Annotated in this window: 100 protein-coding genes, 3 tRNA genes and 2 pseudogenes (1 of these 105 running past the window's edge); 63 read left to right on the top strand and 42 right to left on the bottom strand. The window is 58.0% G+C overall.

Annotated elements, in window-relative coordinates; all coding sequences use genetic code 11:
• Positions 1 to 7: 7 nt before the first annotated feature.
• Positions 8 to 367 carry a carboxypeptidase-like regulatory domain-containing protein gene (locus tag AB6729_RS09380; protein ID WP_371081351.1) on the bottom strand — a complete coding sequence of 120 codons (360 nt, stop codon included), beginning with the start codon at positions 365 to 367 and terminating at the stop codon, positions 8 to 10.
• Positions 368 to 457: 90 nt separating this feature from the next.
• Complete coding sequence (locus AB6729_RS09375) at positions 458 to 670, bottom strand: hypothetical protein (RefSeq protein ID WP_371081350.1); 213 nt, start codon at positions 668 to 670, stop codon at positions 458 to 460.
• 232 nt (positions 671 to 902) lie between these two features.
• On the opposite strand from AB6729_RS09375, the gene AB6729_RS09370 reads away from it, so the two are divergent.
• Positions 903 to 1,760, top strand: coding sequence for a rhomboid family intramembrane serine protease (locus AB6729_RS09370; RefSeq protein WP_371081349.1), 858 nt, complete (start codon positions 903 to 905; stop codon positions 1,758 to 1,760).
• A 9-nt stretch (positions 1,761 to 1,769) separates the two neighbouring features.
• Here the strand turns inward: AB6729_RS09370 and AB6729_RS09365 are convergent, their stop codons facing one another.
• Positions 1,770 to 3,335, bottom strand: a complete 1,566-nt coding sequence (locus tag AB6729_RS09365; RefSeq protein ID WP_371081348.1) for a sulfatase-like hydrolase/transferase — start codon at positions 3,333 to 3,335, stop codon at positions 1,770 to 1,772.
• A 169-nt stretch (positions 3,336 to 3,504) separates the two neighbouring features.
• On the opposite strand from AB6729_RS09365, the gene AB6729_RS09360 reads away from it, so the two are divergent.
• Positions 3,505 to 3,897 (top strand): LysM peptidoglycan-binding domain-containing protein, encoded by a 393-nt coding sequence (locus AB6729_RS09360; protein ID WP_371081347.1) that lies wholly within the window; start codon positions 3,505 to 3,507, stop codon positions 3,895 to 3,897.
• Positions 3,898 to 4,230: 333 nt separating this feature from the next.
• Here the strand turns inward: AB6729_RS09360 and AB6729_RS09355 are convergent, their stop codons facing one another.
• Both AB6729_RS09355 and AB6729_RS09350 read right to left on the bottom strand, forming a co-directional pair.
• Positions 4,231 to 4,638, bottom strand: coding sequence for a hypothetical protein (locus AB6729_RS09355; RefSeq protein ID WP_371081346.1), 408 nt, complete (start codon positions 4,636 to 4,638; stop codon positions 4,231 to 4,233).
• A 136-nt stretch (positions 4,639 to 4,774) separates the two neighbouring features.
• Positions 4,775 to 5,932, bottom strand: coding sequence for a Fic family protein (locus tag AB6729_RS09350; protein WP_371081345.1), 1,158 nt, complete (start codon positions 5,930 to 5,932; stop codon positions 4,775 to 4,777).
• Positions 5,933 to 6,063: 131 nt separating this feature from the next.
• On the opposite strand from AB6729_RS09350, the gene gyrA reads away from it, so the two are divergent.
• Positions 6,064 to 9,342 (top strand): DNA gyrase subunit A, encoded by a 3,279-nt coding sequence (gyrA, locus tag AB6729_RS09345; protein ID WP_371081344.1) that lies wholly within the window; start codon positions 6,064 to 6,066, stop codon positions 9,340 to 9,342.
• A gap of 408 nt (positions 9,343 to 9,750) precedes the next feature.
• Positions 9,751 to 9,897 (top strand): annotated as a pseudogene (locus tag AB6729_RS09340) (DNA gyrase C-terminal beta-propeller domain-containing protein); the annotation flags it as partial.
• Between the two features lie 125 nt (positions 9,898 to 10,022).
• On the opposite strand, the gene AB6729_RS09335 reads toward AB6729_RS09340, so the two are convergent.
• The 4 genes from AB6729_RS09335 to poxB form a co-directional block, all read right to left on the bottom strand.
• Positions 10,023 to 10,685, bottom strand: a complete 663-nt coding sequence (locus tag AB6729_RS09335) for a hypothetical protein (protein ID WP_371081343.1) — start codon at positions 10,683 to 10,685, stop codon at positions 10,023 to 10,025.
• Positions 10,686 to 10,966: 281 nt separating this feature from the next.
• Positions 10,967 to 11,632, bottom strand: coding sequence for a hypothetical protein (locus AB6729_RS09330; protein WP_371081342.1), 666 nt, complete (start codon positions 11,630 to 11,632; stop codon positions 10,967 to 10,969).
• A gap of 77 nt (positions 11,633 to 11,709) precedes the next feature.
• Positions 11,710 to 11,970 (bottom strand): hypothetical protein, encoded by a 261-nt coding sequence (locus AB6729_RS09325; RefSeq protein ID WP_371081341.1) that lies wholly within the window; start codon positions 11,968 to 11,970, stop codon positions 11,710 to 11,712.
• Between the two features lie 419 nt (positions 11,971 to 12,389).
• A complete protein-coding gene (gene poxB / locus AB6729_RS09320) occupies positions 12,390 to 14,129 on the bottom strand; it encodes a ubiquinone-dependent pyruvate dehydrogenase (RefSeq protein ID WP_371081340.1) in 1,740 nt (579 codons plus the stop codon).
• A 609-nt stretch (positions 14,130 to 14,738) separates the two neighbouring features.
• On the opposite strand from poxB, the gene AB6729_RS09315 reads away from it, so the two are divergent.
• The 3 genes from AB6729_RS09315 (at position 14,739) to AB6729_RS09305 (ending at position 17,489) form a co-directional block, all read left to right on the top strand.
• The gene (locus AB6729_RS09315) at positions 14,739 to 16,154 is read left to right on the top strand and encodes an outer membrane beta-barrel protein (protein ID WP_371081339.1); all 1,416 of its coding nucleotides are present in this window, start codon (positions 14,739 to 14,741) and stop codon (positions 16,152 to 16,154) included.
• Between the two features lie 147 nt (positions 16,155 to 16,301).
• Positions 16,302 to 16,457, top strand: a complete 156-nt coding sequence (locus AB6729_RS09310) for a DUF3309 domain-containing protein (protein WP_371081338.1) — start codon at positions 16,302 to 16,304, stop codon at positions 16,455 to 16,457.
• Between the two features lie 60 nt (positions 16,458 to 16,517).
• Positions 16,518 to 17,489 (top strand): CHAD domain-containing protein, encoded by a 972-nt coding sequence (locus AB6729_RS09305; RefSeq protein WP_371081337.1) that lies wholly within the window; start codon positions 16,518 to 16,520, stop codon positions 17,487 to 17,489.
• 40 nt (positions 17,490 to 17,529) lie between these two features.
• Here AB6729_RS09305 and AB6729_RS09300 read toward each other — a convergent pair whose 3' ends face one another.
• Positions 17,530 to 18,333, bottom strand: coding sequence for a hypothetical protein (locus tag AB6729_RS09300; RefSeq protein ID WP_371081336.1), 804 nt, complete (start codon positions 18,331 to 18,333; stop codon positions 17,530 to 17,532).
• Between the two features lie 129 nt (positions 18,334 to 18,462).
• On the opposite strand from AB6729_RS09300, the gene AB6729_RS09295 reads away from it, so the two are divergent.
• Together AB6729_RS09295 and AB6729_RS09290 are read left to right on the top strand one after the other, a co-directional pair.
• Positions 18,463 to 19,704 (top strand): Gfo/Idh/MocA family protein, encoded by a 1,242-nt coding sequence (locus AB6729_RS09295; protein ID WP_371081335.1) that lies wholly within the window; start codon positions 18,463 to 18,465, stop codon positions 19,702 to 19,704.
• 42 nt (positions 19,705 to 19,746) lie between these two features.
• Positions 19,747 to 20,598: a sugar phosphate isomerase/epimerase family protein gene (locus AB6729_RS09290; RefSeq protein ID WP_371081334.1), complete on the top strand. Its 852-nt coding sequence runs from the start codon at positions 19,747 to 19,749 to the stop codon at positions 20,596 to 20,598.
• 142 nt (positions 20,599 to 20,740) lie between these two features.
• On the opposite strand, the gene AB6729_RS09285 is transcribed toward AB6729_RS09290, so the two are convergent.
• Complete coding sequence (locus AB6729_RS09285) at positions 20,741 to 22,072, bottom strand: Gfo/Idh/MocA family protein (protein ID WP_371081333.1); 1,332 nt, start codon at positions 22,070 to 22,072, stop codon at positions 20,741 to 20,743.
• A gap of 73 nt (positions 22,073 to 22,145) precedes the next feature.
• Here AB6729_RS09285 and AB6729_RS09280 point away from each other — a divergent pair, with 73 nt between their 5' ends.
• Together AB6729_RS09280 and AB6729_RS09275 are read left to right on the top strand one after the other, a co-directional pair.
• Positions 22,146 to 22,697 (top strand): regulatory protein RecX, encoded by a 552-nt coding sequence (locus tag AB6729_RS09280; protein ID WP_371081332.1) that lies wholly within the window; start codon positions 22,146 to 22,148, stop codon positions 22,695 to 22,697.
• 19 nt (positions 22,698 to 22,716) lie between these two features.
• Entirely contained in the window at positions 22,717 to 23,592 is an 876-nt protein-coding gene (locus tag AB6729_RS09275; RefSeq protein WP_371081331.1) for a hypothetical protein, read from the top strand.
• Here AB6729_RS09275 and AB6729_RS09270 read toward each other — a convergent pair.
• From AB6729_RS09270 to AB6729_RS09250, 5 genes are all read right to left on the bottom strand, one after another.
• Positions 23,547 to 24,716, bottom strand: a complete 1,170-nt coding sequence (locus tag AB6729_RS09270; RefSeq protein WP_371081330.1) for a GGDEF domain-containing protein — start codon at positions 24,714 to 24,716, stop codon at positions 23,547 to 23,549. The genes AB6729_RS09275 and AB6729_RS09270 overlap by 46 nt on opposite strands.
• A gap of 140 nt (positions 24,717 to 24,856) precedes the next feature.
• A complete protein-coding gene (locus tag AB6729_RS09265) occupies positions 24,857 to 26,047 on the bottom strand; it encodes a GGDEF domain-containing protein (RefSeq protein WP_371081329.1) in 1,191 nt (396 codons plus the stop codon).
• 152 nt (positions 26,048 to 26,199) lie between these two features.
• Positions 26,200 to 27,684 carry an alpha-L-fucosidase gene (locus AB6729_RS09260; protein WP_371081328.1) on the bottom strand — a complete coding sequence of 495 codons (1,485 nt, stop codon included), beginning with the start codon at positions 27,682 to 27,684 and terminating at the stop codon, positions 26,200 to 26,202.
• A 45-nt stretch (positions 27,685 to 27,729) separates the two neighbouring features.
• A complete protein-coding gene (locus tag AB6729_RS09255) occupies positions 27,730 to 28,176 on the bottom strand; it encodes a PIN domain-containing protein (protein WP_371081327.1) in 447 nt (148 codons plus the stop codon).
• Positions 28,166 to 28,411: a type II toxin-antitoxin system Phd/YefM family antitoxin gene (locus tag AB6729_RS09250; RefSeq protein ID WP_371081326.1), complete on the bottom strand. Its 246-nt coding sequence runs from the start codon at positions 28,409 to 28,411 to the stop codon at positions 28,166 to 28,168. The genes AB6729_RS09255 and AB6729_RS09250 overlap by 11 nt, the downstream gene beginning before the upstream one ends.
• A gap of 66 nt (positions 28,412 to 28,477) precedes the next feature.
• On the opposite strand from AB6729_RS09250, the gene alaS reads away from it, so the two are divergent.
• A complete protein-coding gene (alaS, locus tag AB6729_RS09245) occupies positions 28,478 to 31,390 on the top strand; it encodes an alanine--tRNA ligase (protein ID WP_371081325.1) in 2,913 nt (970 codons plus the stop codon).
• Between the two features lie 47 nt (positions 31,391 to 31,437).
• On the top strand, positions 31,438 to 31,770 hold the full coding sequence (locus AB6729_RS09240; protein ID WP_371081324.1) for a YegP family protein: 333 nt from the start codon (positions 31,438 to 31,440) through the stop codon (positions 31,768 to 31,770).
• 312 nt (positions 31,771 to 32,082) lie between these two features.
• Here the strand turns inward: AB6729_RS09240 and AB6729_RS09235 are convergent, their stop codons facing one another.
• Positions 32,083 to 32,367: a hypothetical protein gene (locus AB6729_RS09235; protein WP_371081323.1), complete on the bottom strand. Its 285-nt coding sequence runs from the start codon at positions 32,365 to 32,367 to the stop codon at positions 32,083 to 32,085.
• A 237-nt stretch (positions 32,368 to 32,604) separates the two neighbouring features.
• Here AB6729_RS09235 and AB6729_RS09230 point away from each other — a divergent pair, with 237 nt between their 5' ends.
• From AB6729_RS09230 to AB6729_RS09215, 4 genes are all read left to right on the top strand, one after another.
• Positions 32,605 to 34,863: an N-acetylmuramoyl-L-alanine amidase gene (locus AB6729_RS09230; protein WP_371081322.1), complete on the top strand. Its 2,259-nt coding sequence runs from the start codon at positions 32,605 to 32,607 to the stop codon at positions 34,861 to 34,863.
• A 73-nt stretch (positions 34,864 to 34,936) separates the two neighbouring features.
• Positions 34,937 to 36,073: a DUF6599 family protein gene (locus AB6729_RS09225; RefSeq protein WP_371081321.1), complete on the top strand. Its 1,137-nt coding sequence runs from the start codon at positions 34,937 to 34,939 to the stop codon at positions 36,071 to 36,073.
• Positions 36,074 to 36,391: 318 nt separating this feature from the next.
• Positions 36,392 to 36,467 (top strand) — tRNA-Thr (locus tag AB6729_RS09220).
• Positions 36,468 to 36,721: 254 nt separating this feature from the next.
• On the top strand, positions 36,722 to 37,672 hold the full coding sequence (locus AB6729_RS09215; RefSeq protein ID WP_371081320.1) for a tetratricopeptide repeat protein: 951 nt from the start codon (positions 36,722 to 36,724) through the stop codon (positions 37,670 to 37,672).
• A 150-nt stretch (positions 37,673 to 37,822) separates the two neighbouring features.
• Here the strand turns inward: AB6729_RS09215 and infC are convergent, their stop codons facing one another.
• Entirely contained in the window at positions 37,823 to 38,419 is a 597-nt protein-coding gene (gene infC, locus AB6729_RS09210; RefSeq protein WP_371082610.1) for a translation initiation factor IF-3, read from the bottom strand.
• Between the two features lie 243 nt (positions 38,420 to 38,662).
• Between infC and AB6729_RS09205 the strand changes: the two genes are divergently transcribed.
• The gene (locus AB6729_RS09205) at positions 38,663 to 39,277 is read left to right on the top strand and encodes a response regulator (RefSeq protein WP_371081319.1); all 615 of its coding nucleotides are present in this window, start codon (positions 38,663 to 38,665) and stop codon (positions 39,275 to 39,277) included.
• 72 nt (positions 39,278 to 39,349) lie between these two features.
• On the opposite strand, the gene AB6729_RS09200 is transcribed toward AB6729_RS09205, so the two are convergent.
• Entirely contained in the window at positions 39,350 to 39,613 is a 264-nt protein-coding gene (locus AB6729_RS09200; RefSeq protein WP_371081318.1) for a hypothetical protein, read from the bottom strand.
• A 186-nt stretch (positions 39,614 to 39,799) separates the two neighbouring features.
• Here AB6729_RS09200 and AB6729_RS09195 point away from each other — a divergent pair.
• The 3 genes from AB6729_RS09195 to AB6729_RS09185 all read left to right on the top strand — a co-directional run bounded on the left by AB6729_RS09195 (position 39,800) and on the right by AB6729_RS09185 (position 41,484).
• Positions 39,800 to 39,886 (top strand) — tRNA-Leu (locus AB6729_RS09195).
• A gap of 106 nt (positions 39,887 to 39,992) precedes the next feature.
• On the top strand, positions 39,993 to 40,793 hold the full coding sequence (trpC, locus tag AB6729_RS09190; protein ID WP_371081317.1) for an indole-3-glycerol phosphate synthase TrpC: 801 nt from the start codon (positions 39,993 to 39,995) through the stop codon (positions 40,791 to 40,793).
• A 7-nt stretch (positions 40,794 to 40,800) separates the two neighbouring features.
• Positions 40,801 to 41,484, top strand: a complete 684-nt coding sequence (locus AB6729_RS09185) for a phosphoribosylanthranilate isomerase (protein ID WP_371081316.1) — start codon at positions 40,801 to 40,803, stop codon at positions 41,482 to 41,484.
• A 93-nt stretch (positions 41,485 to 41,577) separates the two neighbouring features.
• Here the strand turns inward: AB6729_RS09185 and AB6729_RS09180 are convergent, their stop codons facing one another.
• A complete protein-coding gene (locus AB6729_RS09180) occupies positions 41,578 to 41,910 on the bottom strand; it encodes a hypothetical protein (RefSeq protein WP_371081315.1) in 333 nt (110 codons plus the stop codon).
• Positions 41,911 to 42,230: 320 nt separating this feature from the next.
• On the opposite strand from AB6729_RS09180, the gene trpB reads away from it, so the two are divergent.
• The 9 genes from trpB (at position 42,231) to AB6729_RS09135 (ending at position 51,725) form a co-directional block, all read left to right on the top strand.
• On the top strand, positions 42,231 to 43,466 hold the full coding sequence (trpB, locus tag AB6729_RS09175; protein ID WP_371081314.1) for a tryptophan synthase subunit beta: 1,236 nt from the start codon (positions 42,231 to 42,233) through the stop codon (positions 43,464 to 43,466).
• Positions 43,467 to 44,228, top strand: coding sequence for a tryptophan synthase subunit alpha (gene trpA, locus AB6729_RS09170; RefSeq protein WP_371081313.1), 762 nt, complete (start codon positions 43,467 to 43,469; stop codon positions 44,226 to 44,228).
• A gap of 52 nt (positions 44,229 to 44,280) precedes the next feature.
• On the top strand, positions 44,281 to 44,547 hold the full coding sequence (gene pheA, locus AB6729_RS09165) for a chorismate mutase (protein WP_334242284.1): 267 nt from the start codon (positions 44,281 to 44,283) through the stop codon (positions 44,545 to 44,547).
• Between the two features lie 72 nt (positions 44,548 to 44,619).
• Complete coding sequence (gene aroF / locus AB6729_RS09160; RefSeq protein WP_371081312.1) at positions 44,620 to 45,639, top strand: 3-deoxy-7-phosphoheptulonate synthase; 1,020 nt, start codon at positions 44,620 to 44,622, stop codon at positions 45,637 to 45,639.
• A gap of 102 nt (positions 45,640 to 45,741) precedes the next feature.
• Entirely contained in the window at positions 45,742 to 46,425 is a 684-nt protein-coding gene (locus tag AB6729_RS09155; protein ID WP_371081311.1) for a dienelactone hydrolase family protein, read from the top strand.
• Complete coding sequence (locus tag AB6729_RS09150; protein ID WP_371081310.1) at positions 46,422 to 47,261, top strand: prephenate dehydrogenase; 840 nt, start codon at positions 46,422 to 46,424, stop codon at positions 47,259 to 47,261. The genes AB6729_RS09155 and AB6729_RS09150 overlap by 4 nt, the downstream gene beginning before the upstream one ends.
• A 118-nt stretch (positions 47,262 to 47,379) precedes the next feature.
• Positions 47,380 to 48,792, top strand: coding sequence for a circularly permuted type 2 ATP-grasp protein (locus tag AB6729_RS09145; protein ID WP_371082609.1), 1,413 nt, complete (start codon positions 47,380 to 47,382; stop codon positions 48,790 to 48,792).
• A 134-nt stretch (positions 48,793 to 48,926) separates the two neighbouring features.
• On the top strand, positions 48,927 to 49,988 hold the full coding sequence (locus AB6729_RS09140) for a hypothetical protein (RefSeq protein ID WP_371081309.1): 1,062 nt from the start codon (positions 48,927 to 48,929) through the stop codon (positions 49,986 to 49,988).
• A 435-nt stretch (positions 49,989 to 50,423) separates the two neighbouring features.
• A complete protein-coding gene (locus AB6729_RS09135) occupies positions 50,424 to 51,725 on the top strand; it encodes a carbohydrate porin (protein WP_371081308.1) in 1,302 nt (433 codons plus the stop codon).
• 113 nt (positions 51,726 to 51,838) lie between these two features.
• Here the strand turns inward: AB6729_RS09135 and AB6729_RS09130 are convergent.
• Positions 51,839 to 51,913, bottom strand: a tRNA-Phe gene (locus AB6729_RS09130).
• Positions 51,914 to 52,146: 233 nt separating this feature from the next.
• On the opposite strand from AB6729_RS09130, the gene AB6729_RS09125 reads away from it, so the two are divergent.
• Together AB6729_RS09125 and AB6729_RS09120 are read left to right on the top strand one after the other, a co-directional pair.
• Positions 52,147 to 53,706: an adenosine deaminase gene (locus tag AB6729_RS09125; protein WP_371081307.1), complete on the top strand. Its 1,560-nt coding sequence runs from the start codon at positions 52,147 to 52,149 to the stop codon at positions 53,704 to 53,706.
• Complete coding sequence (locus AB6729_RS09120; protein WP_371081306.1) at positions 53,703 to 54,017, top strand: hypothetical protein; 315 nt, start codon at positions 53,703 to 53,705, stop codon at positions 54,015 to 54,017. Before AB6729_RS09125 ends, AB6729_RS09120 begins: the two co-directional genes overlap by 4 nt.
• A 12-nt stretch (positions 54,018 to 54,029) precedes the next feature.
• Here AB6729_RS09120 and AB6729_RS09115 read toward each other — a convergent pair whose 3' ends face one another.
• Positions 54,030 to 54,764 carry a polysaccharide deacetylase family protein gene (locus AB6729_RS09115; protein WP_371081305.1) on the bottom strand — a complete coding sequence of 245 codons (735 nt, stop codon included), beginning with the start codon at positions 54,762 to 54,764 and terminating at the stop codon, positions 54,030 to 54,032.
• Between the two features lie 207 nt (positions 54,765 to 54,971).
• Here AB6729_RS09115 and AB6729_RS09110 point away from each other — a divergent pair, with 207 nt between their 5' ends.
• The 5 genes from AB6729_RS09110 to AB6729_RS09090 all read left to right on the top strand — a co-directional run bounded on the left by AB6729_RS09110 (position 54,972) and on the right by AB6729_RS09090 (position 61,431).
• Positions 54,972 to 57,776, top strand: a complete 2,805-nt coding sequence (locus AB6729_RS09110) for a PIG-L family deacetylase (protein WP_371081304.1) — start codon at positions 54,972 to 54,974, stop codon at positions 57,774 to 57,776.
• Between the two features lie 58 nt (positions 57,777 to 57,834).
• On the top strand, positions 57,835 to 58,323 hold the full coding sequence (locus tag AB6729_RS09105; protein ID WP_371081303.1) for a metal-dependent transcriptional regulator: 489 nt from the start codon (positions 57,835 to 57,837) through the stop codon (positions 58,321 to 58,323).
• 27 nt (positions 58,324 to 58,350) lie between these two features.
• Complete coding sequence (locus AB6729_RS09100; protein WP_371081302.1) at positions 58,351 to 59,409, top strand: site-2 protease family protein; 1,059 nt, start codon at positions 58,351 to 58,353, stop codon at positions 59,407 to 59,409.
• A 186-nt stretch (positions 59,410 to 59,595) separates the two neighbouring features.
• Positions 59,596 to 60,627, top strand: coding sequence for a metallophosphoesterase (locus AB6729_RS09095; protein ID WP_371081301.1), 1,032 nt, complete (start codon positions 59,596 to 59,598; stop codon positions 60,625 to 60,627).
• Positions 60,628 to 61,050: 423 nt separating this feature from the next.
• Positions 61,051 to 61,431, top strand: a complete 381-nt coding sequence (locus AB6729_RS09090) for a hypothetical protein (protein ID WP_371081300.1) — start codon at positions 61,051 to 61,053, stop codon at positions 61,429 to 61,431.
• A gap of 527 nt (positions 61,432 to 61,958) precedes the next feature.
• Here the strand turns inward: AB6729_RS09090 and AB6729_RS09085 are convergent.
• From AB6729_RS09085 to AB6729_RS09075, 3 genes are read right to left on the bottom strand one after another with little or no spacing between them, the layout of a single operon-like run.
• Positions 61,959 to 63,251, bottom strand: a complete 1,293-nt coding sequence (locus AB6729_RS09085) for an RNA polymerase sigma factor (protein ID WP_371081299.1) — start codon at positions 63,249 to 63,251, stop codon at positions 61,959 to 61,961.
• 3 nt (positions 63,252 to 63,254) lie between these two features.
• Positions 63,255 to 63,668, bottom strand: a complete 414-nt coding sequence (locus AB6729_RS09080; protein WP_371081298.1) for a YciI family protein — start codon at positions 63,666 to 63,668, stop codon at positions 63,255 to 63,257.
• Entirely contained in the window at positions 63,656 to 64,075 is a 420-nt protein-coding gene (locus AB6729_RS09075) for a YciI family protein (protein WP_371081297.1), read from the bottom strand. The genes AB6729_RS09080 and AB6729_RS09075 overlap by 13 nt, the downstream gene beginning before the upstream one ends.
• A 226-nt stretch (positions 64,076 to 64,301) precedes the next feature.
• Between AB6729_RS09075 and AB6729_RS09070 the strand changes: the two genes are divergently transcribed.
• The 5 genes from AB6729_RS09070 to AB6729_RS09050 all read left to right on the top strand — a co-directional run bounded on the left by AB6729_RS09070 (position 64,302) and on the right by AB6729_RS09050 (position 68,483).
• Positions 64,302 to 65,267, top strand: coding sequence for a DUF1080 domain-containing protein (locus AB6729_RS09070; protein ID WP_371081296.1), 966 nt, complete (start codon positions 64,302 to 64,304; stop codon positions 65,265 to 65,267).
• Positions 65,268 to 65,414: 147 nt separating this feature from the next.
• The gene (locus AB6729_RS09065) at positions 65,415 to 66,485 is read left to right on the top strand and encodes a hypothetical protein (RefSeq protein ID WP_371081295.1); all 1,071 of its coding nucleotides are present in this window, start codon (positions 65,415 to 65,417) and stop codon (positions 66,483 to 66,485) included.
• Positions 66,486 to 66,514: 29 nt separating this feature from the next.
• On the top strand, positions 66,515 to 67,420 hold the full coding sequence (locus AB6729_RS09060; RefSeq protein WP_371081294.1) for a LysR substrate-binding domain-containing protein: 906 nt from the start codon (positions 66,515 to 66,517) through the stop codon (positions 67,418 to 67,420).
• A gap of 69 nt (positions 67,421 to 67,489) precedes the next feature.
• On the top strand, positions 67,490 to 67,972 hold the full coding sequence (locus tag AB6729_RS09055) for a Rid family hydrolase (RefSeq protein WP_371081293.1): 483 nt from the start codon (positions 67,490 to 67,492) through the stop codon (positions 67,970 to 67,972).
• Between the two features lie 7 nt (positions 67,973 to 67,979).
• On the top strand, positions 67,980 to 68,483 hold the full coding sequence (locus AB6729_RS09050; RefSeq protein WP_371081292.1) for a lipocalin-like domain-containing protein: 504 nt from the start codon (positions 67,980 to 67,982) through the stop codon (positions 68,481 to 68,483).
• 96 nt (positions 68,484 to 68,579) lie between these two features.
• Here AB6729_RS09050 and AB6729_RS09045 read toward each other — a convergent pair whose 3' ends face one another.
• The 5 genes from AB6729_RS09045 to AB6729_RS09025 all read right to left on the bottom strand — a co-directional run bounded on the left by AB6729_RS09045 (position 68,580) and on the right by AB6729_RS09025 (position 73,920).
• Positions 68,580 to 69,830 (bottom strand): sorbosone dehydrogenase family protein, encoded by a 1,251-nt coding sequence (locus tag AB6729_RS09045; RefSeq protein WP_371081291.1) that lies wholly within the window; start codon positions 69,828 to 69,830, stop codon positions 68,580 to 68,582.
• A gap of 176 nt (positions 69,831 to 70,006) precedes the next feature.
• Complete coding sequence (locus AB6729_RS09040; RefSeq protein WP_371081290.1) at positions 70,007 to 71,176, bottom strand: VWA domain-containing protein; 1,170 nt, start codon at positions 71,174 to 71,176, stop codon at positions 70,007 to 70,009.
• Between the two features lie 717 nt (positions 71,177 to 71,893).
• Positions 71,894 to 72,664, bottom strand: a complete 771-nt coding sequence (locus tag AB6729_RS09035) for a DUF3050 domain-containing protein (RefSeq protein ID WP_371081289.1) — start codon at positions 72,662 to 72,664, stop codon at positions 71,894 to 71,896.
• 8 nt (positions 72,665 to 72,672) lie between these two features.
• Positions 72,673 to 73,110: a DUF971 domain-containing protein gene (locus tag AB6729_RS09030; protein ID WP_371081288.1), complete on the bottom strand. Its 438-nt coding sequence runs from the start codon at positions 73,108 to 73,110 to the stop codon at positions 72,673 to 72,675.
• Between the two features lie 18 nt (positions 73,111 to 73,128).
• Positions 73,129 to 73,920, bottom strand: a complete 792-nt coding sequence (locus AB6729_RS09025; RefSeq protein ID WP_371081287.1) for a sulfite exporter TauE/SafE family protein — start codon at positions 73,918 to 73,920, stop codon at positions 73,129 to 73,131.
• 159 nt (positions 73,921 to 74,079) lie between these two features.
• On the opposite strand from AB6729_RS09025, the gene AB6729_RS09020 reads away from it, so the two are divergent.
• The gene (locus AB6729_RS09020) at positions 74,080 to 75,243 is read left to right on the top strand and encodes an acyltransferase family protein (RefSeq protein ID WP_371081286.1); all 1,164 of its coding nucleotides are present in this window, start codon (positions 74,080 to 74,082) and stop codon (positions 75,241 to 75,243) included.
• Positions 75,244 to 75,299: 56 nt separating this feature from the next.
• Positions 75,300 to 76,226: an MBL fold metallo-hydrolase gene (locus AB6729_RS09015; RefSeq protein ID WP_371081285.1), complete on the top strand. Its 927-nt coding sequence runs from the start codon at positions 75,300 to 75,302 to the stop codon at positions 76,224 to 76,226.
• Between the two features lie 236 nt (positions 76,227 to 76,462).
• On the opposite strand, the gene AB6729_RS09010 is transcribed toward AB6729_RS09015, so the two are convergent.
• From AB6729_RS09010 to ruvB, 3 genes are read right to left on the bottom strand one after another with little or no spacing between them, the layout of a single operon-like run.
• Positions 76,463 to 76,759 (bottom strand): DUF167 domain-containing protein, encoded by a 297-nt coding sequence (locus AB6729_RS09010; RefSeq protein WP_371081284.1) that lies wholly within the window; start codon positions 76,757 to 76,759, stop codon positions 76,463 to 76,465.
• Between the two features lie 2 nt (positions 76,760 to 76,761).
• The gene (locus AB6729_RS09005; protein WP_371081283.1) at positions 76,762 to 77,499 is read right to left on the bottom strand and encodes a YggS family pyridoxal phosphate-dependent enzyme; all 738 of its coding nucleotides are present in this window, start codon (positions 77,497 to 77,499) and stop codon (positions 76,762 to 76,764) included.
• Between the two features lie 9 nt (positions 77,500 to 77,508).
• Complete coding sequence (gene ruvB, locus AB6729_RS09000; RefSeq protein WP_371081282.1) at positions 77,509 to 78,597, bottom strand: Holliday junction branch migration DNA helicase RuvB; 1,089 nt, start codon at positions 78,595 to 78,597, stop codon at positions 77,509 to 77,511.
• Positions 78,598 to 78,670: 73 nt separating this feature from the next.
• Here ruvB and AB6729_RS08995 point away from each other — a divergent pair, with 73 nt between their 5' ends.
• Complete coding sequence (locus tag AB6729_RS08995) at positions 78,671 to 79,582, top strand: EamA family transporter (RefSeq protein WP_371081281.1); 912 nt, start codon at positions 78,671 to 78,673, stop codon at positions 79,580 to 79,582.
• Here the strand turns inward: AB6729_RS08995 and AB6729_RS08990 are convergent.
• Together AB6729_RS08990 and AB6729_RS08985 are read right to left on the bottom strand one after the other, a co-directional pair.
• A complete protein-coding gene (locus tag AB6729_RS08990; RefSeq protein WP_371081280.1) occupies positions 79,579 to 80,907 on the bottom strand; it encodes a flavin monoamine oxidase family protein in 1,329 nt (442 codons plus the stop codon). The two genes, AB6729_RS08995 and AB6729_RS08990, sit on opposite strands and share 4 nt — an antisense overlap.
• Positions 80,904 to 82,319, bottom strand: coding sequence for a CCA tRNA nucleotidyltransferase (locus tag AB6729_RS08985; RefSeq protein WP_371081279.1), 1,416 nt, complete (start codon positions 82,317 to 82,319; stop codon positions 80,904 to 80,906). The genes AB6729_RS08990 and AB6729_RS08985 overlap by 4 nt, the downstream gene beginning before the upstream one ends.
• Positions 82,320 to 82,404: 85 nt before the next feature.
• On the opposite strand from AB6729_RS08985, the gene AB6729_RS08980 reads away from it, so the two are divergent.
• From AB6729_RS08980 to AB6729_RS08950, 7 genes are all read left to right on the top strand, one after another.
• Positions 82,405 to 83,460, top strand: coding sequence for an AI-2E family transporter (locus AB6729_RS08980; protein ID WP_371081278.1), 1,056 nt, complete (start codon positions 82,405 to 82,407; stop codon positions 83,458 to 83,460).
• Positions 83,461 to 83,544: 84 nt separating this feature from the next.
• Positions 83,545 to 84,789 (top strand): amidohydrolase family protein, encoded by a 1,245-nt coding sequence (locus AB6729_RS08975; RefSeq protein WP_371081277.1) that lies wholly within the window; start codon positions 83,545 to 83,547, stop codon positions 84,787 to 84,789.
• A gap of 71 nt (positions 84,790 to 84,860) precedes the next feature.
• The gene (gene tsaD / locus AB6729_RS08970) at positions 84,861 to 86,036 is read left to right on the top strand and encodes a tRNA (adenosine(37)-N6)-threonylcarbamoyltransferase complex transferase subunit TsaD (RefSeq protein ID WP_371082608.1); all 1,176 of its coding nucleotides are present in this window, start codon (positions 84,861 to 84,863) and stop codon (positions 86,034 to 86,036) included.
• A gap of 80 nt (positions 86,037 to 86,116) precedes the next feature.
• A complete protein-coding gene (gene cysS, locus AB6729_RS08965) occupies positions 86,117 to 87,604 on the top strand; it encodes a cysteine--tRNA ligase (RefSeq protein WP_371081276.1) in 1,488 nt (495 codons plus the stop codon).
• Between the two features lie 126 nt (positions 87,605 to 87,730).
• The gene (locus AB6729_RS08960) at positions 87,731 to 87,988 is read left to right on the top strand and encodes a hypothetical protein (RefSeq protein ID WP_371081275.1); all 258 of its coding nucleotides are present in this window, start codon (positions 87,731 to 87,733) and stop codon (positions 87,986 to 87,988) included.
• A 21-nt stretch (positions 87,989 to 88,009) separates the two neighbouring features.
• Positions 88,010 to 88,342 carry a cell division protein ZapA gene (locus AB6729_RS08955; protein ID WP_371081274.1) on the top strand — a complete coding sequence of 111 codons (333 nt, stop codon included), beginning with the start codon at positions 88,010 to 88,012 and terminating at the stop codon, positions 88,340 to 88,342.
• A 320-nt stretch (positions 88,343 to 88,662) separates the two neighbouring features.
• The gene (locus tag AB6729_RS08950) at positions 88,663 to 89,406 is read left to right on the top strand and encodes a ThuA domain-containing protein (protein WP_371081273.1); all 744 of its coding nucleotides are present in this window, start codon (positions 88,663 to 88,665) and stop codon (positions 89,404 to 89,406) included.
• Between the two features lie 561 nt (positions 89,407 to 89,967).
• Here AB6729_RS08950 and AB6729_RS08945 read toward each other — a convergent pair.
• Positions 89,968 to 90,066 (bottom strand): annotated as a pseudogene (locus AB6729_RS08945) (DUF1684 domain-containing protein); the annotation flags it as partial.
• A gap of 152 nt (positions 90,067 to 90,218) precedes the next feature.
• On the opposite strand from AB6729_RS08945, the gene AB6729_RS08940 reads away from it, so the two are divergent.
• The 4 genes from AB6729_RS08940 (at position 90,219) to AB6729_RS08925 (ending at position 94,468) form a co-directional block, all read left to right on the top strand.
• Entirely contained in the window at positions 90,219 to 90,959 is a 741-nt protein-coding gene (locus AB6729_RS08940) for a prolipoprotein diacylglyceryl transferase (protein ID WP_371081272.1), read from the top strand.
• Positions 90,949 to 92,379, top strand: a complete 1,431-nt coding sequence (locus AB6729_RS08935; RefSeq protein ID WP_371081271.1) for a pseudouridine synthase — start codon at positions 90,949 to 90,951, stop codon at positions 92,377 to 92,379. Before AB6729_RS08940 ends, AB6729_RS08935 begins: the two co-directional genes overlap by 11 nt.
• Positions 92,380 to 92,391: 12 nt before the next feature.
• Entirely contained in the window at positions 92,392 to 93,411 is a 1,020-nt protein-coding gene (locus AB6729_RS08930) for a VWA domain-containing protein (RefSeq protein WP_371081270.1), read from the top strand.
• A gap of 136 nt (positions 93,412 to 93,547) precedes the next feature.
• Positions 93,548 to 94,468 carry a DUF72 domain-containing protein gene (locus AB6729_RS08925; protein WP_371081269.1) on the top strand — a complete coding sequence of 307 codons (921 nt, stop codon included), beginning with the start codon at positions 93,548 to 93,550 and terminating at the stop codon, positions 94,466 to 94,468.
• 31 nt (positions 94,469 to 94,499) lie between these two features.
• Here AB6729_RS08925 and pheT read toward each other — a convergent pair whose 3' ends face one another.
• Genes pheT through AB6729_RS08905 form a run of 4 tightly spaced genes read right to left on the bottom strand, consistent with a single transcriptional unit; the run spans position 94,500 to position 99,744 of the window.
• Positions 94,500 to 96,623 (bottom strand): phenylalanine--tRNA ligase subunit beta, encoded by a 2,124-nt coding sequence (gene pheT, locus AB6729_RS08920; protein ID WP_371081268.1) that lies wholly within the window; start codon positions 96,621 to 96,623, stop codon positions 94,500 to 94,502.
• Between the two features lie 53 nt (positions 96,624 to 96,676).
• The gene (locus AB6729_RS08915) at positions 96,677 to 97,072 is read right to left on the bottom strand and encodes a four helix bundle protein (protein WP_371081267.1); all 396 of its coding nucleotides are present in this window, start codon (positions 97,070 to 97,072) and stop codon (positions 96,677 to 96,679) included.
• Positions 97,069 to 98,178 (bottom strand): phenylalanine--tRNA ligase subunit alpha, encoded by a 1,110-nt coding sequence (pheS, locus tag AB6729_RS08910; RefSeq protein WP_371081266.1) that lies wholly within the window; start codon positions 98,176 to 98,178, stop codon positions 97,069 to 97,071. Before pheS ends, AB6729_RS08915 begins: the two co-directional genes overlap by 4 nt.
• Positions 98,179 to 98,211: 33 nt before the next feature.
• A complete protein-coding gene (locus tag AB6729_RS08905; protein WP_371081265.1) occupies positions 98,212 to 99,744 on the bottom strand; it encodes a UbiA family prenyltransferase in 1,533 nt (510 codons plus the stop codon).
• A gap of 234 nt (positions 99,745 to 99,978) precedes the next feature.
• Between AB6729_RS08905 and AB6729_RS08900 the strand changes: the two genes are divergently transcribed.
• The 4 genes from AB6729_RS08900 (at position 99,979) to AB6729_RS08885 (ending at position 109,174) form a co-directional block, all read left to right on the top strand.
• Complete coding sequence (locus AB6729_RS08900; RefSeq protein WP_371081264.1) at positions 99,979 to 101,742, top strand: efflux RND transporter periplasmic adaptor subunit; 1,764 nt, start codon at positions 99,979 to 99,981, stop codon at positions 101,740 to 101,742.
• A 120-nt stretch (positions 101,743 to 101,862) separates the two neighbouring features.
• The gene (locus AB6729_RS08895) at positions 101,863 to 105,027 is read left to right on the top strand and encodes a multidrug efflux RND transporter permease subunit (protein ID WP_371081263.1); all 3,165 of its coding nucleotides are present in this window, start codon (positions 101,863 to 101,865) and stop codon (positions 105,025 to 105,027) included.
• A gap of 150 nt (positions 105,028 to 105,177) precedes the next feature.
• Positions 105,178 to 105,651, top strand: coding sequence for a nucleotidyltransferase (locus AB6729_RS08890; protein WP_371081262.1), 474 nt, complete (start codon positions 105,178 to 105,180; stop codon positions 105,649 to 105,651).
• Position 105,652: 1 nt separating this feature from the next.
• Positions 105,653 to 109,174: an efflux RND transporter permease subunit gene (locus AB6729_RS08885; RefSeq protein WP_371081261.1), complete on the top strand. Its 3,522-nt coding sequence runs from the start codon at positions 105,653 to 105,655 to the stop codon at positions 109,172 to 109,174.
• 83 nt (positions 109,175 to 109,257) lie between these two features.
• Here AB6729_RS08885 and AB6729_RS08880 read toward each other — a convergent pair whose 3' ends face one another.
• Positions 109,258 to 110,532 carry a glycoside hydrolase family 18 protein gene (locus AB6729_RS08880; RefSeq protein WP_371081260.1) on the bottom strand — a complete coding sequence of 425 codons (1,275 nt, stop codon included), beginning with the start codon at positions 110,530 to 110,532 and terminating at the stop codon, positions 109,258 to 109,260.
• A gap of 237 nt (positions 110,533 to 110,769) precedes the next feature.
• Here AB6729_RS08880 and AB6729_RS08875 point away from each other — a divergent pair, with 237 nt between their 5' ends.
• Complete coding sequence (locus AB6729_RS08875) at positions 110,770 to 112,533, top strand: amidase (protein ID WP_371082607.1); 1,764 nt, start codon at positions 110,770 to 110,772, stop codon at positions 112,531 to 112,533.
• 1 nt (position 112,534) lies between these two features.
• Here the strand turns inward: AB6729_RS08875 and AB6729_RS08870 are convergent, their stop codons facing one another.
• The gene (locus AB6729_RS08870; RefSeq protein ID WP_371081259.1) at positions 112,535 to 113,836 is read right to left on the bottom strand and encodes an MFS transporter; all 1,302 of its coding nucleotides are present in this window, start codon (positions 113,834 to 113,836) and stop codon (positions 112,535 to 112,537) included.
• A gap of 366 nt (positions 113,837 to 114,202) precedes the next feature.
• On the opposite strand from AB6729_RS08870, the gene AB6729_RS08865 reads away from it, so the two are divergent.
• Positions 114,203 to 114,973, top strand: coding sequence for an ATP-binding cassette domain-containing protein (locus tag AB6729_RS08865; RefSeq protein WP_371081258.1), 771 nt, complete (start codon positions 114,203 to 114,205; stop codon positions 114,971 to 114,973).
• A 124-nt stretch (positions 114,974 to 115,097) separates the two neighbouring features.
• A protein-coding gene (locus AB6729_RS08860; RefSeq protein ID WP_371081257.1) for a YihY/virulence factor BrkB family protein crosses the window boundary here: on the top strand, positions 115,098 to 115,343 show its 5' end (the start). Its footprint extends 780 nt past the window's final position; only the first 246 of its 1,026 coding nucleotides appear in the window; its start codon is at positions 115,098 to 115,100; its stop codon lies beyond the right edge, outside the window.

Below are 115,343 nucleotides of genomic sequence, written 5' to 3'. Positions count from 1 at the left end.
GCCGGGATTACGGCAGCTTCAGTGTTATGTCCTGGACCTTCTTGTTATCGAAGGAGCTGAGATTCTTGCTGTCGGATTTCCGCCCGTTCAGGTCTGCCCACAGTTCATAATCCGTCGACGTGGAAAGCTGGGCAAAGCGAAACTGCCCATCTTCTGCCGTAATGTAGCTGCGCTGAGAAAGCGCGCGCGCGTCCTTCAGGTGGACGACCGCACCCTTCACCGCCGCGCCGGACTTGTCGACCACGGTGCCGGTCACATTACGCGTCGCGACCGCTGCCTGGGCATGAGCAGATGCGCCGTGAAACAGCACAGGCGCCAGCAGCAGAACTCCAGCGAAAAGCAGATGCGTGGTACGAAATCGCGTCATGGTTTACCTTATGCGGCAGTCGCAACGGGCTTGTCCGTTACGCTGCCGCCTTCTATGAAAGAAAACACGGAAAGCGGCGAGAAGTCGCGACTACTCCTCGTCCTCGTCTTCGTCATGAGAACGGCCATAATCATCGTCCTCGTCGTCATATCCTTCGGCGTCCACCGGCGCAATCTGCAGGGGTTCCGTGGAGACAATCTCCAGTTCTGTCCCACACTCGTCGCAGGTGATGGTTTCGCCTTCTTCGACCTCGTCCACATCGATGTCGAGCTGGTTATCGCACTCTGGGCAAGTCACTGCCATGATCGTTCCCTCTAACTTTGGTGTTGTGTTGCAGGTCCGGTGCGTGCCGGTGACCCATACTATCGTTTTCCCGCTCAGGTGCAGTTGTGCGTTGTTGCTACAGACGCGTACTGCGCAGCGCGGGGTTGTTTCGTGCAGCATACTTCAGCCGCTAAGACGGTCGTGCCACTTCAGCAGAGTACACGTCTCTCTTTACGCATGCTGAGAACGAACTGTGATGAAATGTAGGAAGATGTCCCCGCGCGACCCAGTCACGCTTACTCTGCCACCCTTCCGCGGCGCCGTTCGCCGTCTCGTCATCGCGTTGCTGGCGGTATACCTGCTGAGCGGCCTGTTTTCAGTGCTGTTGCCCTCAGTGTGGCGCTTTCTGGGGATTTTCTTCCTGCTCACACCGTTGTCGGTCGTCCGTCAGGGCCACATCTGGCAGTTGCTGACCTACCCGTTTTTCAACGGTGGCCCCCTCTCCTTTCTGTTCGCGCTGCTGAACCTGTGGTTCACCGGCTCCATGCTGGAAGACATTCGCGGATCGCGCTGGTTCACGGAACTGTTTTATGTTTCGGCAGTCGGCGGCGGCATCCTCACCACGCTGCTTACCGCGCTGCCGCCTTTGGTTACCGGCGGACGAGTCACTCTGCCCCACCTGGACCCTGCCACCGCGGTGGGCGGCGTAGGCGCACCGTTATTCGGTGTCCTCATCTCCTTCGCCCTCTTCTTCGGCGACACAGAATTTCTCCTCTTCTTCGTCCTCCGCGCCAAAGCGAAATACGTCGTGTGGATCGGCGGCCTGATTTACGTGGCGATGCTGCTCTTTGGGGGCAATGCGTTGTGGGCCTTGCTGGCCATCTGCTGCGGCCTCAGCGGCTACGCCTATACAAAACTGGCACACCGCAGCGGCCTGTCTGGTTCCACCAGTGAACGCTGGTACGGCCTGCGCAACGGTTATTACCGCTGGAAGCGTCGTCGCGCCGCGCGCAAGTTTGAGGTCTACATGCGCAAGCAGGACCGCGTTGTGAAGTTCGACGAAGACGGCCGCTACATCGCGCCGGAAGAAGAAAAACGTAACCCAGCCGATCGTAAGTGGATGAACTAACGCCGGTCGTCAGCGTATAGAAGCACGTGTTTGTTGCAGCTTCTCACGCAGCCTCTGCACCATCTCCGGGTGTTCACCGGCCAGATTGTGCAACTCATAAGGATCGTCTTTCAGGTTGTAGAGTTCCAGCGGCGACGTGGGATACGCAGGCTGGCCCCAGAACTGCCGGGTGGACTTCTCCGTCAAGCCACCCGTCTCCGGCCTGGTATGAACGCCAGGCCGTTGCGAACGATCCACCAGCTTCCACTGTCCCTCCACAATGGCAAGAGCAGTGGCCTCTTCCACAAGCGATTCCCGGCCAGTCATCGTGCGCCCTAACAGCGGCTGCAACATATTCTGACTATCCTGCGCAGACCCCGCAGGAACCGCCTGCTTTGTAAGCGCGGCAAAGCTTGCCAGCAGATCCACCTGACTCATCAGCGCGTCAGATGTTCCCGGCTTCACCGTACCCTGCCAGCGCACCACAAAAGGCACACGCGTTCCGCCCTCCTGTATGGAGTACTTCCCGCCACGCCACGGGCCCGCAGGCTTGTGCTGCCCCAGCTTGCGATCCGCGCCATCGTCATAGCCATCGTTCACAACAGGCCCATTGTCTGATGTGAAGATGACCAGCGTGTTCTCATCCAGATGATTGCGTTTGAGCGCAGCCAGCACCTGTCCCACACTCCAGTCCAACTGGCTGATCACGTCGCAGCGCACACCGCAGGTATTCTTGCCCGCGAACTGTTCCGCAGGAGCACGCGGCACATGAATATCGCTGGGCGTGAAGTACAGCAGGAAAGGCTTGTCATGGTTGCGGTCAATGAATTCAACGGCCTTACCAGTGAAGGTCGCGGCCATCTGTTCATCCACCCATCGCGCGGACTTGCCACCTTCCATCCAGCCAATGCGGCTGATGCCGTCCACAATGGTGCCGTCATGCCCTTCGCTCAACTTCATCTTCAGCAGTTCAGGGTCTTCTTTTCCAGTAGGTTCGTTGCCTGTCTTTGTCTTGTACGAAACATGGATGGGGTCGGCAGGATCAAGATTCACCACGCGATGATTGTGGATATAGACGGTAGGCACGCGGTCTGCCGTAGCCGCAAAGAAGAACGCATCATCAAAGCCAAGCTCGCACGGCCCAGGCTTGATCTCGCCATTCCAGTCAATCGTTCCATCGCCCAGTCCAATGTGCCATTTGCCCACCAGCCCTGTGGCATATCCGGCAGATTTCAACACAGAGGCAATCGTCGCCTGTTGCGGCTCGATGAGCAGCTTTGCATCGCCCGGCAGCACCGCGATGCCGTCCTTTCGCCACGCATAGCTGCCCGTCATCATGGCATAGCGCGAAGGTGTGCAGGTGGCGGCATCCGTATGTGCATTCGTAAATCGCAAACCCTGCCTGGAAAGCGAATCAATATGCGGTGTCGCAACATCTTTCGCGCCATAGCTGGACACATCGCCATAACCAAGATCATCCGCCAGAATCACCACAATGTTGGGTCTGCGCGTCGCTGCAGCCACCAGGCTGGGGGTTGAGATGACAACAGCAGCAGCTGCCAGTCCGCCAAGAAAGCCTCTGCGATTCATACGCATAGTTGTAAGCCACCACTCTTCTCTGATCTTGTGCCGATGAAAGGCACATGCCATGCAGCGGGATGATTCTTTCACAAACAGCCAAAGATGAATGCCATCACAACCCGCGATTTTGTTTCTTCATTCACATGATTTCGCGCATCCAAGCCATGCATAAGGAGATTTCGCAATGGCTGATCTGGCAACACTCCAGCAGAAGTATGAACCTGTCCTGAAGGCAATCGACCGCTTCACCCCGGAAGGCGCGCAACTGCAGGATGTATCGCTCGCCGGCGACAAGCTGCATGTAAAGGCAACGCTGCCTTCACAGGTGACGCTGAACTTCGTATGGGATCAGATCAAAAAGGTCGACGCGCAATACGCCGACCTGCAACACGAACTCATCAACAGCGGCGGACAGGACCAGCCCTACACCACCAAGCCCGGCGACATGCTCAGCAAAATCGCACAGCACTTCTACGGCGACGGCAATCTCTACGGCATCATCGCAAAGGCAAACAACATCGCCGACCCAAACAAGCTAGGCGCAGGCACAACCCTGAACATTCCAGTGCGCAGCTAACTCCGCACAGAAGTGATCTTCTAACCGGGCGCCCCAGGTGCGCGAAGCTCACCTGGGTTATCGCACGGCAGTGCGATCCCGCGAAGCTCCATCGAACGAGGTTCGTCATCCAGAGCGAAGCGGAAGAACCTGCGTTAAGCGGTGCGATCCCGTGAAGCTCTAACGAACGAAGTCCGTCATCCAGAGCGAAGCCGAAGCATGCCCTCGAGCGAAGCGAAGGGGACCTGCATTCGCTGGCACCATGGGAATGCATCAGGAAAACCAAACCTCTTAACCGATCAAACGGAAGGGCCGAGGCAAATGCCTCGGCCCTTCCTCACTTAGTCAAAACTTTTAGTAACCGTAGTAGCTACGATGCGAATTCTGATTCGCCGCACCGGCAATCGCACCCACACCGGCACCTGCCGCACCACCAATCAGCGCACCCTTACCGCCGCCCAGCAGACCGCCAAGCACCACACCGGCAATGCCGCCAATCGCCGCACCCGTACCCGGTCCAACACCATGATGACGGTTGTCATAGTAGTAGCGACCATCGTTACGATAACCACCACCGTAGTAGCCATTGCGATAATCCGTATCGCGATAGCCATTGTTACTGCGGCCATCATTACGATAGCCATTGCCGTAATAGCTGCTGGCATACTGCCCTGGCCGAGGACCCTGCGCCGAAGCCGCCACTGGAGCCACCATACCCGCCAGCAAAACACCCGACATCACCGCACGCCCAAACCGTTTCATGGCCAACCATCCTGCGCCTTCCCAGATCGCCGCGGCGCCCATCGCCGTCGTCGTCAAAAGCACGCATCAGTAGGAACACCACTTGGAGAAAAAGTCGCGGCTTTGGCCGGCTGCACATCGGTTCCTTAGTGGATTTTTATGGCAGGTCTGTGCCTTGGTCGAGAAGTGTAACGTACTCGGAATACCGGTAGGTTTTCTTACGTTCCCTGCCGGTGATCTCGTGAACAATTCCAAGTGATTCGAGTTGTTGCATCGAAGATACGCATGTATTGAATGCAAGCCCTGTTTTCTCGGAGATATGCTTTGCGGATGAGTAAGGCGAATGCTGCAACGCTTGCAGAACTTGCAAGGCAGAGCCTCTCTTGGGTCCCAGCGTTTGAACCTTATCTTCATCTTTCTGGAAAAGATCCAGTATCTGTCTGGCTAATGTAACGGCCCGCTCTGCCGTGATCGTTACTCCCTCGACAAAGAAGAGTACCCATTCTTCCCAGTTTCCTTTGAAACGAACCTCCTGAAGCAGCTCGTAGTAGCGAGCTTTGTTCTGCTTCAGGTAAAGGGACATATAAAGCAAAGGCTTTGTGAGAACTCCTCTTTGGACCAACAGCATCGTCATCAGCAGACGTCCAAGTCTGCCGTTGCCATCCAGAAAAGGATGGATGGTTTCAAACTGCAGATGAAGAAGAGCGCACTGAATCAGAATGGGCATCTCCTCTGCGGCACCATTCATAAACTTTTCAAAGTAGTCCAGTGCTGCGTTCATCTCAGGCACAGGAGGAGGAACGTATAACGCGTTGCCGGGATATGTTCCTCCAATCCAGTTCTGTGAACGCCGGAATTCTCCAGGAGTCCTGTCGCTGCCACGTCCTTCCCGCAGCAGGTGTTCGTGCATCTCTTTAATGAGCCGAAGACTCAAGGGGAAACCGGAACTGAGACGCTCTAACCCATGACGCATAGCAGCCACGTAATTGAGTACTTCCACAATGTCGTCATTTCGAAGTTCCGGCTCGGCTTCAAAAAGAAGAAGCTCAGAAAGCGTGGATTGGGTGCCTTCGATCTGGGATGAGAGGACCGCTTCCTTACGAATGTAGAAATAGATCAAAAGATCGGGGTGGCGGAGTATCGATGACAAACCATCGAGACGGCCCAACATCTGGTCTGCCCGTGAAATCGCACGGCTTAGCCCCGCAGACAATTCGAGGGAAGGATCGGGCGGCAAAGGTTTTGGATCAAATGCCTTAAAGGCAGAAAGTCCGCTGCCTTGTTTTATGTATTGGCCTTGCATGCCACGGTCCAATTTTCAAATCTCCATCTAGATTGAAATTAGCACGAAATCAATTGCAAGCTTTGCAATTGATGGCCGGTTAATTCAAGAACTGGGGAAATCTGAAATTACTTCTAGCCCCGCCATTTATACTGATATAGACAATGGCAGACGATCAGAACCAGCTTCCCCTCGGCTCAAACGGCGGCAACAACCCCGAAGAAAACGCGAAAGTTCCTGACACCGCACCTGCAGGGTCAGGAGGCGACGGCGGCAACACGCCCACCGGCCCCGGCGCAGCGTTCATGATCCCCATCAACATTGAAGAAGAGATGCGGCGGTCGTATCTCGACTACTCCATGTCCGTCATCATCGGGCGCGCTCTCCCCGACGTCCGCGACGGCCTGAAGCCCGTGCATCGCCGCATCTTATACGCAATGCAGGAGATGGGTCTCCAGGCCAACAAAAAGTACACCAAGTGCGCCAAGGTCGTCGGCCACGCTATGGGTAACTACCACCCCCACGGCGACTCCGCCATTTACGACGCCATGGTCCGCCTCGCCCAGCCCTTCTCCATGCGCTACCCGCTGGTCGACGGCCAGGGCAACTTCGGCTCCGTGGACGGCGATCCGCCCGCCGCCATGCGTTACACCGAAGCCCGCATGATGAAGATCGCGGGCGAAATGCTCGCCGACATCGACATGGACACCGTCGATTTCACCCCCAACTACGACGAGTCCACGCTCGAACCCACGGTCCTGCCCGCGCGTTTCCCGAACCTCATCGTGAACGGTTCCAGCGGTATCGCCGTCGGCATGGCGACCAACATCCCGCCGCACAACCTCACAGAGATCATCAACGCCACCATCAGCCTGGTGAACGCCACCGGCCTCAGCCGCGATGAAGAACTCGACCTCGTCATGCAGACGGTGCAGGGCCCGGATTTCCCCACCGGCGGCTTCATCTTCGGCAAGCGCAACATCCGCGAGTCCTACCGCACCGGCCGCGGTCGCTTCCTCATGCGCGCCAAGTGCTCCACGGAAGAGCTCAAGGGCGGTCGCGAGTCGATCATCGTCAGCGAGATCCCCTACCAGGTCAACAAGAACAACCTCATCAAGCGCATCGCGGAACTCGTCACCGACAAGATCATTGACGACATCTCCGACGTCCGCGACGAGTCCGACCGCGACGGCATGCGCATCGTCATCGAACTCAAGCGCGGCGCGCAGCCTGAGATCGTGCTCAACCAGCTTTACAAGAACACCTCCATGCAGGAGAGCTTCAGCATGATCTTCCTGGCTGTGCACAACAGCCAGCCGCGCGAGCTCCCGCTGCCGGACGCCATCCGCGCCTTCATCGATCACCGCATCGACGTCGTCCGCCGCCGCACCGCGTTCCTCCTAGGCAAGGCCCGCGAACGCGAACACACCTTGCTCGGCCTGCAGATCGCGCTTGACCACCTCGACACCGTCATTCGTGTCATCCGCAACAGCAGCAACCGTGCCGACGCCCGCGAAAACCTCTTCGCCTACTTCAGCGGCAAGCGCATCAACCTCCGCGGAACCGAACTCCAGGGCGTCACGCTTGACCCCGCCAAGTACGGCATTGACTCCGCCCTGCTGCCCGCCGCACCCGCAGGCTCCGCGCTCTCCGGCACGCTCATCCTCAGCTACCGCCAGATCGACGCCATCCTCGAACTGCAGCTCTACCGCCTCACCCAGCTCTCCATCGACGAGCTCCTCAACGAACTCGCCAAAGTCCGCGAAAACATCGCCTACTACGAGAGCATCCTGGCGTCGGAGAAGAAGCTGCGCGGCGTCATCGTCGCTGAACTCGAAGAGATTCGCGACAAGTACGGCGACGTCCGCCGCACGCAGATCGTGGACGAAACCGCCGAACTGCAGCTGGAAGACCTCATCGCCGACGAGCAGGTCGCCGTCACCGTCTCGCACTCCGGCTACCTCAAGCGCACGCCCATCTCCACCTACCGCCAGCAGCGCCGCGGCGGTACGGGACGCCTCGGCATGAAGACGCGCGAAGAAGATTTCGTCGCCTCGCTCATCGTCGACTCGACACATGCGTACCTGCTCTTCTTCACCAACACCGGCCGCGTCTTCTGGATGAAGATTTATGAGATTCCAGACGTAGGCGCCGCAGGCAAGGGCAAGCACATGGCCTCCATGCTCGCCCTCCAGCCCGGCGAAAAAATCGTCAACTACCTCGCCGTGCGCAACCTCAAGGAAGAGGGTAAATACGTCTTCTTCGCCACGCGTGACGGTATCGTCAAAAAGACACCGCTCGTTGACTTCAGCAACGTCATGGCTCGCGGCATCATCGCCATCAACATCGACAAGGAAGACGAACTCATCGGCGTCCGCCTTACCTCTGGTGACGACGTCGTGTTCCTCGCCACCCACGAGGGCATGGCCATCCGCTTTGAAGAGAAGTACGACCCCGAAAAGTCGGGCGGCCTCCGTCCCATGGGCCGCAACGCCGGCGGTAACAAGGGCATCACGCTCCGCAAGGGCGACTACGTCATCGGTGTCGCCGTCACACCGTCTGAGGACTCGCGCAACCGCAAGCGCCTCGAACTCGCCGCCAAACTCGATACCGCCAACGGCATCACGCACTCTGCCACACTTCTGCAGGAAATCAAGGACGGCACAGCTCTGAATCCGTCCGCGACCGACGCTTTGAAGGGCACAGGCTTCAGCCCGTCCGCGACCGACGCTTTGAAGGGCACAGGCTTCAGCCCGTCCGCGAACGACGTTTTAAAGGGCACGGGCTTGAGCTCATCCGCGACCGATGCTTTAAAGGGCACGGGCTTCAGCTCATCCGCGAACGATGCTTTGAAGGGGACGGGCTTCAGCCCGTCCGTTGAAGAAGCCCTGAAGAAGGGGGCTTCAGCCCCTGAGGGAGCCAAGGCGAACAAACCATCCTTGCTCGTCCAGGTCCTCCAGGCCATCGCCGATCTGCAAAAGGCAAAGTCCAGCGTCCCCCTCGAACTCGAAGGCGACCCCAACGAGAACGTGGTCGAAGCCGCTGCGCCGCAGGAACACGCAGCCCGTATCGAAGCGCTCGACAAGGAAATCGGCATCACGCCCTGCCTCATCCTCACCGTCAGTGAGAATGGCTTCGGCAAGCGGACAGACGTTGATGCTTACCGCCTCCAGTCACGCGGCGGCAAGGGCGTCATCAACATGCGCACCACGCCAAAAATCGGCAAGGTCAGCAGCATCCAGCTCGTCGACGAAACCACGGAACTCATGGTCATCAGCCAGTTCGGCAAGATCATCCGCATCGACACCAAGAGCATCCGCGCCGCAGGCCGAGCCACCATGGGCGTAAAGCTCCTCGACCTCGACGACGCAGACAAGGTAGCCGCAGCCGTAACCATCCCAGCAGAAGAAAAGAACGAAGAAGAAAAACCGCTCGTGCAGTAAATAGGCAACTCACAGAAGCTTTCTTCGTAGCAACTTCAATAAAGTGGCCGGTGCAAAAGCACCGGCCATTTCTTCCGGAAGGGCACGGCTTCAGCCGTGCCGTAACGCTTTCCTGCATTGCTGGGCTTTAGCCCCTGAGGGATCATCCTGCTTTCGAGCAGCGGCAGACTGGTTGCGGAGGGGCTGAGTCTTGAAAGATCAGGACGTACTGACGGACGAGCAGTTCCAGGTAGAAATGCTTGAACTCATCGGCCGCGAATCGGCGTCGACGGCACGGCACAACACACGCGCCTGAATCTCTCCGGCAAAGGCGACTACACCCGCGACCGCCACCAATGGTTGGACAACAGGACTGTGGAGGACGTGGCGTCAGAAATCAAGCCGACGTCAAAGACCAGGACCGCCTAAGTCACCAACCAGTTCGGCAAGATCATCCGCATCGACACCAAAAGCATCCGCGCCGCAGGCCGAGCCACCATGGGCGTAAAACTCCTCGACCTCGACGACGCAGACAAGGTAGCCGCTGCCGTAAGAACGAAGAAGAAAAACCGTTAGTGCAGTAATCGAATGGCGCTTCTACAACGAAGGAGGCCGGTGCAACTGCACCGGCCTCCTTCGTTGCCATCAACCGTCTACGAGTCGAAGCAATCGCATTGGCTTAGTTGCAAGTTAGTCAGATATCAATTGGCATATTGGCTTGAAGAGTCAGAGGACTCAGAGTCCGCACCGGCTAGAAATTCTAAGGTCGGTTCTACAGTAGGCCAGTTTTGAGAGTTCCCGCGTCCGCAAATAGCGATCTCATTCTCGGCAGAAATATGAACTGCTAGATTCTTTCCTCGGAGCATTTGCGCTAGTTCGCTAGCTTCCTTTAGAACATTACGCCGCTTCGCTGCCGCCACTTCCCGCGTTGTCACAGCCAGCCAAGCATGCTGAACCGCTCGCATACGTTCCGAAAGGTTTTCGTTGGCAAGTTCCGGAAATTCCTCATTCCTAATGAGTTGATGAAATGAAGCATGAATTGCGTGCTTCCCTAGATCCGGGTGAGGTTGCGCATTCGTTGAATGTGTCACCGTCCGCGCAGGGAGTGCATACACAGCGTCTTGTAGAGAGGCTACTTCTGCCGGCACGTCGATAGTGAATGCCTGTATTGGCGCCGGAAGTTCCTCAGGTGTTCCTCGCTTTACGAAGAAAGCTAAGAAAGCACTTCCACAAAGCGCAACCAGAAGCAGTGCAGGGGCAAAAGCATGCAATGCGCCTTGCCAATCCATAGCAAAGACAGCCAAAGCGGCCACCACTGCGACCGACCACCAGACATAGTCATACGATGTCTTCTTCAGAATCATTTACTGCTGGGCCTTTCCTGGTCTCGCCAACATCCCTGTCCAACCCATTCCCGCCGCGATACCTTGCCGGGCTGTCTGGGGATCAGCGAAGATGATCGCGACCGCTGTACCTATTATGACGAATAACAGCAATTCAAGTTGGCTTCTCGTGTTCTCGCTCAAGTTAAAAGTGCGCATTATGTCACGGGGGACATAATATTTTAGTCCGCCTCGGCCCCAACGACAATACAGAAGCAGAACGCCCATGGCGGTCGCCCCAACTCTCATGAGCCAAAAAATCACTAGGCTTTTTGAATCCATCTTTCCGCAGCCTCAATTTGGTTTCTTAGCTTCTCAAGCTGCTCGATCAGTCTGGACACATCCGATTTCGTCATTTGGAAGAAGCTGTTGCTTCGGCTGAAATCAGTTCTGAGACTAGCAACGATCACGGGAACAAAGAGATCGATTTCGCTACCCTTAAATCGAAGTCGCATGTCAAGCGTGGTTTCAAATGATTTGAACGATGGCAAAATGTCGTTCGCCAAGTCATTCAACTCAGAAGAATGTTTTATGGAACCTTTGTCATCGTGAAGCGACTGGAGAAGCCTTGTCACCACCTCGCGGCATTCGGGATTGGCCAGTCCGGAATCTAGAAGTTCGGTGGCAATCGCATCAGGCTCTTCTTCCCTTGACAGGGTAAGCGCTATGAGCAAGGAAGTTGCAGTCGTCAAGACGTTGGCAACTTCTGGTTCGATTCCGACTTTAGAAGATAGATCTTCGATGTCAACCTCGCCAGACTGGTCGACGCTTTCCTTCATCAAGTCTGCCAGGATCGTCACTTGTTTATCTGTCAGCGAGCCCAAAGCTGTGAAGCCACGCTTGAGATAGGGCTTTATCTGAGCTGGAGCATCAGCAAGGAAATCTTTAAGGGGGGCAGTAATGTCGGCGACTATCGGGAACGAACTCACGTCGAACTCCTAGATCTAAACAACTTAGATTCGAGTATAGGCACTTGTCTAGCAAATCTTAATCACAGCGGTTAGCTTTACAGTACCGTCATAGCAAACGGTCCATCCAAATCCACCGTTGGTTTAGCCAAGACGTTCCATGCGTACTGCATGCCCCAGAACAGGATCAGTAATCCCAGCGCGCCGCTGCCGAGCGACGTGAACAACTCATAAAACGGCAAGATCAGCCCAGGTCGCAGCAGGAAGGCAACGCCGTACAGCCAGCCCCGCTGCTCAGACGTGTCGGCAACCTTCTCGCTGGCCGGTTCCTTCTTCGTTGTATCCGCACTCCGCCTCACATGCGTTTTTCGCCCTCATCCCCAAATGCGCGGCCCACGCAGCACACAGGAGCCAACCGTTCCGCGCCGCGCTCCTCAGCTTCCTGCGGCTGGCCGCGCAGCGACATCTGTCAACCCCGCCGCACGCCTGAAATCAACATAACCCTATCCCCATCAATCACATAACTGGCCAAATTTGTTGGCATGATTGCCCTGCTTGGCTCATTACAATAGAAATAGCCATCTCAGATATTCATGGGGTGAAAATCGCTAAGTCCCATGGATAGACGATTTTACCCGTAACCCCAAAGGGTAGAGGATTTTAGCGGAACTGGCTCCGTAACCCCAATGAAATGACGATTTTGAAAAACAAGGGGGAGGGGGACCCCTCTCCGGAAATGAAACATCAATCGGGCTCACAGCCACGCAAGGCGAGGTAGTTAGTCGCCCAGAATCCTGTCCAGCAGATTTGTCTTCGCCAAATCAACGACCTCATCGCCACGTCCATTGAGCACAGCCTTCGACAGGTAGAGTCCGAATCCCATCGCTTGCTGTGCACTGATCGTCGGCGGCATTGAGAGTGTCCGTCGCGCGGTCAGCACGTCCACCAATGCAGGTCCCGGATAAGCAAATGCCTGGTCCAGGGCGGCACGCAACTGCTCTGGTTGTTCCACGCGAACGCCCAGTAGACCGCAGGCAGTCGCAACAGTCGAGAAGTCAGGATTCCGCAGATCGGTGCCGAATGGCACAATGCCTGCGGCCATCATCTCTGTTTCAACGAACGCAAGCGATTGGTTGTTGAAGACGATGATCTTCACCGGCAGTTTGTTCTGCACTGCGGTCAGCAGTTCTCCCATCAGCATCGCCAGCCCGCCATCGCCAGACATCGATATCACTTGTCGCTCGGGAAACGTCGCCTGCGCACCCAGCGCCTGCGGCAACGCGCACGCCATGGTGCCATGCACCCATGAGCCTATAAGTCGCCGTTTGCCATTGAACTTGAGATAGCGCGCAGCCCAGATGCTTGGCGTACCAACATCCACTGTGAACACAGCATCATCGGTCGCCATTTCGTTCAGCACCTTCGCTACGAACTCCGGATGCAGCGGCGACGACCCCGGCTTGCCCACGGCCAGCTCATCCAGGTCCTTGCGCGTGTCCTTGTAGTGTTCCAGGCAGCTCTTCAAATGCGACGAATTCTTTTTCTTCTTGTCCAGCAGTGGCAGCAGCGCCTCGATGGTTTCCTTCACTGTGCCGATGAGACCAACGTCCACAGTCGTGCGCCGACCGATCTGTTCGCCGCGCACGTCTACCTGAATCTTCTTTGCACCCTCTGGATAGAACTGCGTATAGGGAAAATCCGTACCCAGTGCAAGCATCGCGTCGCAACGCTTCATCGCGCGATAGCCCGACGAAAAGCCCAGCAACCCGGTCATGCCAACGTCGTAAGGATTGTCGTATTCCACGAACTCTTTGCCGCGCAGCGCATGCACAATCGGTGCCTGCAACTGCTCTGCCAGCGCCAACAGTTCCTTATGGGCACCTTTGCATCCGGCACCGGCCAGGATCGTAACGCGCCGGGCATGGAGCAGAATCTCGGCAGCCTTCTCCAGACTCTCCTCGCCTGGAACCACACGCGCATCATTCCGGCTGAAGCCCAGCGCGTGTGCTGCAGCCGTGGCCTCTGCCAACGCAATGTTGCCCGGCAGCACCACCACTGCCACGCCACGCTGCGCAATCGCCGTGCGCATGGCAATACCCAGCACCCGCGGCAATTGGTCTGCCTCATTTACCTCGCCAATGTAGTGGCTGCACTCTTTGAACAGGTGCGTTGGCGAAGTCTCCTGAAAATACCCCGTCCCGATTTCGATTGTTGGTATCTGCGCGGCCAGCGCCAGCACCGGAACACGGCTGCGGTGCGCATCGTAAAGCCCATTGATAAAGTGCAGATTGCCGGGGCCGCAGCTTCCCGCGCAAACGGTGATCTCGCCCGTCAGATGCGCTTCAGCGCCCGCGGCAAAGGCTGCGGCTTCCTCGTTCCGCACATGCACCCATTGAATGTCGTTGCGCTTGCGGATGGTATCGGTGACCGCATTCAGCGAGTCCCCCGGTAGACCATACACGCGTTTCACACCCACTTGGACAAGAGTCTCAATCAGAACTTCTGCTACGGTCGCCATGCAGTTTTCACCTGCACGGTTGGATGCAGAGTCCGGGCTCTGTTTGTGTTCCTGGTGATGGCTAAAGACTGCAACTTCGCGTCGTGTCTGAAGAATGCCGCGGCTTGACCGCAGCAAACACTGTCAACCCCTCAGCTATCTGCTGAGCTGAACAACCCCAGCAGAAACAGTCATTTAAGTCCCTGATTTGTTGGCATGTTTCCTTCTCCGGCGAACTACTCTGGAAGAAGGGCATTCCATTCCACCACCTCCACCATCGTCCGGCGTTAAGTCTTTTGGAAAGAGGATTTTGCCCCTAACCCCAATCAAAAGACGATTTTAATGGGCCCGTAGACGTAACTCCAATAGAAAGACGATTTTGCAAGAACAGGGGGAGGGGGGGAGGGGCCATCACCGCACAGCCTCCTGGACACTGATTGCGATCCTGCTCCTTTCACCTCCTGGTTGCCTGCGAGGCATGTTGACGGTAGGAAGGATAGTTAACAATCCAAATCGTTTGACACGTTCTCGGATCGTCTTGCTGACCTACAAAATCCTTTACGAATTCCTGATGCCTTCTTTACAGATTTCCTACAGCCTCTCGCTCTCTACTCAAGAGTGAGGAAAACGATGCGTTTCGTAGCTTATTCATTGTTCACACTTGCTCTCACAGTTCCGGCTCAGCTTTACTCGCAGGTTCAATCCTCCGGACAGCAACCGGACCGCAACTTCTTCCAGCGTCTTGGCGATGCGTACTGGCAGGACTGGCATCCTTCGCCCGCTGCGGCATCTGCTCCCGCGCCCGCGCGCCGTGGTTATCCGGCGCCATTGGACTCACCCCCATTTCCCTCCAGTGATTACTCCGTTGGGGGAACGCCTGTCATCGGCGCGCCGGACACGCAGACCTACAGCCTGATGCAGGCCATCAACCAGAACCGCTCGCGTATCAAGGTCTACGGCTGGCTGAATGGCGGCTTCAACGTCTCCACCTCCAACAAGGGCGACGGCGCAAACGCTCCGGCCGCGTACTATTACAGCCCCAACCGCATCACCGCCGACCAGGCCGTGCTGTACATTGAGCGCCTGCCGGACACAGTGCAGACGGACCATGTCGACTGGGGTTTCCGCGTTGCCCAGCTCTACGGTCAGGACTATCGCTTCACCACCGCCAAGGGCATCCTGTCGCAGCAGCTACTGGCGCGCAACCACCAGAACGGCTACGACCCCGTCATGGTCTACGTCGACCTCTACATCCCCAAAGTCGCCAAGGGGATGAACATCCGGATGGGCCGCTACATCTCGCTGCCCGACATCGAGGCCCAGCTCGCCCCGAACAACTACACCTACTCGCACTCACTGCTCTATGGGGTCGACCCCTACACTCAGACCGGCATCATAGCCAGCATCAAGCTCTCCGACCACTGGCTGGTGCAGGCTGGGCTATCCGCAGGCAACGACGTGGCGCCGTGGACCAAGGATGCCAAGCCTACCCTGACGGCCTGCGTGAATTACACGTGGCACAAGGGCGGCGATGCACTCTATACCTGCGCCAACTCCGTCAACGACGGCAAGTATGCGTACAACAACGTGCAGGGTTACTACGAGACCTGGTACCACCGCATCAATGCCACCTGGCATACCGATACCGAGACATGGTTCATGTACGAGCGTCAGGTGCCGAACATTGGCGGGAACGTGGCGAACCCGCTACCCACAGAGACAGGGGCAAACGGTGCCTTCTGCTCCGCGGGCGAACGTACCTGTTTCGCACCGGAGGTAGCAGTGGTGAATTACCTGGAGCATGAGTTCAGCGCGCATCGGTATCTCTCCATCCGCAATGAGTTCCTTGACGACATCAAAGGTCAGCGAACCGGCTTTGCAACAAAGTATTCTGAACACCTGGTGAGTTACGGCATGTGGATCGGGTCAACGGTTCTCTTCCGTCCGGAAGTGCGTCTGGAACACTCCTACGATCTGGCCGCCTATGACCTGGGGACCAAGCACACGCAGTTCATCGTTGCAGGTGATCTCACCTATCACTTCTAAAAGGTTGCTCATCTCGCAGGACAGAATGCCGGGTACGTCATCTCAGCCCGCCGCTTGGAACAATCCGGCATTCTGATACACCCTGTTGCATCAACGTGCATCTCAACCCGCAACTTTGCTTTACGAAAATTGCTCTGAGGTGACGCAATGTTGATCGTTCTTCTGATTGTTCTGCTTCTGATTTTCGGAGGCGGTGGCTACTACATGGGCCCCGGCATTGGGTATTACGGTGGCGGCGGCATCAGTTTGATTTTGTTGCTGGTGATTCTGTGGCTGCTGTTTGGATCGAACCGCGACGTTTAAATCTATAGCGGTTCGCGTTTCGAACAGGGCTGAATCCGTGCCTGGAATGGGCGGAAAGAGATGCGTCTGTGCCAGCTTACGCATCTCATAGTAACGATGCCGGTTACTACGCGAACGAATACGACGCGCCTGCAACCAGTCAAGGCGTTGAAGGAACAGGTCGTTGCTCTGGATGCGGCGCTACTGGTTGCCATCACGTCCACAGAAGTGGGCGCAGTCCACAGGCTGCGAACAACCACGCGTCGTGTGCAGGCGCATCTGGAGTTGTTGGAACTGCTGGGCCACGGCGATCATCCCATGCGTCTGCCCGAACACCGTTCTGAAGCCCAGGCGGTGATGCAGCGTTTGCGGCGCATCCGCCGTGCCGCAGGTGAGGTGCGTGATCTGGATGTGCAGACCAGCATGATTGCGCTGGATGCACCGCAGAAGGCTGCCGTACACAGTGGCAGTACGGGCGATGCGGTGCGCAGGCAGGCAAAGAAGTTGCGCAAACATCTGGAGGCGCAGCGCGAGGGCGAAGCGAAAAAGCTGGTGGCGGTGCTGAAGGATGAAGAGCAGGATCTGGCGGCCTCTCTGCGCGAACTGGAACAGACGATCAAGCCTGCCCGTCGTCGCGCCTTAGCTCCAGCCGCACTGTTGGAACATGCAGAGGAGTTCTTTGTCGCGCGCGTGAAGCCTGTATTGCGTGCGCAGCGTCCGCGCAAAGGCGAGGATGAGCACACGCAGTTGCAGCGGCGACTGGAACGGTTGGATGAAGATACGCTCCATGCCATTCGCAAGGCAGCGAAACTGTGCCGTTACATGGTGGAGATAGCACCGGAAGGAACACCGGTTCGCGCGGCTGCGGAGCGATTTGAGGCGGTGCAGGAGGCCGGTGGCCACTGGCATGACTGGCTGCTGCTGCAGCAACTGTCGATGAACTTCCACGGGCGCAAGGCTGAGCTGACGCATCGCTATGAGATACACACGAACGCAGCGCTGGCTGACTATCGTTTGCGGCTGTCCGAACTGCTACCAAAGTTAACGGCGTAATGTCGATCGACATTACGCCGTGTGGTGCATCACGGATGCGTTATTGCTTTGGCGGTTCGCTCTGCTGTTTCTCCGGCTTGCTCTCGTTGGTGATGTCCTGGCCGTTGTAGATGATGCGCGCTGACGAGCGATAACGGCGGTAGTCGGTGTACTTCACCGTGTTACGCATGTGAATGTCGTTGGCCGGGCCATCTTTGCTGGCGGCAAAGTGTACGGTGCCATCGGCGCGCGTGTAAGTGGGGAACCAGTTCACCGTATCCACCTGTTCGTAATACGTGGTGAAGGGGATGGAGAAGTGGCCGTGCTTGATGTCGTCAGGCACGTTCTTGCCATTGATCATCACAATCTCCAGATCCTTCTGATCGACCCAGACGCGGCCTTCGAAGTAACGATGCTTGAAGTCAGCATTCGTCGGACTGGCGTCGAAGACATACGTGTCCAGTTCGTCCACCTTCTGTTTGCCCACGTACTTCACGTCGTAGTTCGGCAGGTCTTCCGTGGTCAGCACCAGCGGGATGCGCTTTGCCACGTCTTCCAGGTCATACGCGTCCAGGATCACGCGTTCCAGGGTGTTCTGCGGAGCGAAGACGACGGTCTCGTTGCGCTTACCGTCTTTATCAAAACCGATGTCCGTCACCTGACGATACTCGCCGTCGGGCTTGCCGTTGTCGTCGTTGATGCTCTGCATCACGACGGATTGGCGGAAGGTATAGTTGTCGCGAGCCTTCACGAACTGCGATTCCTTCTTGCCCATCTCTGCAATGATCTGTTCCGGCGTCATGCCGGTGGGCTGCGAGGTATCCAGTTTGCCCAGGCCGCTCTGCGCGCCTGCGGTGGTCGCCATTAAGAGCCCTGCTATTACACCTGCCAACACGTACCGCATTCGCACACCACTCCTCATCTTTGTATAGTTTGACGTGGACGGACCACTACTGGCGTACTTTGTTGCGCCGGTGTAACGTGGATACGTCTTTTGGCACGGTATCTACCCTGGAGTGAATACAAAGTGAGTGCGAACGAGTCTGTCAATCGTCGTGAATTTTTCCGTCGCGCAGGCGCGATGGGAATGCTGGGAGCCATGTCGGACGTAATGGCATTCGCTGAAGGCGGCCAGTCGAATGTGCAGCACGAAGTGGTGCCGAAACAAGAGGTTCCGGCTTCCGCTGAGAGCATCAACTTCGCCGTTTGCGGCATGAGCCATGACCACATCTACGGCATGGTAGGCGCGATCATTCGCGGCGGCGGCAAGCTGGTGGCATGGCATGGTGCAGAGCCGAATAAGGTTGCACGGTTTGCCAAAGCCTTTCCCAATGTGAAGCAGGCGCACAGCGAAGAAGAGATTCTGAACGACAAGAGCATTCAGCTTGTACTGAGCAGCACTATTGCGAATGAGCGTGCGCCGCTGGGCATCCGCGCCATGAAGGCAGGCAAAGACTTCCTTTCGGACAAGCCGGGTGCCACCACGCTGGAGCAGGTGGAAGCCATCCGCAAAACGGTGAAGGAAACCGGCCGCATCTACGCCATCCTGTACAGCGAACTGCTGGAAGTAAAAGCCGCTGTGTACGCGGGCGAACTCGTGAAGCAGGGCAAGATTGGTCGCGTGATCCAGACCATCAACATTGCGCCGCACCAGATCGTGCAGGGCGGAGCGACGAATGCGGGCAACGGTGGCGCTGATCCGCGTCCGGACTGGTTCTGGGTACCGGAGCAGTACGGCGGCATCCTGTGCGATATCGGCTCACACCAGGTGGAGCAGTTTCTCTATTACACCGGCTCTACATCGGCAGAGGTTGTCGAGTCGCAGATCAGCAACATTGCGCATCCGGAACATCCCAAGTTTCAGGACTTCGGTGACATGGTGCTGCGCGGCGATAAGGGCTTCGGCTATGTGCGCCTCGACTGGTTCACGCCGGATGGGCTGGGAACGTGGGGCGATGGCCGCCTCTTCATCCTGGGCACCAAGGGCTACATCGAAGTGCGCAAGTACACCAATGTGGGCGTGAACAAGGCAGGCAACAACCTGTTCATGGTCAACGGCACAGAGCAGAAATTTATCGACTGCAACAATGTCGATCTGCCGTTCGGTCGCCAGTTTGTTTCGGACGTGGTGCATCGCACGCACACCGCGCAGGATCAGGCGCAGGCGTTGCTTGCTGCGGAACTGGTGGTGCGCGCGCAGAAACAGGCGAAGTGGGTCAAGTTGGATCAGGCATAGATTTTTCCAGAAACCGAAAGTTGTTAGTTAGGAGAACGAATCATGTCGCATCGTACGTTTACGCGTCGCACCGCTCTCAAAGGGCTTGGTCTTGCTGCAGCGACGTCCGCAACACCGCGTTTTCTTTCCGCAATGGCGCCGAAGCCTTCGCCCATCCGGCTGGGCATTGCCAGCTATACCTTCCGCGAGTTCAAGCAGCCACAACAGCTTGTGGACTTCATGCACCAGCTGAACCTGAAGAACATCAACCTGAAGGATTTTCACCTGCCTATGGGACCGCTGGATGAGGTGAAGAAGAATGCCGACTGGTATCGCAGCCAGGGCCTTGTGATCACTGGCGGTGGCACCATCTACTTCCAGAAGGATGAGGACGAGGACATCAAGGCGAAGTTTGACTATGCCAAGGCTGCGGGCTTCCCGATCATTATCGGAGCACCCTCGCATGCGGCTCTGGAACGTGTGGCAAGCTTTGTGAAGAAGTACGACATCAAGCTGGCCATCCACAATCACGGACCGGAAGACAAGGAATGGCCATCGCCACAGGACATTCTCGCGAAGATCGGCAAGCTGGATAAGCGTGTGGGCTTCTGCGTGGACGTAGGTCACACGATGCGCGCAGGCAAGGATGTCCCCGAGACGATCAAGGAAGTCGGCTCGCGCCTCTACTGCATCCACATGAAGGATCTGGCCGAGAAGGACAAGAAGGACAGCCAGGTAGCCGTGGGCGAAGGCATTATGCCGGTGAAGCAAATCTTCGAAACGCTGATCAAAATCAAGTATCAGGGCTGCGTCGATCTGGAATATGAGATCAACGGCAAGGACCCGATGCCGGGCGTGACCAAGAGCATCGCTTACGAGCGCAAGGTGCTGGAAGAGATGGGATACTCGGCGTAATCCGATATCCCCGAAGAAAACAACAGCCGCTGGTCAATGCCAGCGGCTGTTGCTTTTCACCTTACGATATGACTGATGGAAGCGTCATCCTCAACAAAACGGCCCGGCTTTCGCCGGGCCGTTTCAATACAGCAAGTGACAGTTAGACCGTCGGCTCCCAGCCTTTTTCGTAGGTGCGTTTGCGCTTTGCCGTTGCGGCGGGGTCGTTGACGAAGGTGCCCGTCTCCGGGTTCACCTTCAGTTCCTTCTTCAGGTCATAAGCCACGTTGGCCATCAGCAGCGTGCCCACGGAGCGTGCCGCATCTTCAATCGGCTGGTCCTGCTTCGTGCTGCTGTCCTTGATGCAGTCGAGCCAGTTCTTGAAGTGGACGTCGGTCATGCTGTCGCGGCCCACGGTGTCCATGCTGCTGGTCTTGCCAGCCTTGGGCACCTTCCACTCCTTCACGGTCTTGCCCTTCAGGTCGTGGATTTCGTAGCCGTCGCGATCAATGATGACGGTGCCTTCCGTGCCAACCACGGCGGTGCCACGATCACGTCCCCAGTAACGGAGATGGTTGCAGCAGAGGCACTCCCACTCGATCAGCTTGTTGTCGTATTCGAAGCTGGCGTTGAGGGTGTCATAAAATTCCCAATCGTCCTTGAAGTGATAGCGACCACCCGATACGGAGACGCGCTGCGGATACTTCACATCCAGGAACCAGCGCGCAACGTCGAGTTCATGAGTGCCATTGTTCAGAGCCTCACCTGTGCCCCAGACGTGGAACCAGTGCCAGTTGTACGGGTGAATGTTGTCCTTGTACGCCTGGCGCGGAGCCGGTCCCTGCCACAGGTTCCAGTCGAGCGTGTCCGGCACGGGAATGGGCTTGCCCACGCCAATGCTCTTGCGCTCGTTGGTGTACCAGGTCTTGGCGTAGTACGCGCGACCGATCAGGTTGCCACCCCGTACCTGCTCCACCATGTCACGCGTGTAGTCAGAGGAGTGCTGCTGGTTGCCCATCACGACGACCTTGCCGTACTTCTTCTGCGCGGCGATCAGCAACTCAGTCTCGTGGAGGTTCTGGCTGCAGGGCTTTTCGACGTAGACGTGCTTGCCTGCCTTCAGGCCGTAGATGGCCAGCGGCGTGTGCCAGTGGTCAGGCGTGGCAATGGTGATGGCGTCCACATCCTTCTGCTCCAGCGTCTTGCGGAAGTCCTTGTCTGCCTTGGGCGCAACACCGAAATCCTTCTCGGTGGCGGCGGCATACTTGGCCAGGATCTTGGAATCCACGTCGACGACATGCGTGATGTTGACGGCGGACTGGTTTGTCTTCAGGCTGCTCAGGTGCGCGTAGGCGCGGCTGTTGAGGCCGATCACCGCCACGTTCACTCGGTCATTGGAGCCCAGAATGCGTGCATAGCTGTTTGCGGTGGTGGTGAAAGCAAGACCGGCGGCAGTGGCGACGGCGTTGCGGGAAAATTCGCGGCGCGTGAGCATAATTTCTCCTTGCGGATGCCCATTTTATACACAGAGTCCCCCAATGGTCATACCACTTGCTAATCTTTCTTTCATGGCATTCGGACGTCAACGTGGCACACGCCCACCGCTGGACCGGGATCGGTTGATGGAGTACGCGCTGAAATCGCTTGGCGCACGGATGCAAAGTGTTCGCGACCTGCGCCGCAAGCTGTCCGATCGGGCTGAACCGGGGCCGTCCGGGGCGGAAGCGGTGGACTGGGTGCTGGCAAAGCTGCAGGAGCTGCGCTACCTCTCCGACGATCGTTTTGCAGCGGATTTCACGCGGCTGCGACAGGAGAATCGGAGCTTCGGACGGCGACGTGTGCAGCAGGATCTGCAGGCCAAGGGGATTGCGTCAGAAGTAATTCAAACCACGCTGGATGAGGCCTACGAAGGCGTGGATGAACAGGCACTGGTGCGGCAGCATCTGGAACGGCGACGCATCGCCACGCCGACGGATGAAAAAAGTACAGCGCGTGTTCTGCGCCGGTTAACGGCAGCGGGCTTTTCTTCTAAGGCGATCTTTGCGGTGCTGCGAAGTTTGAAGAGCGGCGAAGAAGCTCTGGACCGTGCCGAAGCGGATGCCTCGGACGATCTGGCCTGAGCTGCATCCAAGCAGAAGGATGCAGCCCTCCACCATCATCGCGATTGACTGGTCAGGACGTGTGGACACGGCCGGACAGCGCCGTCACATTGTTGCCGCAACATGGCGCGAAGGAAAGGTACGGGTGGAGAGCGGCAGAACCCGCGACGAGATTGCGGAATGGCTGATTTCACAGGCGAAGAAAGATCCTGCAATGGTGGTGGGGTTCGACTTCTGCTTCAGCTTTCCCGCGTGGTTCCTGCGCGAGGTGGGTGTCACCACTGCGCCGGAGTTCTGGCATGTGGTGGCAGAGCACGGTGAGCGATGGCTGTCGCGCGAGAACGAAGACCGCCGCTTCTGGGGCAAACCTCACAAACGTCCCGCGGACTTCAGCGGCGAGCAGTTACATCGGATGCTGCGCGCAACAGACATTGATTGCAAGCTGGCAGCGCACATTCCTGAGGAGGAGCGGGCGCTGCGTGTGAAAGGCATTACGCCGAAGTCCGTGTTTCAGATCGGCGGCTCGGGTTCGGTAGGGACGGCCTCATTGCGCGGCATGAAGACATTGCAACGACTGCATGAAGCTGGTTTTCGCATATGGCCGTTTGACCGCCCCAGGGCAGGTGAGCCGCTGGTGGTGGAGATGTATTCGCGGTTGAACACCGGCCCCGTACACAAATCGAACATGGTGGCGCGATCTGCGTATCTGGCGCGCAAGCGTAAGGAAGATGCGGCGTATTCACGGCTGGGGCCAACAGCGATGGCACAGGCGAAGGCCAGCGAAGACGCGTTTGATGCTCTGATTTCCTGCATGGTGATGGCGCAACATCGAGAGTTGTTTTACAGCCTCAGGCAGCCGCGCGATCCCGCTTATGCGTTGGAAGGATGGACGTGGGCGCCGCCTTCTGCGCGCTGATCTTTCAAAAGCATTGCGGCTTCCTGGCTGCGGCTGATCTGCTTCTCGCGATAGAGGAGGATGTCGCTGGCGTGCAGAAGGTCTTGCACCGTCATGTCATGTTTGGAACAGGTGGTCACCCCGATACTGACCTGGATGCGAAAAGGCGTGTCGTCCACGGCGAGCAATCTGCATTCAGCAACGCCCTGCCGGATCTGGTTCGCGATCCATTCAGCGTTGTCTTCGCCGTATTCGGGCAGTAGAACGAAGAACTCATCGCCGCCGTGCCGGGTAATGACAGCATCGGTCGGGCGGAGCATGGATTGCAGAACCTCCGCCACGGCCCGCAGCGCTGCGTCGCCCGCGGCATGGCCCATGGCGTCGTTAATCTCCTTGAAGCGGTCGATATCCATCATCAGGGCGGAGCAGGATTTGTCCAGGCGAATGCACCGCTGCAATTCGCGGTGCGCCACCACCTCCAGCGCACGCCGGTTCAGCAGTCCAGTCAGGGGGTCAGTCATGGCAAGGCGTTCCATTTCGTGGCGGGAACGCAGGGCCTCCATGCCCAGGAAGCTGCCACCTAATCCCACCACGATGGTCATGCCCGCATAGGTCAGCCAGCGTTCATGGGAAGCATCCATAAGGATGTCGTCACTGCGCAGCGCAAAGACCACAATATGCAGAAACAGAAAGAGGGCCATGGCGATATTCGCCAGTCGCGTGGGGCTGTCCTTGTGGCGCAACAGAAACCAGATGTTTCCTGCCTGCATGAACGGGATGGAAAGAATGGCCGGCGCACGTCGCAGGATCCAGTCGGGGAACATGATGTTCAGAATGACAGTCCACAGGAAGCAGACTGTGGCGATGCCGGCCATCCATGGAAGCGTCCGGCGCGTGCTCTGCCGTGTGGCAGAGCCTATGGCAACGTGCAAAAGGGAAGGTGTGGCAACGAAGAGGATGATGCCAATCCAGTGAAGCACGTTCGAAGTGGTGCTCAGGGCCACCAGACCTGCGCCGCCGCAGCAACAGCTTGCGGCAATCCAGTATGCGGAACGATCGATCTTTTGCGTCTGGATTGCGCGATAAAGCATCGCCACAGCAAAACCCGTGGAGAGGAGCAGCAAACCGTACATGCGGTAGATCAATAGGCTTTCCATGGGGAGACAGACCAGGAGGGAGCAGGCAAAGAAGCAAGGCTGCACAGTACAACCGCTCTATCTTCCGGCCCGTCAGGGAAAAGTGTCAATCGTATGGTTTGTTACTTCTGCTTATGAGACGCGTTAGGCTACGCGTTGTAAGGCTGTGCGCGGCGTGGAATGGTCACAGCGACAGGTTGCGGCTTCATTTCGGAGGTGGTTTCCGAGCGCGAGGCCTGCTTTTCGCGGTAGAGCATGACGTCGCTGCCGTGGAGCAGTTCTTCCAGCGTAGCGTTCTGTCCGCGCAGGGTGATGCAGCCAATGCTGGCGGTGATGGTGAATTCCACTTCGCTCATGGTCTTCAAGTGCAGTGCGCTGATGGCTGACTTCAGTCTCATTACGATTTCGCCCGCATGAGTTTCATCGCAGTCTGGCAGCAGAACGAAGAACTCGTCGCCACCAAGACGTGTGGCGATATCGGTAAGACGCAGTGTCTTCAGCAGCGTGTCCGCGACAGCACATAGAGAAGCGTCGCCCGCGGCATGGCCCAGACCATCATTGATCTGCTTGAAGCGGTCCACATCCATCATGAGCGCGGAGCACGGCAGATCACGGCGGCGGGCACGTTCCAGCTCGCGGATGGCAAACACGTCCAGGGCGCGCCGATTGAACAGGCCTGTCAGCGGATCGGTCATAGCCGTGCGCTCCAGCTCGGCATGCATCCGCAGATTGCCAACCCACAGGTAGCTGAGAGCCAGGCCCGCGATGGTAATGATGCCGCTCCAGGCGTACCACGCATCCGCGACATGATACTTCCAGGCCAAGCCGATGCGGACAAAGTTTGGCAGCGCCTGCAGGATGAAACACGCGACCATGGCCCGCATGGCAGGGCGGATGATTTCGTCCTTGTTCCGCAAAATCAGGTCGACGCAGGCTAAGTACATAACCGCGACAATGGGAACGGCCTCAATGGTTCGAAGCAATACGTTGGGCTGCCACCACGTGTAGTAGGCGTAATTTATCAGCGTAGCTGCGTTCAGCAGCAGCAGCAGAATGAAATAGTCATGCTTCTGGTCGGTGGTTTTGGCAAGGGCCCGGTTTGTCAGCGGACCGAACATCAGGAACAGCCCGTTGCCACACAGGATGCTGAAAATAGCAGGGATAAAGTCGCGATATGCCTGCAGCCCAAGCCCCAGTCCGGCGCAGAAATAGGCTGCGGCAAACCACGCGGCACCTTTGTCGCGGCGGTTTCGTGACTGAAAATACGAGGACGCAAAAATGACGCCGCCCAAAAAGAGCAGCAGACCGGCCTGCACCGTGAATAATGTCCGTCGGTCCATGCGTTCAAAGGCGGCAGAAATACTGTCGTCACGAAGCCGCGAAAAACGCCGCCCCGAATACAGACAGGCAGAGGGCACAGTGTAGCACTTCAACAATGCAACAATCTGCCGAGATTCCGCGGCATTGCCCGGCATTTCAAACTTCGGGCGAGCTATTCCCGATTCAGGAAACAGCCCCATTCACTCAGCGCAACGGGCGCCGCACAGCGAACGCTCAACCGAACTTCGCTTGCCTGAACAGGCGCTTCCAGCCGCACAATGCGACAGTTGCCAATGCTTTCACCCGAGGCCACCCGCACCCACGGCCCGCTGCCGTCGCGAATCTCCAACTGGAATTCGCGCACGCGCTGACCAAGGGCGATCTCTTCCCGCAGGCGGAACAGGTTGAACTCCGTTCTGTTCGCGAACTTCGCTGTGACAGAGCCATCCAGCGTGCTGTCGGTGGTGCTCCAGTAGCTGTCCGCCAGGCTGTCCACCAGCTTCGCCGGGGAATAGCCAGCTGACCGCACGTTCGACGCCGTCAGCTTCGCGCCGCGCAGCAGGTTGGTGGCGAATATCTTCTGAACGCGAGCTGCAAACGCGTACAGCACATCCGCGTCCGCATCGGCGATCAGGCCACGCGTATCTGGCGGGATATTGAGCAATAACCCCGCACCGCGGCCCACGGACTTCTCATAAATATCGAGTAGCGTCTCGGCAGATTTCGGCTTCTCTTCCGGGTGATAGAACCAGCCCTTGCGGATGGAGACATCGCACTCCGCCGGAATCCACTCTTTGCCATCCGCAGAACCCGCGCCAGAGAGCTTGGTGTCCACATCGCCCGGAACGGCCGTGGCGTCATGATGCTCGCTAAGCAGAGTGACCGTGCTCCAGCAATTTTCGGCGGCAATGCCACGTTCATTACCCACCCAGCGAATGTCCGGACCGGCATCGCTGAAGATCACGGCATGGGGTTGCAGCTTGCGCACCAGTGCCCAGGTTTCTTCCCAGCCGTAGTACGTGTGCTTGTCGATGGTGCGCTTTTCGCGCGCACCGCCATAATAGCCATCGCCACCGTTCGCGCCGTCGAACCACACTTCGAAGATGGGGCCGTACTGCGTCAACAACTCGGTGATCTGCTGGCGATAAACCTTCAGGTATTCGGGCTTGCCATATGCGGCGTTGTTCCGGTCCCACGGCGACACGTAGACGCCAAACTTCAGCCCATGCTTCTTCGCCGCAGCGGAGATGTCGCGGACAATGTCGCCCTTGCCGTTCTGGAACTTACTCTTGCTGATGTTGTGATCGGTGGCCTTGGTGGGCCACAGGCAGAAGCCGTCATGGTGCTTGCAGGTCAGAATCACGCCCTTGATGCCGCCTTGCTTCAGCGTCAGCAGGATGCTGTCTGCGTTGAACTCGGTGGGGTTAAAGATGTTGGGGTCTTCGTCGCCCAGCCCCCACTCGCGCCCGGTAAAGGTGTTCACGGTGAAGTGCAGGAATGCGGTGGTTTCCATCCGCTGCCAACGGAGTTGGCGCAGCGTCGGCATAGGCCCAAACTTTGCAGGCGCGCCGGTGCCTTTCGTCTGCGTTGCGGCTGTTATGCCGGTTGCCAATGCACTGCCTACAAACATCCGCCGCGATAGTTCCATGAAAGCCATCAACTCCTGTTGTTGCCTTCATCGTATGACATGCAGTTGAGTGGTTCAGAGGAATGGTTGTAGTTCAGAAGAGGATGCACGGAACGGATCAAGATATCGAACACCTCCAATTTGGGGGCGATCCTGCGCATCTTCCGTAAGGATGATCTTGCAACCGTGCTTCTTTGCTGTGGCCCAAAGCATGGTGTCCCAGAACTGCGTTCGCCGTGTGCGCTGCCCATGCATGGCATCAGTGAATGCTTTAAAGTCCGCATGGACTACGGGGACAAATGAAGCAAGGTCTTCCAGTATGTGAGAGCTTTCTTCCACGCGCGACGGTGCCTTCCGGCTGATCGCGTGGTATGTCTCGGCGAGTGCCTGCAGGGTAAGAACGCAATCGTTGCGAAGCGCGGCATGCAGCAGCGCTTGCGCGATCATGTGTTTGCGTGAGGCGTCTGCGTCCAGCGCGTAGAAAATAATGTTGGCATCCAGCGTGTAACGTTCAGCGCTCATGCAGCTCGTCGCGCGAAGGGAACTTCTCACCGCCTAAAGGAAGGCCACGGTCCAGCATCTCCAGAAGTCGTTTCAGCTTTTTCTCACGATCCGCTGAGGCACCCGATGTGGGGAACGGGATGATCTGTGCAACGGGAATACCTCTGCGCTCCACCACGAAATGTTCGCCCTGCTCCACCTCGGCGATACAGGCAGAGAGACGCTGATTTGCTTCGCGTAAGGAAATATGTCGCATAGAATCTCCTTTGATAATTGTAGTACATGCCATCATTTCTGTTTCCGCTGCTAGACTTTATAGGCTATGCAATACCGTTCCGGAAGCCAGATTCGCGAAGATTTTCTGCGGTTTTTTGAGGGCAAGGGCCATCGCCGCATCCACTCGTCGTCGCTCGTGCCGCACAACGACCCCACGCTGCTCTTTGCCAACGCGGGCATGAACCAGTTCAAGGATGTCTTCCTTGGCTCGGATGTGCGCAGCTATTCGCGCGCCACCACCTCGCAGAAGTGCGTCCGCGCCGGCGGCAAGCACAACGATCTGGAGAACGTGGGCTTCACGCGTCGTCACCACACCTTCTTTGAGATGCTGGGTAACTTCAGCTTCGGCGACTACTTCAAGAAGGACGCCATCGCCTTCGCGTGGGAACTGCTCACGTCCGATGAGTGGTTCGGCATCGATAAGTCGAAGCTCTACGTCACCATCTTCGAGGGCGACGCGCAGACGCCGCGCGATGATGAGGCCGAGCAGTTCTGGATCGAAGCAGGCGTCCCCAAGGACCGCATCTACCAGCTTGGTGCGAAGGATAACTTCTGGCAGATGGGCGAAACCGGCCCCTGCGGTCCATGCTCTGAGATTTACTTTGACCTTGGCCTTGCCGCCAGCGAGACCGGCGAAGACAAGCCCTTTGGCGAAGACGACCAGCGCTATATGGAGATCTGGAACCTCGTCTTCATGCAGTTTGACCGTCACATCACGCCCGGTGGCCTGCCAGAACTCACGCCGCTGCCCAAGCCGTCGATTGATACGGGCATGGGCCTTGAGCGTATCTCCTGCGTGCTGCAGGGCAAGCTCTCGAACTATCAGAGCGACCTCTTTGTTCCGTTGATTGATGCGGCGATTCGTCTGACGGGCTTCTCTGCGATGAACGCGGAAGAAGGCTCGGTCAGCGATGCCAAGGGCGCGGCTTCACTGCGCATCATCGCAGACCATGCCCGCGCTGCAACCTTCCTCATCGCAGATGGAGTAAACCCTGCAAATGAAGGCCGCGGTTACGTGCTGCGCAAGATTCTTCGTCGCGGCATCCGTCATGGACGTTTGCTTGGTCAGGAGCAACCCTTCATGCACGAGATGGTGCACGCCGTTGTCGGCGAAATGAAGGTTGCGTATCCAGAATTGCTGGATGCGGAAGATCGTGTTGCGAAAACGGTTCTGCAGGAAGAGCAGCAGTTTGCACGGGTACTTTCTATCGGGTCGAAACGTCTCGATGATGAGTTGCGTTCGGTGAAACAGGGACATCCGCGCTACGTCGAATACTTCAACTTCAAATTTCCGGATGAATTAGAGTTTGCGGCAACGCTGCACAAGAACGTCTTCCACATCCTCTTTTCCGGCCAAACGCGACCAGAAGATAAGCTCGAGGCCGAGTTGCTTGAAGTCGTGAATGTCGAGCGAAGCCAGGATCTCGCCAGTCAGATACTGGACGACTACTCCACTCCGGATTACTTCTTCGGAAGTGAGGCATTCTCCCTCTATGAGACGTTTGGGATGCCTCTGGATTTCATGACCGATGCTGCGCGTGACGCTGGTATCGAGTTCGATATGGTCGGCTTTGAGCGCGCCAAGGAAGAAGAACAAAAGCGCGCCCGCGCCTCATGGAAGGGTGGATCGCAGAAGACCGCATCGCCTGCATTCGCTTCGCTCGATAAGACAGAGTTTGTTGGTTATACCGGCCTCCGTGCCGATGGTGCGGAAGTGCTCGCTCTGGTGAAGGATGGCGTTGGCGTACAGGTGTTGCAGCCGGGCGATACGGGCGAAGTTGTCCTTGATCGCACCAGCTTCTATGCAGACAGCGGCGGTCAGGTAGGCGACACCGGCTGGCTGTTCCCGACCGATCACACCTCGACCATTGCTGAAGTGCATGGCTGCACCAAGCCTGTTGCCGGAGTCTTTGCGCACAAGGTAACGGTGAAGCGTCCCATCGCCGTGGGTGATCGTGTGGATGCAGTGGTCGATGGTGCGGAACGCACGGCGACCACGCGCAATCACACCGGCACGCACTTGATTCAGGCTGCACTGCGTGAGGTGTTGGGCACGCATGTGAAGCAGGCGGGATCGCTGAACAATCGCAATCGCCTTCGTTTTGACTTCTCGCACTTCGCTCAGGTGGCGGATGAGGAGTTGCAGGAGATTGAAGACATCGTCAATCAGCATGTGCTGGCGAACACCAAGGTGGAAACCTTTGTGGATGTGCCCATCGATGTGGCTATCAATGAGTACAAGGCGACCGCGCTCTTCGGCGAAAAGTACGGCGACAAGGTGCGCGTGGTGAAGATTGGCGATTTCTCCACCGAGCTTTGCGGCGGCACACACACGCTGGCCACTGGTGAGATTGGCTTGCTGAAGCTCACGGGTGAATCATCTGTCTCCAGCGGCATCCGTCGTGTTGAGGCGATCACTGGAACCGGTTCGTTGTCGGAATTCCGCAAGGGCTTCGCGCTGGCCAAGATGGCTTCGACACTTGTGGGCGCCAATGATCCCGAAGGTTTCCAGGCAAAGCTCTCCGCGCAGGAAGAAGAGTTGAAGAAGCTGCGCCGCGAACTGGATCAGGCGCGCATGAAGTCGGCCTCTGCCTCCACGGAGAACGCTGCCGAATCCGCGGTGGAAGTGAAGGGCGTGAAGGTGCTCGCGCAGAAGGTCAGCGGCCTCGACCGCAACCAGATGCGCACGCTCGTCGACACGCTGCGCACGCGTCTCGGCTCGGGCGTCGTGGTGCTGGGCGCTGCCACGGAAGATGGAAAAGTCGCGCTGATCGCAGGCGTAACCAAAGACCTCACAGGCAAGGTGCAGGCAGGCAAAATCGTCGGCGCGGTAGCCGCAAAGGTTGGCGGCAAGGGCGGCGGACGTCCGGACCTCGCGGAAGCGGGCGGCACCGACCCATCGCAACTGGATGCGGCACTAGCCTCCGTACCAGATACCGTGGCAGGGTTAATCGCCTAAGTGTTCCCTTTGTAACGGAGTAGCGGTATCGTATCGGCGGAGGTTTTATGGCAGGCAAGTTTGTACTGAAACCCACATCGTCCGGCGGCTACCGCTTCAACCTGAAGGCTGGTAACGGCGAAATCATTCTCACAAGCCAGAACTACACGGCAAAAGAGAGTGCTTTGCACGGTATTGAATCTGTCAAGGAAAACGCGCAGAAGGATGAGCGTTTTGACCGACTGACGGACAAGGCCGGCCAACCTCGGTTCAATCTGCTGGCTGGAAATAGCCAGGTGATCGGCACCAGCGAGAGTTACAGTTCCACTACGGCGCGTGATCACGGCATTGAGTCTGTGAAGACCAACGCTCCTACGGCGGCAGTAGTGGAAGAAAACTAAAGCATTCGGCGACCGGGCCGAAACCTGTCAAGCCCGTAACCCACCTAACCCGAACAAAGCAAAACAAATAGAGTTGGCATGGTATTTCCTCCAAACCTTTAAAATAGAAATAGAGCAGTAAGTAGGGCCGCAGAGGATGCGGCCCTAACTCTTTTAGAAAGACGATTTTGCCCCTAACCCCAATGGGCAGACGATTTTACAGTCGCTAAACCGTCTAAACCCAATAGAAAGACGAATTTAGGAAAACAAGGGGGGGAGGGGGGTATCCCTGCAACACCGATCACGAAGTCGCGAAAATCCGTTTTCTCCGACCTAAAAACAACGTGCGGAGAAGGCGCGGCAACTGCAGGCATTCTTGTCGGAGCAATAGCCCTGAGCCATATCTTCCGGTGCCAGTTCCACGTGGCAGACGCTGCAGAGCGAAACATGCTTTTGCAGAACGGCATCGCCCATCTTGTGGCTTACATCGCTGAGTTTATGTCCGGCATCGTGCATCCGATGCTTCAGCTCGTCCACCACTTCGTGCAGTGAATGGTGATGGTGCGGATGCACCTGCGGATCATGTGTTTGCGGAGTAGGAATATTCGTGTCGGGCATCTCATGCCTCCCGGCCGCAGCCTGTCAACGTCTCCGTTGTATGCCAACTACAACATCTTTGGCCAGAGAAATTTGCCTTCCCGTTAGGAAGCGGCATGGCTATTCAGGGTAATCAGCGAAGCTACCCTTCGGGTTTTCGGCGCGGAGAAGAGGTTAGGACCTCGATACACTGGAGCCGGTTTGGCTTCTTTCGCTCCATCTCGAGGCGCACGTTGCGTTGTCGCTGCAGTCCTGCTGATGCCGTTGGCCCTGGGCGCGGTCGCGCAAAGACCGCATACGTCTGCGAGCTCATCCGCTGCAACGCAGAAGTCACGGAAGAAGGCTGTAGAGCAGACGCCGTGGCAGATTGCCGAGGCAGCACGCGAACAGTTGATGGCGATTCCGCCGGAGCAGCGCACCCGCGACGACTACACGACGGTGATGGATGCCTACCGTCTCATCTATCACGGCAATCCCGCGGACGTGCATGCGCCGGAGTCCATCTATAACGTAGGCCTGCTGCTCGCCGATCAGGGCACGACGATGCGCGAGCCGAAGATGCTCACCGCAGCCATTGGGCAATTTGAGTTCCTGCGGACGCAGTATCCTCGCTCGAGCTTCCGCATCCTTGCACTATTGGAAGAGGCGCACGTTGCCGCAAACGATATGCATGATGTGAAGCTGGCGCGGATGAAGTACTCGGCCTTTGTGGAGGAGTATCCGCAGTCGTCACACATGGATGAAGCGCAGGCTGCATTGAAGAGCCTGAAGGCAGGTGTGCTGCCGTCGGCTGTTGCTTCGGATTCCGGTTCGAGACAGGTTGCGGCTGCGCCTGCCGGGTCGCAGCGTGGTGCTGCTTCGAGTGGTGTTTCTGCGACGGCGGTTCCGCATGAGATTCGTGACGCTGCGAATGCGGCGGCTACGCAATCGTCGACGTTGCCTGCATTGAAGCCGACCGCGCGTATGCCGGAAGTGGAAGATGCTGCAGCGAATGTTCCCACGCATACGCGTAATGGATTGGCGACGGTATCGGCGATTCGGCACTGGTCCACGCCCACGTATACGCGCGTGGCCATCGATCTGGGCGACGAGGTGCAGTATGAAGCGGCGCGTGTGCCGAATCCGGATCGCATCTATTTCGATCTGCATGGAACACGGTTGGCGCAGGAGTTGAGCGGCAAGGCGTTCAGTGTGACCGACGATGGATTTCTGAAGAAGATTCGTGCGGCGCAGTATGCGAACGACGTGGTCCGCGTGGTGCTGGATGTGAACGATGTCACGGAGTATTCGGCGTTTCTGCTGCCGAATCCGTATCGACTCATCATTGATATTCATGGCGGTGCGAAGAGTTCGGCTGCTGCTGTTCCACCTCCCGCTACGTCGACTTTGCCGAGCGACAAGCTACGTGGGGATGATCTGCTGCATGCGCCTACGGTGACACAAAGTGCGGCGAATAACGCGAATCGCCCGACGGGTATGTCGTCCGGCATTTCTCTGCCGCCGGCTCCCGTGCCTGCAGACACTGCAGCGGTTCCAAGCACAGTCGCCACGCGCAGCAGCGGTCGCGATCTGGCGGGTTTGAGCAAGGCTCCTGATACACAGAAGGCGACGTCGCAGCCCACGAGCAAGCCGATTGCTGTGGTGGCGGATGCGCGTACCGGCGACATTCCTGTGCCAATGCGCAAGAATGGCAAGCGGAATGAAAAGGCGGTCGATGCTGCGGAGCCTGGACAGGCGGCTGCGCCCACTGCCGATGGCGCACGGACGTTGCAGCGCGCGCTGGGGTTGAAGATCAATCGCATCGTGATTGATGCGGGGCATGGTGGGCACGACAGCGGAACGCTGGGCGTGGGCGGCATCATGGAGAAGGACGTTGTTCTGGATGTGGCGCTGAAGCTGGGTAAACTGCTGCAGGATAAGTTGGGTGCGCAGGTCATCTATACGCGCAGCGATGACACATTCATCCCGCTGGAAACGCGCACCGCCATTGCGAACAAGGCTGAGGCGGATCTCTTTCTGAGCATTCATGCGAATAGCTCGCAGGATGAGACCGCCCGTGGCGTGGAGACGTATTACCTGAACTTCACCTCGCAGCCGGATGCGTTGGACGTTGCGGCCCGTGAAAACGCGGTCAGCGACCAATCAGTACATCAGCTTGCGGACCTGGTGAAGAAAATCACGCTGAAAGACAAGCTGGATGAGTCGCGTGAGTTTGCGGCGGATATCGATAAATCGCTGTTCGAAGGGCTGCATCGCGGCAATGAGGGTTTGAAGGATCGTGGCGTGAAGAAGGCTCCGTTTGTGGTGCTGATTGGCGCGAATATGCCGTCGATCCTGACGGAGATCAGCTTTGTGACGAACCCTCGGGATGCCGCGCAACTGCGGACGCCGGAGTATCGCCAACGCATTGCGGAGTCCATCTATAAAGGTGTGGCGCGCTACACCAGCGGTTTGAGCAGCGGTTCGGTGACGACGCGGGTTGCGAAGACGTCCTCGCCGGATCCTCGCGGGCAGTAGCTTCTACTGGGAACAGGCTGGCTGCTCGTCTCCGCTTTCCTTTGGGCAATGGTGGTAGTCTCACTTTTGAGTGATGCGTTTAGCCCATTTCGCGCTTGTTTCCGCCTTGCTGGTTTCCTCTGCCATAGCGCAGACGCCAGCGGCTTCCACTCCTGTTTCCGTTCCACCCGCGCCGCTGCTGGCCGACCGCTTTGGCCCGTGGCAGGCGTCTGCACCCGCTACGGTCAATGACATTCATCTGCCGGACGATGTGGCGAAGGAACTGATCGTCAAACGGTCGGACGCGAAGATCTATGAGGCAGAGGGAAACAAGGCCGCGATCTCTGCTGTGGAACTTGCCGATGCTACAGGCGCTTACAGCGCGTTTACCTATTTGCGCACGATAGAGATGCGTCCGTGCGCAACGGGCAACAGCCTGGGTGTGGATTGCGCCGTGTCCTCAGGACGGTTGCTGTTCTGGCAGGGCGATACAGTGGTGATCGTTGCTCCGGCTGGGCTGAAAGGTATTGCTGCAGGCTCGTTTACGGAACTGGTGGGCACGCTTCCGAAGCCGAGCGGTGCGAAAGCTGCGCATCCGTTACTGCCGGGTAAGTTGCCAACGGATGGTCTGGAAAAGACCAGTCTGCGTTATGCCGTTGGCCAGAACACGTATGTCGCTGGTGGTGGTGCGATTCCCGCCGCTGTGCTGGACTTCAGCAAGTCGCCGGAGATTCTTACTGCGCACTATCGTTCGTCAAAGAGCGGTACGGGATTGCTGACGCTGATCTTCTATCCCACGCCGACGATCGCGGGTGATCGGATGCGCGCGATCCAGAAGGCGATTGCAGACAAGCAGATGCCCGCGTCGTTTCTGACAGGTGAACCGCAGGTCGCACGCTCGGGCCCGATTGTGGCGATTGCCTCCAGTGGCTTCACGGCAAAGGAAGCCGCGAAGCTGGTGGGCGGCGTGAAGTATCAGGCGCAGATTGCATGGGACAAGCCGGAAGGCTACATGGAGCAGTTCAAGGTATCTGCCGCAGCCAGCGTCATGGTGCAGATCATGATCTTCGTGTTCGTCATGTGTGGTGCTGCGCTTGCGTTGGGTATTGTGTTCGGTGGTGGTCGCGCTGCCTTCCGGGTGTCACGTGGTAAATCGGCTTCGTCGCTGGCCGATATGGAAGTCATCAGCCTGGGTTTGCGCGGTAAACCGGAACACAAAATCCAGTCGTGATGTGCGCCTCTCATACGCTTTCACGCGCGTGAATAAAAGAGAACAAAAGGCGAATTTATTCGCGAACCATGTAATAGAATCTATTGACTAACTCCATTTTATTCAATTAGATGCGATTCTCCTTGACACCGCCTGAAGTGGAGCCATAGACTTTCGCCAGAAAGTTCAGATGGCTTTGCCTCCGTCCGGACTATTCTCCCTGAGAAAAAGCCGCCCGCTCCGCAGGCGGCTTTTTCATGTCCGATTCCGGGTCATAGAAAGGCTGCTTCAAGCGCGATTTGGCACACACGGCAACCCACGATAGAATCACTAAGGAACGCCGACGTAGCTCAGTTGGTAGAGCAGCTGATTCGTAATCAGCAGGTCAACGGTTCAAGTCCGTTCGTCGGCTCCACGTAGCTTCACCAACATCCATTTTTGTAATTCCCATCGCCCAGTTTCCGGGCGATTTTTATTTGCCCGGACAGGGAAGTGGCAGATGAGGGGAATGGGACGGTTGGCCCGCCTGAGGCCAGAATGTTGGAGGACCGTGAAAAAAGAATCAGTTGTGGTACAGGTTACCCACAAGATTCTTCATTTCGTGCTTATAGGCATCTTGCGCGTAGTGGTCGGCGGCATCATACTCGGCATTAGGCGAGCAAAAGCCGCATGGACCCGCCCGCCGCTGGAGCACAGACGATGCCCGTAATGACAGCGCCTGTTTCCCGTTACAGCCGAGCGCAGGCCGCACGGATTCTGGGCGTTCCCGAACGCCAGGTGTCTTCGTGGCAGCGCGCCGGGCTGATTGCCGAGACGTCCGATTTCACCATCCGAGATCTGGCTGGGATGCGCAGTCTGCGTGATCTGCAGCACAAGCGGCATTCCGCGAAGTCGATCCGCGTTTCCCTGGAGGCGATGCAGCGTGCGGGTTTTGCCGATCCGCTGCACAGTTTTGCTCCCGTATCGCAGGGTGCGAAGCTGGTCTTTCGTCATGCCGGAGCATTGCTGGATCCACTGACACAGCAGCTTGCCTTTGATTTTGAAGCGCCGAAGCGGGCGTTGACGGTGGTGCGGCGGGAGTTGCCGCGCGACCAGCAGCTTCGCGATCAGGCTCGGGCGCAGGAGCTGTTTCAGCGCGCCGTTCAGTTGGAAGAGAAGACCGAGACACTGGCCGAGGCGGCTGAGCTATACGAACAGGTGCTGACGATCTGGCCGAAGCATGCGCCTGCTTCCATTAATCTGGGCACCATTCTGTATAACGACCGCAGATTTGAAGAGGCGGAGAAGCGGTATCGCGCGGCCGCGGAGATTGATCCTGACTACGCGCTGGCGTTCTTTGACCTGGGCAATGTGCTGGATGAGTTGCGGCGGCTTCCGGAGGCGATTACGGCCTATCACCGAGCCATTCAATTGGTGCCGCAGTATGCCGATGCGCATTACAACCTGGCGCTGGCGTATGAACGTACGGGCGAGAAGCGCAAGGCGTTGCGGCACTGGCTCTGTTATGTGCGGCTTGATCCTGTGGGGCCGTGGGCGACCCATGCCCGGCTGCAGGCGCGGCGGACGCTTGCGAGTGAACGGCTGAGCATTGTTTCGCGGTTCGGGAAGATGGCCGGGTAGGAATACAAGACACCCTGTTTGGTGTCTCGATATTCATGAAACAGCCATTCGCCCCAGAGCGTTCAGCGTTCCCGCGGACATAACGTCGGAGTTCCCTTAAAAAGTAAAAGACACGGCCCAGGCCGTGTCTTTCGTCATTGGCGAATCCGCTTATGCTTCAGCCGGAACGGCTTCTTCCGCAGCGGTCTTCTTTGGCACTGGTGCTTCCTGCTTCTTGCTGGGAGCGATGATGGCATGGAGCGTGGTGCCTTCCATGCGCGGCATGAATTCCACAATGCCTGCAGGACCAATATCCATAATGAGGCGATTGATGATCTTGTAGCCCAGGTCACGATGCGCCATCTGGCGACCACGGAAACGCAGGCTGGCCTTCACCTTGTCGCCTTCGTTCAGGAAGCGGACGGCCTGGTTCTTTTTGGTCTGGTAGTCATGCTCGTCCACGGTGACGGAGAACTTGACTTCCTTGATGACGATGACCTTCTGCTTCTTGCGTGCAGCGCGGTCGCTCTTGTCCTTCTCGTAGAGGTACTTGCCGTAATCCTGGATGCGGCAGACGGGCGGGACGGCGTTCGGGGAGATCTCCACGAGATCCAGCGAACGCTCGCGCGCAATCTTCAACGCGTCGAACGGGGCCATGATGCCAAGCTGCTCGCCATTTTCATCGATCACGCGGATTTCGCGCGCGCGGATTTTTTCGTTGGTACGGATGAAACTCTTGACGGAACGCTTGTCAGTAAACGGTGGAATAGCCGGGCCTCCGCAGCGCACTTAGACGTGCCTCTGCACAAACCAGTATACAACGTGGTGCCACGGTCGAATGGTTGGTGTGCGTCATCAATTGCCGAGTCTGCGCCTTGCGGACGTTCTGGAAGCTTGCCGCAGGAAACGAAAAGTGCAGTAGGAGGCGGTACATGACAGGGGGAAAGAGTTATGCTTGCATGTGGTGCGGAGGCAGGCAAGGTTCTGCTGCACGGGAGATAGACACGTTCCATGAAACGTCGCATTCTGCTGGTTGATGATGAAGTTGCCGTTCTGCTTACTCTCAAGGCAGTTCTTGAGATCAGCGGATTTGACGTGGATACGGCCACGAGCGCACGCGAAGGCAAGAGCCGTATCCGCCATCGTGAATACGAGATGGTGATCACGGACATGCGCATGGAAGACGAGCATGCCGGTGCCGAAGTGATTGCGGCGGCGAAGGAAGCCTCATACAAGCCGGCGATTGCCTTGCTTACCGCATTCCCCATCGATGATGAAGCGCTTTCGTCCATGGGCGCGGACAAGATGCTGGTGAAGCCGATGCACACGCGCATTCTGCTGCAGCAGTTGGAGGCGCTGTTCGCGCGTCATACCGCAGCGAAGGAAAAAGCCACGGCGAAGAAGCCTGTGAAGTCCGCCGCGAAGAAGTCGGCTGCGGTGGTGAAGAAGTCTGCCCCTGCGAAGAAAACTGTTGTGGCGAAGAAGACTGCTCCGGCTGTGAAGAAAATTGTTCCGGCGAAGAAAGCTGCGCCTGCAAAGAAGGTCATTGCGAAGAAGGCTACGCCGGTGAAGAAAGCTGCCGCGAAGAAAACGACCGCAAAGAAGACTGCAAAGAAATCGCGTTAAATGATGGGGAAATCATCCCCTCACAAGAAAAAGGCGCTTCCGGTGGGAGCGCCTTTCTGTTTCCGTATTACTTTATTTCGGGCTGTGCGTCTTGATGTAGCTGCGCAGTGCCAGGTTGATTTCGAGTGCCTTGCTGGTGCCATTGTCGAGCATGTGCAACCAATCGCTGGCTGGCGATTTCAAACCCGCCGTGCTGAGCAGATAGCCTGTCTGCACGATGATTTCAAGAGCATTGCTGAGGTCGTGCGCCAGCTTGCGGATCTCAAGCGCGAGGTCTTCCGGAATCACGGATTCGGTTGCGGGGGCAGTAGGCGGGTTTACGTTGCTCTGATCCATGCGAAAACGGCGCTCCCAGCGTAGTTCAGTGATGTGCTGCGCTTTGGATGCTACTGAAAAGTCTGAAGGTTGGATAGTGACAGAAGGTTGATGAGAAGCGGCCTGGTTTGACATCCTGTTCATCCTTTGGGACACTGAAAGAACTGCAAGCGAAGTTCTGGCTCATGCCTGTGACGCTCGCTCCGTGCCGAAATGGCGGAATTGGCAGACGCGCATGGTTCAGGTCCATGTACTCGCAAGGGTGTGGAGGTTCGAGTCCTCTTTTCGGCACCATCAAGTTCTGTAAGGAACGTCAGAAGCGCGATGCCCAGGCATCGCGCTTCTGCATTTGTGGAATTTACAGTCTCCTTCCCGGCCGGGTTTAGCATTAGGAACAGCCATGACGCATCTTGATCGCATACTTGTTCAGACCCGCATTGCACTTGCGCAGCAGCGGTCGCCCGACCGTTTGCGTGAATTGGAGCGGATGGCCGCCGACCATACGCCGCGTGGATTTGCCGCGGCATTGCGTATGGCTGCGAAGACGCGTCCGGCGGTGATTGCGGAGTTGAAAAAGGCTTCTCCTAGCAAGGGGTTGATCCGACCGGAGTTTGATCCGGCATGGCTGGCGCAGTCGTTGGAGCGTGGCGGTGCGGCGTGCCTGAGTGTGCTGACGGATGAGCCATTTTTTCAGGGCTCGTTGCGGAACCTGGAGATTGCTTCGCAATCGGTGAAGCTGCCATGCCTGCGCAAAGACTTCATGGTCGACGAGTTTCAGATTGTGGAGGCGCGTGCGCATCGAGCGGATGCCATTCTGCTGATTGTGGCGGCGCTGTCGGATGCGGAGCTTCGGACGTTGCGCGCGGCTGCGAAGAACGCAGAGTTGGATGTGTTGTGCGAGGTGCACGATCGCGAAGAACTGGCCCGGGCGCTGGATCTGGGATGCGAGATGTTCGGTGTGAACAGCCGCAATCTGCGCACCTTTGAAGTGAACACGGCAGAAGCGGAGAAGCTGGCGGAGCTGCTGCCAACGGATGCTGTGCGTGTGGCGGAGAGCGGTATTGGTTCGTCCGCGGACATCCGTCGCATGTTGGGTGCAGGGTATGACGCGTTTCTGATCGGCGAATCGCTGATGCGGAAGGATGATCCGGGCGATGCATTGGCTGCTCTTCTGCAACCGCAGCTTGTGGCGGCGGAGTAGCGTTCCCATGTGGGTGAAAATCTGCGGCAATACGCGACTGGAGGATTGCCAGCGCGCCGTTGAACTGGGCGTGGACGCGCTGGGGTTCATCTTTGCGCATGGCAAGCGGCTGGTGACGGCGGAGCATGTGCGGACGATTACTTCGCAGTTGCCGTCCCACGTAGCCACGTTTGGTGTGTTTACCCAACGCGATCCGGAGTTCATTCTGCGTACAGCAGAGGCGGCGGGAATCACGGGTATCCAGATCCACGGAGCGTTCGACGCGGCGCTGGCATCTGCTTTGCGTCTGCGTTTTCCGAAGAGCGATGCGCCGCGGCTGATCCAGGTGGTGCATTGGGACGTGGATGAGCCTGCGGAACTGCAACAGGAACGGCTGCGTGCGGAATTATCGGCACTGGCGGATTCCAACCTGGTGGATGCCGCTTTGATGGATTCGCGGACGAAGCAGGGCAGCGGCGGCACAGGAGTGACGTTTGATTGGGGCGCAGCCGCTTCGGTAGTGCAGGAGGCGCCGTTGCCGGTGATTGCCGCAGGTGGTTTGCGTCCGGAGAATGTGGCGGAGGCAGTGCGTGTCCTCAGGCCGTGGGGCGTGGATATTTCCAGCGGTGTGGAATCTGCGCCAGGTGTGAAGGATGCAGCACGGATGCAGCAGTTTGTTCATGCCGCACGGAACGGCTCAACGGAAAGATAAAGGGCGAGCAGCCGTCGCCGCTCGCCCTGCTTGTCCTCGCCAAAGGACAAAGTTGAACTTCATACTCTCTCTTTTTGAGAGCGAATACAAGAGTTAGTTTCTGGGTTCGTCATTTCTGGGTTCGTCCGGACGCGCAGTTTCCTCGCGCTTCTTGATGGAGTTGTGCTTGCGTGCCTTGTTGGCGACCACACCGCCTGTTGCGCCTACACCTGCACCGACCGCGGCGCCCACGGGGCCACCCACAAGTGCTCCTGTAGCTGCCCCGCCCGCGGCGGAGCCACCCACGATCTTCGCCTTATTGTGATGATGCGCATCACGCTCTTCCACCTGGGCCTTGGCGTCGGCGTGAGATTCCTGCGCCATTGCTGCAAAAGGAGCCAGCAAACCTGCCATTGCAACTGCTGCTGCCATTTGTTTTAAGAACATCGCATCGCTCCCGCGAGGCCGTTTGGGGACTCGGCCAACGCACGTGATGGGGATGGATGGTGGTTGTTGCCGCGAAGGTTTCCTTTTCAAAGAGCGCAATTTCAGGTAGGCTTTTCCCTGATGGTGCGTTCTGTCTATTTTTGGCGATTTACTTTCCGTTACGGGGCAACCCCCGCGGCGCCAATGGAACACGCTCTCTAAGCAATCGCTGTCAGACCAGGGCAGCAGAGTAAGAGATCAGAGATTCCCGGAGCCGCGGACCCACTAGGGCCGCGGTTTTTAGTTTTGAACGCAGGACAGACGCAGAGGGACAGCAAGAGATGCCGGTTGTGGAATCGACAACGGAAATAAGCCGCTCGCTGGGAACGGGGCGCTTTGGCGCGTACGGCGGCCGCTATGTGCCGGAGACGCTGATGGCGGCGCTCCTGGAACTGGAACAGGCCTATGTGCAGGCTCGTGACGATGCAGCATTTCAGGCGGAACTGGCGGATCTGCTGAAGCACTACGTCGGACGTCCCACGCCGCTGTATTACGCGAAGCGTTTGAGCCAGGAGCTGGGCGGCGCGCAGATTTACCTGAAGCGCGAAGACCTGCTGCATACCGGCGCGCACAAGATCAACAACGCTCTGGGCCAGGGCCTGCTGGCGAAGCGCATGGGCAAGAAGCGCATCATCGCGGAGACGGGCGCGGGACAGCACGGTGTGGCCACGGCGACCGTATGTGCTCTGCTGGGCCTTGATTGCGTTATCTATATGGGCGAAGAAGACATGCGTCGGCAGGAGTTGAATGTGCTGCGTATGCATCTTCTGGGCGCTGAAGTACGCGGTGTTTCTGCCGGTTCGGCCACGCTGAAGGATGCCATCAACGAAGCGATGCGTGACTGGGTTACCAATGTTCGCGACACGTTTTACATCCTGGGTTCGGCGCTCGGATCGCATCCGTATCCAACGATGGTGCGCGACTTTCATCGCGTCATCAGCAAGGAAGCGAAGCAGCAGTTTGCGGAGCAGGTGGGACGCAATCCGGATGTGGTGATTGCGTGCGTGGGCGGCGGATCGAATGCGATTGGCGCGTTCTATGAGTTCATCCCGGATGCGAATGTTCGCCTGATTGGTGTTGAAGCTGGTGGCCGTGGCACGGCGCTTGGTGAACATGCGGCGCGTTTCAGTGGTGGTCTGCCGGGCGTATTGCAAGGCACGTATAGCTACGTGTTACAGGACGATGCGGGACAGGTGGCTTCCACGCATTCTGTCAGCGCGGGATTGGACTATGCCAGCGTCGGTCCTGAGCACGCCATGCTGCATGACCAGAAGCGCGCGGAGTATGTCAGCGCCACGGATAACGAGGCATTGAATGCGGTGAAGGTGCTGGCGCAGACCGAAGGTATTCTGCCTGCGCTGGAGTCAGCCCACGCTGTGGCACATGCGATTAAAGTCGCGCCAACACTTGGCAAAGACAAGATCATCATGATCAACGTGAGTGGTCGCGGCGATAAAGATATGGGCATTCTGGCGAATGAGATGGACCTGCGCGGAGCCGAAGGGAAGGGTTTGTAAGTGGCGATTGATTTCTCAAACAAGCCTGGACTGGTTGTCTATCTGACCGCGGGTGATCCTTCCCTCGATGCGACATATGACATTGCTCTGGCCGCGGTTGATAACGGTGCGCAGGTGCTGGAGCTTGGTGTTCCGTTCAGCGATCCGCTGGCGGATGGCCCGGTGATTCAGCGTGCCAGTGAGCGTGCCGTGGCGCGTGGCGTGCGCTTGAGCGATGTGCTGGCTCTGGCGAAAAAGATTCGTGCGGCGCGGCCGCAGGCGGGCATCATCCTGTTCAGCTATCTGAATCCCGTGGTTCGTATGGGATTGCCGGAGTTCTGCAAGGCCGCGAAGGATGCAGGGGCAGACGGTGTCCTGCTGACGGACATGATTGTGGAAGAAGCGGACGAGTACCTGGCGGAGATGCAGAAGAACGATCTTGCTCCGGTGTTCCTGGCTGCGCCCACTTCGCCGGATGAGCGTTTGAAGGCCATTGCGGAGCATAGCAAGGGGTTTGTGTATGCGATTTCGCGTGTGGGAATTACGGGGACGCAGGCGCAGATTGCCTCCGATGCGGAATCGCTGGTGGCGCGGCTGAAACAGTTTGCGAAGATTCCTGTGGCGGTGGGTTTTGGCATCTCCACGGCGGAGCATGTACGCTCGGTGAGCGAATTTGCGGACGCGGCGGTTGTCGGCAGTGCGATTGTGAAGTTGATTGAAGAGAGCAAGGCCGGTGAAGAGGCCACAAATGTTGGGAAATTCGTGAAGTCTTTGCGGTCGTAGGACTGGCTGCACCGGATAATGGAACACAAGACCAAAAAAGCAGAGGGTAACGATGGAGATTGCAGACTGGCGGCAGAAGATCGATGGTATCGACGAGCAGATCGTCAAGCTCCTGTGCGAGCGCGCAGCAGCAGCCGCGGCCATTGGTGAGTTGAAGTCGCAGAGCGGCAGCAACATCTACGAACCGGAGCGCGAACAGGCTGTTCTGGCCCATGTCGCTGCGAGCAACACTGGCGAGATTCCGCAGGCGGAGCTGGCCGACATTTACGAACGCATTATGGATGTGATGCGTGGATTGCAGCGGAAGCCGAAGGCGTAAGCAGCAAAAGTTAGTGAAGAAAACGAACGAATCTGCCGTGAGAGCCGGCAGGGAAGCGAAGGAACAGCAGCGATGATCGTGGTGATGCAGGGGACCGCCAGCAGGGAGCAGATCCAGGCGGTGATTGAGCAGATGGTGGAGCTCGGCTTCAATGTGCACCGCACCAGCGGTGAAGGTCAGATGATCCTGGCGGGTGTGGGTACACCGGCGGCGTTTGATGTGGCGGAATTCCAGGTGCTCTCCGGCGTACAGACGGCGTATCGCATCTCTTCGCCGTACAAGCTGGCAGGCCGCGGCTTCCGTCCGGAGGGAACGGTCATCACCTTCTCCAACGGCGTGAAGGTGGGCGGCGAGAATGTCACCATCATGGCAGGCCCGTGCTCGGTGGAATCGCGCGAGCAGATTCGCCTTTCCGCGCAGCAGGTGAAGGCTGCCGGTGGACAGTTCCTGCGTGGCGGCGCATACAAGCCGCGTTCTTCGCCGTACAGCTTCCAGGGCATGGGCGTGGATGGCCTGAAGCTGCTGCGTGAAGTGGGCGATGAAACCGGCCTGTTGGTCATCACGGAAGTGATGGAGATTTCGCAGATTGAAGTGATGCTGCCGTATATCGACTGCTTCCAGGTGGGCGCGCGCAACATGCAGAACTTCAACCTGCTGCGTGAACTTGGCCATGTGCGCAAGCCGGTGCTGCTGAAGCGCGGTATTGCGGCGACGATTGAAGAGGTTCTGCTGTCGGCCGAATACATTCTGTCCGGTGGAAACTACGATCTGATGTTGTGCGAGCGTGGTATCCGCACCTTTGAGACGGCGACGCGCAACACGATGGATATTTCGGCAATTCCGGTGTTGAAGAAGCTGACACACCTGCCGGTGCTGGGTGATCCGTCGCATGGTGTGGGCAAGCGTGAGTTTGTTCCGCCGATGGCGCTGGCTTCGGTGGCTGCCGGAGCAGACGGCCTGCTGATGGAGATGCATCCGAACCCGGAGAAGGCCATGAGCGACGGCGCGCAGTCGTTGTATCCGGAGCAGTTGGAGAAGCTGGTGAACCAGCTTCGTCAGCTTGCGCCGGTGGTGGGACGCACGGTCGCGTAACCAATCGCGCCAGTATGTGCAAAGGCCGTGCTCTTCGGGGCGCGGCTTTGTTCATTGCATGGAACGACGCGCTACACTCAAAACCAACAGGAGACAGCAGGCGTGAGCGAGTGGGTAAAGCTGACCGCATCCGATGGAGTGGATCTAAGCGCGTATGTGTCGCGTCCGGCGGGCGAACCAAAGGGCGCGCTGGTGGTGGTGCAGGAGATCTTCGGTGTAAACGACCACATCCGCGCAGTAACGGATGAGTGGGCCGCCGAGGGTTATCTCAGCATCGCGCCTGCGATCTTTGACCGTATTGAGAAGGATGTATTTCTCAACTATGACGAGGCTGGCTGGGCAAAGGCCGGTCCGCTGTATCAGAAGCTCGATGTCGCGAAGTCACTGCTGGATGTAGAAGCTGCGGTGGGCTGGCTTCGTGCTCAGGCGGATGTGAAGGTGGGCATTGTGGGCTACTGCTATGGCGGATCGATGGCCTGGGTGACGTCGTGCCGGTCGAAGATTGATGCCGCTGTGGGGTACTACGGTGGCCTTATTCCAACCCTGGTGCAGGAGACGCCGCAGAACCCCATCATTCTGCATTTTGGTGGTGCAGATACACATATCTCCGCAGAGGCGATTGCGAAGATTCAACTTGCTCATCCAGAGGTGCCGGTGTTCCTGTACCCCGGCGCTGGTCATGCGTTCAATCGCAAGCCAGATCCCAACAGCTATGTAGCGGATGCAGCGGACCTGGCGAAGCGGCGATCCGTGCTCTTCTTTGAAGAGCATCTTGCGGCGCAATGAAATCGGTTCTCATTATCGGCACAGGGCTCATCGGTGCATCGGTGGGTCTTGCGCTGCGTGAAGCCGGATTTTCCGGTTCCATTACAGGCATCGACGCCAGCGGCGATGAACTGAAAGCAGCGGAAGCATCCGGGGCGATTGATCGTGCGGCGCGTTCGCCGGAGGAGCACCGCGCGGCAATTGCTGCGGCAGATGTGATTGTGCTGGCGGTGCCGGTGCTGGCGATTCTGCAGTGGATACAGGGCATTGCGCCGCAACTGCGACCGGGCCAGCTTGTCACAGATGCAGGTTCTACCAAGGCCGAGATTCTGCGTGCGGCGGAACGGCTGATGCCCGATAACTTTCTTCCTGGGCATCCCATGGCGGGGAAGGAGAGCGGCGGCGCGTCGCTGGCGGAGGCCTCGCTATTCCGTGGCGCGACGTGGATCTTCACGCCCATGCATGAGACCACTCCCATTGAAGCCGAGTGGCGCGGATGGGTGGAGAAGTTTGGCGCAAAGCTGCTGGATATGGATGCCGCGCGGCATGACGAAATCTGCGCGTGGGTGAGCCACATGCCACAGATGGTGTCTACGGCCATGTCTGCGATGTTGGAAGACAAGTTCGGTGATTCTCCGGAACTGCGTGCCATTGGTGGCCGCGCGCTGCGGGAGATGACACGGCTGGGCAGCAGCCCCTTCAGCATGTGGCGCGACATTGCCCATACGAATCAGGAGAACATTGCGGAGACACTGCTGACGCTGGAGCAGCGGTTGCAGCATCTGCGCGAGAACCTGAAGACACCGGAGCTGCGCGAGGAATTTGGGCGCGCAAATGCATTTCGGCGCCAGCTTTAGAAAATCTTGAAGGCGATCGCGCAGACGAAGTAGTAGTAGGCGGTTCGCAGGGGCGACTCTATACTGTCAGGAACCCATGGACAACGTAGAGCTGCTCAAGCCCAACCTGGACGGATATCTGCTGGACAATGCGTACGACGAGATGTTCGCTGCGCCTGGCGAACTGCGCCCGCAATACCAAGTGCTGATGGAGCAGTTTTCCTCGTTGCCCAAGACAGAGGTGGAGCGCCGCAAACAGGCTGCGGACCTGTCGTTTCTGAACCAGGGCATTACCTTTACGGTTTATGGCCGCGATGAAGGAACAGAGAAGATATTTCCCTACGATCTGTTGCCGCGCATGATTACTGCGTCGGAGTGGGCCGTGGTGGAACGAGGGCTGACGCAGCGTATCACCGCGTTGAATCTGTTTCTGAAGGACATTTACAACGAGGGCCGCATCCTGTCCGACGGTGTGGTACCCCGCGAGATTGTGTATAGCTGCAAGCAGTTCCGGCGGCACATGATTGGTTTGCAGGTGCCGCGTAATGTGTACATCGCCGTCACTGGAACAGACCTGATTCGCTTGGAGAATGGCGAGTTCGTTGTGTTGGAGGACAATCTTCGCGTGCCCTCCGGTGTTAGTTACATGCTGACGAATCGGCGTGTGATGAAGCGCATTTTCCCGGTGATGTTTCGTCGCTATAACGTACGACCGATTGAGCAGTACACACAGTTATTGCTGGGCACGCTGCGTTCGCTTGCACCGGAAGGCAGGCCGGAACCGAACATCGTTTTGCTGACGCCGGGTGTATTTAATTCTGCGTATTACGAGCACGCTTATCTTGCACGTCAGATGGGCATTGAACTTGTCGAAGGTCGTGATCTGACCACGCATGACAACGTGGTGTACATGCGTACTACCAGCGGCCTGCGCCGTGTGGATGTGATTTATCGCCGCGTGGACGATGACTTTATTGATCCCATGAGCTTCCGCCCGGATTCCATGCTGGGTGTTGCAGGGTTGTTTAACGCGTATCGCGCGGGCAATGTCACGCTGGCCAATGCATTCGGCACGGGCGTCGCGGATGACAAGGCGTTGTATGCCTATGTGCCGGACATCATTCGCTACTACTTGTCGGAAGAGCCTGTGCTGAAGAACGTGGAGACGTATTTATGCGCTCGCGATCTTGATCGTTCCCATGTGCTGGCTAATCTGGACAAGATGGTGGTAAAGGCTGTGGGTGAGAGCGGCGGCTATGGCATGTTGATTGGGCCGCAAAGCACGAAGGCGCAGCGTGAAGAATTTGCACGCAAGATTCAGGCTGATCCGCGCAACTATATTGCACAGCCAACCATTACCTTCAGCCGTGCGCCCTGTTTGTTTGGCGAGGGATTTGAGCCACGTCATGTGGATCTACGCCCTTACGTTTTGTATGGCGATAAGGTTCGCATTGTGCCGGGTGGATTAACGCGTGTCGCGCTGAAGAAAGGTTCGCTGGTGGTGAACAGCAGCCAGGGCGGCGGCAGTAAAGATACCTGGGTGTTGAGCTGAAGTTGGATCAATACCGAAAGCGAATACGGATATGAAGGATTCAGTTCACATATAAGCTGGTGAACGAAGCATTTCCCCGTATTGCCTTGGATGCCATAAGGGGCTACTTCAACAGAATTGGAGAATCCCTTACATTGAGTAAGCTGCGACTTTCAGAGAAGTGGTTTCAGCGTGGCCTTTGGTTGATTGCCATTCTTTTCGGAGGCTTTCTGGTTGGCCTTGGCCGACTGGTTGTCAGCGATTTGCCCCAGGTGGTTCCACCGCACGATGTTGAAACCTATATTGATCAGTCTCGAATGGTCCCTGCCCAGCAATTAGTGGACAAAGATCAGAGTGCGATCGACGCTCAGGACAAACTCCTCAGCCAGGCCAACGAAAAGTTAGAAAGTGCGGAGCAGGCGAACAGCGCCGCGCATGAGACCTTTCAGAACTGGATTGCTACACGTCGGGCCACGGGGCAATCAACACAGGATGCCGAAGTTCTCAAGCGAACCAGGCAGCTTGATACTTTGAAGGCCGAAGAGTTGAAGTGTCAGGAGCAGGTTGACCAGTTACGGAAACAGAAGGAGCAATTGCAGGAGCAGCAGAGCCCGCATCGTGCTGCTGTAGAGCAGATCAAAGCGGATGCACAGGTCCTGTATGACCAGGAGATGCGTCGCGTGGCGCTGCATGTCTTTCTTATGCGGCTTGCCTTCACGCTTCCACTTCTGCTGGTTGCCTGGCTCCTCTTCCTGAAAGCGCGGAAATCGCAGCAGTGGCCATTTGTATGGGGCTTTATCTTTTTCGCGCTGTACACATTTTTTGTTGAACTGGTTCCATATCTTCCCAGCTATGGCGGATACATCCGTTATCTTGTTGGAATTGTGGCGACGGTGCTGTGTGGCAGTTATGCCATCCGAGCGCTGCGACGCTATCTGGAACAGCAGAAACTTGCAGAGCAGTTGCCAGAGCAGGAACGTCGCAAGGACCTTGGTTATGACACAGCGCAACTGAGGTTGGCCAAAGGTGTATGTCCTGGTTGCGAGCGTCCGTTTAATTCAGGCGATGGCCAGAACAATTTCTGTATGCACTGTGGCCTGCTTGTTTATAACGATTGTCCGAAGTGTCATACACGCCAAACCGCGTTCTCGCACTTTTGTCGCGCCTGTGGTGCTCCTAAGGCAGAGACGCAGTCTGCTGCTTCTCCTTTAAATTAGCCTGTTTCATAACAATAACGCCGGACGATGATAGAACCATCGTCCGGCGTTATTGCTTGCAAACTTATGAACTCTTTATGTCTGATTCCGCCACCGGCGTGTCAGAATAACAAAAGCGCAACTGCGCATGAGATATCTCAATGTCCGTTACAGTTCAGGAGCCTCCGAGTACGGATGGCCAACTGCCCGTGACGATGCGAATGTAATTGGATTCCGCTTCGTCATGGTCCTCCCTCAACATGACAAGTGTCGTTGCGCCACCCTTCTCTGATTGGTCGCTTCGGACGCATGCTCATCGCGCATGACGAAAGAAGTTTTCAAATGTTTTCCATGTCCTTTCTCTCGCGGTTTTTTACCGCTGCCCTTCTTTGTGCTTCCCTTCATTTGAACGCACAAACTGCGGATGTACCGCAGGCACCCTCCCCATCTCTAACGATGTTTCCGCATTCTGACGATGCCCCCTGGTTTGTAGCAGGGCAGTTCAACAGCATTCTGCAGGGGCTTCCTGCATTTCATTCACCGTATGAAGGTACGAACAGCCTGCGGGCGCGCGGTGAATACAAGGTTTCGATGGTGGGCACGCTGTTTCTGGGACTGCAGCCCTGGCAGATGCTTGGAAAGCATGGAACAGCTGTGAAACGCTACAACACCGATATGATTCTGGATGTGGAATCAACTGGCGGGCGCGGTATCAGCCAGGCGCTGGGACTTGCCGGCTTTACAAACCTGGATGTGGTGCGTAATCCGAATCTGGGATCGAAGCCGTACATCGCGCGTGTTGAGATACACCAGACTATCGGCTTCACGAACGAAATGACGAAGAACCAGCGCGGACCGTATGCCTTGGCCACTGAAGTGCCAGTGCGGCGGTTGGAACTGCGCGTGGGAAAGATGTCGTCACCAGATGTGTTCGATATCAACAGTGTGCTGAGTGATAGTCATCTGCAGTTCACGAACTGGAGCGTTGATAACAACGGTGCGTGGGATTATGCAGCGGATACGCGTGGCTATACCTATGGCGTGACTGCCGAGTATCAGGATCGCGACTGGGCTGTGCGGTACGGGTTGATGCTGATGCCTACCGTGGCTAATGGTATTGACCTGGACTGGAGCGTGAAGCGCAGCCGCGGTCAGAACATGGAAACGGAGTTACGCCACGGATGGCTGCCGGGACATGATGGTGTGCAGCGCGTGCTGGCCTTTGTAAACAATGCGCACATGGGAAGTTATCGCGAGGCGGTTGCAGCATTTCAGAATGGCACAGACAGCACGCCAGACATCACGAAGCATGAGCACGTTAGCGCAGTGAAATATGGCTTTGGTTATAACTTCGAGCAATCGGTCACCAGCAACCTGATGGTAGCGGGACGCTTCGGATGGAACGATGGTAAGACGGAATCATATGCCTACACCGAGATAGAACAGACAGTGACGCTGGGCGCGAGTTACAGCGGAAGCCAGTGGGGACGCTCGATGGATAAAGCCGGTCTCGCGTTCAGTTCCAATGCGATCAAGCGCGATCATCAGCAGTATCTGGCTGCCGGTGGTCTGGGCTTCATCCTGGGTGATGGAGCGCTGCGTTATGGCAGGGAGAATATCGTGGAGGCTTACTACAACGCGCACGCGTGGCGAGGCATGTGCTTTGCGCCAGGACTCTCCCACATCAATAACCCCGGGTACAACCGCGACCGTGGACCGGTCTGGGTGCCATCGTTCCGTGCGCATGTTGATTTTTAAGGGATTGCCTTGATCACTACTGGTTCAACAATTGTTGTGGACCAACTCGCAAGTAGCGCAAAGCAAACCGCCTCCTGGCCCGGAAGCGGTTTGCTTAGTTCTTGATTCTAAAATGGTGGCCAGAGACGGGATCGAACCGCCGACGCCGGCCTTTTCAGGGCCGCGCTCTACCACTGAGCTATCTGGCCTTGGGAGATGTGTCGTTTTGCATTGACCGGGGTCCCTTGCTGTCCGCCGGTTCTCTGAAGCATGCGGCGCAAAAGATGCGGCGGTTCAGACGACTTTTTGAGTATACCAAGGCTGCGGCGATGCGCCAAATCCGGTTCCGGGTGGGAGTCTCCTCCGCTATGCTTAGGCATCGCGTTTTCCGCTGCTTGTATGTCAGGGCAGCCCATTGTTTTGTGTAAGGAGTTTCCGTCGCATGACTTTTCTGCCACGCATAACCGCGTTTTTGCTGGGTGTTGTCGCCTGTACTAGCCTGTCCATGGCGCAGATGCCGGGCGCAGAATCGCGTACGGCTGCACGCCTGGAAGCGATTCGAAATAGCCCACCGCAACTGCGCGCGTTCCTGACGCGGATGCCGAAGGGCGGCGATCTGCATATGCATCTTTCCGGCGCGGTGTATGCCGAGACGTTTATTGCAAACGCTGCGGTCGACAATCTTTGTGTGGATCCGGTGAAGCTGGTGCTGTTGCCGAATGTGGGAACAACGCGCAGCCTGCCGCCCAAACCTGTGTGCGCCGAAGGAACGCAGCCTGCGGCGGATGCCTTCAAGAATCAAGCGCTGTATGACCGTTTGATTAACAGCTTCAGCATGCGTTCGTTTGTGCCGTCTTCTGGATGGAGCGGTCATGACCAGTTCTTTGCCACATTCGGACGCTTCAGCGGTATTCACAAGGAGCACCAGGGCGAGTGGGTGGATGAGGTGGCCACGCGTGCCGCCGCACAGAACGAGCAGTATCTGGAGATCATGACCACACCGGATTTTGGTGTGGCATTGAAGCTGTCGGCACAGCAACACTGGGATGGTGATCCTGCGAAGATGCGTGATGCGCTGCTGGCTGGTGGGTTGCGTGAAAATGTCGCTATTGATCGCGCAGAGTTGGATGCGATGGATCGCACGCGCAAGGAACGGGAACATTGCGGCACGGCACAGGCTACTGCCGCATGCACCGTGCAGGTGCGCTATCTGTACCAGGTGTTGCGCGCTGGAGAGCCAGAGCGTGTGTTTGCACAGACACTGCTGGGATTCGAACTGGCCAGTGTGGACCCACGCGTGGTGGGTATCAACTTTGTGCAGCCGGAAGATACGTATTTGGCAATGTCGCAATATGAAAATCAGATGCTGATGTTGAAGTATCTGCGCAGCACGTATCCGAAGGTACATCTGTCATTGCATGCGGGAGAATTGGCTGCGGGCATGGTGCCGCCGGAGGGATTACGTTTTCATATTCACGATGCGGTGGAAACAGCCGGTGCGGAACGCATCGGACATGGTGTGGATGTGATGTTTGAGACGAATGCCGCATCGCTGCTGAAGATGATGGCGACAAGGCACATCATGGTGGAAGTGAACCTTACTTCGAATGACGGCATCCTCGGCGTGAAGGGAAAGGATCATCCGCTGCACAGCTATCTTGCGGCAGGTGTGCCGTTTGCTTTGTCCACGGACGATGAGGGCGTTTCGCGCATTGATCTGACCAATGAATATCTGCGTGGTGTGACGGAGCAGGGGCTTACCTACGTGCAGTTGAAAACCAGTGCGCGGACTTCGCTGGAGCATTCGTTCCTTGCAGGAGACAGTTTGTGGAGTGCGCAGGATCGTTACACGACTATGCGTGGTGGATGTGTCGCATCGGCATCCGCACCCTCTACATCGTGCAGCGTTTTCCTGAAGGGCAGTGACAAGGCGACGCAACAGTGGGAACTGGAGCGTCGTTTCCGTGCATTTGAATCGGACGTAGCAAAGGAGACGCGATGAAGCATGTAATTGCGGTGCTGTGGCAGACGGGCTTGCTAATTGTGTCGGCGTTTGCCGGATTCATTGCAGGCATGATCGTTCCATCCATTCGTATACAGCGCGTGATATCGCAGTCGGCCACGCACATACGTACGTATGACTTCAACTGGATCCTTGCAGTGTTGGCTGTATTTATCGTGTTGCTGGTAGCGGGAGCCATTCTGAAGCGGTTTCGCGAGGTGGCCATCACGGCGACCATTGCATTGGTGATTACCATTGCAGGGCTGGCGCTGTTTACCCAGATTGGCATCAAGGACGTGAGCTTCTCCTAATTCGTTAGGAGATCACAGCCAATCCAGCGGTGTCACGAAGCACAGATCGCTGCGTTGCAGCAACGTGCGTGTAACGACGATGGTGTCTTCACGCGACGCGGGTTCTGCTCCATCGAGATGCGATGCGTCGTGTAGTAACACGTTGGATGCGCGGCGCGCGCGGCGATTTTTCGCAATGCCCACATCGATGCGCGATTGGATCTTTGCCGCGCCAATGGGGTCCCAGTCATGTGCTGTGATGTTCCACATTACCGGCGTTAACCCCATGGAACGCGCAATCTTCAACACTGCCGGTCGACGCGCGCCGTAGGGTGGGCGGAAGAGCTTCGCTTTTACTCCCAGCGTGTCTTCCAGTGTCTTCTGGCAGCGTTCCAGTTCCTGCTGTACACGCTGGTTATTCTGTCGCGCCAGGTTGGGATGCATGGTGGTGTGGTTGCCAATGACGTGGCCTGCTTCTGCAACGCGCCGTGCAAGCTCCGGATGTTTGCGCACATGTTCACCGATCAGGAAGAACGTCGCGTGTGCGTTATGCTCCGCAAGAACATCCAGCAGCGCTGGGGTGTTGCGCGGGCTGGGGCCATCGTCGTAGGTCAGTGCGATGTTGTGTTTACCGTCAATGGCGTCAGGCCCGCTGATGAGTGTTTTGCCAAAGATCTGCGAGGTCGGCCAGTTTGCCGCATAGGCGTAACCTCCGGTCATCAAACCAGCAGTGGCAATTCCAGCGGCAACGTCGAGCAAAGGATTCATCGCACATCAGTGTACTGTGTGGCCACGTCATGCACGCAGGGCGTATAGCTTCTGCCAGAAAACAACGGCGAAACGTAGTGTGGCTGATAGTATCGCGCGTCCGGTATGCATATTGCCGCATCCAAAGCGCAATCAGTAGATGCAATGCGGTACATTCCAGTTACACGCAATTTATCTGCTTGTTTGCTGCTTCCCGGAGGACTCGCCGTGACCGAACGCGCCACCCATCATCTGCGTACCCTGCTTGCTCTCAGCGCTGTGGCCCTTACGCCCGCCTGTCTGTGTGCGCAGAGTGTGCCGGACGCGCAGCATCCACCGGATTCCGCATTTGCCATGCCCTTGCCGTTTGATCGCGGCGCTGCGGGATTGGCGCAGTCGTTGCGCAAGCTCAATACGCGCGCCAGCCTGTTGCAGATCAATGCGCATCCCGACGATGAGGACGGAGCAACACTTGCCTATGAAAGCCGCGGGGTTGGCGCAGAGGTTTCGTTGCTGAGTTTAAATCGCGGCGAAGGCGGCCAGAATGTGATGACCAGCGATTTCTGGGATTCGTTGGGCATTCTGCGCACGCAGGAGCATCTTGCAGCGAATCGATATTACGGTGTGCATCTGTATTACACACGCGTGGCGGATTTTGGATTTTCGAAGACCCGCGAAGAGACGTTGAAGCAGTGGGGCCATGATCGCGTGCTGGCAGACGCTGTTCGCGTGGTGCGTGAGACGCGGCCCATGGTCATTACCAGTGTCTTTGCCGGTAATGTTTCGGACGGACATGGACATCACCAGACTGCGGGTGTGACAGCGCAGGAAGTATTCAATGCCGCTGCCGATCCGAAGATGTTCCCGGAACAGTTGAAGGAGGGGTTGCGTCCATGGGCTCCTTCGAAGGTGTATGCGCGTGCGCCGTTCGCACGTGCATCGGGCAAGACGGTTTACGACTATGCGACGGGAAAGACAGAGCCGCTTCTCTATCGCAACTATGTCACCGGAGCCACGATGGATTCGGTTCCTCCGGCAACTGTTACTGTGCCGTCCGGAACGTATAACGCGCAGTTCGGCGAGAGTTATGCGCAGATTGCGCGCGAGGGGTTGAACCAGCAGAAGTCGCAGAATGGCGGCGTTCCGGTGCCGCTGCCCGGACCTTCCGTCGCAAGCTATCACCTGTATGCATCGCGTGTCGGTGGTTCTCCATTGCCAGATAAAGAGCAGGGCTTCTTCGATGGCATCGATACATCGTTGCAGGGGATTGTCTTATATCTTCCGGTTGCCAATCAGGCGGATGTGAAACAGAAGTTGAATGCCATTGCATTGCAGGTGAGCGAAGCTGTGGCGATGTTCAATGCGAATGATCCTTCCAAATCCGCGCCTGCGCTGGCCAAAGGGTTGGATCAGACACGCGCTCTGATCGCTTCACTGAAAGCTGTAAAGCTGCCGGATGAGCCGCGCTATAACGCTGTGTTTGAGCTGGAGATCAAGGAGCACCAGTTTGAAACTGCGCTGGCGCAATCGCTGGGCATGAGCCTGGTGGCCAGTGTGCCATCCGGAGGAAGAGGTGAATCTTCCGCGCAGAGTGTAATTGCCGGTGAGACGTTTGCTGTGAATGTGCATGTGACTGACCAGGGGACGACGCCGGTGCAGATAGACAGTGTGCACCTTGTGTCTGCAGATGGCGGTGATTGGAAGTTGAACGCAGACAAGTTTGCGAGCGATACGTTGGCTGCTGGCGCCGCGAAGGATTTCAATCAGCAGGCCACTGTGCCCGCGGATGCTGCGCCTACGGCTCCGTATTTCTCTCGCCCGAATCTTGAACAGAGTTATTACGACATTCAGGATGCGCGATATCTCACACTGCCCACAGCGCCGTATCCACTGCAGGCAGTTGCGGAATATACATTCAATGGGACGCACGCCACGCTGGCTGGCGTGGTGCAGGCGTCGCATCGTTATAACGGCATCGGCACGGTGTATGAACCGTTGCTGATCGCGCCTGCGATCTCTGTGACGATTTCACCGGCCAGCGGGATTCTTCCTTTGAATGACACCATGTTGCCATTGCAGATCACAGTGCATAGCAGTGTGAAGGGTGCGGCGGAAGGCAAGCTGGAGCTGAAACTTCCTGAAGGATGGTCAGCTGAACCTGCATCGGCTTCGTTCCGCACCATGCGCGCCGGTGAAGATGTTGTGTTGAAGTTCCGCGTGCACACGCCGGGGCTGCAGCAGAAGACGTATCGCATTACCGCGATTGCGGAATACAACGGCAAGCAATACACGCAGGGTTTCACCACCATCGGATATCCGGGCATCCGTCCGTATCCGCGTTATGCGCCTTCTACCAGCCGCATTACTGGCGTCGATGTGAAGGTGGCTCCGTCGTTGCATGTGGGCTATGTAATGGGCTCGGGTGATGAAGTGCCGGAAAGCCTGCGCGAGTTGGGTGTCGATCCTGTTCTGCTCACCGATGCAGATCTGCAGCGTGGTGATCTTTCTGCATATGACTGCATTGTGCTTGGCGTGCGGACATACACTGCGCGACCAGTGCTGCGTTCGGCAAACAATCGCCTGCTGGAGTATGTGCGCAATGGTGGCACGGTGATCGTGCAGTATCAATCCGGCGAATTCGACCATGACTATGGCCCGTATCCCATCTCAGTTCCAGGTGACCAGGCGCACACGGTAGTGGAAGAGGATGCGAAGGTGACTATCCTTCATCCGGACGATCCGTTGCTTACGTGGCCCAACGGCATTGGTGCAACTGACTTCGACAACTGGGTGGAAGAGCGTGGTCACGGCTTCACACGTTCGTTCGCACCGGAATATAAGGCGCTCACTGCAGTGCATGACACAGATCAGGACCCGCAGCAGGGCGGCTTGTTGTATGCGCGCTATGGCAAGGGAACCTATGTCTATCTGGCATACGCATTCTTCCGCGAGATGCCGGAGGGCGTCCCGGGTTCGTTCCGCATCATGGCCAATCTGCTGAGCGCAAGCAGGAATCCAGGGCTAACGCACTAACGAGGGTTGCGCTTATGGGCGGTGTTGCGCCGTATCGCGCGGCGGTAAAATAACAGTTATGGCGAAGCAGAGGGTAGTGGCCCGGCGCAGCAGTGAATCCGTGGACGACTACCTGAAGGCGATCTATGCGCTTGGTGGTGAACCGCCGAGACGTGTTGGTAGTTCCGAGCTTGCCAAACGGCTTGGCGTGGCGCCTGCGTCCATCACGAATATGCTGCAGAAGCTATCCGCCGAAAAGGGTTCGCTGATCGATTACAAGCTGGGCCATGGCGTGTTGCTATCGTCTGCAGGACGCAGCCGCGCACTGGAGATTGTGCGTCATCACCGCTTGCTGGAGACGTTTCTGTTCCAGGTGCTTGGTTATCCGATCGAAGAGTTGCACGACGAAGCAGAGCGCCTGGAGCACTTTATCTCTGAGCGCTTTGAGCAACGCATTGCAGAGAAGCTGGGCGATCCGACACGTGATCCGCATGGCCACTGCATCCCCGCTATGGATGGCGCCATGCCTTCGCAGCACGGGGTGGACTGTAACTGCGGTCGCCCTTAACGGAAGCGTAAGATTATCTCCAGCGCTGTGTCGGACTATGCCAACTCGAATGCTCTCTTACCGGACTCTGTAACGACGGAACCGTCGGTTATTTCTCCTCCTGAGGCGATCTACTCCTGCCCAAACTGCGAGCATTGGATTGCGGAAGGAGTGCTTGCGTGTCCCGATTGCGGCACGCTTGTGTATTCGCAGCATCTGAACCGCATTGGTGCGGCGGCGGCGCGTGCGGAGCAGGAAGACCGTTTGGCAGATGCGCGTGAGCTATGGCTGTCGGCTCTGCCTTGGCTGCCGGAAGATGCTTCGCAGGCGGAACAGATTCGACGGCATATTGCTGCGCTGAATGGACGGCAACAGGCAGTAGACGATCGCCAGGCAAAGTGGAAGAAACGGTTAGGACCGTTGTTTCCGCTGTTCATAGCTGCAGTGAAGCTGAAGAGTTTCTTCTTCCTCATCTTCAAGCTGAAGTTCCTGCTGGGATTTCTGGGCTACTTCGCGTTGTATTGGGCGCTGTTCGGCTGGAAATTTGCGCTTGGATTTATTGCAGCGATCCTTGTGCATGAGATGGGGCATTATGTGGCGGTACGCCGCCGGGGGCTGCGGGCGGACCTGCCGGTGCTGCTACCGGGGCTGGGGGCATATGTCCGCTGGTACAGCGAGGGCATCACGCTGCCGGAGCTGGCGGCCATTGCGCTGGCGGGGCCGGTATGGGGACTGGGTGCGGCGTTCGCATGTCTTGGGCTGTATGTGTGGACGCATCAGCCTGTGTTCCAGGCGCTGGCGTATACCGGCGCACTGATCAACCTGGTGAACCTGATACCAGTGCTGTGGTTTGACGGCGCGCAGGCAACGTATGCGCTGAACCGGCTGGGACGCGGATTACTGCTGGTGTCGTGTGTGCTGTTCTTCGGACTGATGCATGAGGGGGTCTTCCTGTTCCTGGCTGCGGGCATGGCGTGGCGTATGTTTACGCCGGATGCGCCGCAGGAGAACAGCGTGAGGACGCTTACGGTGTATCTGGCACTGCTGATTGCCCTGGGAGCGTTCCTGTACTTCGTGCCGGACCCCGGAGCGATCGGGCGTCGTTAAGCGGGATCGTAGCCGTCCCACGGATTCGGTCGTTGCGTTCCCTGCGGACAGCCGCTGACTGTGTCATTGCATCGGAAGTGCAGAGGTTGATGCGGTCTTAAGGTTGGCGTAAGCCGCATCTGGGACACTTTCCAAGACGTGCCGGTTCCTGTCCGGCCGCCGAGTCCAGAAACAGGAGCTGGGATATTGGCAGAACTGCATTCTCTATCGCGCCGGTCGTTTCTGCGGCAGACATTCGCATTCTCCGCTCTGGCAGCGATGCATCCTTCGTCGCTGTTTGCCCAATCGACATCTTTTGCCAGGCCCGATCCGGGGGCGGCACATATGTTCATGATTGGGGACTGGGGTACGGATAAGTATCTGGACCAGCAGAAGGCTGTGGCCGTGTCCATGGCGAAGTGGATGGAGAACAACCACAGCAATCCCGGTGCGATGTTCCTGCTGGGAGACAACTGGTATGGCCGTCTTCCCGGCGGCACGAACGATCCGCGGTGGAACAATCAGTTCGAGAACATGTATCCGGCGAACCTGTTTCCCGGACCTGCGTATGCGGTGCTGGGGAACCATGACTACGAGCACCATGCCGGGTTCGATAAGGTACAACTCCAGCTCGACTATCCGAAGCAGCACAAGACGCGCTGGACGTTGCCAAGCAAGCGCTACACCTTCACATGGCCGGAGAAGAACCCGCTGATCACGTTCATCTGCCTGGACTCCAACCTGCCGGGTACGAAGGCGTGGGACTTTACACCGGGCAGCTACATGATGAGCCACGCCGAGGCCGATACGCAGGATGCGTGGTTCGCAGAGCAGCTACGCAAGCCGCGGACAACGCCGTTTGTGGCGGTGGTCTGCCATCATCCGCTGTATACGAACGGCGTGCACCGCGATAACCGCATCCTGATTCCGCGATGGGATCCTTTGCTGCGGCAGCACAAGGTGGACTTCTACATCACCGGGCATGACCATGACCTGCAGCACCTGGAGTTTGATGGGCATCCTACGTCGTTTGTGGTGAGTGGCGGTGGCGGCGCGGAGTTGGTGAATTGGTCCATTCCACCAGAGAAACGTGGTCCTTATGGCGGACGCGTGATCGGGTTTACCCACCTGGAAGCGGCGAAGGATGGGGTGATTCTGCGGCATGTGGGCGCGGGTGCAAACCAGTTACATGCCTTCCGCAAAACGACGGATGGGAAAGTTACGATTCTGAAGTCGTAGGGCACTTCGTGCTGTTCTCGACGCCTTCGGCTTGGCGCCAGCCATGATCTTTCTTAGGGCGCGCGGGGTTTGATTTATGCTCCTGTTTGTTTTTTTGGCCGCGCGGTTTTCTTGGTTTGGGTTTCTTATGGCACGGCTGAAGCCGTGCCCCTTCAAAGAAGACGTGCTTTGCGCGCTGGATCGCTCCTGTGGAGCGATGGAGAGCGGCTTTTGCCGCTCTGCCCAGGTTAGCTTCGCGAACCTGGGGCACCCGGTTCTTTGGCTGGTGGTTCGTTTTGGGCTTCCTGATGGGTTGTAGAGGGTTGAGAGGAATGCAGGTCCTTCAGCTACGCTTCGCTTCGTTCAGGATGACGGTCTTCGACCGTAGGAGCTTCGCTGGGGATGGTCTTTGATTGTTGGAGCTTTTCTGGAAGCACTTGTTCGTTGGAGTTTCGCTGGAAGCACTTTGTCGTTGGCGTGTTCGCTTTGACGAAGCTGGTTTGCAGGTTCTTTTTATTTGGTTCGAAAGGAAATATTCCTTTTCTTTGGTTCGAAAGGATTTCTTCTCTTTGTTCGAAAGGGAAAGGTTTCGTTGTATGGGAGGCCGCGCAAAAAAAGAAGGTGCGGTTTTCCCTGGGGGCCGCACCTGAGGATTACAACGTGTTGGATATCTATCTAGGAGCTGGTGCTGATGAAAACGCCTCCGGCTCCGACGACGACATCAAGGCCGAGGCTTGGGCCGCCGTTCTCAGCATCTTTTATGTGCACCACGCACATTGTGGGTTTGCTCCATGTGTGAACAGGCATGCGTCCGCAGTCTCTTGAGCTCAAGGTCTTTTTCACCGGTCATTTCCTCCGCTGGAATTACTTATCCCCGAGGAAGGGGAAGTAAGCAGCAGCATGACTATCTGAAGTTGTACTTGGAATAACACGAAAGTCTTGAAAAATATGGATAGTTTCAGGCAACCGGATAAGAGTTAAGAATAACTACTTGCATCTATTAGAGTTCCAGCTGTGAGTGGGTGTGTTTTACGAAAACCGGTTTTGACGAGACAGCAGAAATGTCTAAAGTTGACACGAGTAAGTGATATCAGAGTGATATCACTTATGACTTACTCTGTCCTGGAAAGTGATATCACTTTTTGCCAAATCAGCAAGGTTAAGTGATATCACTCGCCATGCAGGATTGACCGTCAGTTATTCCGTGAGAATAGTGTGGCGGATAGAGCCTGAGTATAAGTTGCGGGTTCTTACTTAGACTTTGATCCCAGGCTGAATCGCAGTGTTTTTTGTAACCTGTTGCATCGTTTTTTACCGGTCTCGTAAGGGCTAAGCGATGCCGAGGTTAGTGATTACATTTTTGGCTGCACGGATTGGTTTGTATCTTCGATTTGTTGAAGTTTTTGGGTTAGCAGATCCTGTTCGCGCTGGTTTTGCGTGAGGGTGATGGCGCGTTTGATTTCTTCTTTGGCTTCGGTGAGGCGGCCCAGCTTGATGAGGAAATCGCCGCGCACGCTGGGGTAGAGGTGATAGCTGGTGAATTCGAAGTTGTTCGCGAGTCTGGCTATGGCGTCGAGCGCTTCGAGGCCTGCGGCGGGACCTTGCGCCATGCTGACGGCTACGGCTCGATTCAGGGCCACGATGGGGGATGGATTGATCTGCATCAGCGCGTCGTAGAGAAGGACAATCCGTTCCCAGTCTGTCTCTTCCGCAGTGCGGGCCTGTGCGTGGCAGGCAGCGATGGCGGCTTGCAGGGCATAGGGCTTCGCGCCGCCGTCAAGTCTTTGCGCTTGTGTGAGGGCCCTCAGGCCGCGATGAATCTGTGCGTGATCCCAGAGGGCACGGTTCTGATCGGGCAACAAGATGGCTTCGCCGTTTTTGCCTCGTCGCGCTGCGGTGCGTGAGGCTTGCAGTTCCATCAGGGCGAGAAGTGCGTGGGCTTCTGACTCCTTGGGGATGAGTTGTGTGAGGATGCGTGTGATGCGCAAGGCTTCTTCGCAGAGTGCGGTGCGCATCCATTCGTCGCCGGAGGTTGCGGCGTATCCCTCGTTGAAGATGAGGTAGACGACGAGGAGGACGGATTCCACCCTGCGATGTAACTCGTCGCCGCGTGGTGTTTCGAAGGGGACGTGTGCTTCAGTGAGTGTTTTCTTGGCGCGGACGATGCGTTGTGCGAGAGTCTTTTCCGGGACGAGGAAGGCGCGTGCAATCTCGGGTGTGGTGAGGCCGCCGATGAGGCGCAGTGTGAGTGCGATACGGCCCTCGACGGCCAGCACGGGATGACATGCGGTGAAGATGAGGCGCAGGACGTCATCCTCGATGACCTGATCGAGTGCGTGGTCCATTGCGTCGGCGAGTTGCTGCTGTTGCCACTCGAGTTCGCGGGCGATCTCTTCATGCTTTTGCAGGAGCATGCGGCCACGGCGGAGCGAGTCGATGGCGCGTCGTTTGGCTGCGGTCATGAGCCATGCCGCGGGATTTTGCGGGATGCCTTCTTCCGGCCACACTTCGAGTGCGGTGATGAGGGCGTCCTGCGCGAGTTCTTCTGCCATGCCGATGTCGCGGGTGACGCGGGCAATGGCAGCGATGAGCCGTGTGGATTCCATCTTCCACACGGCTTCAATTGTTTTACGGACATCGCTCATGGGTTATCGCGTGTTGTTCGTGAGTTGATCGAAGCCTTCCGCGGCCTTCTGGACGTCTTCGGGGAAGTCAGACATTTCCTGAATCTGGCGAACTTCGATGATGCCGGTTTCGTCGAAGGGGGCGCGTTTGGCCCATTCGATGGCTTCTTCGCGGGAGCGCACCTGAATGATCCAATAGCCGCCGATAACCTCTTTTGCTTCCGGGAAGGGGCCGTCGGTGACGGTGGCTTTGCCGTTGACAAAGGAGACGCGTGCGCCGGTGGACGGAGGCAGAAGACCGTCCAGAGCGAGGAGGACGCCTGCCTGTTGCAGAGCTTTGTTGTACTCCATCATTTTTGCCACGGCTTCGGCGGTGGGCACTGTACCGGGTGCGGCGGATTCGTAGCCTTTGGGAATGACGATCATCATGAAACGCATTTGTTGCTCCTTATTTGTTTCAAAAGTAGTGGGGTGCTGGGATTAGTTGGATTTTCTTTGGGGGGGGAGCGGTGGAACTCTCGCACTTCGACGGGGACGCGGCAGGCGATGACGGCTTTGCGTGCCCAGGCGAGCGCTTCGTCCATGTCGGCACATTCGAGAATCCAGAAGCCGCCGATGTATTCCTTGGCTTCGAGGTAAGGGCCGTCTGTGACGGAGACGTTGCCGTTGGGTTGTTTGCGCAACGATTTCGCGTGGCTGGGTGATTCAAGACCGCCCGCGAAGAAGCGAGCGCCTGCGGCATCCATCTCCTGGTTGAGCGCGCTGATGTCGCGGATCATGTCGTCGCCTTCAAGCGAAGGGTCGTAGTTGTTGGGGTGTTGCACGGCAATGAGGAATTGCGGCATGAGCTTCTCCTGTTTTGGCAGGTTGATTGCCCGCCATTACTTTGTCGACGAACGGGTGAAACGGGATTCGACAGCGTTCCGGAAATTATTTTTTTGCGCGTGAGGGACTTCTTGCGTGGCGCCTGGGGAGAAGCTTATCTGTTTGGCTTGTGGTGGCGCGTCATTTTGCGGGAGGTTTAACAAAGCAGGTGACAGTCGTAGGGCGAGAACGGTTACACTCGAACCCGTGAAAACGAAGATTCTTTTTGCCTCTCTGCTGGCTGCCGCGCTCGCCTCGACTGTCTCTGCGCAAGACTCCAAAGCATTCCTGGGTCGCTGGGACATGACGGTTACGCCTGCTTCGGGGAAGGCGTATGCGCAGTGGATTGAGTTGACCGATAACGGCGGCAAGTTGGAAGGCAAGTATCAGCCGCGTGGCGGCGCATGGCATGCGATTTCAGATGCCAATGTGGATGGCGACAAGTTGGTGCTGGTTGTGGAGCCTGCAGGCCGTGGTCCGGCGGTGAGCTGGGAACTGACATCGGCTGGCGCAGGAAAGTTGACGGGCGTGGAGAAGCGTGGCGGCGAGGCTGATGGTTCGTCGTTGGCCGGTGTGACGGCGCCGAAGCTGGATCGTCCTATGCCGAAGAAGTGGACGAAGCCGCGTCCGATTTTCAATGGCAAGGACCTGACTGGTTGGGAACCCATCGGCATGGTGGAGAACAACAAGTGGGTGGCTCGCGATGGCGAACTCGTGAATGACAACCCGGAAGTTCCGGGCCAGCGGATGAAGCCTGCAGCGAACATCAAGACGACGGAAAAGTTCCAGGACTTCAAGCTGCACATTGAAGTGAACTGCCCGGAAGGCGGCAACAGCGGTATCTATCTGCGTGGCCGTTATGAGCTGCAGGTGGGTACGGAAGGCGGCAAGCTGCCGACGCACGAGATGGGCGCGATCTATAGCTGGTATCCGCCGCCAGCAGGTTCGGAGCTGGGTCTGGGCAAGTGGACGACTTACGACGTTACGTTTGTTGGCCGGCATGTGACGGTGTATCGCGATGGCAAGCTGTATCACGACAACGTGGAGATTCCGGGACCGACGGGTGGCGCGCTGGATAGCAATGAAGCTGAGCCGGGACCGTTCTTCCTGCAGGGCGATCATCACGGTGTGATTCGGTATCGGAACATTACGATCTCTGAGCCTGCGAAGTAATTCAACTTTTCGCAATGCAAGGTGCCCGGCTGCTTTATTTGCTGCCGGGCATCTTTGTTTTATTGTTCGTGATTTGATTGTTGTTCTACATTCACTGGACTGTTGCGTGTGTTTTGGACAATGCAACGTGTGTTCGAGGAGCTTTTCATGATTCGCAATTCTGTTCGTTGTTTCGCGGTTTTTCTTCTTGGTGTCCTTGCTGGTGGTGCATTTGCGCAGAAGGCTGATCTGAAGTTTCTGAACGACAACCAGCCTGTGCTGGATGCGCACAACTGCTATCCGTATGAGGGGAAGTGGAACAATCGTGTGTATCGCGCGTTGTCATCGGGGTTCCCGGTGTCGATTGAGCAGGATCTTGCGTGGTATGTGGATCCGGCTACGGGCAAGGGACGCGTTGTGGTTTCGCATACGCCGAAGCCTACGGGGCAGGAACCAACGCTGCGCGATTACTTCTTTGAGCAGGTGCGTCCCACGATTGAAAAAGCAATCAAGGAAAACAAGAAGGACACCTGGCCGGTGGTGGTGCTGCACTTTGACTTCAAGGACAACCAGCCTGCGCTTTTGCATGCTGTATGGGATTTGTTGCATGAGTATGAGCCGTGGCTTTCCACTGCGGTGCAGACGGATGATCCGCACAAGCTTTCGAAGATTGAGCGCAGGCCGATCCTGGCGATTACAGAGGATAACGATGAGCAGGCGAAGGTCTTCAACGATGCTGTGCCAGTGGGCAGTAAGCTGCTGATCTTTGGGTCGGCGCATTCGGTGGAGGCGCCTGCGGGACTTACGGCTGCGCAGCGTATGCACTGGCAGGCTACTGCTGCGCCTGAGGCGATGTTGACGGCGCGTCCGACGAATTATCGGCGGTGGTCGAATCACTCGTGGTTTGCGGTGGAAGAAGGTGGTCAGCACAAGGCTGGCGATTGGACCGCTGCGGACCAGGCGCGATTGAAGGCGCTGGTAGATCATGCGCACTCGCTTGGATACTGGATTCGGTTCTACACCATTGATGGATTTGATCCGGCAGAGCCGAACGAGAAAAACGGGTGGGGACAGGGTTATAACTTCGGATCGCTGGACGCAGGGATGTTGCGCATGAAAGGCGCCATTGCCGCGGGTGTGAACTTCATTGCTACGGATCAGTACGAAGTGCTGGCTCCGTTGTTGAAGCAGAACTCGAAATCGCTACGACCTGCTGCGACGAGTTTCTCAGCGAAATAAAACAGTCATGGGTGTAGCCTCAACGCACGATGCTTCTGCGCAATCTTGACCTGGATACATTACGGACGCTGGTTATAACGCATGACGTGGGCGGTTTTTCCCAGGCTGCGGAACGGCTTGGGCGGACACCTTCGGCGATCAGCCTGCAGATGAAACGTCTTCAGGAAGAACTGGGGACGCCGCTGTTTCGCAAGCAGGGACGGGCGTCGAAACTGACTGAGGCCGGACAGACGGCGTTGGGATATGCACGAAGAATGCTGGCACTGAACGATGACCTGTTGCAGACGATGCAGGGTGTAACGCTGGCGGGCACGGTTCGCATTGGCGCTCCTCAGGATTTTGCGTCGGTGTTGCCGGATGCTCTTCGTCAGTTCACAACGTTGTATCCGCGGACGCAGGTGGAACTGCGCATTGAGGGCAACGGGGCGCTGATTGAAGCGTTGGACAAAGGGCAGCTTGATGTGGCGCTGACGATTGGATTTGCCGATCGTAAGGATGCGTTGCTGCTGGGCGAATTGCCGGTGTTGTGGATTGCGAGTCGGAGCTTTCGTATGCAGGAGGCTTCGCTTCCGCTGGCGTTGCTGGGGCCGCAGTGCGCTTTTCGCAAGGCGGCAGTGCAGCACCTGGAAAGCGCTGGCATCCCGTACCGTATTGCCGCGACCAGTCCGAGTCTGGATGGACTGTGGGCGGCACTGCAGGGAGGGCTTGGGATTACAGCGCGGACTGCGATGCAGTTGCCGTCTGCACTTACGGCGAATAAGTCACTGCACCGTTTGCCTGTGCTGCCCGGCTTTCCTGTTGCACTGCATCGCGGTCCGCACGCGGCGGAGATACCAGCGGTGGATGCTTTGCATTCCCTACTGGCCACGGCGACACAGGGCATTCTTGCGGGGCTGGCCTATCCCGAACATGTGCGCATTGTGAAGAAGACATAAGCGCTGCTCACGTTACGGGTGAGAAGAATCAAATTGTGCGATGGCGTTCCTACGACTAGGTTTGACTGCATGAAGATCCGTCGTCTGCTTCTTGTTCCGATCGTGCTGGCAGGTTCTCTTCCAGCGTTTGCGCAAATGATGAAAGAAGTTCCTCTTCCCGCGACCCAAAATCCGACCAATGCCACTCTTCCGATTTCCGGTGCTGTCTGGGTTGGGAACACGTTGTATGTGAGTGGATGGCTTGACCCGGATATTAAGTCTCATCCTGATACCACGTCGCAGACCGTCAGCATTTTCAAAGACCTGGAAAAGTTTCTTGAAACGCAGAAGCTGACATTGCGCAATGTGGCCATGGTGCGCATGTTTCTGGGTGGCGATCCTGCAAAGGACGGCAAGATGGACGTTGCCGGAATGACGGCAGGGTATACGGAGATCTTTGGCACCAAGGAGTATCCGAATAAGCCTGCACGTACTACGTTGCAGGTGGTACTGCCTGCCGGGGTGCGCGGTGCTTTGGTGGAAGTTGACTTAGTAGCCGTAAGACTGAAGTAGGTGACTTATGAAGATGATGAATAAGTATGTCTCGTTTATTGCTGTTGTGATGTTGGGTGTGTGCACTATGCAAGCGCAGGAGAAGGCAGCGAACCCATTTGTTGGTAGTTGGCAACTGATTGCGGCGGATAAGTTGCTGCCGAACGGAACGCGTGTTTCTGACTATGGCGCCGGGCCGCACGGTATGGCAGTGTTTACTGCCGATGGCCATTTCATGATTGATGTGTTTCGGAATGTGCGAACGAAGTTTGCCAGTAAGGATCGTGAGAAGGGGACATTCGACGAGTACAAGGAAGCACAACTGAGCAGCAGTTGCAGCTTTGGCACTTATACCGTGGATGCTGCTGCCAGCAAGATCACTCTGCATATCGATCGCAGCACGTATCCGAATACGGATGACACAACGCAGGTCCGTGAGTACGAAGTGGAAGACGACACGCTTAGCTGGAAGGTGGCTCCGCGACCGGATGGCTCGATTCCGATTACGGTGGTGCGTCGTATCGCACCGTAGATGCTCGCGCTTTAGAAACGGTCATGGGCACGCATTTCGCGTGCCCATGACTGTTCTGTGAAGAAGTTCGTTTTGTTCACTAATCGTGGGTGTGGCCTATGGCTTGCCAGTGTAGGCAATGCGCCAGATGCGGCCTTTGTTGGAGTCGGCTACGTAGAGAGCGCCGTCGGGGCCCACTGCTACGCCGACGGGACGGTAGGCCGCGGTCTTGACGTTTTTATCCGCAGCGGCAGGGCCGGCGAAGCCGTCTGCAAAGACAACCGGTGCGCCTGCCTTGTTGCTCTTGAAGGGGACGAAGACGATGTTGTAACCGGCCTGTCCTGATGGACCCTGCACATCGGCGGCTCCGTGCATGGCGAGGAAGGCTCCGCCACGGTAGAGGTCCGGAAACTGCTTCGCCTGGTAGAAGACAAGGTCAAGCACGGCGGGACGGCGCGGCTGGAAGAATGCGGCTGCCGGTGTGGCGTAGTGGCCTTCAGTGGGTGCGGTTTTGCCGTTGCCACCGTATTCGGGTGCGAGAAGGCGAAGCTTCCGAGCGCCGTCGTAGTAGGTGTAGGGCCAGCCCATGTCGGTGGATTTTTCAACACGGAACATCTCGTCTGCGATGACGTTGTCTTCGTCTTCGGTGACGAGGTCGGGGAAGGCGTCGTGGGTGGCGTCGCGACCGTGGGTGGCGCTGTAGAGTGCGTCGCCGTTGCGCCAGTCGAGGCCGCTGAGGGTGCGGATGCCGGTAGCGAAGTGTTCGCCGTCGCTGAACTTCTGGCCGGTGCGGGAGTCGTCAAAGCTCCAGATGCCTGCCCTGGCTGCGAGGGCCGGACAAGGCTTGAGGCCGGTGGGCTTTTCTCCTTTGGGCATGTTGGGCGTGGCGCAGATGTTCATGCCGGCATCGAAGGAGACGTAGAGTTTTCCTTTGCCGTCGAAGGCGATCATGTGGCCGGAGGGTGCGAGGCCTTCCACGATGGTTTGCGGTTCGGCTATGGGTACGAGCGCATTGCCTTCGAGCGGGAAGCGATAGACGGCGGTGTTGGAAGAGGCGTAAAGCGCGCCGTTGTAAATGCGGATGCCGGTGCCCTGATCGACGGTGCTGAAGTGTTCGATCTGCGCCTGTTTGTGGTCGGGGTCCAGGCGTAGTGCGAGGATGCCCGCAGAGGGCTGCTTGGCGCCGTGGCGCGTGGAGATGTAGATGTCTCCGTTGCTGCGGATGGCCATGTGGCGGATGGGGCCCAGGCCTTCAGCGACTACCGTTGCGTGAAAGCCGCGAGGAAGCGTGAGGCCGTCCGGCTCTGACGCGAAGAGGTTTCCGGCTGCGACGACCAGCGCCAGCGCAGCAAACGTAAGTTTTTTCATGGTGACAACCAGTATGGCTGTTCATGGTGTGAAGACGCGCGGAGTGAGTGAGTTTTTTTGTGAAGTATGGATCACAACGTATGTCGGCGTGACACAGCCCGCTGATGAGCGTGAGTTTTACTAACAATCCAAGCTCATCAGCGGGCTGCGGTCGGTCTTCTTCTCAAAGCGCATTTTTACTGTTTGACGGCGCCGGTGTAATAGCCGTCGCGGTATTGCAGGATGAGTTTCTTCTGTTTGGGGATGTCGACGGTGAGGCGGTGGTAGCCGTCGTCGTTGTTCACGGGTGAGAAGCCGAGGCGGTACTGGCTGCGGAGTTCTTCCGCGATGTCCTTGTAGATGTCGGCGACGGTGTATTTTTTGGTGACTTCAAACATGCGGCCGCCGGTTTCTTCGGTCATGCGCTGCAGGATTTTTTTGCCGTCGTTTTTGTCGCGCTGGTCGGCACCGCCGCCCATGCGCCCGCCACCGCCGGGGAAGCCACCGCGTCCGCCGGGGAAGCGTCCGGGAAAGCCGCTGCCGCCGCCGTGGTCCTGTTCGCCTTTGTAGTAGATGGCGTAGACGGTGAAGTCGGCGCGCTGGGCGGCTTCAATGGCGTCGGTGAGGGATTCGCGGGAGCCGCGGTCGTCGCCATCGGTGAGCAGGATGAGCGCGCGGCGGTTGGGGCCGGTGGGTTTGGCGTCCTTTGCAGGTTTGGGGATGACTTCGGTGGAGGCGAGGTAGACGGCGTCGTAAAGGAGGGTGCCGCCACCTGCTCCTCCGCGCGGGGCACCGCTTCCGCCGTGACGGCCTTGTCCGCCGTAGCCTCCGTTGTTACTGGTGTTTCCGCTGTTGCCTGAGTTGCCGTTGTCGTTGCGGTCATCCTGATTGAACTGGGGTTTGTCGCGGTCGGCGTCGATCTTTTGCAGCGCTGCCTGGAGTTTCGGCATGGAGCTGGTGACGTCGGCGAGGAGGTCTGTCTGACGGCCGAACTGGATGACGAAGGCATTGTCGCGGTCGGGCTGGAGCATGTTGTCGAGGAAGGATGAGGAGGCGGTGCGCTCGGCGTCGAGGACGGTGCGCTGGCTGCCGCTGACGTCGACCATGAGGCCGAGAGTGAGGGGCAGGTTGTTCTCCTTGTCGAAGTAACGGATGTTCTGCGATTTGGCGTCGACGGTGAGGGTGAAGTCGTCCTTGGTGAGGGTGCGGACGAGCTTTTCCTTGCTGTCGCGGACGGTGACCGGGACGACGACGAGACGGGCATCGACGTTCAGGGTTTGCGTCTTCGTTTCCTGCGCGAGAACGGGCAGGGGGGAGGCGAGTAAAGAGGCGCACAGCAGGGCGGCAACAGGCGCGGGGTATCGCATGAACGATTGGACGTGGGCGGGGAGGGGAAGGCTACAGGGGGCTTGCTTGTTGTCGTGTTGTTGTGCCAGCCATGGTCGTTCCGTGGGCGCGCGGGGGGTTGCTTTGTGCTCCTGTTTGTCTTGGTGACCGCGCGGTCGTTGGGGTCGCGCTCAGAATGACGGCTTGTGAAAGGCAACGGATTGCCTGCGGCATTGTAGAGGGTTGAGGGGAATGCAGGTCCTTCGACTTCACTTCGTTTCGCTCAGGATGACGGTCTTTCAGACCGTTTGATCGCGCGTGGCGCGATAGCCCAGGTTAGCTTCGCGAACCTGGGGCACCCGGCTTTGCGAAGCTGGTTTGGTTCGGTGGCTGGAACCTTGTGGGGCCTTGGCACGATGGGAGTCGTTGGGATTCTTCGCTGCGCTCAGAATGACCGGCTTGCGAAAGGCAATGGCTTGCCTGTGGTCTTGTAGAGGGGTGAGAGGAATGCAGGTCCTTCAGCTACGCTTCGCTTCGTTCAGGATGACGGTCTTTCAGACCGTTTGATCGCGCGTGGCGCGATAGCCCAGGTTAGCTTCGCGAACCTGGGGCACCCGGTTTGGTGGCTGGAAGGGGTTTGCGGTGTTGGTGCGGTTGGAGTCGTCGGGATTCTTCGCTTCGCTCAGAATGACAGCGTGTGAAGTTGTTGGTACAGCGTGTGACGTTGTTGGTATGGATGACCGCTGTGGAGTTTGTTGCTATGAACGCGCGGTGATGGTGTTGGCGATGCCGTTCCAGAGGGTTAGGCGCGACTGGAGGGCGAAGGTGGCGGCTTGTTCGGCTTCGTGCCATTTTTGCTCGTCGTTGCCGCAGAGTTCGGCGATCATGCGGAGCGCCATGGGGCCGTGTTCTTCGCCGTCGACTTCGATGTGACGTTCGAGGTACCAGAGGAAGGTGTCGAGGTTGCCGCCGAGATCGCGGTTGAGGTCGCGTACGAAGCCTTTGAACATGGCCGGGATGAGGTCTTCGCGGCCGAAGGTGAAGGCTGCGGCGGTGGCGTGTAGTTTTTCTTCGCTGAGGATGTGGAAGGTGTCGCGGACGAAAAGTTTGGCTGGTTCGGGTGCGTGGCTGCCGCGGACTGCCTGGTGCAGATCCGCGCCGTCGCGCAGGGCGAAGACGAGGCGGTCGATGGCGGTGGTATCGGCCCCGCATTGTTGCATGGCGAGGAGATATAGCTCGAAGTGGCTGAGGGATTGGCCCTGGTAGACATCCGTCTCTTCGCCGAGGACGATCTCGTTGACGAGGCGGCGGCTCTCTGGAAATGTGCTGGGCACCCACGGCACGTCGATGCAGGTGAGGCCGCGTTGGAGGGCTTTGAGCAGGCTCATGAAATCCCAGACGGCGAAGACGTGCGACTCCATGAAGGTGTGCAGGTCCGCGAGCGTGCGGAAGGAGCTGTAGAGGCGATGGTTGGCGAGCTGGTCGTAGAGTGGTTTGAGCCTGGCTTCGAGGGTTTCGATCTGGGACATGGGTGCTGTCATTTGGGGGCTACCTTGAAGGGCAGTGCGTCCTGATCGAGGCGGCGGAGGAAGTCCCAGGAGTAGATGCCGCTCTCGTGGCCGTCGGCCCATTTGAACTTGATGGCATAGCGGCCGATGGGTTCCGCGCTGAGCGGCTTGGCGGGCGGCGTGTAGATGGGGAAGAGGACTTTGGGCGTGGGGCGGGGTTCGCCCAGGGCGCGACCTGTTTTTTCGCGTTCTTCATGGCAGGTGGCGCAGGGGCAGGCGTCCCGGAGGTAGGGGAAGCTCCATTTGGATTGATGGCCGTCCTTCCATGTGATCTCCATGCCGGTGCCTTCGGTGAGCGCGACCTTGATTTTGGCGGGGGCGGTGGCGGCGGGCGGCAGCGGCTGCTCGAACGTCGCGGTGCGCTCGCTCTCCTCGCGGCTGATCATGCGGATGCCTTCGTGACTCATACTTCTAATTCTCTTCCTTCAGTGAGACGGATGCAGGTTGCGGTAGAAGAAATAGCCGCTGACACCGAATCCGACGAGGATGACTACGATGCGCATGGCGCGCTGCGGTAGTTTGCGGGCGTAATGCGCGCCGATGTAGCCGCCGATGCCCGCGGCGATCATGGCGATGAAGCAGTAATGCCAGACGACGGCCCGCTCCACGATGAAGGTGACGACGGCGGAAAAGTTGGAGAGGCAGGCGACGAGCACCTTCATGCTGTTGAGCTGGTGCATGTCGTCCACGCCCAGGAGGGCGAGCAGCGCCATGACCATGAGGCCGCCGCCCGCGCCGAAGTAGCCGATGTAAAGGCAGACGGGAAGCAGCAACGGTAGCAGAAGCAGCGGCTGGACGTGGCGATGGGCGTGGGGATGGTTCGTTTCTTTCCGTAACCATCCACTGATGCGTGCGGAGAAGAGGAACAGAAGCGTGGAGGCGAGGATCATCCAGGGGAGGACGTACAGGAAGACGCGCTGGGGTAACCACAGCAGAATCAATGCGCCACCGACTCCCCCGATGACCGATGCGATGAGCGCGACGATGATGAGTTCGCGGCGGAGGTCGTTGCGGAGTTTCAGAACGCTGGTGAGCTGTCCGGGCCAGATGGCGACCGTGTTTGTCGCGTTGGCCTGCACCGGAGGGATGCCCATGCCGAGCATGGCGGGGAAGCTGAGGAACGATCCGCCTGCGGCTGCCGCGTTGATGGCGCCCGCTGCCAGCGATGCCACCACCAGCAGGATGTAATGGGCGTGCATGGACAGCATTGTGGGCATCACTTTCCATCTTATTTGCCGAATGAAAAACATCTGGCCGGTAAACGACAGTAAGGGATTTGCAGGTGAGGGAGGTTGGTCCCAACAGGCTCCACAGGCGCATTTTGAGGGGTGGTCTATAGACTTTCAGGGTTACAGGCCGCCCGTATAATTAGCCCCATGCTGCCAACTGATGACCGACTTTCCGGTCTTACGGAAGTCCGGAATCCTGTCTCGTCGTCAACGCTGAAGCGACCGCCGCACCTGAAGGCACTGACCAGCGTGCGTGCACTGGCGGCGCTGTACGTGGGTGTGTACCACATGGTGCGCCCCTTTGAGCAGTGGGGACGGTTCACTGGCTTTTGGGGCGCGGGCTACTCGGCTGTCAGCTTTTTCTTTTTTCTTTCCGGCTTCATCCTGGTTTATACGCATGGCGTTGAGTTTGCGAGCGGTAAGGGAGATACGAAGCGTTTCCTGGTGGCGCGATTCGCGCGTGTGTACCCGCTGTATCTGCTGGTGACCATTGTTGCGGGAATCCTGGGGTACAAAGCTTTCCACCCTGCGTACCATGTGATTGCCTATGTCGCACAGGTTTTCATGCTGCAGTCCTGGCATATCCGGCTGACACCCTTTTTCAATATCGTTGCGTGGAGTCTTTCAGAAGAGGCGTTCTTTTACTGCTGCTTTCCATTTGTTGCGGCGCGTCTACAGCCACGATCGCTGCGCCACGGGGTGGTGCTGTTGCTGGGGCTCTGTGTGCTGGCGCTGGTCCCTGGCCTGATCGCGATGTACTTTGACCCGCTCGCAGCGTGGCATGAAACCGCTGCCACGAGCGGGTCGCACCATATGTTGTATTTTGTGCGCCGGTTCCCTCCGTTAATGCTTCCCCAGTTTCTTTGTGGAATTGTGGCTGGCTGGATCTATCTGCAGCGACCCGTGAGCGAGGGATGGGCAAAGCTGGCACTGGTTTGTGGTGGTACGGCACTCTTCAGTGCGCTTCTGCTGGCGAAACACCTGCCCTTCATCCTGCTGCATAACGGGCTTCTGATTCCTTGCTATGTGCTGATCCTGTATGGCCTTACACGTCCGAACCTGGTGTCGAACGTACTGTCCTGGACGCCGTTTGTGCTGGCTGGCGAGGCAAGCTACGCGTTTTACCTGATTCATTTCATGTTCAACGACTGGGCAAAGAGTCTGTTTCACTGGCCGGACACCATTGCCGGCCTGATTCCGCGTTTTGTCGTTTTAATTCCACTGAGCATCTTGTTGCACTTCTTCGTCGAGCGACCAGGCCGAAGGTGGGTGATGAGCTGGTGGGATGGCCGAACGGCGGCCCGAGCATAAGACTGCAAGGTGTTTGGCCGTAGCATCCACGAAGCGATTTCCACATCTAATCCGGTGTGAGCAAAGTTCAGGAACATCCGTCTGTTTGGCGTAAGCTGCGGCAGCTCTGGAATGTTGTTCGTGAGAGCCACCGCCAACCGATGCTGGGCAAACCGAATCCGCCGCGACTGGTGGACCCGGAACAGCTTGGCATTACCTTTGTGGGACATTCTTCGTTTCTGATCCAGATTGCCGGGCGTAATGTGCTGGTGGATCCCGTATTTGCAATGCGGCTGATCCTGCTGCGGCGGGCGCGACTGCCGGGAATAGATATTGCGCATCTGCCGCCGATTGATGCAGTTCTGTTGACGCATGCGCATATGGATCACCTGAACCTGCCGTCGCTGCGGAAGATTGTTCGTCATGCGAAGAAGCTGACGGGCGTGGCACCGGAGGCGATTGTGCCTCGCGGGGTAAGCGATCTGGTGGAGAAGGTGGGCTTTCGTAAGGTGACGGAGCTGGAATGGTGGGAGGCGACCGCGCTTGAGGGCGACGATGTTCGCGTGACCATGACGCCTGCGAAGCACTGGGGAGCGCGCATGTTCAAGGATACGCACCGGCTGTTTGGCGGGTATGTGATTGCGGGTGCCGGACATAGCGTGTATCACTCGGGCGATACGGCCTACTTCAACGGCTTCCGCGAGATTGGGCGCAGGCTGCGTCCAGAGATTGCGTTGCTGCCGATAGGCGCTTATTACCCGGATAGCTACCGCGCGGTGCATACTTCGCCGGAAGAGGGGCTGCAGGCGTTTCTTGATCTTGGCTCGGCAACCACGATGATCCCGATGCACTATGGCACGTTTCCGCTGGGCAAGGAGCCGATGGAGGAACCTCCGGTGCGGCTGATGGCTGCGGCGAAGCAGGCCGGGGTGGCGGATCGTGTGGATGTGATGGGTGAGGGCGAGACGTTGGTGGTGAAGACGGTGGCGCTGCAGTCGGCTTAGGGTTTTCTGCTCTCCGTTTGCATCGGAGTGATGCGAGAGGAATGCAGGTCCTTCGGCTTCACTTTCGTTGCGCTCAGGATGACGATTCTTCGAATCGGATGAGCTTCGCTGGTCGCGCTTTCGCGCGATGGAGCGGCTGAAGCCGCTTCCCACCTTAGCTTCGCGAAGGTGGGGCACCCCGTTTCGCGAAAGTGGGAACCCGGTTTGCGTTACAGTCGCATTCTTTTGAAATGCGTTTAGACGGCCGCTGTGGGCGAGAGCCTTGCCGCGGTTTCTTCATTTGTGATGCCGATGACACGGATCACTTTGGAGCGTGATGCGTGGCCGGAGGCGATGGTGATGCTTGTCTTCGGCACGTTGAGCGCTGTGGCGAGATAGCGGACGAGGGCTTCGTTGGCTTTGCCGTCGACGGCGGGAGCGCTCAGGGCGATCTTGATGGCGTCGCCATAAAGGCCGATAACGCCTTCGCGGGATGCGCCCGGTTGTACGCGAACTGCGAAGCTGACACCGCCGTCGATGCTGCGGATGTTCATTACTACGACTCTTCTTCGTCCTCTTCGTGGTATTTGGTGCGGGTGCCGAAGATGGCGGAGCCTACGCGGACGCAGGTGGAGCCTTCTTCAATGGCTACGGCGAAGTCGTGCGACATGCCCATGGAGAGTTCGGGGAGCGAGATGCCTTCAATGGTGGCGACGGCTTCGTCGCGAAGTTCACGCAGGCGGCGAAAGTAGGGGCGTGCGCCTTCGGGATCGTCGGTGTACGGGGGGACTATCATCAGGCCGCGGACTTCCAGACCATTCATTTCTTCAAGGATGTTGCGCAGCAGGCCGGGGAGGGCGTATTCGCCGATGCCGTGCTTGGTTTCTTCTTCGGAGAGTTTTACTTCGACGAGAATGGGGAGGACTTTGCCGACCTGTTCGCAGACGTCGTTGAGACGGCGCGCGACCTTGACGCTGTCCACGGAATCGACGGCGCTGAAGACCCATGCGGCCTTGCTGGTTTTATTGGATTGCAGGTTGCCGATGAGGTGCATCTCAAGCTGGCCCACGTCTTCACCGAGGATGGTGTGGAGTTGCTGCTGCTTGTGTTCCCACTCCTGCAGGCGGTTTTCACCGAAGAGGCGCTGACCTGCGCGGAAGGCTTCGGCAACGACGTCCGGACCCCAGGTTTTGGAGACGGCCATCAGCTTCACGTCTGCGGGGTTGCGGTTGGCGCGGGCGCAGGCGGCTGCGATTTCCGCGCGTACCTGCTCTAAATTTTCTGCAATCGACATACTTCCAGCTTAGTCGAACAGGGTTGGCTTATCGAATTGATTTGCTTTGGTGGGTACGGGATAGCCGAAGTGTTCGTACGCGAGGCGGGTGGCGACGCGGCCGCGGGGCGTGCGGTCGAGGAAGCCGATCTGCATGAGGAAGGGCTCGTAGACCTCTTCGAGTGCGTCCTCTTCTTCGGCCAGCGCGGCGGCGAGGGTGTTCAGGCCGACGGGGCCGCCGTCGTACTTTTCGATGATGGTGCGGAGTAGTCGGCGGTCGAGTTCGTCGAAGCCGTGTGGGTCGACCTCGAGCATTTGCAGCGCGGCCTGCGCGGTGTCGCGATCGATAATGCCGTTGGCGCGCACCTGTGCGTAGTCGCGCACGCGGCGGAGGAGCCGGTTGGCGATACGGGGTGTGCCGCGTGAACGCATGGCGATTTCGGCTGCGCCGTCTGCGTCGATCTGCACGCCGATGACCTCTGCGCTGCGTTCGACGATGAAGCGGAGGTCGTCGTCGTTGTAGAACTCAAGCCTTAAGAGGATGCCGAAGCGCGAACGCAGCGGAGATGAAAGCAGGCCGGGACGCGTGGTGGCGGCGACGAAGGTGAAGGGACGAATCTCCATCACGTGCGTGCGCGCGGCGGGGCCCTGGCCGATGATGATGTCGAGCTTGTAATCCTCAAGCGCAGTGTAGAGCTTTTCTTCCAGCACCGGTTGCAGGCGATGGATTTCGTCGAGGAAGAGCACCTGCCTTTCGCGCAGGTTGGTCAGGATGGCGGTAAGATCGCCCTGGATTTGTAGGGCGGGGCCGCTGGTCTGCTGGAAGCCGACATCCAATTCATTCGCGATGATGGTGGCGAGCGTGGTTTTGCCGAGTCCCGGCGGGCCGTAGAGCAGGACATGGTCAAGCGCTTCGCCGCGTGATTTGGCTGCTTCGAGGGCGATGGCGAGCTGCTCTTTGGCCTTGTGCTGGCCGATGAATTCGCCAAGGCGGTTGGGGCGCAGCTTGAGTTCAAAGGCTGCGTCCTCGCCCATGCTGCTGGCGCTGACCAGCCGCTCCGCATCTGCAGAGGGTGTGGAGCGATTGAGGTCGAAGCGCTTTTTGTTGAGGAAGTCCATCGTTAAGTCGCTAAGGCGATGGTACGGCGAAGATGGCGCTGTGGCAACGATGGTGCCTGATAGGCTGTGGCCCATGACCAGAAAGCATGAAAGCACGTCGCGATCTCTCGTCATACTTGCTTTTGCGTGCGTTTATTTTTTCTGGGGATCGACGTTTGTTGCGATTCGCGTGGGTGTGCAGTCGCTTTCGCCTGCGTTTGTTTCCGGATTTCGTTACTGTGCGGCGGGCGTGATTATGCTGACGGTGCTTGCGCTGCGTGGGGTAAGGGTCGCTTTGCCGCGTGCGGAGTTTCAACGTGCGTTGCTGCTGGGCATGGTGATGCTGACGGGCAACAACGTAATGGTGAGCTGGGCGGAGCAGACGCTTTCTGCTGGTCTTGCCGCGTTGCTGGCGGCGGCAATTCCATTGCTGATTGCGTTGGCAGAGACGTTTATTCCTGGCGGTACTTCGCTGAACCGCCTGGGATGGGTGGGTACGGTGCTTGGGTTTGTGGGGCTTGTTGTGCTGCTGGCTCCGCTGCTGCAAGGCGGTGTTGGTTCTGCATCGACTGGTGTGGTGATCATGCTGGTGGCGAATTTGTTATGGGTTGCGGGTTCGCTTTATTCCGGGCGCAGGCCTTCGAAGATTGACCCGTTGCTGGGGGCCGGGTGGCAGATGTTGCTGGGTGGCACGTTGAGTATTGTGATGGGTTCGGCGCTGGGTGGATGGCAGACGGCGCATTGGAGCAAGAGTGCACTGCTGGCGGTATTGTGGCTGATCGTCTTCGGGTCGCTGGTGGGTTACACCGCATACATGTGGCTGCTGCATCATGTGCCGGTGGCAAAGGTGGCGACGTATGCGTATGTCAATCCGATTGTGAGTGTGGCTTTGAGTTCGGTGCTGCTGCGTGAGTCGCTGCATGGATCACAATGGATTGCGATGGCGATCATCCTGGCTTCTGTGGCGGTGGTGACAGCGAGTAAGTCAACGCCGAAAACGGCTTAGTGTAATTCCAGCATTTGTTGCGCGGCACGAATGCCACTGCGGAGTGCTCCGTGGACTGTGCCCCAATGGCCAGTGATGTCGGTGTGTTCGCCTGCAAAAAAGAGTGTGTTCTCGACGGGATGGGTCATCTTTTCCGAGGCGTCTGCTGCGCCTGCGGGAACCCATGAATAGGCGCCGCCGAAGAACGGATCACGACTCCAGTCATGGCGGTGATGTGTGACGAGTTCGTCGAGTATCTGCTGTTTTGGAATGCCGAAGATGCGCGAAAGGTCATGGCATGCGGCTTCGGCAATTTCGTGATCGTCTTTCGAAGAGAAGGCTTCAGCAGATGGGCCTCCTGCCCACGCCGTGAGTACAGGGTTGAGCGAAGGATAGCTGGTCCAGAAGACGCGGAAGTTGAGGTCACTTCTCTGCCGTTCAGGCAGGATGAACGAGAGTTTCTGGAGCGCCTTTTTCTGCGGGTGATCAAGCTCTGCCCACCAGCGGGAGCGGAAGACGAAGCTCATGCGAAGGACGGCACCCATAGGCATGCGGCTGGCGTGATGAAGAATGTCCGCAGGTATGGGATGGAACAAGACGCTTGAGGATTGCAGGACGCTGAGCGGCAGCGTGATGATGGCGGCGTCGGCGTGCAGGGATTGGCCTGTGGTGAGTTGGACGTGGACCGATCCACACGACCATGTGATGGATTTCACATGCGACTGCAAACGGAGCGTGCCGCCCAAACGCGTGAATCGCGCGGCAAGTTCTTCGGGCAGGCGATGATAGCCGCCCTTTATATGACGCAGGGCGTCGCCCTCGATGCTGTCTTCTGCCTGCTGCTGGATGGCGAGTGAGCGCACGGAGATGCGCGATGCATCGGCGGCGTTGAATCCTTCGACATAGGCGCGAGCACCGGAGCGGATGTCGGGCGCGATGTTTTCATGTTCACACCATGCATCGAATGTCAGGTCTTCGGTCGGGTGCTTTTCGCTCCATTCCGTCATACGTTCGAGAACGCTGAAGGGGGAGGCTTCGTCATTGTGTGAGCCTTCGTCCTGCGGATGCAGGGAGTCATCGCTGCAGTCGTAGTTGAAATCTTCGCCCGCGAGTTCGTAGGTTTCGAGGTTGAGGTCTTCCAGCAGCGCCAGTAGTTCCGGCGGTTTGCCGTGCACGAATTCTGCGCCGAGTTCGATGGGCGTGCCGTTCTGTTGCACGGTGCGGATGCGACCGCCGACGTGATCCTGTGCTTCGAGAAGCGTCACGTTCAGGCTGCTGCTGGCACGCAGTTTTACTGCAGCCATCAGGCCTGCGACTCCTCCACCGATGACAATGACGTGTTTCAATGGACAGCCTCCGCAGGAGTTTTTGCGAGCAGGTCGCGCAGCAGGTTGATGGCTTCTTCGCGTGTGTGGATTGCACCTTCGAGTTGGGCGTCCTCCAGGTCTTGCAGTAGTTGTTTGAAGCGCGGGCCGGGCTTCAGGCCTGCGTCGATGAGGTCGCGCCCGGTGAGCAGCAGTGTGGGTTTGTAGACTTCTTCGGGCGCTTTCTCGAACTCTTCTTTTGCGTAGCGGTACAGGTCCAGCAGGTTGTGCGAACTGGTGACGTCGAGCTTGTGCAGTGCCAGATGCTCAGGGAAGTCGTGCAGGCGGAAGAAGCGTTTCAGCGTGCTCTGCTTCATATGTCTTACGTCGCCAAAGCGCATGTGATTGGCTACGAGTGAGACGACCTGGTCTATGTCTGCGGACGAAAAGCGTAGACGGTTCATGATGGCGCGGGTCATGGTGGCACCCACTTCTGCGTGGCCGTTGAAACGGATGCGGGGCTTTGGGTCTGCTGGATCGGGTGCGCGAAAGGTGGGCGGTTTGCCTACGTCGTGCAGTAATGCGCCCCATGCCAGTGTGCCTTTTACATCTGCGGGGAGTTTGTCGAGCAGCAGCAGCGTGTGAATCCAGACGTCGCCTTCGGGGTGCCATTCGGGCGGTTGCTCTACGCCCTTCATCGCAGCGACTTCAGGGAGGACATGTTGAAGCAGACCGGATGCGTCGAGTAGTTCGAAGGCGTGTTTGGCGTGGCCTTCGGTGAGCATCTTGGTTAGCTCGTCGCGGATGCGTTCGTTGCTAACCTGTGTGATGGTGGTGGCCTGTTGTCGTATGGCGCGCAGGGTTTGTTCTTCGATGGTGAAGTCAAGGCGTGCGGCGAAACGGACCGCCCGCAACATGCGGAGTTTGTCTTCTTCGAACCGCTTTTGTGGATCGCCGATGGCGCGAACGATGCGTGCCTGCAGGTCCTGCTGGCCGTTGACGAAGTCGAGCAATTTCTCTGCAATGTTGTGTTCTGTCAGGCCGACGGGGTCGAGCAACATGCCGTTGATGGTGAAGTCGCGGCGCTGTACATCGTCTTCTGGTTTTTCTGCGTATTCCACTTCCACGGGGCGGCGACCGTCGACGTACTCGCCGTCGCAGCGGAAGGTTGCGACTTCGGTTTGTATCTCGCAGCCTTCGTCTTTGTCTGCGTTGCACACGATGACCACGCCGAAATGTGCGCCGACACTGAAGGTGCGATCAAAGCCCATCATGACGGTTTCCGGTCGGGCGTTGGTGGCGACGTCGTAGTCCTTGGGGGCGATGCCCATGAGCAGATCTCGCACGCAGCCGCCTGCGAAATAAGCGTGGAAGCCGCGGTTGCGCAGCTCTTCCACGATATGCAGCGCTGCCTGAAATGCCGGTGTTGCCTTTGTGTTTTCCAGTGCCTTCATCTCTCTTCCTAGGATGCGCCTGTTTGTGCGCAGATGTCTTTGCGGCAGCAGTGACACGGAAATCTGCATCAGAAGTGTGAAGAAGATGAGCACTTCCTCAATGGGACCGGGTACAGGGTATATGCAGTGGCGGACGACGGCGCTGTTTACGCTGACGACGCTGTGTCTGGCAGCGACGTTGTTGTTTGCCCACACGCTGATGTTTCCCATCATCGGCGCAGTCACGCTGGCTGTGGTGACGCAGCCGATGTCTGTGTGGTTGCGCAGGCGTTGGTCGCCCACGCTGGCTGGGATTGCGATGGTGGTGCTGGTCAGCGTGGTGCTGTTTGCGCCGATGTATCTGCTGATCAAGCATCTGGTGGTGCAGGCGATTGCGATGGCTCGCTATGTGGAGTCGGGCGGTGTGGACGACTTTCTGGCAGAGCTTGCAGTGAAGCATCCGAAGCTGGGTGATGCGCTGCAGAATGCGATTGCGCAGTTTGCGCCGGGCATGTCAGGCCGTGCGATTGCGGGTTGGTCCGCGCCGAAGCTGGGGCAGGCGTTTGGCGCGATGATTCACGGCATTGTGAGCATTGTGCTGCTGCTGTTTTTTTACTTCTTTCTGGTGCGGGATGAGGTGGCGGCGCTGCGGGCGTGGAAGTCGGTGTTGCCGCTGCGTGAGGATGAGACGTTTGATTTCAGCCGTAAGCTGCGCGACATTATCGAGGCGATTTTTGCGGGACGTCTGCTGATTGCCATGTTGCAGGGCGTGGCTTCGGGCGTGGCGTACTGGCTGGTGGGTGTGCCCGGCGCGCTGCTGTGGGGATTTGTCACGTTTGTGTGCTGCCTGATTCCCGCGTTTGGCGCATTTCTGGCGTGGGTGCCGATCTGCTTGTATGTGGGACTGGTGCTGAGTTGGACGAAGTGCCTGATTTTGGCAATCTGGTGCAGTGCGGTGGTGAGCACGATGGATAACTTTCTTTACCCGGTGTTTGTGGGGAAGAAGACGGACCTGCATACGGGCGTGGTGTTTGTTGCCATCTTTGGCGGGTTGGCTTTCTTTGGGATCAGCGGGTTTATTTTGGGGCCGGTGCTGGTGGCGTCGGCGATTTTGTTGTTGCAGATATGGAAACAGCGGCTGAGCGAAGCGGGTGGTCAGTAACACTGCCTGGATATTGTGGTGCCCTGCTTTCTGGAACTTTTCGCCATTATTCGCGTACAAGCAGGTATCCATCGGAGGAACAGCTTGATACGGATCGTGCGCTTGATTGCAGCTTGCGTAGTTCTTACAAACGTCATCCACGGCCAAGACGTTCAACGACCAACGACTTCGGTAGCTTTCCACAACGTCGACGTATTTGATGGAACCCGAAAGCTTGCTGGCGTCACTGTACTGGTCGAAGACGGGATGATTCGAAGCGTGGGGGCAGAGATTACGATTCCTCCGTCGGCAGAGGTGATCGACGGACGTGGAAAAACCCTTCTCCCGGGCCTGATTGATTCGCACACACATCTAGGAGAACATCTGGTTCGAGAGTTTCTGCAAGATGCCCTGGCTTTTGGGGTGACGACCGAACTGGAGATGGGTGGTTCTGCCGCGAGCCTGAAGATGCGTAAGGAAGGATGTTCCGGCTGTGCCGATTTTCTTACCGCTGGAACGGTCATAACCGCGCCTGGCGGGCACCCGACACAAATGGCTGGCTCTCCAATGCCTATGCTCTCACCCACTGCAGATGTACAGGTGTTTGTGGATCAACGCATTGCGGAAGGCTCTGACTACATCAAGATTATTGATGAGCATCAGTTTCCGACGTTTTCTCCCCGGCGAATTGAAGACATTGTGATCGCAGCTCATCGGCGCAACAAATTGGCTGTAGCGCATGTGGGGTCTCAGAAAGAAGCGGTTGAATCATTGCAGGCTGGCGTCGACGGCATTGCCCATGTCTTTGCCGACTCTCCTCCTGACCCGAAATTTGCGCAGATGGTCCTCGATCACCACGCGTTTGTCATTACAACACTCACAGTTTTCGAGTCGTTGAGTGCAGGGGGTGGCAAGCGCTGGTGGGAACTGGAACCTAATCTGAACGCCCGCCTTACCCCGTCGATGAAAACCATGCTTGCGATTCGGCTACCCGCTTCGCCGACGATTCATCTGGGCTACGCAGAACAAACTATTGCTCTGCTAAAGAAAGCTGGAGTGCCGTTGCTTGCAGGTACAGATTCACCTGTGCCTGGAATTGCGCATGGCGTGAGTCTGCACCGTGAACTAGAGCTTCTTGTGCAGTCCGGCTTATCGCCATCGGAGGCGCTGACAGCGGCGACGTATACGCCAGCTACGCCAGCGCGGCAATTCGGCCTTCATGACAGAGGGAGGATCACCGTGGGACTGCGCGCGGACCTGATCCTGGTGGGTGGCGACCCAACCACTGATATTCAAGCTCTGCGCAACATCATAGGTGTTTGGAAACTGGGTGTACGTGTCCCTCGCTGATCAAACCGCTATGTTCCTTCATCGATTTGAAGTGCGTGGCGATCTCACATTCATCTCTATACGATAGAGAGATGGGCAATGGCCTGATTTTGGGGATCGAAAGCTCTTGCGACGAGACTGCGGCGGCGGTGGTACGTGCGGGCAGCGATGTGCTGTCCAACGTTGTCGCGACGCAGATGCAGATGCATGCGCTGTATGGCGGCGTGGTGCCGGAGCTGGCCAGCCGCGAACACCTGCGGAATATTGTGCCGGTGGTGCGGGAGTCGCTGCGGCAGGCTGGCATTGAAGCCAAGGATGTGGATGCCGTTGCCGTGACTGCGGGGCCGGGGCTGGCGGGTGCGCTGCTGGTGGGGATTTCGTATGCCAAGGCGTATGCGTATGCGCTGGGGAAGCCGTTGATTGCGGTGAATCATCTGGAAGGGCATATTCATGCGGTCTTGATGGAGAGCAGCGAGTCAATCCATAAAAGCAGCGAGTCAGCGAGTCAGCGGGTTAGCGAGTCAGTGGGGTCGGTTGTCGGTGACGCGGCTGGGAATACGCTGGCGCTTGTTGTGAGTGGTGGGCATACGCATCTTTATCTGGCTTCGCTCGATGAGGGAGTTTGGCGCTATCGCAATGTGGGACGCACGGTGGATGATGCGGCTGGCGAGGCCTATGACAAGGTGGCGAAGCTGCTGGGATTGGGGTATCCCGGTGGCCCGTGGATTGACCGGTTGAGTGCGTTTGGGAATCCGCGTGCTGTGCCGTTCCGGTTTGTGGAGATCAATCGCGGGACGGTGGACGAGCCTTCGTTTGATTTTTCGTTCAGCGGGATCAAGACGGCAGTGCTGCGGTACATCGAAACGCATGGGATGAAGGGTGCGATTGAGGATCGGCGGGCTGCTCTGGAGAAGATTGCTTCGCCTGCACTGGACGATGTGCGTGCGCTTTGCGATGCTGCGACGCTGGACCTGATTGCGAGTTTTCAGGCGGCGGTGGTGGGGAACCTGATCCGGCAGACGATGGCGGCGGCGCAGCATTTTGGAGCGAAGCGGATCGTGGTGAGCGGCGGTGTGGCGGCGAATCGGGAGCTGCGGGCGCGGTTTGAGGCGGAGGCGGGGAAACGCGGTCTGACCGTTCGTTTTCCTGCAGCGGACCTGTCCACGGACAACGCGGCAATGATTGCGGCGGCGGCATGGTCGAAGTTCGCGCAGGGTGAGTTTGCGGGCCCTACCTTGAATGCCACGCCGCAGCTTCGCCTCGGATAAGATTAAGAACGACGGAATGCGGCGGCGGGGCGATGGCCCGGGCGCGCTCGCAAGTCCCGGAAGGCACGCGAACGCGCCGGATGCCCATCGAACTCTTTAATACTCTTGGCAGCCGCGTGGAGCCGCTGACTGCGTCGCGGGACAACACGCTGCGTATGTACTGTTGCGGCCCCACCGTGTATGACTACGGCCACATTGGCAACTTCCGCACATTTCTGCATGTGGATGTGCTGCGGCGCACCGCGCGGCTGAACGGCCTGGCGCTGAAGCACGTGATGAACATCACGGATGTGGATGACAAGATCATCCGCAATGCAGGCGCGGCGGGCATGCCGATTGCCGATTACACGGCGAAGTACGAGAAGGCTTTCTTCGAAGACATGGATGCGCTGGGCGTGGAGCGTCCGGAGATTGTGGCGCATGCGACGGAAAGTATCCCGGAGATGGTTGCGCTGGTGGAGCAGCTTGCGTCCGAAGACATTGCCTACAAGACCGAGGATGGCTCGTGGTACTTCCGCATTGCGAAGTTTCCGGATTACGGCAAGCTGAGCGGCAAGGACCTGGAAGGCATTGAAGACGGCGCGCGCGTGGACGTGGACGAGTACGAGAAGGATGCCGCGCGCGATTTTGCCCTGTGGAAGGCGACCAAGCCCGGCGAAACATCGTGGCAGACGGCGATTGGTGAGGGGCGGCCGGGGTGGCACATTGAGTGCTCGGCGATGGCGCTGAAGCACCTGGGGCCTAACTTCGACGTTCATGCTGGTGGCGAGGACCTGACGTTCCCGCACCATGAAAACGAAATTGCGCAGAGTGAGTGCGCTACGCATCAGCCGTTTGCGCGGCACTGGTTTCATGTGCGTTTTCTGCTCGTTGAGGGCAAGAAGATGTCCAAGAGCGAGGGCAACTTCTTCACGCTGCGCGACCTGCTGCTGAAGGGCTATCGCGCGTCGGCGATTCGTTTTCTGTTGATCAGCGTGCCGTATCGCAACCAGATGAACTTCACGTTTGAAGGTCTGACGGAGAGCGCGAATGCGATTGAGCGTCTGCGGACGTTTGTGCGCAGGCTGGATGCCGCGGTGAAGAATCCTGCTTTGCCTGAGGTGGCAAACGAAGAACTGCTTGCCTTGTCGATTGCCAAGCGCGATGCGTTTCATGCGGCGTTGCGGAACGATCTGAATACCGCGGAGGCGCGCGCTGCCGTGTTTGACATGGTGCGTGCGGCGAATATCACGCTGGATAACGGCACGTTTGGCTGCGGCAATGTGGATGCAGTACAGAAGCTGCTGAACGACTTTGATGCGGTGTTTGATGTGTTGACGGATCGCGATGCGGCCATCAGCAAGGCTGCTGTGGCGTGGGCGCAGGCAGAGGGCCGCACGGATATTGCGGCGGAACTGCTGACGGCACAGAGCATCACGGACGAGGAGATTGACGCGCTGATTGCGGAGCGTACAGACGCGCGCAAACGGCGAAATTTCGCTCGTGGAGATGCCATCCGCAATGAGCTGCTGGAAAAAGGCGTCGTGATTGAGGACGGTAAAGACGGCGTGACCTGGAAGCGCAAGTAGTGTCGTGAAGCGGCGGGGGTAGCCGAAGAAGATACCCCCAATGCGATTTGCTATTCGGCATTCACAAATCACCAACCTATACTCGCGGAAGCGAGCGAATCTATTTCGCAGAGGAGTACCGGATTTATGGCCACCACCACTATCAGCGTTGACGAGTTTCAGGCGCTAGAACAGCGCGTCCTTCGCACCGTGGAGCTGATCCGGTCAGAGCGCGAGGCACGTGCCACGGCTGAGGCTGAGGTTGCGGCGCTGAAGGAATTGCTGGACACGGCTTCTGCGGAGAATTCGCAGCTTACCGCGGAGATGCATTCGTTGAAGAGCGAGCGCGCGCAGGTGAAGGGCCGCGTCGACGCCATGCTGAAACAGCTCGACGAGCTGGTGTAACCGAAGAAAAGAAGAGAAGGCATGCAGAATTCCGTCCCCCAGTCCGTAACGGTTGCCATCTACGACCAGAACTACCATCTGCGCGGTGTGGACCCGCAGCACATTGAAGCGCTGGCGCAGCTGGTGGACAGCAAGATGCGTGCGGTGTCGTCGCAGGGCGCCACGGTGGATTCTCTGCGCGTGGCGGTGCTGGCGGCGCTGAACATTGCGGATGAGTTGATGGAACTGCGTGAGCGGCACCGGGAATTGCTGGATTCGCTGGATCATGCGGAGACGGCGAACCGGGATCGGGCGCATTCGCTGGCGTCGATGCTGGATGAGGCTTTGCGGGACGAGTATCGCGTGGCCGTTTAGTTCTACTTAACTTTTTGCTTGTAAAGGGTGCGGCTTCGGCTGCGCCCTTTTGTCATTCTGCGCGTAGGCGAATAATTTTTGCAACGGTGCATTTGTCGATGCGCTGTTTGATTTCTTGCGAGAAAGCGGATGCTGCGCTGGCCAGTGAGGGGTTCGTAGGGATTCCCGTTCGCTCTGCTCAGGACATGCTTCGCTGCGCTCAGAATGACGGGCCTGTGTGGTGACGGATGCGGGCGTTTGCAAACGCTTCCAACCTCGCGATACCATGCCGCCGATGTGCTTCTGTTGGTTTGCGGAGGCGCGAAAGGATTGTCCACGCGATGAAATTTCTTCTTGCCCTGTTGTTGCTGTGCTCGTCTGCTGCGGCGGTTGCGCAGGATCGCATCCTGATCTACACGCGCAGTTACACGGCGGATGGCAAGGGCTATATCCACGGGAACCGCGCGAGCAGCGTGGTGGCGCTGGAGAAGATTGCGGCGGATTTGAAGATTCCTACGGACAATACGGATGACCCCATTGTGTTCACGCCGGAGAATCTGAAGAAGTACACGGTGATGGTGTTCAGCAACAGCAACAATGAGGCGTTCAGCACGCAGGCGCAGCGCGATGCGTTTAAGGGATGGATTGAGCATGGCGGTGGTTGGGTGGGTATTCATTCGGCGTCTGGCAATGAGCGCACGTGGGACTGGTTTGCGCAGATGGTGGGCGGCCGCTTCCTGATGCATCCGAAGAAGCAGCAGTTCACGGTGAAGGTGGTTGATCCGAAGTTTCCCGCGATGCAGGGAGTGCCGGCGGAATTCACCGTGAATGACGAGTGCTACTTCACCAAGCGCTTCAGCGATACGATTCATCCGCTGCTGACAGTGGATACGTCGAAACTGGATGTGACGAACTTCAAGCTGGATCGCAAGGATTTTCCGAATCCGCTGCCGATTGCGTGGTGGCAGGAGTTTGATGGCGGGCGTGAGTTTTATATCGCGCTGGGCCATGACAACTCGTATTACGAAGACCCTGTGTTCGATGGGATATTGAAGCGCGCGATTTTGTGGGCGGCAAAGAAGTAACGGCCTCCGATTGGCACTGCAGTGGGCAGGGCGGAAAGCAGGTCCTTCGGCTTCGCTCAGGATGACGGCCTGCGGTCGTATGCGCTTCGCTGATTCGCGCTTTGCGCGAATACCCAGGTTAGCTTCGCGAACCTGGGGCACCCGGCTTCGGATTCTTCCCTTCGACAAGCTCAGGGCCAGAATGACCGCCCGTTGTGGCTGGGAAGGCAACATTCCGTTAGCACAAAATTGGATTGTTGCTCAACTTGCAAACGCTTCGTGGATTGCGTAGCATCTGCTCCTAGATGACCGACCTGCAAAGCAGGTGGGGGAACAACGTCGGTTGAACCAACATTCATTGAACAGGGGTTCGGCTCGTATATATGGTTCGGTGTGCAATGTCCGCCAGTCCGGAATGCCTAAAGAACCACGGCTGAATCCCACCGCTTATTGGCGGGTTCACCGGCGCTTCCAACACGGCCCAGCGGGTCGGTCCTCGCACTCTTCTTTCTCCAAAGGCTTTTAAGAACGAACGCAGCGATCGCGGCGACTCCGCTGCGACGCTGCGTTCGCTCTTTCCGGCTACTGCCGGTAGCGCCTTTCGCCTGCAGGGATGGCGATGGGCAGGCGGTTCTGTTGTGGCGGCATGGGGCAGGAGGTGTGCGAGGAAAGGCGCACAGCGGGTTGCTGGGCATGGCGATGTCGGGGAAGCGGCCACCTAGATAGGCTTCCTGCTTCCGGGTATACCGGCGGTGAGGCCGTGTCGTCCCGTTGGAAGCCCTTCGATGGAAACGCTGAAGAGCTTACCCACGTATTCTTACAGAGAGCATCTTATGCATCCACACCTGTTCCGTATCGGCCCGGTCACTGTCCCCACGTTTGGGGCGATTGCGGCGTTAGGTCTGGTGCTGGCGATTTCGCTGGCGGCGCGCGGCGCGCGGGTGATGCGGCTGAATGAGGACGCCGTGTGGAACCTGTGCCTGTGGATGGCGGCGGGAACGCTGGTGCTGTCGCGCCTGATTATTGTGGCGCAGGTTTGGAAGTCGTTTGCGAAGTATCCGTTGTACATCCTGACGTTGCCCACGGTGACTAAGTGGGGGCTGCTGCTGGCGCTGGGTAGTGGCGCGGTGTACGTGCTGGTGAAGCGGCTGCCGTGGCTGCGCACGCTGGATGCGTTGGCTCCTGCGGCGTTGCTGTTGCAGGCGTTTCTGCACCTGGGAACGCACTTTTCCGGCGATGATCTTGGGTTGGCCACATCGTCCCGGCTGGGCGTTGTGTTTGGCGATCAGGGGTATCACCCGGTGGCGTTGTATTCGGCGGTGCTGACGCTGGTGGCGTGTGCGGTGGCGTTTGTGTGGCTGCATCGTGAGTCGCAGCCGGGCGAGACGTTTGGGCTGAGCCTGACGCTGGCGGCGCTGATTCGGTTTTTTGTGGATACGCTTCGTCCGGGTTGGGTTCTACCCGCGACGATGATTGGCAACCTGCTGCGGGTAGACCAGCTTGTGCTGGTGCTGCTGGCAGTGGCGGGTTTGAGTTTTTTCTTTCAACGAAAGGGCGTGCGTTATGCCCAGTAAAAATATGTTGCCGAAGGGCAAGCGGCGGCACTCTGTGAAGGCGGACTACCGTACGCAGCGGGATGCTGCGCGCGATGCGGTGGCTGCGGAACTGGCAGTGACGGAAGCGGTGCTGTACGGCGAAGAAGTTCCCGTGGTGAAGCCTGCGATCCCGAATACTGCTGTGCCGGACAAGCGTGGCAAGGGATATCAGAAAAGCGGCAAGCGGCAGCAGCGGACTGTGGAGACGGTAGCAAAGGAACTTCCTCCGTCTGCAATGGATGAAGATGACGAACTGATTGTGCCGCTGGACGTTTTGGCTTCCCCCGGAGGATTGGCGACGCGAACGCTGGTGGCTACGCCTGAGTCGCGTGGGATGCGGCTGGATGCTTATCTGGCGTGGGCGTTGCCGGAGATCAGCAGGGCGCGGGCGCAGTTGCTGATTGAGCATGGGCAGGTGCGGGTGAACGATTCGCCTGGGAAGGCAAAGCACAAACTCAATGGCAATGAGCAGATTGTGGTGGAAGGCCAGCCGCAGCCTGCGCCGCTGCGCGCGACGCCGGAAGACATTCCGCTGAGCATTGTGTATGAAGACAAGCACATGGCCGTGATTGATAAGCCCGCGGGCATGATGGTGCATGCGGGCAGCGGCCTGACCGATGATGCGCGTAGCAGTGGCACGCTGGTGAATGCGTTATTGTTTCACTTCAAAGATAAGCTGAGCGATGTGGGCGGAGCGCTGCGGCCGGGCATTGTGCATCGTCTGGACAAGCAGACCAGTGGCCTGATCATGGTGGCGAAGAGCGATGCGGCGCATCGTGCGTTGGCGGAGATGTTTTCCGAGCGGTCGCTGGAGAAGCGATACATTGCGCTGGTGCATCGGCATGTGAAGAGTGAGCGTGGATTGATCGATCTGCCGATTGCGCGCGATCGCCTGCGCCGCACGCGCATGACGACGCGTGTGGGGAACCGGTATCTGACCACGGCGAGCCATGGCACGCCCGCTAACCGTCATCCGGATGAGCCGGAAGAGCGTACTTCACGCAGGCCAAATGATCCGCGGCCAGCAAGGACGCATTACACCGTGCTGGAGCGGCTGCACACGACGGCGGGGGATTTCACGCTGCTGGATCTGAAGATTGAAACCGGACGCACCCACCAGATCCGTGTTCATATGCAGTCGCTGGGGCATCCTGTGGTGGGCGATACGCTGTATGGCGCGCCTGCGAAGATTCCGGGCCTCAAGGCAGAGGGAACCGGGCCCACGCTGCATCGGAATTTTCTTCATGCGGCGCATCTGGTGCTGGATCATCCGATTACAGGAAAAGAGCTGGATTTGGAGGCTCCCCTGCCGGTAGAACTTGCGTCTCTCTTAGAGCAGCTTCGTGCGTTGGAAATACCGGCAGCGCCCGCCAAGCCAAAACACGCCGAGGATTGGTAAACTACGCCCCGTATGGCAGTTTTTCGTAAGTTCGCAGTTCGAATCGCAGGCACCGTTGCACTGGTGGCGGCTTCGATCACTTTGTCCGCCCAGCAGCAGTCCACACCGCTTCCACCGGCGAATACGAATCCCCAACCCGGAGCGAACCCTCCGCAGCCGAATCAACCCACGGGCGATGCCCAGGGTGGCAGCTATACGCTGAAGGCGTTTGTGCCTGAGGTGTACCAGGTGTTCACGGTCACGGATAAGAGGGGCCACTTTGTCACCGGTCTGAAGCAGCAGGATTTTGGGCTGCTGGATGACGGCAAGCGCCCTGAGCGCGTGATCAGCTTTACGCAGCAGGCGAATCTGCCGCTGCGCATCGGCATCATGCTGGATACGTCCAACTCCATCCGCACGCGCTTTCAGTTTGAGCAGCAGGCGGCGACGGAATTTCTGTTGCAGGTGCTGCGTCCGCGGCAGGATGCGGCGTTTGTCAGCGGATTTGATGTGCGGCTGGACCTGGTGCAGGATTACACCAATTCCATTGACAAGCTGAGCACGGCGATTGAGAAGCTGCGGCCCGGAGGCGGTACGGCGTTTTTTGATGCGATCTATCAAACGTGCCGCGACCAGATGTTGACGGTGACCAGCAACGAGACCATTCGCAAGGCGCTGATCGTGGTATCGGACGGCGAGGATAACTACTCGCGCGTGCAGGAGCAGGAAGCCATCAAGGAATGCCAGCGTGCGGATACGCTGGTGTACACCATCTCCACCAATGTTTCGCCATCGCGCGATAAGGGTGATGATGTGCTGATGCGTTTGAGCGAAGCGACCGGTGGACGCACCTTTTTCCCCAACAAGATTGAGGATGTGGCGCGTGGATTCCAGGACATTCAGGAGGAACTGCGCTCGCAGTATTCGCTGCGGTATCGCCCAGCCGACCTGAAGCAGGATGGCGCTTTCCGTACGATTTACCTGACGACGCTGGACCAGCGTTACCACGTGCGCGCACGTAAGGGATACTTCGCGCCGAAGCCTCCGCAGTAAGGTACTTCGTACTGTTCTCGACGCCTTCGGCGTGTAAGACAGCGAAAGGGGATGCGATATCGCATCCCCTTTTCTTGTTTGGTCAGGATGCGCCATGGGGCCATCGTTGGGATGTTACATGGGCATCCCATAAGGTATGCATGGCCATGTTCGTATCGGCATTTCCGGGTGGCGTTACAAGGGCTGGCGAGGGAAGTTTTATCCGCCGAAGCTGCCGCAACGGTGCGAATTACAGTTTGCTGCGGAACGTTTTGGGTCCATTGAGATCAACGGAACGCATTACTCGTTGCAACGGCCACAGAGCTTTGAACAATGGCGCGATGAGACGCCGAGGGGTTTTGTGTTTGCGGTGAAAGGATCGCGCTTTATTACGCACATGAAGAAGTTGCGCGGTGTGGACGAGGCGCTGGCGAACTTCTTTGCGCAGGGTGTGCTGGCGCTAGGAGAGAAACTTGGGCCAGTGCTGTGGCAGTTGCCGCCATCCATGAAATTTGATGCAGGGCTGCTGTCAGATTTCCTGGAGAAGTTGCCGCACACAACGGAAGATGCTGCGGCGCTGGCGCGTGACCATTCGCCGAGGTTAAAAGGCCGAAGCTTTCTTCAGGTTTTGAAGAAGCAGCCGGTGCGGCATTGCCTGGAGATTCGACATGACTCATTTCAGTGCGAGGAGTTCATTGCGTTGTTGCGCAAACATGACGTTGGCCTGGTGGTGGCGGATACGGTGAAGTGGCCGCTGCTGTTTGATGTGACGAGTGACTTCGTCTATTGCCGCCTGCATGGTTCTGAGGAGCTATATGCTTCCGGCTACAGCGATTCGGCTCTGGATAGTTGGGCAGATCGCGTGTCGTTGTGGGCCACGGGGCATGAGGCGAAGGACGAGTCGAATCATAGCCGGTTGCATGGTCATCACGCTGTGCAAAAGAATGCGCCGAAACGGAAGAAGCGCGATGTATATGTGTACTTTGATAACGATGCCAAAGTACACGCGCCCTTCGATGCGCAGGGATTGATGGAACGCGTGGATGACCGGCTCAATGCAAAGGCGAAGGCTGCTTGAGCCTTCGCCTTTGTTGATGAATGAGGCTTGTTTATGCTGCGCGGTGTTTGCCGCCGAGCTGGATAAGCGCGGCGACGATGGCCTCCTGCCATCCGGCGATCTCCTCTTCGCGCAGCGTGCGTTCCGGGGATTGGAAGACGGTGCGCAGCAGGAGCGAGGATTCGCCTTTGGGGACGGCTTTGCCTTTTGCATCACGGAAGATTTCGATGGGTTGCAGCGAGATCATCTCCGCGATGTTCAATGCGGCAATTGCCTTTGAAACGGCAGCCCACGTGATGTTGTCTGCGAAGAGGAACGAGAAGTCGCGTTCGACGGCCTGGTAGCGCGAGGGTTCTTTCGCCGCGGGCTGCTTCAGGTCGAAGGCGAAGAGTGCGGGGATGTTCAGTTCCGCGAGGACGACGTTTTCCTTTAGCTTGCGGCGGTCGCGTTCTTCATTGGTTAGTTCACCGAACCAACCAATTGTCTTGCCTTCGAGCGTGATGGCTGCGCCGCGACCGGATGCGACCCATTTCGGCAGGTTGTCAGCGGAGAAGGTAAGTACGTTTGCGACGAAGCGTGAGAGCAGTTCTTCCACTGCGCCTTTGACTTCGAAGAAGAGCGCGTCTGCGACGTCGATGGTGCGTGTGGCGGATGCGTTGCCGTATGCGCCGAGTGTGAGCGATGGATGCTCGTTCACTTGCGCTGTTGAGCCGGTGAATACGGTTCCGTATTCGAAGAGGCGGACGGCTGCTACGTCACGTGTGCTGTTGAGCAGCAACATGCCAGCCATACCGGGCAGCAGTGATGGGCGCAAGTTGCCCGCTTCCGCATTCAACGGATTGCCCATGGGGACTGCGGATTCGGTGGTGAAGAGAGCGGAGTCGGTTTCGGACGCGAAGGTGCTGCTGATGGCTTCTGTCCAGCCGAGGGCGCGCAGCGTGGTACGTACGACTTCTTCCTTTGCGGCGTGCGGCAGTGCGATGACGCCACCGGAGAAGCTGGGCAGCGTGTCTGCGAAACGGTTGTAGCCGTAGACGCGCGCGATCTCTTCAATGAGGTCGATTTCGCGTTCCAGGTCGAGACGCCACGAGGGCAGTGTGACCTCGTACGTTGCGGCGTCGGCGCTGGGGCGCAGATGGCAGCCAAGCGCCTGCAGGTACTGCTCCACGACATCTGCAGGGACGAGATGGCCTGCTGTGCTTTCCTCAATGGTGGTGCCGAGGAGGCGCTGTACCTGCTCCGCTGAGAGAACGACGTGCGGGCGTTTGGTGGTGCGGAGTTCCTGCGCTTCCACAATGACATCGCTCATGGTGCCGATGGCTTCGCCGCCGCAGGCTGCGATGACGCCACGTGTGACAAGGCGATTCGCAAGAGCGCATGCGCCGAGGTCGGCACCGCGTTCGTAGCGATGCGATGCGTCTGTGTGCAGGCCGTGACGACGGGAGGTGGCGCGGATGGTTGCGGGATCGAACCACGCGGCTTCCACGAGGATGTTCTTCGTCTCTTCGGTGACGCGTGAATCCCATCCGCCCATCACCCCGGCGAGGCTGAGCGCCTTCTTCTCATCGGCGATAACGACGTCGTCTGTGGTGAGCGTCTTTTCGCTGCCGTCGAGCAATGTGATCTTTTCGCCTGCATGGGCGCGACGCACGATGATGCTGCCTTCGATGGTGTCGAGGTCGAAGACGTGCGTAGGGTGGCCCATGGAGAGCCAGTTGTAGTTGGTGATGTCGACTGCGTTGGAGATGGGCTTTTGGCCGATCTGCGCGAAACGCTCAGCAACGATGCCTTCACTGGGCTTCACGGTGACGCCACGGATGACCTGTGCGGTGAAACGGCCGCAGAGTTCAGGCGCGTCAATGCGTGCGGGATACGCGCCGTTTGCCTCTGCGGGAAGTGAACCTGCGGACTCGCCTTCTGCGTTGAGAACGCGGCGGTCTTCCAGTTGCAGCAGCGGCACGCCGTAAATGGTGGCCGCTTCGCGCGCGATGCCGTAGTGGTTCATGGCGTCGACGCGGTTGGTGGTGATGTCCATTTCAAAGAGATGGCTGCCATCGGGCAGAGCATGGACACCTTCGACGGCGATGCCGCGGAGGGTGAGGTCGTCCGCCAGTTGGCGGTCACTAACTTCGAGGGCGGGGAGATATTCCCGGAGCCAAGTCGACAAGATATTCATGTTAAAAGCAGCGAGTCAGCGGGTCAGCGAGTCAGCAAGTCAGCTTTCGTCGCTTAGGCTTCATCGACCTCCAGGGTTCTTAAGAGTCCGTTCAGGATGCGGGCGACTTCGGCGGTGAGTGTGAGCACGGAGTCGGCATCTTCCTTCTTTAAATAGGTGAGGTCCGTTGCGAGCAGAGTCTGTGTCTCTAACTCGAAGAGTGAGCCTCGTGCATTGCCTAGAAACATACGCAATGCGCGATCGCTTAGTCTGCCGTGGCCTTCTGCAATGTTGCTTGGGACGGAGACTGCGCTTCTACGCATTTGTACGGTCAGGCCGAATCGCTCTTCAGCGGGAAATCTCTCTGTTACCAGATACACCTGCTTCGCAAGCTGCATGGCTTTCTGCCAGGCAATCAGGTCGCGGTAGCTTCGCGTACGCGGACCTCGCTGGCTTGCTGACTCGCTCATACAAACTGGCTCAGGAAACGGAGATCGCCGGAGTAGAACTGGCCGATGTCGCCTACGCCGTACTTCATCATGGCGATGCGTTCCACGCCCATGCCGAAGGCGAAACCGCTGATCTTTTTGGTGTCGTAGGCGGGTTCGAGTCCGTTTTCAATGCGGCGCTGATCCACGGCGGCGAAGACTGCGGGATCGACCATGCCGCATCCCAGAAGTTCAATCCAGCCGGAGTATTTGCACTTGCGGCAGCCCTTCTGTCCGCAGAAGGGGCAGGAGATCTGGACGTCGGCGCTGGGCTCGGTGAAGGGGAAGAACGATGGGAAGAAGCGTGTTTTCACGGACGAGCCGAAGAAGGCTTTCATGGCGTGATCGAGCGTGCCCTTCAGGTCGCTGAAGGTGATGTTGGTGTCAACGCAGAGGCCCTCGACCTGATGGAAGATGGGCGAGTGGGTGGCGTCGCTTTCGTCGTTGCGGTGCACCTTGCCGGGGATGACGATGCGCAGCGGCGGTGGCTGCGAAATCATCGTACGAATCTGCACGGGCGAGGTGTGCGTGCGCATCAACAGACGTTCACGCAATGGCTTCTTGTCCTGATCGGCGACGACGAGGGTGTCCTGCGTGTCGCGCGCGGGATGGTTTGGCGGGAAGTTCAGCGCCTCAAAGTTGTAGAAGTCGCTTTCGACCTCCGGGCCGACGCCGACGGAGTAGCCTAGCGCGGCGAAGACGGCGGTCATCTCGCGCATGGTGCGCGTCAGCGGATGTTCCGTGCCAATGGCGCGGCGGATGCCCGGGAGTGAGAGGTCCAGCGATGAACCTTCTGCCGCCGTGCTGATAGGGCCTGCGAGGAGAGCGGCTTCAATCTCGTTCTTGAGGGCGTTGAAGCGCATGCCGAGTGACTTCTTGGCTTCGGGCGGCGCGGTCTTCAGCCAGCTTTCGCTGAGCAGTTTCAGGCGGCCCTGTTTGCGGCCAAGCCAGTCGAGGCGGAAGTTTTCCTGCGCTTCGGGCGTGGTCAGTTGCGCGGCTGCGGAGCGAACTTCGTCCGTGAGTGCGCGGAAAGCCTGGTCGAGCGAGGCGTCATCGAACGCGCTCAGGGGTGTGATGGTATCCGTCATGATGCGTCTTTACAGGATAAACGACTGCGGGTGCTACAGCGCGAGCCAGACGATCAGGGCGCAGAGAGCGCCCAGCAGCCAGCTCATGCGATCGGTGATGGCGTAGACGACCGGGTCTTCGTGCAACTGGCCGCGACTGGCCAGCAGCCAGACACGGCTGATCCAGAGAATCAGTACCGGTTCGACAAGCCACAGGCGGCTCATGTGGGTATAGAGGTGTGCCGCTGTGAGGTTGGAGATGTACATGCTGAGCACGACAACTGCAGCAAATGCGCTGGAGGTGCCGAGTGCGCGCAGTTGTTCGATGTCGCCGGTGCCATAGCCGCGTCCGGAGGCTTTGTCGCGTCCGCTGGCGACCATGAGCTCAAGCTCACTGAAGCGCTTGACGAAGGCGAGGGAGAGGAAGAAAAAGATGGAGAATGCGGCCAGCCATTCAGAGATGAACACGCCGCTGGCAGCGGCACCCGCCAGAAGGCGGATGGTGTACAGGCCGCTGAGTACGATCACATCGACCAGCACCATTCGCTTCAGGACAAAGGAATAAGCCAGCGTGGTGACGGTATAAATGCCGAGCCATAAAACGAACCCGCCGGGTGCGGTCAGGAAGCCGGTGGTCTGTGTCTGGCCAGAAAAATGGGTGGCGGCGTGAGGTACCAGAAGTGCAAGTATCAAAGCGATGACGAAAAACACCGCCACAATGGCCACACCGGCGATGGGCGAGAGGTCGCCGGCGGCGAAGGGTCTGCGGCGCTTCCGCGGATGGCGGCGATCTGCCTCAATATCCAGTAGATCGTTGATGATGTAGGTCGCGCTGGCGCAAAAAGACAGGGAAAAGAATGCCAGGAGGCAGGCGATCATGCTGCGCGCTGAGAAATCGTGCGCGAGGATGGCGGGCAGGAAGATGAGGGCATTCTTCGCCCATTGGTGCGCCCGGATCGTTTTGAGAAACACCGCGAAGGTGGAGCGACGGTCGATAAATTCCCGGTGAATGGTGATCCGGTCGCGTTGGAGAGCCTTACGCAGTTTTCGATGAGGATTGGCGACCATGGGCAGGACGCTTTCGCGCAGCAGCGTGCGATCCGGGATGGCGTTGCCGATATAGGTGAAACCCTCGGGGAAGAGATCCTGGAAAGCTTTCAGCTTGTTGGCTCCGGCCAGGTTCAGGGTGCCGTCGGAGGCGAGAACGCCGGTAAACAGATCGCCAAAGTGGGCTGCTACCTGTAGCGCAAATCCAATATCTGCCGCAGTTGCGAGGTAGATGCGGCGGCCGAGCGCGTGCTGCTCCCACAGGTATTCCAGCAGCGGTTGGTTGTAGGGAAGGAATTCGACATCGACCTGGGCGCGGCCGGTGATTTCGCGTTTGAAGCCTGCGCGTCCCTTGCTGACCCACCGGGGCCAGTGCAGAGGGGAGGTGGGCTGCTGGCGTACCAGGAGCAGAACGGCGTCTACAAGAGTGTCGCTTTTGACCAGGGTGCCGTCCAGATCGACGCACAGGGGCACATCCGGGGCTGGTGTGAACTCTGAATATACGGTTGCGGCGACGCCGGACAGGCGATCGTCTTCCATAACTTGCGACTCCCTGTCTCTGTTCGGTTATACGGGATGCCGGGAGAGAAGCCCGGCAACAAGGCGATTATAAAGACGCGCTATTTGCGTTCAGGGGTGCCTGGGATGAATTCTCACGAAACCTTCTGCCAAGGCTGTCCGTCATTCCTTATAGTCAAAGAGAGTATGCCGGACTTACGTGCATCCCGGTGACACACCTCATCTGAAAAAATCAGGACGGTTCTACGCAAACGTATGTCGCTTTCTGCCAGCGAGCACCCAGTCTCTTCTTCGCATCCGGCGCTGCCGGATCACGCTTCGCCTTCTTCGACCGGCCTAACCAATGATGCGTCTCAGCATCCGGAGGAGCCGAAGAAGCGCGGTTCGTGGCTGCGCGTCCTGATTCTTATCCTGCTGGTAGGCGGTGCGATTGGTTTTGTTGTGTATCGCATTGTGACCAACAAGCCGAAGGATGCAGCCGGACCGGGCGGTCGTCGCGGAGGCGGTGCGGGACAGATCGTCCCCGTGGCCTATGACGTGGCCACGCTGAAGACGATGCCGATTTCGCTGCAGGCGCTGGGCACGGTGACGGCATACAACACTGTGACACTGCGCAGCCGCGTGGATGGACAGATCACCCGCGTGAACTTCACCGAAGGTCAGCGTGTGAAGCAGGGGCAGTTGCTGATTGAGATTGATCCGCGTCCGTATGCCGCCGCGCTGGAACAGGCGAAGGGCAACCTGGTTCGCGACCAGGCAAATGCCGCGTATGCACAGGCGCAGGCACAGCGTTACGGTCAGCTTTATGCCGCGGGTGTTGTCAGTAAGGAAAGCACGCAGACGCAGGAGTCGACCGCCGGGCAGGCTGTGGGGACTCTGGCTGCGGATAAGGCTGCGATTGACGCTGCGCAGGTGAACCTGAACTACACGCGCATTACGTCGCCCATTAATGGTGTGGTGGGTCTGCGCCAGGTGGACGTGGGTAACATTGTGTCAGCTTCGGCGACGACTGGCCTGGTGGTGATTACGCAGGTGCAGCCCATTGCCGTGATCTTCACGCTGCCGGAAGACCAGATTCCGCAGGTGTTTTCGCATATGCGTGGTGGTCAGAAGCTGGTGGCGGAGGCATGGGACCGCTCCAACTCGCAGAAGCTGGCGACCGGTACGCTGCTGACGGTGGATAACCAGATTGACACAACGACCGGCACGGCAAAGCTCAAAGCCGTCTTTCAGAATGAGAGCAACGAGCTTTATCCGAATCAGTTCGTGAACATTCACCTGATTCTGGAAAATCGTCCGAATTCGCTGGTGATTCCGGCTGCGGCGATTCAGACCGGCACCGGCGGCAGCTTCGTTTACCTGATCGATCGCACAAAGGGTCAGGCCAATCCTGTGGCGGGTGGTGGCACCGCTGGTGCGGGACGTGGTGCCAATGGCGGTGGCCAGAACAGCGGCGCGACTACCAATAGCGGCAACGTGAATGCCGCGGCTGGCGCGAATACCGCAGCGGGGCCCGGATCGCCGGACGCGAACGCATCGGGTGGAGCGGGTGGACGTCGTGCTGGTGGCCAGGCTGGCGGCGGCGCTCGCGGCAGCAACCAGAACTTCCCGGTCCAGGTGGTCCAGGTGGTCGTGGACAGCACCCAGGGAACGAATGTGATTCTGCGCAGCGGCCTGAAGCCGGGTGATCAGGTGGTGACGGATGGCCAGGAGAAGTTGCAGCCGGGTAGCCGGGTGACACCGCGTCCGTCGGACGATATGCAGGCTGCGCGCAAGGCAGCCCAGAACCCGGGCACGCAGAAAGCTAACCCGAATCCGGGTGCTGGGGATTTCAGCAACGGTCATGATTCGGATGTTTCTCCGGCCATGACGCCAGGTCGCGGTCGCGGACAGGGAACGGTCGGCACGGATAGCAGCGGCCTGGGTGTCAGCCAGAACCCGAACCAGAATCGTGAGGGCGCGAATGGCCAGATGGGCGGCCCACAGCGCGGTTCAGGCGGTCGTCGTCCGCCGCAGTAATTTTCCGGCAGATGATGCCGGTCACTCAGCGGCCATGCCGCTGACAACTGATGTTCCAGGCCGGAACGGGCTGCTTAACGCCCCGTCCCGGCCTGTTTACCCTTTCCGGAGCCTCCGCGCATGAGTCCGTCCCGGCCATTTATTCTTCGTCCGGTTGCCACAGTTTTGCTGATGGTTGCCGTTTTGCTGGCGGGTGGCGTTGCCTATACGCAGCTCCCGGTGTCGGCGCTGCCTCAGGTTGATTACCCTACGATCCAGGTACAGACCTACTACCCCGGCGCATCGCCCTCGGTGATGACTTCCGCCGTTACCGGTGCTCTGGAACGCCAGTTCGGCCAGATTCCGGGTCTGACGCAGATGACGTCCACATCGTCCGGTGGCGGGTCGATCATTACGCTGCAGTTCAACCTGTCCGAATCCATCGACGTGGCACAGCAGGATGTGCAGGCGGCGATTAACGCTGCCAGCAGCTACCTGCCCCAGAACCTGCCGAACCCGCCGATTTACAACAAGGTGAACCCGGCGGATGCGCCGATTCTGACGCTGGCTCTGACGTCGAAGACGCTGCCGCTGACGAAGGTGGAAGATCTGGCCGATACGATCCTGGCCAATAAGATCTCGCAGCTATCCGGCGTCGGTCTGGTCTCGATTGCGGGCGGACAGAAGCCGGGTGTGCGTATTCAGGCAAATCCGACGGCCCTGGCTGGCTACGGCATGTCGCTGGAAGATTTGCGTACGGCGTTGGCGGCGGCGAACGTCGATCAGGCGAAGGGCAATCTGAACGGCCGTCTGCAGAGCTACACCATCGGCGCGAATGACCAGTTGCTGTCCGCGAAGGACTACCAGGATGTCATCGTGGCGTATCGCAACGGATCTCCGGTGCGCATGAGTGACATTGCCAATTCGGTCGATGGTGCGGAGAACGCCTTCCAGGCGGCATGGATGGGACGTCGTGATGATGAGGGCAATCCGAATACGCAGCCTGCCGTCATTATCAACATTCAGCGCCAGCCGGGCGCAAACATCATCGGCGTGGTGGATCGCATTGAGGCGCTGCTGCCGAAGCTGCAGGCGACTCTGCCTGCCTCGGTCAAACTGGAGACGCTGACCGATCGTACCGGCACCATCCGCGCTTCTGTGGAGGATGTGCAGTTCGAACTGATGCTGACCATCGGCCTGGTCATCCTGGTGATCTTCCTGTTCCTGCGTTCGTGGCGCGCGACGGTGATCCCTTCCGTTGCGGTGCCGCTGTCCATTGTGGGCACGTTCGCGGTGATGTATCTGTTGGGTTATTCGTTGAATAACCTATCGCTGATGGCGCTGACGATTTCGACCGGCTTCGTGGTGGATGACGCCATCGTGATGGTCGAAAACATCGACCGCTATCTGGAAGAAGGGCATACCCCGCTGGAAGCGGCCTTGATGGGATCGGAGCAGATCGGCTTTACGATTCTGTCGCTGACCATTTCGCTGATCGCCGTGTTGATTCCGCTGCTGTTCATGGGCGATATCGTGGGCCGCCTGTTCCGCGAGTTTGCCGTGACGCTGTCGGTGACGATTCTGATGTCCGCGGTGGTTTCGTTGACGCTGACGCCGATGATGGCGGCCAAGCTGCTGAAGCATACGCCGGAGCACGAGAAGGGCAGGTTCTACAAGGTCAGCGAAGACTTCTTCAACTGGGTCATCGCACGGTATGCAACGGGTGTGCGTTGGGTGTTACGCCACCAGACGCTCACTCTGCTGGTGACGGCGGGCACGTTCGTCCTGACCCTGCTGTTGTACATGTGGGTGCCGAAGGGCTTCTTCCCGGTGCAGGATACGGGTGTGATCCTGGCGATTACGGATGCGCCACAGGACATCAGCTTTAATGCGATGAGTCAGCGGCAGCAGGCGCTGGCGAATGCCATCCTGAAGGACCCGGATGTGGATTCGCTTTCGTCGTTCATCGGTATTGATGCGACGAATCAGACGCTGAATTCCGGACGTATTCAGATCAACCTGAAGAGCCGTGACGAACGCAAGGAGAGCGCAACGGAGATCATCCGTCGCCTGCAGCCAAACCTGGACAAGGTGGAAGGCATCAAGGCGTACATGCAGCCGTTGCAGGACCTGACAGTGGAGAACCGTACCGCGCGCACGCAATACCAGTACTCCGTGGAAGATGCCAACAGCGACGAACTGGTGCTGTGGTCGACTCGCATCCTGCAGAAATTTCAGACATTGCCCGCGTTGGCGGATGTTGCTTCAGACCAGACGACAGACGGCCTGGAGGCATCGCTGGTCATTGACCGCGATACGGCGTCACGATTGGGCATTACGCCGCAAAACATTGATGACACGCTGTACGACGCGTTTGGTCAGCGGCAGGTGTCGACGATGTTTACGCAGCAGAATCAGTATCACGTGATTCTGGAAGTGGCTCCGCAGTATCAGAAGAGTCCGAAGGCGCTGGACAGCATTTATGTGAAGTCGTCCAGCGGAACGCAGGTTCCTTTGTCTGCCTTCACGCATTTTGAGCCGAAGAAGACAACGCTGGCGATCTCGCATGAAGGGCAGTTCCCCTCGGTGAATATCTCGTTCAACCTGGCGCCGGGATACTCCATTGGCGACGCGGTTTCGCAGGTGCGCAAGGCGGAAAAAGAGTTGAACATGCCGCTCAGCGTGAACGCGAATTTCCAGGGGACGGCGGCTTCGTTTGAGGCTTCGCTTTCGAATGAGCCCATCCTGATCCTGGCGGCGCTCATCACGGTGTATATCGTTCTGGGTGTTCTGTACGAGAGCTATATTCACCCCATCACGATTCTTTCCACGTTGCCGTCGGCAGGTGTGGGCGCGATCCTGGCGCTGTTTGTCACCGGGACGAACCTGTCGGTGATTGCGTTGATCGGCATCATCCTTTTGATCGGCATTGTGAAGAAGAACGCCATCATGATGATCGACTTTGCGCTGGAGGCTGAGCGCGAAGGCGGGAAGACACCGGAAGAGTCGATTTACCAGGCATGCCTGCTGCGTTTCCGTCCGATCATGATGACGACGATGGCCGCACTGCTGGGCGGTGTACCGCTGGCACTGGGCACCGGCACCGGATCGGAGCTGCGCCGTCCGCTGGGTATCACGATCATTGGCGGACTGATTGTTTCGCAGGTGTTGACGCTGTATACGACGCCGGTGGTGTACCTGTTCTTTGATCGCATTGGGCGCAAGTACCTGGGCACAGAAGAGGGAGACCGCGAACGGCTGGCCCATCTGCATGAAGACGAACCGCACTATGCGACCGGAGATTAAGCATGGTCAAGACGATCCGGAAGGTGACCTCATTCGAGGAGTTAAAGCGTGATGAATATCGCTATTGGCAGTCCGTTAGCCATGAGGAGCGAGCCGCTGCAGCCTTGCAGATGATCCTGGAAGTTTTCCGGGGGAAAGGACTCTACCAGGATGGACAAGGACTGGATCGATCTCTTGTCTCTTTTCGACCGGCACGGAGTTAAGTACCTCATCATCGGTGGTTGGGCAGTTACGTTTTATTCGCAACCTCGCTTCACGAAAGACCTTGATCTTTTTATCGACTCTTCGAAGGAGAATGCAGAGGCGACATACCGTGCACTGGCGGCGTTTGGTGCTCCACTGGAAGGCATAGAAGTTGATGACTTCCGCAATGCAGATGCCATTTTTCAGATGGGTCAGCCACCACTGCGCATCGATATTTTGAATGCTGTTCCTGGCCTGAACTTCAGTACGGCATGGGACTCCCGCTGTGACTCAGAGATAGAAGGCATCACGATCCACTATGTTGGAAGAAATGATTTGATCCGGAGCAAGCTAGCCGCGGGACGGCTTCAGGATCTTGCAGATGCGGAAGCAATTCAAGTGGCTGAACAGGCTGCAATGCTCAAACCATCAGGAAATTGACATGAATACAGCACCCGAACCCGGCGATAAGACACCCACGGAGCACGTGCATCCGGAGGATCGCGCCCGTCTGGATGATCGCGTTCCGCGCGGCGGGGACCACGATCCGCATGAGAGAGCCACCGCGGAGGAAGAACGCCGGAATGCGGCTTCTGCCGAGGGCGAGTCCGATCCGCTGGGCGGGATTGCGGGCGTCCATTTTTCCAAGCCGTTTATTCAGCGTCCTATTGCGACGTTTCTGCTTTCGTTCGCCATCATTCTTGCCGGTGCAGTGGCGTACAAAATGCTGGCGGTATCGTCGCTGCCAAACGTAGAGTTCCCGGTGATCAGCGTGGGCGCCAGTGTTCCGGGTGGTGATCCGGAGACGATGGCATCATCCGTGGCAACGCCGCTGGAGCGCCAGTTCTCACGTATTGCAGGCATCAACCAGATGACGTCGACGTCGTCACAGGGATCTGCAAACATCACGATGCAGTTCGACCTGAACCGCGATATCAATGGCGCTGCGCGCGATGTGCAGGCTGCTATCAGCGCGGCGCGTGCGCAGTTGCCGGCGAACATGCCGCAGAACCCGAGCTATCGCAAGATCAATCCTTCGGAAGCGCCGATTCTGATTCTGGCGATGACCAGCGACACGCTGACCGTGCCGCAGATTTATGATGCCGCCGATTCCATCCTGGCGCAGAAGATTGCCGCGATTCAGGGTGTGGGCCAGACGTTTGTGGGCGGCTCCGCAAAGCCGGGTGTGCGCGTTGAGGCGAACCCGAATCAGCTTACGTCGTACAACCTGTCGTTGCTGCAATTGGCGGCTGCGATCCAGACCATCAATGTTCTGGAACCGACGGGCTACCTGAACGGCGACGAGAAGCGCTGGTCTGTTTCTACGACAGATCAACTCTTTGGCGCGAATGCCTATCGGCCACGGATCGTTGCGATCACCGGTGGTGCGGTCACGAACGCCACTGCAAATAACGGGCTGCAATCGAATGTATCCAGTGCGATCAGCAGCGCGAATTCCGCGACCGTGGCGGGCACGAACGCGAACATCAATAGCGGTGCGGGGTATACGTCCGCCTCCGTCAGCAACTTTACTTCGAATCAGATCGCGCCAACTCCTTCGAAGGGAGTGGGTATTGTTCGCATTGGCGATGTGGCGGAGGTGGTGGATTCCGTTGAGAACAATCTGACCTATGGCCAGTTCAACGGTAAGCCCGCCATCCTGCTGACAGTCTTCAAGTCGCCGGGTGCGAACGTGATTGAGACGGTGGACCGTGTGCTGGCGCAGCTTCCCTTGCTGCAGGCTTCGATCAACCCCGCGATCAAGCTGGAGGTATCGCTGGATCGTACGCAGACCGTGCGTGCATCGGTGAAGGACATTACCCAGACGATGATTCTGACTATCGTGCTGGTGGTGCTGGTGGTCTTTGCGTTCCTGCGCGAAGTGCGTTCCACGCTGATTCCATCGGTGTCGGTGCCGCTGTCGATCCTTGGCACGTTCGGCATCATGTATCTGCTGGGGTATACGCTGGACAACCTGTCGCTCATGGCGCTGACCATTTCAACGGGCTTCATCGTGGACGATGCAATTGTGGTGATTGAGAATATCTCGCGCCATCTGGAAGAAGGACTCGATCCGTATCACGCGGCGATGGTGGGTTCGAAGGAGATTGGATTCACCGTGTTGTCGATGAGCATTTCGCTCATTGCGGTGTTCATTCCGATCCTTTTAATGGGCGGCATTGTGGGCCGCCTGTTCCGCGAGTTTGCCGTTACGTTATCGGTGGCCATCCTGATGTCGCTGGTAGTTTCGCTGACCACCACGCCGATGCTGTCCGCGAAGTTCCTGGAGCCGCATAGTAAACGGAAGCACGGCAAGCTGTACCTGTGGAGTGAGAAGTTCTTTATCTGGCTTCGCGAGGAATACGAGCACGGATTGAGCTGGGTGCTGCGTCATCAGCTGCCGGTGCTCATCATCTGGCTGGTTACGTTCGGACTGAATATCTATCTGTTCGCCATTGTTCCGAAGGGCTTTTTCCCGCAGCAGGATACAGGGCGTTTGGGCGGCCGTATTCAAGGACAGCAGGACGTGTCCTTTGGTGTGATGAAGCAGAAGATCATCGACATGGCCACCATCATGAAGCAGGACCCTGACATTCAGAACGTGATGGCGTTTGTGGGCGGGGGCGGCCCCGGTGGTGGTGCTTCAAACCAGGGCAATCTGTTTGTGTCGCTGAAGGCGTTGGATGAGCGCAAGGACAAGTCAAATGCAGACGACATCATCAATCGTCTTCGTCCGAAGCTGTCGCGAACGCCGGGTGTGATTGCGTATCTGCAGTCGCAACAGGAGTTGAATATCGGTGGCCGTCAGTCGGCGACGCAGTATCAGTACACACTGTCTGCAGATTCGGTTTCGGATCTGAATCATTGGGCGCCGTTGATGATGGCACAGATGATGAAGACGCCACAGCTTCGGGACGTGGCGACGGACCAGCAGGACCACGGACTGGAAGCGAAGTTGGTGATTGACCGTGATACAGCGTCGCGGCTTGGTATCACCGCACTCACGATCGATCAGACACTGAATGCTGCCTTTGGTCAGCGCCAGGTTTCTACGACCTATAAGCCGTTGAACCAATATCACGTGGTGATGGAAGTGGCCCCTCAGTGGCAGGCCACACCGGAACAGTTGCGCGAGATTTTTGTGAAGACCAGTAATGGAACGCAGGTTCCGTTGTCGGCCATTACGCACTTTGAGAACCAGCGTATTCCGTTGCAGGTGAATCATCAGGGCCTGTCGCCCTCGGCAACGCTTTCGTTCAACCTGGCACCGGGAGTGGCGCTTTCGGATGCTGCGCTTGCCATTGAGACGGCGCGAAACACCATCGGCATGCCGGCAAATATAACCGGAGGATTCCAGGGAACCGCGGCTGCTTTCCAGGATTCGCTTTCGACTGTGCCAGTGCTGGTGTTACTGGCGCTGACGGCGGTGTATATCGTGCTGGGTGTGCTGTATGAGAGTTTCATTCATCCGTTGACGATTCTCTCCACGCTGCCTTCTGCCGGTGTGGGCGCTGTGTTAGCGCTACTGCTGACGCAGGTGGATATGTCGGTTATTGCGATGATCGGCATCCTGCTGTTAATCGGCATCGTGAAGAAGAACGCGATCATGATGATCGACTTTGCGATTGTTGCCGAGCGTGAGCATGGCAAGACCGCGGAGCAGGCGATTTATGAAGCGTGCCTGCTGCGTTTCCGTCCCATCATGATGACGACGATGGCGGCGCTGCTGGGCGGCGTTCCGCTGGCGTTTGGTACGGGCGTGGGTTCGGAACTGCGGCGACCTCTGGGTATCACCATCATCGGTGGCCTGATTGTGTCGCAGTGCCTGACACTGTTCACCACGCCGGTGGTTTACCTGTACTTTGATCGCTGGCGCGAACGTGTGGAGCGCTGGGGCCGCAAGTTGAAGCGCAAGAAAGTAACACAGCCGCATGGACAGTTGGAGCCGGTTGCGGGTGACTAATCTTTTGCTGTGATCAGAAACAGGAAGAGGATGCCATCTGTGGCATCCTCTTCCTGTTTTGCGAATAAGTTAGTGTTCTGAACTTACTTGTTCGCGGTATCGCTTTCCGATAAGGCATGGAGGAGTTGCGCATCATTTGTGTCGCCACTTAGTTCCCAGACCATGATGCCGCCGAGGTTGTTTTCGCGAGCGAAAGCCGTTTTTGCCTGCAGAGAAACAGCATCTTCAAAGGTGAGGAAGTTGTCGCCGTCGTAGATCCACGGTTCATGCGATTGCGGATCGCGATAGAGATGCGCACCTGGATTCTGCATAAGTGTGGCTGCGGTGGATTGGTTCAGATTGCCGTGGACGGGATCGCCCTTGCTGTTGAGTCCATAGCTGCCACCTTGTGCAACGTTGTGCCATTGATAGGCATAAAACGGAACGCCCAGCAGGAGCTGCTTTGCGGGTGTGCCGGCGGCAAGATAAGCGTTGATGGTGGTGGAAACGGTCTCTGCCTTTGGATTGGCCGATGTGAGCGGTGCATGGAAGCCGGTGTCGCGCGCCCAGGGACCGTAGTAGTCATAGGTCATGACGCCGATCTGATCGACGCTGGCAGCGACGCGTTTCCAGTCGATGGGGGTGATGTGTTTCTGCCCAGCGCCGCTGGCGATGGAAAGTGTGAAGCCGCGCTGCGCAGTGCCGGCGCGCAGTGCTGTTGATTTCAATTGGATGGCATCCATCTGATGGCGAAACTCTGCCATCAGTGCGTAGAAGTCGTCGGCGTGGTCTGCGTCAGGGTATTCCCAGTCGACGTCAATGCCGTCGAAGAGATGCGGCGCTTCCATGCCAGGAGCGAGATGGCCCTCCAGGAATCGTGCGATGCAGGAGTGGACAAAGGCCACACGATTTTCCGGTTTTGCAGCCTCCGCAAAAAGCTCCTCTTTGCCTTCGATGGAGATGAGGATGCGCAGTTTGGGATAACGCGCTTTAAGCAGTTGCAGTTGATGGAAGTTACCGCGCAGAGGGGTGTCTGGCTCATCGGCCACGCCGTCAATGGAGTCTTCTGCCTTGAAGACAATATCGGTATCTGCCTTGGGATCGGCAACGATACATGCGTTGTTGCTGATGTTGGTCTGGGCATAATTCAATTGCGTAAGAGAGCGCACCGCACCGCTGCGGATGAGATCAAGGGGTACGTAACGGCGGTTATAGATACCCCATTGCGGGAAGTAGCCGACGATTTCCGTTCGTTGTGCGGGGAGTGCGCGTCGTGGTGTCTTCGCGTCGCGCGTTGTTGGAGATTGCGCGGCGCAGAGTGAGGCCAGCAGGCACGTCATCGCCATGCCGTTGCAGAGTGCTGTAGGGAAACGCATCATTCACAGGCTTAGACGCGCGCTGCATGTGGAACGGCGCTTGTTTCTGCGCCGTTGCTACAGATTGGCATGTTCTGCCGTCTGGAAGCGCGGTAGAGTGGGGGCATGATAGACAGGCGGGAGTTTCTGGAGCGGTGCGGTGCCGCAGGACTGGGGCAGACGTTGTTCCCCGGTGCTTTGCTGGGGTTGATGGCGCAGGGTGCGTCTGCGCAGGCTACGACGAAGTATGAAGCGCCCGCGATCAGCGAGTCTCCTGCAATCACAACAGAGATGCTGGATGCGGCCGCGGCGATTGCGGGCATCACGCTGACCGACGAGCAGAAGAAGATGATGCTGGGTGATGTCATCAACCAGCTCAAAGGGTTGCAGGCGATCCGCGATCTGCACCTGCCGAATTCGGTTGCGCCTGCGGATGTGTTCGATCCGCGTCCGGTGGGATTTGTGCTGCCGAATATGGCAGGCAACCATCTGATCGCAGTGGAAACGCCGAAGGGTTTTGAAACCAGGCCCGCGGAAAACCTGCACAACCTCTTAGCTTCTGAGGATGCGGAACACGAAGCGATGTTTGCCTTCGCGGGGATTGTGCAGTTGGGGGATTGGCTTCGGCATCGCGCCATCACTTCCGTGGGACTCACAAAGCTCTACCTACGCAGGCTGAAGCGGCTGAACCCGAAGCTGCTTTGCGTGATTACGCTTACGGAAGAGAGAGCGCTGCGGCAGGCGGAGCAGGCGGATCAAGAGATTGCCGCCGGGAAATATCGCGGGCCGTTGCATGGCATTCCGTGGGGTGCGAAAGACCTGCTTGCTGTGAAGGGATATCCCACGACGTGGGGTGCGGGCGGGTTTGAGCACCAGGTGATCGACGAAGATGCGGTGGTGGTGCAGCGGCTGGATGCGGCAGGTGCTGTGCTGATTGCGAAGCTGACGCTGGGTGCGCTGGCGCAGGGTGACCTGTGGTTTGGCGGCAAGACCCGCAATCCGTGGAATGTGAAGCAGGGTTCGAGCGGGTCGTCGGCTGGGCCTGCATCGGCTGTGGCTGCGGGATGTTGTGTGTTTGCCATCGGGTCGGAGACGCAGGGTTCTATCTCATCGCCGAGTACGCGTTGCGGGGCGACGGGGCATCGGCCTTCGTTTGGATTGGTGCCGCGCACGGGGGCGATGGCATTGAGCTGGAGCATGGATAAGCTTGGGCCGATCTGTCATCGAGCCGAAGACGCCGCGTTGGTGATGGCTGCGATTGCGGGCGCAGATGACCAGGATCTGTCGGTGCGTTCTGATGTTCGCTTTATGCAGGCAGGCGCGATTGAGATGGATTCGCTGCGTGTGGGCTATCTGGAGAGCGCGTTTGCAGAGCCCACACTGCGTGCTGCCGCGAAAGATGAGACGGCAGAACAACGCGCACAGCGTGAACGTAATTTTGAGCAGCAGCGGTATGACAGTCGTTATGACCGCGCCACGCTGGATGTGTTGCGCGGCATGGGAATCAAGCTGATTCCGGTGAAGCTGCCTGCGCTGCCGTTTTCTTCCATCAGCAAAGTGTTGGGTGTGGAAGCTGCGGCGTCGTTTGATGAGATTACGCGGAATGGCCGGGTGAATCTGCTGACCGAGCAATCGCCCAATGACTGGCCAAATCAGTTTCGTACGGCGCGTATGTATAGCGGTGTGGATTATGTACAGGCAATGCGCGCGCGTTCTGTTGTGATTGCGGCGATGGCAAAGTTGTTTTCGTCGGTGGACATCATCGTTACGCCCAGCAGCGGCGCACAGTTGACGGCGACGAATCTCAGCGGGCATCCGGCGGTGATTCTGCCGAATGGATTGCGTGGTGACGATGCGCCACAGCCGCTGGATAGGAAGGATGGCAGCCGTTTCAATGTGGGTGGGCCGGGAACGCCGGTAAGCATCACGTTCCTGGGGCAGCTTTATGACGATGCGCGGTTGCTGGCGTTTGCGCGGATGTACCAGGAGAAGACGCGCTTCCACCTGGCACATCCTGCGCTGTAACTTATGGCGTTTGTATTGCTGCGGCCATGTTGCTGTGCCTGGTTTCGCGGATGGAGAGCAGGCCGATGATGGTGAGCAGAGCCGATGCGGTGAGGTAATAGCCAACGTACTTCAGGCCGTAGTGCCTGGCCAGCCACAGTGCGGCATAGGGTGCGAGGGATGCGCCCGCAATGCCTGCAATGCTGAAGGCAAGGGAACTGCCGGTGTAGCGGACGGGTGTCGGGAATAGCTCGGAGAGAACGGTGCCGAGCGGGCCGTAGACCAGCCCCATCAGCGTGAGTCCCAGGATGAGCATGAGTTGTGCGCCGCTGTGGCCGGCCTGAAATAGCGGCGCGAAGACGAAGCCGTAGACCGCAATGGCGACGTTGATGGCCAGCATGACGGGCTTGCGTCCTTTTTCTGCAAGCAGGGCGGCTGCGGGAATCGCAAGCGCGAAAAAGATCACGCCGACCAGTTGCATCTTCAGGAAGTCGGGCTTGGAATAGCCAAGGGCAGTGGTGGCCCAGGTGAGCGTGAAGACGATCATCAGATAGAAGGCAACGAAGGCCGACAGGCTGGTCAGGATGCCTGCGATGAGAACTCCGAAATGATTTTTCACCACGGAGAAGATCGGCACTCGCTGGGCTTCGCGGCGTGCCAGGGAAGCGGCGAAGACCGGGGTTTCCGTGATGGTGAGGCGCACGTAGAGACCCAGCAGAACAAGGACGCCGCTGGCGAGGAAGGGCAGACGCCAGCCGTAGGAGAGGAACTGCGCAGGTGTCATCCATTGTGACAGTGCGAGGAAGACGGCGCTGGAGAAGAAGAAGCCAATGGGCGCGCCAAGCTGCGGGAACATGCCGTACCAGGCGCGTTTGCCCGGAGGCGCATTTTCCGTAGCCAGCAATACTGCGCCACCCCATTCGCCGCCGAGTCCGATGCCTTGTCCGAAGCGGCACAGCGCCAGCAGGAGCGATGCGAAGACGCCCGCTGTCTTGTATGTGGGCAGCAGGCCCACGCCCACGGTGGACAGGCCCATCGTGGAAAGCGCCAGAACGAGTGTCGTCTTGCGCCCGATGCGATCGCCGAAGTGCCCGAAGAGTGCCGATCCGATGGGTCGGGCGATGAAGGCGATGGCGAAGGTGGCCAGTGATTGCAGTGTTGCCGCTGTGGGGTCTCCTGCAGGAAAGAAAAGCTGCGGAAAGACGATTACGGCGGCGGTGGCGTAGATGTAAAAGTCAAAAAACTCTACGGTGGTGCCGACGAGTGAGGCAAACAACACCTGCGCGGGCGTATTGATGGGCTTGGTGGATCCGGCGCTTGTCATGGATGCATTCCATGATGCTTGTCAGAGTGTGCGCGATTCAAGTGGGAAGATGATTTACATGTGCCCAAAGAGGCGCACGAGTAACGGGGCGAGCAGGGCGGTCTTCAGGCCGTTGACGCCGATGGCGCTGCCGGCGAAGGCTGCGAGGACGGGCCGAGAGGGATAACACTGGCCGCTGCGATACCGCTTCCGGCGGTTCCCGCGGCTAATCCTGTGACTACGGGATGGTGGACGCGCGGGTTCGGAGCAAGGCGGGCAGGGCAATGGCTGTGAGGATGACTGGCGGTTGCGCGGCGAGCAGTATCAGGAAAGATCGAAGCGTGGCCATACGCACACCAACGTAGCGCGTTTGATAGCATCCGCACTATGGGTACTCCGCTGCTGGTTGCCGAAGGGCTGACAAAGGAATATGGCAACAGCCGCGTGGTCAGCGGTGTTTCGCTTTCGATTGCGCGAGGAGAGATCCTGGGGCTGGTGGGCGAAAGCGGCAGCGGCAAGAGCACCGTGGCTCGCATGGTGTTGCGGTTGATTGAACCAACGCAGGGTGCTGTTCGGTTTGATGGTGTGGATGTACTGAAGGCTGGGCGTGGTGAGATAAAGGCACTTCGCCGCCGCATGGGTGTCGTGTTCCAAGATCCTTTTGCGGCTCTGGATCCGCGGATGTGCGTGCGCGACATACTCGCGGAACCGTTTGCCATTCACGGCGAAGATGCGCCGCAGGGGCAATCGATGGAAGAGACGTTGACAGCGATGCTGTGCGAAGTGGGATTGGATGCTTCGGCGCTGGACCGCTATCCGCATGCGTTTAGCGGAGGGCAGCGTCAACGCATCAATATTGCGCGTGCGCTGGCGTTGCGGCCGGAGTTCCTGGTGCTGGATGAGCCGGTGAGTGCGCTGGATGTTTCGGTGGGGGCGCAGGTGATTAACCTGTTGCGTTCTCTGCAGCAGACGCGTGGATTGACGTGCCTGTTCATCTCGCATTCCATGCCGCTGGTGCGCTATCTGTGTGATCGCGTTGCAGTGATGCGTCGCGGTGAGCTGGTGGAGGTGGGTGATGCGGTCAGCATCTGCGAACATCCGCGCGAGGCGTATACGCAGGCTTTGATTGCGGCAACGCCGGAGTTTGCCGGGCTCTAAGCCTCTTCTGTTGCGCGGACGACAGTCTGACGCCTTCCGGCATCTGAACAACGCAGGCACTCGAATGCCCACGGACCTCTTCGTCCGTTTTTGCCATGTGGTCATGGCGTGCGAGGAACCTGCAATGGCGCAGCCCGTGAGACACATCCCGGAAAATTTGCAGGAGCAGGCAGCCGAACAAGGCGAGGGCGTGGGTTCGATGGAGAAGAATGCGTGGGCATTGGTGCAGAGTACGCCGTTGCACTGCATGTGGGACCTGCGCGGCGTTCCGCTCAAAGAGATTGTGAAGCAGACGTGGAAGGGCATTGATGACGACAACCTGTTCGGTCGTGCATCGCAGCTTTCTTATGCTTTCTTCTCAGCGATCTTC

This window comes from Terriglobus sp. RCC_193 (assembly GCF_041355105.1).
Lineage (GTDB): Bacteria > Acidobacteriota > Terriglobia > Terriglobales > Acidobacteriaceae > Terriglobus.
This window is presented reverse-complemented; position numbering and strand designations above follow the sequence as displayed.

Bases quoted from the DNA above. Each gene is read 5' to 3' on its own strand.
- AB6729_RS09380 (WP_371081351.1), bottom strand. From the start codon at position 367: ATGACGCGATTTCGTACCACGCATCTGCTTTTCGCTGGAGTTCTGCTG.
- AB6729_RS09375 (WP_371081350.1), bottom strand. From the start codon at position 670: ATGGCAGTGACTTGCCCAGAGTGCGATAACCAGCTCGACATCGATGTG.
- AB6729_RS09370 (WP_371081349.1), top strand. From the start codon at position 903: ATGTCCCCGCGCGACCCAGTCACGCTTACTCTGCCACCCTTCCGCGGC.
- AB6729_RS09365 (WP_371081348.1), bottom strand. From the start codon at position 3,335: ATGCGTATGAATCGCAGAGGCTTTCTTGGCGGACTGGCAGCTGCTGCT.
- AB6729_RS09360 (WP_371081347.1), top strand. From the start codon at position 3,505: ATGGCTGATCTGGCAACACTCCAGCAGAAGTATGAACCTGTCCTGAAG.
- AB6729_RS09355 (WP_371081346.1), bottom strand. From the start codon at position 4,638: ATGAAACGGTTTGGGCGTGCGGTGATGTCGGGTGTTTTGCTGGCGGGT.
- gyrA (WP_371081344.1), top strand. From the start codon at position 6,064: ATGGCAGACGATCAGAACCAGCTTCCCCTCGGCTCAAACGGCGGCAAC.
- AB6729_RS09335 (WP_371081343.1), bottom strand. From the start codon at position 10,685: ATGATTCTGAAGAAGACATCGTATGACTATGTCTGGTGGTCGGTCGCA.
- poxB (WP_371081340.1), bottom strand. From the start codon at position 14,129: ATGGCGACCGTAGCAGAAGTTCTGATTGAGACTCTTGTCCAAGTGGGT.
- AB6729_RS09315 (WP_371081339.1), top strand. From the start codon at position 14,739: ATGCGTTTCGTAGCTTATTCATTGTTCACACTTGCTCTCACAGTTCCG.
- AB6729_RS09310 (WP_371081338.1), top strand. From the start codon at position 16,302: ATGTTGATCGTTCTTCTGATTGTTCTGCTTCTGATTTTCGGAGGCGGT.
- AB6729_RS09305 (WP_371081337.1), top strand. From the start codon at position 16,518: ATGCGTCTGTGCCAGCTTACGCATCTCATAGTAACGATGCCGGTTACT.
- AB6729_RS09300 (WP_371081336.1), bottom strand. From the start codon at position 18,333: ATGGCGACCACCGCAGGCGCGCAGAGCGGCCTGGGCAAACTGGATACC.
- AB6729_RS09290 (WP_371081334.1), top strand. From the start codon at position 19,747: ATGTCGCATCGTACGTTTACGCGTCGCACCGCTCTCAAAGGGCTTGGT.
- AB6729_RS09285 (WP_371081333.1), bottom strand. From the start codon at position 22,072: ATGCTCACGCGCCGCGAATTTTCCCGCAACGCCGTCGCCACTGCCGCC.
- AB6729_RS09280 (WP_371081332.1), top strand. From the start codon at position 22,146: ATGGCATTCGGACGTCAACGTGGCACACGCCCACCGCTGGACCGGGAT.
- AB6729_RS09275 (WP_371081331.1), top strand. From the start codon at position 22,717: ATGCAGCCCTCCACCATCATCGCGATTGACTGGTCAGGACGTGTGGAC.
- AB6729_RS09265 (WP_371081329.1), bottom strand. From the start codon at position 26,047: ATGGACCGACGGACATTATTCACGGTGCAGGCCGGTCTGCTGCTCTTT.
- AB6729_RS09260 (WP_371081328.1), bottom strand. From the start codon at position 27,684: ATGGCTTTCATGGAACTATCGCGGCGGATGTTTGTAGGCAGTGCATTG.
- AB6729_RS09255 (WP_371081327.1), bottom strand. From the start codon at position 28,176: ATGAGCGCTGAACGTTACACGCTGGATGCCAACATTATTTTCTACGCG.
- AB6729_RS09250 (WP_371081326.1), bottom strand. From the start codon at position 28,411: ATGCGACATATTTCCTTACGCGAAGCAAATCAGCGTCTCTCTGCCTGT.
- alaS (WP_371081325.1), top strand. From the start codon at position 28,478: ATGCAATACCGTTCCGGAAGCCAGATTCGCGAAGATTTTCTGCGGTTT.
- AB6729_RS09240 (WP_371081324.1), top strand. From the start codon at position 31,438: ATGGCAGGCAAGTTTGTACTGAAACCCACATCGTCCGGCGGCTACCGC.
- AB6729_RS09235 (WP_371081323.1), bottom strand. From the start codon at position 32,367: ATGCCCGACACGAATATTCCTACTCCGCAAACACATGATCCGCAGGTG.
- AB6729_RS09230 (WP_371081322.1), top strand. From the start codon at position 32,605: ATGCCGTTGGCCCTGGGCGCGGTCGCGCAAAGACCGCATACGTCTGCG.
- AB6729_RS09225 (WP_371081321.1), top strand. From the start codon at position 34,937: ATGCGTTTAGCCCATTTCGCGCTTGTTTCCGCCTTGCTGGTTTCCTCT.
- AB6729_RS09215 (WP_371081320.1), top strand. From the start codon at position 36,722: ATGGACCCGCCCGCCGCTGGAGCACAGACGATGCCCGTAATGACAGCG.
- AB6729_RS09205 (WP_371081319.1), top strand. From the start codon at position 38,663: ATGAAACGTCGCATTCTGCTGGTTGATGATGAAGTTGCCGTTCTGCTT.
- AB6729_RS09200 (WP_371081318.1), bottom strand. From the start codon at position 39,613: ATGGATCAGAGCAACGTAAACCCGCCTACTGCCCCCGCAACCGAATCC.
- trpC (WP_371081317.1), top strand. From the start codon at position 39,993: ATGACGCATCTTGATCGCATACTTGTTCAGACCCGCATTGCACTTGCG.
- AB6729_RS09185 (WP_371081316.1), top strand. From the start codon at position 40,801: ATGTGGGTGAAAATCTGCGGCAATACGCGACTGGAGGATTGCCAGCGC.
- AB6729_RS09180 (WP_371081315.1), bottom strand. From the start codon at position 41,910: ATGTTCTTAAAACAAATGGCAGCAGCAGTTGCAATGGCAGGTTTGCTG.
- trpB (WP_371081314.1), top strand. From the start codon at position 42,231: ATGCCGGTTGTGGAATCGACAACGGAAATAAGCCGCTCGCTGGGAACG.
- pheA (WP_334242284.1), top strand. From the start codon at position 44,281: ATGGAGATTGCAGACTGGCGGCAGAAGATCGATGGTATCGACGAGCAG.
- aroF (WP_371081312.1), top strand. From the start codon at position 44,620: ATGATCGTGGTGATGCAGGGGACCGCCAGCAGGGAGCAGATCCAGGCG.
- AB6729_RS09150 (WP_371081310.1), top strand. From the start codon at position 46,422: ATGAAATCGGTTCTCATTATCGGCACAGGGCTCATCGGTGCATCGGTG.
- AB6729_RS09135 (WP_371081308.1), top strand. From the start codon at position 50,424: ATGTTTCCGCATTCTGACGATGCCCCCTGGTTTGTAGCAGGGCAGTTC.
- AB6729_RS09125 (WP_371081307.1), top strand. From the start codon at position 52,147: ATGACTTTTCTGCCACGCATAACCGCGTTTTTGCTGGGTGTTGTCGCC.
- AB6729_RS09120 (WP_371081306.1), top strand. From the start codon at position 53,703: ATGAAGCATGTAATTGCGGTGCTGTGGCAGACGGGCTTGCTAATTGTG.
- AB6729_RS09115 (WP_371081305.1), bottom strand. From the start codon at position 54,764: ATGAATCCTTTGCTCGACGTTGCCGCTGGAATTGCCACTGCTGGTTTG.
- AB6729_RS09105 (WP_371081303.1), top strand. From the start codon at position 57,835: ATGGCGAAGCAGAGGGTAGTGGCCCGGCGCAGCAGTGAATCCGTGGAC.
- AB6729_RS09085 (WP_371081299.1), bottom strand. From the start codon at position 63,251: ATGAGCGATGTCCGTAAAACAATTGAAGCCGTGTGGAAGATGGAATCC.
- AB6729_RS09080 (WP_371081298.1), bottom strand. From the start codon at position 63,668: ATGCGTTTCATGATGATCGTCATTCCCAAAGGCTACGAATCCGCCGCA.
- AB6729_RS09075 (WP_371081297.1), bottom strand. From the start codon at position 64,075: ATGCCGCAATTCCTCATTGCCGTGCAACACCCCAACAACTACGACCCT.
- AB6729_RS09065 (WP_371081295.1), top strand. From the start codon at position 65,415: ATGATTCGCAATTCTGTTCGTTGTTTCGCGGTTTTTCTTCTTGGTGTC.
- AB6729_RS09060 (WP_371081294.1), top strand. From the start codon at position 66,515: ATGCTTCTGCGCAATCTTGACCTGGATACATTACGGACGCTGGTTATA.
- AB6729_RS09055 (WP_371081293.1), top strand. From the start codon at position 67,490: ATGAAGATCCGTCGTCTGCTTCTTGTTCCGATCGTGCTGGCAGGTTCT.
- AB6729_RS09050 (WP_371081292.1), top strand. From the start codon at position 67,980: ATGAAGATGATGAATAAGTATGTCTCGTTTATTGCTGTTGTGATGTTG.
- AB6729_RS09045 (WP_371081291.1), bottom strand. From the start codon at position 69,830: ATGAAAAAACTTACGTTTGCTGCGCTGGCGCTGGTCGTCGCAGCCGGA.
- AB6729_RS09040 (WP_371081290.1), bottom strand. From the start codon at position 71,176: ATGCGATACCCCGCGCCTGTTGCCGCCCTGCTGTGCGCCTCTTTACTC.
- AB6729_RS09035 (WP_371081289.1), bottom strand. From the start codon at position 72,664: ATGTCCCAGATCGAAACCCTCGAAGCCAGGCTCAAACCACTCTACGAC.
- AB6729_RS09030 (WP_371081288.1), bottom strand. From the start codon at position 73,110: ATGAGTCACGAAGGCATCCGCATGATCAGCCGCGAGGAGAGCGAGCGC.
- AB6729_RS09025 (WP_371081287.1), bottom strand. From the start codon at position 73,920: ATGCCCACAATGCTGTCCATGCACGCCCATTACATCCTGCTGGTGGTG.
- AB6729_RS09020 (WP_371081286.1), top strand. From the start codon at position 74,080: ATGCTGCCAACTGATGACCGACTTTCCGGTCTTACGGAAGTCCGGAAT.
- AB6729_RS09010 (WP_371081284.1), bottom strand. From the start codon at position 76,759: ATGAACATCCGCAGCATCGACGGCGGTGTCAGCTTCGCAGTTCGCGTA.
- AB6729_RS09005 (WP_371081283.1), bottom strand. From the start codon at position 77,499: ATGTCGATTGCAGAAAATTTAGAGCAGGTACGCGCGGAAATCGCAGCC.
- ruvB (WP_371081282.1), bottom strand. From the start codon at position 78,597: ATGGACTTCCTCAACAAAAAGCGCTTCGACCTCAATCGCTCCACACCC.
- AB6729_RS08995 (WP_371081281.1), top strand. From the start codon at position 78,671: ATGACCAGAAAGCATGAAAGCACGTCGCGATCTCTCGTCATACTTGCT.
- AB6729_RS08985 (WP_371081279.1), bottom strand. From the start codon at position 82,319: ATGAAGGCACTGGAAAACACAAAGGCAACACCGGCATTTCAGGCAGCG.
- AB6729_RS08980 (WP_371081278.1), top strand. From the start codon at position 82,405: ATGAGCACTTCCTCAATGGGACCGGGTACAGGGTATATGCAGTGGCGG.
- tsaD (WP_371082608.1), top strand. From the start codon at position 84,861: ATGGGCAATGGCCTGATTTTGGGGATCGAAAGCTCTTGCGACGAGACT.
- cysS (WP_371081276.1), top strand. From the start codon at position 86,117: ATGCCCATCGAACTCTTTAATACTCTTGGCAGCCGCGTGGAGCCGCTG.
- AB6729_RS08960 (WP_371081275.1), top strand. From the start codon at position 87,731: ATGGCCACCACCACTATCAGCGTTGACGAGTTTCAGGCGCTAGAACAG.
- AB6729_RS08955 (WP_371081274.1), top strand. From the start codon at position 88,010: ATGCAGAATTCCGTCCCCCAGTCCGTAACGGTTGCCATCTACGACCAG.
- AB6729_RS08950 (WP_371081273.1), top strand. From the start codon at position 88,663: ATGAAATTTCTTCTTGCCCTGTTGTTGCTGTGCTCGTCTGCTGCGGCG.
- AB6729_RS08940 (WP_371081272.1), top strand. From the start codon at position 90,219: ATGCATCCACACCTGTTCCGTATCGGCCCGGTCACTGTCCCCACGTTT.
- AB6729_RS08935 (WP_371081271.1), top strand. From the start codon at position 90,949: ATGCCCAGTAAAAATATGTTGCCGAAGGGCAAGCGGCGGCACTCTGTG.
- AB6729_RS08930 (WP_371081270.1), top strand. From the start codon at position 92,392: ATGGCAGTTTTTCGTAAGTTCGCAGTTCGAATCGCAGGCACCGTTGCA.
- AB6729_RS08925 (WP_371081269.1), top strand. From the start codon at position 93,548: ATGCATGGCCATGTTCGTATCGGCATTTCCGGGTGGCGTTACAAGGGC.
- pheT (WP_371081268.1), bottom strand. From the start codon at position 96,623: ATGAATATCTTGTCGACTTGGCTCCGGGAATATCTCCCCGCCCTCGAA.
- AB6729_RS08915 (WP_371081267.1), bottom strand. From the start codon at position 97,072: ATGAGCGAGTCAGCAAGCCAGCGAGGTCCGCGTACGCGAAGCTACCGC.
- pheS (WP_371081266.1), bottom strand. From the start codon at position 98,178: ATGACGGATACCATCACACCCCTGAGCGCGTTCGATGACGCCTCGCTC.
- AB6729_RS08905 (WP_371081265.1), bottom strand. From the start codon at position 99,744: ATGGAAGACGATCGCCTGTCCGGCGTCGCCGCAACCGTATATTCAGAG.
- AB6729_RS08900 (WP_371081264.1), top strand. From the start codon at position 99,979: ATGTCGCTTTCTGCCAGCGAGCACCCAGTCTCTTCTTCGCATCCGGCG.
- AB6729_RS08895 (WP_371081263.1), top strand. From the start codon at position 101,863: ATGAGTCCGTCCCGGCCATTTATTCTTCGTCCGGTTGCCACAGTTTTG.
- AB6729_RS08890 (WP_371081262.1), top strand. From the start codon at position 105,178: ATGGACAAGGACTGGATCGATCTCTTGTCTCTTTTCGACCGGCACGGA.
- AB6729_RS08885 (WP_371081261.1), top strand. From the start codon at position 105,653: ATGAATACAGCACCCGAACCCGGCGATAAGACACCCACGGAGCACGTG.
- AB6729_RS08880 (WP_371081260.1), bottom strand. From the start codon at position 110,532: ATGATGCGTTTCCCTACAGCACTCTGCAACGGCATGGCGATGACGTGC.
- AB6729_RS08870 (WP_371081259.1), bottom strand. From the start codon at position 113,836: ATGACAAGCGCCGGATCCACCAAGCCCATCAATACGCCCGCGCAGGTG.
- AB6729_RS08865 (WP_371081258.1), top strand. From the start codon at position 114,203: ATGGGTACTCCGCTGCTGGTTGCCGAAGGGCTGACAAAGGAATATGGC.